The organism is Pantoea sp. CS_6 (assembly GCF_041954745.1).
Classification (GTDB): domain Bacteria; phylum Pseudomonadota; class Gammaproteobacteria; order Enterobacterales; family Enterobacteriaceae; genus Pantoea; species Pantoea stewartii.
Window position 1 is genome coordinate 170,378 of sequence record NZ_JAVAYG010000006.1, and the last position, 115,343, is coordinate 285,720.

Below are 115,343 nucleotides of genomic sequence, written 5' to 3' on the forward strand. Positions count from 1 at the left end.
GCCCGACAAACAGGCGCTCGCCGCGCAGTGGCGCGGTCTGGTCACCGTCGAACACCAGCGAGAAAGGTTCGCTCTGCCAGCCCGCAGGCTGAACGACCAACTGCCAGAAATGGCCACGCGGACTCACCTCAAGGACCTGTACCGGTAAAGGGGTTTCCAGGCTGCTTTTACGCGAAACATCAATTTCCCAGGGACGCAGGAACAGATCAACCGCGCCCTGATGGGCGGAGGTATAGCCTAACGGCCAGTGATGCGCCCCGACATGGAACTGGGAACCATGAACCTCACCGTCAAAGCGGTTAACTTCGCCCAGGAATTCCAGCACGAAGCGCGTCGCCGGATCGCGCCAGACCTCATCCGGCGTGCCCACCTGCTCGATGCTGCCCTGACTCATCACCACGACGCGGTCGGCAACTTCCATTGCCTCTTCCTGATCGTGCGTGACAAACACGCTGGTGAATTTTAATTCTTCATGAAGCTGGCGTAACCAGCGGCGCAGCTCTTTACGCACCTGGGCATCCAGCGCACCGAAAGGCTCATCCAGCAGCAGAATTTGCGGCTCGACGGCCAGTGCTCTTGCCAGCGCCACGCGCTGCTTCTGACCACCCGAGAGCTGAGCCGGAAAGCGGTTTGCCAGATGCGATAACTGCACCATCTCCAGCAGACGTGTTACACGATTTTTGATTTCGGCACTGGATGGCCGCTCACGACGCGGCAGCACGGTCAGGCCAAAGGCAATGTTGTCACACACGGTCATATGGCGGAACAGCGCATAGTGTTGAAAAACAAACCCGACTTTACGATCGCGGGCATGCAGGCGACTGACGTCATGCTCATGAAAACGAATCTGGCCGCTGTTCTGATGCTCCAGCCCGGCGATAATTCGCAGCAGGGTCGTTTTACCGGAACCGGACGGCCCCAGCAACGCCACCATCTGGCCCGACGGGATATCCAGTGAAATATCGTTCAGCACCGCTGTGCGACCAAAGGATTTGTTGATTTGTTTAATCTCAATGCTCATGATTTTCCTCCAGTTGCAGGCGTTTGTGCTGCTGCTCTAAGCGCCACTGCACAATGCTTTTCAAAAACAGGGTCAGGATGGCCATGACGGTCAGCAACGCGGCGGCAGTGAAGGCACCCACCGTGTTGTAATCCTGATGCAGTAATTCGACCTGAAGCGGCAAAGTGTAGGTTTCGCCGCGAATGGAGCCGGATACCACAGATACCGCACCGAACTCGCCAATGGCGCGGGCATTGGTCAGCACCACGCCGTACAGCATTGCCCAGCGAATATTCGGTAACGTCACACGGCGAAACATCTGCCAGCCCGACGCGCCCAACAGCACCGCAGCCTCATCTTCATGACTGCCCTGGCTCAGCATGACCGGCACCAGTTCGCGAACCACGAACGGACAGGTCACGAAGACGGTGACCAGCACCATACCCGGCCAGGTGAACATCACCTGAATATTGTGGGCATCCAGCCAGCCGCCTGCCGGACCGTTAATGCCCCAGAACAGCAGGTACATCAGGCCAGCCACAACCGGCGAGACCGCAAACGGAATATCAAACAGGGTTAACAACAGCTGGCGACCAGGAAACGTAAAGCGGGTGACCAGCCAGGCCAGCAAGGTGCCGAAGACCAGATTAACCGGCACGGTAATCAGCGCCACCAGTACGGTCAGCCAAATCGCGTGCAGCATATCGCTGTCGGTCAGGTTACGCAGAGTCAGGCCAAGCCCGCTGTGCAGCGCTTCCCAGAAGATGGAGACCATCGGCACCACCAGCAGCAGCACCGAGATCAGCACACCCGTGCCGATAAGCAGCCATTTACCCCAGTTTACGGGCTGGCGATCGGCATGATTGAGTTGCGAAATATCGGCCATTAGTGACCTCCCAGACGACGGCCAAAGCGGCTCTGTAAGGTATTAATGGCAAACAGCAGCAGCAACGACGCCGCCAGAATGACCGACGCGATGGCGCTGGCGGCCGGATAATCAAACTCCTGCAGACGGACGAAAATCATCAGTGAGGTCACTTCTGTTTTCCAGGCAATATTGCCCGCGATAAAGATCACCGCGCCAAACTCGCCCAGGCTGCGGGTAAACGACAGCGCAGTGCCCGCCAGCAACGCCGGAGCCACTTCCGGCAGCACAACGCGACGGAAACTTTGCCAGGGCGTTGCGCCCAGAGTCTGCGCCGCCTCTTCGTATTCCGGACCTAACTCTTCCAGCACCGGCTGCACCGTCCGGACAACAAACGGGATACTGGTGAAGGCCATCGCCAGCGCGATACCAATCCAGGTGTAGGAAATCTTAATGTCGAAATGAGCAAACCATTGACCGTACCAGCCGTTTACCGAAAACAGACCGGCCAGGGTTAACCCTGCGACGGCGGTTGGCAATGCAAAGGGCAAATCCATTAAACCATCCAGCAGCGCGCGACCCGGGAAGCGATAACGCGTTAAAACCCAGGCCATCAGCATGCCAAACAGGGCATTGAACAATGAGGCAACGCCGGCCGACAGCAGCGTCACTTTATAGGCTGCAATCAGCTGGGGATTGGTCACCACGTCCCAGTATTGCTGCAATGTCATCTGCGACAACTGCATGATGAGGGCGCTGATGGGCAGCAGCAGAATCAGGCAGGTAAACAGCAGACTGGTGCCCAGGCTCAGGCCGAAACCGGGCAAAACACGTTTTTGGCTGGCTGCAAACATTATCCACGCCCCGCCGCTAACAGTTGATCCAGTTCACCGCCACTTTCGAAATGGGTTTTCATAACGTTATTCCAGCTACCAAATACGTCTTCAACCCGAAACAGCTGTGTGGCTGGAAAGCGATCTTTTTGCTGCTCCATCAGCTGCGGATTGTTCACGCGATAATAAAAGTCCGTAATGATTTTCTGTGCCTCGGGCGAATACAGCCAGGTCAGATAAGCCTTCGCCGCGTCGGCTGTTTTATTGTGTTCAACGTTTTTATCGACCCAGGCGACGGGGAACTCCGCCAGGATATCGGTTTTTGGCACCACGACTTCGTAATCCTCTTTACCGTACTGATTACGAATGGTGTTGACCTCCGATTCGAAGCTGATCAGCACATCCCCTAAGCCGCGTTCAGCAAAGGTGGTGGTGGCGCCGCGTCCGCCTGTGTCGAAAACCTCGACGTTTTTCAGAAACTGTGTCATCCAGGCGCGCGTTTTTGCCTGGTCGCCGCCGTCCGCTTTCTCTGCGGCACCCCAGGCGGCAAGATAGGTATAACGCCCGTTACCCGAGGTCTTCGGATTCGGGAAAATCAGCTTCACGTCGTTACGGGTTAAATCGGACCAGTCATGAATCTGCTTAGGGTTACCCTTGCGAACCAGAAACGCCATGGTGGAATAAAACGGTGAACTGTGATTCGGCAGGCGCGTTTGCCAGTCGGCCGGGATCAGTTTGCCTTTGTCATGCAGCACCTGTACATCCGTCACCTGATTATAGGTCACCACATCGGCACGCAGCCCTTGCAGGATGGCCAGCGCCTGTTTAGAAGAACCCGCATGCGACATTTTGATGGTGAGTTTATCGTCCGGATGTTGCGCATCCCACTGGCTGACAAAAGGCGCGTTCAGGGCGACGAACAGTTCACGTGAAACGTCATAAGAGCTGTTTAACAGCTCTGTGGCGTGCGCGGCGCCAGCAAGGCCCAGCGACAGCGCGATTCCGCTCACGATTTTTTTCATCGCTTTGAAGGTCATGGTTCACCCTGAAGAAATTTGATGCAGATCTCATCCGCAGATACAGCAGTTTATTTATAACTCAGCGTAAACCCGTAACGGTTTTATATATCGTTTGTTGATTTCAAAGTCGAAAAAGGCATAAGGCGGCGGGAAAAGAATGCGCAAAAACAGAATTGGGTTGGCAGGGCGCACTGAACGCCCTGCGGGAGGCAAAAATTACGGGGCTTAACGCTGCCAGACGAACTTGCTGAGTTTCCAGCTTTTCAGCGTGTCATCGGCGGGCAGTAATCCTTCCGGACCGTGCCAAGTCCCGCTGTAAACGTAGCGCAGATGCGGGCTGCCAGGCACACGGCATTCGACGTCATGATTGTCTAACCCGGCAGCCACAATGCAGTTATTAAAGGCTTTGTCATATCTGGCGCTAAACGCATCGCCAATTTTGCTGCCGTCGGCACTGGCAATGTCGTTGTCCGTCACCTCAATGCGGTCAACCTGTGACTGACCATAAATGACCAGCTTAACCTGACCGTCCTTCATCGCCTGCCAGAAGGACACCACTTGACCGTTCTGGCCACGCATGCCCTGACGCAGATCGTAGTTGCCCTTAAGCCCGTCTTTGATGGCCGATTCGTTCATCGCCGTGGCACTGTTGATCCCACCAACGCCCTGATCGCTGATCGTCAGTGAAGGACCAAACCAGTTCCATGGCAGCGCAGAAGACCAGTGGTAACTCAATGGATTCCACCAGCGTACCTGCTGGCTGCTGTTGGCGTCAGGGCCGGAGGAACTGGCACACCCACTGACCAGCATGGCCACCGTCAGTATCGTGTAACGAACAGCTTTCATGAAAACTCCTGTTAATAAATAGACCTGGGCAAAACGGATTGGAGTCGCAAAGCGGCAAAAAGTTTATTCGGGATCGTGTGGCGGCAAAAAGCAGGCGCGAAGCCGGACACTGATCAGTAACCACAGCAGTGCCAGCAGATCAAACAGCGTAAACAGCAGCGGCAACGGTGAGCTGAGCAGATCGGTCTGGACGAGTTGTACGCTCTGCCAGAGCAAATTCGCCCCTAACGAGACCACCAGCACCAGGCGCCAGCTGCGCCACACTCGGGGTAAACGCGACCGGTAGCCCGTGAGCAACAGCCCCGACAGCGCTGGCAGACCCAGCACCAGTCCTGACCAGAACGCCTGGCGATCCGGATAGAAAAGAGCCAGAAGATCGTTTCCCTGCTGGCGTGACGCGCCGGCCATCACCAGGAGCCACCAGGTGCGCGACTGCAATAGCAGAATCAGCCAGAAAAGAAACGGCAGGCGCAGTTGCCCTTTGTCGTCGTACTCCTCAGGCGGCCAGACCGAATTAATATTCACGATCTTCGATTAAACGTTTGCCCAGCAACACCACATCGACCGTTTCATAATCCAGCTTTTCATAGAAGGCAACGACCTGGTCGTTCTCTTCCCGCACCATCAGGTGAATTTTAGGGCAACCGCGCGCAATGAGTTTTTTCTCCAGGCGATTCATCAGGGCATTGGCAAAGCCGCGGCCCTGATAATCCGGATGCACCGCCAGATAGTAAGCCGCGCCACGGTGACCATCGTAACCGCCCATTACGGTACCGACGACTTCGCCCCCGACTTCCGCCACCAGAAACAGGTCGGCGTCATGATGCATTTTGCGTTCGATGTCCAGCTCCGGATCGTTCCATGGCCGTAACAAATCGCAGCGTTCCCAGAGCGTGATCACTTCTTCAAAATCTTCCTGGCGGAAGGTGCGGATTTCCATCTTCTGTACCTGCAGTTCACCTCAATTTGCTGATTATCACGCTTTCTTCGGCGGGTGCAACCCTGGCTGCTGACGGCAACGTTAAAAAAAAAGAAATTGCCTGTTACCAGGCTGAAAAACAAAGTAATAACCTGAAATGGTTGAAAGATCGCACCGGGCATAATGTTACGCTATAACACGGTGCATTATGATTGCTCAGGGACATGCACATGCACTTACTCAAACGTTTAATTCATCGTCGCCAGCTGCTGCTGTCCGGGCTGGCGCTCGCCATATTGTCCCCGCGCGCGGTGCAGGCGAAGGAACAGCAGGCTTCGCTCTCTACCCGACCCTCGTCGCCCAGGCCGCGGGTTAACAACGGCAAGCGCATCGTGATGCTCGATCCGGGCCACGGCGGTATCGATTCGGGTGCGGTCGGCGAAGAGGGTTCCGAAGAAAAACACATTGTTTTAGACATCGCCAGTAATGTGCGCAGTCTGCTGCAGTCACATCCGCGTATCGAGGTCCGCCTGACGCGTGACAGCGACCATTTCATTCCGCTCTACCAGCGGGTGGAGATTGCGCATCAGCACGGTGCGAACCTGTTTATGTCAATCCATGCGGATGGCTATACCAGCCCGGATGCCAGCGGTGCCTCTGTGTTCGCGTTATCCAATCGGGGTGCCAGCAGCAGCATGGCGCGTTACCTGTCGAAACGTGAAAATGACGCGGACAAGGTCGGCGGAGCCAACGTGGAACAGCAGGACCAGTATTTACAGCAGATTCTGTTCGATCTGGTGCAAACGGACACCATCAGAAACAGCCTGACCCTGGGCAAACACGTTCTGGACCAGATTCGCCCGGTGCATCACCTTCACAGTCAGCATACCGAACAGGCCGCCTTTGCCGTGCTGAAGTCGCCGTCCATTCCCTCGGTGCTGGTGGAAACGTCTTTTATTACCAATCCGCGCGAAGAGCAGTTGCTGGGCACGACCGCCTTTCGGCAGAAGATTGCCTCGGCTATCGCCACAGGTATCATTAACTACTTTGATGAGTATGATCGTCGAATGTCATAGTAGATCAGCTATAATCACGGCCAATTTTTACTAAGAGAAGCCTATCCCATGCCTGATATCTCCCGCGTAAAAACGTTCCTGCTGGATTTGCAGGATGAGATTTGTCGCAAGCTGACTGCCGAAGACGGCGGCGCGCAGTTCACTGAAGACCGCTGGGAACGCCCCGGCGGTGGCGGTGGACGAAGCCGTGTGCTGCGTAATGGTGCCGTGTTTGAACAGGCTGGCGTGAATTTCTCCCACGTTCATGGCGACCAGATGCCCGCCTCCGCGACGGCACATCGTCCTGAGCTGGCCGGATGCAGTTTCGAAGCCATGGGCGTTTCGCTGGTTATCCATCCCAACAACCCGTATGTACCGACCAGTCATGCGAATGTGCGCTTTTTCATTGCCGAAAAACCCGGTGCCGAGCCGATCTGGTGGTTTGGCGGCGGCTTTGATATGACGCCGTTTTACGGGTTTGAAGAAGATGCGCTGCACTGGCATCAGACCGCCTTCGATATCTGCCAGCCTTTTGGCGAGGATGTCTATCCCCGGTTTAAAAAGTGGTGCGACGACTATTTCTATCTGAAACACCGCGACGAGCAACGCGGTATTGGTGGGCTGTTTTTTGACGATATCCACGAGCCGGGCTTTGAACAAAGTTTTGCCCTTATTCAGGCCGTCGGCCGGGGCTTTCTGGACGCTTACCAGCCGATTGTGGCGCGCCGCAAGCACATGCCTTATGGCGACCGCGAGCGCCAGTTCCAGCTTTACCGCCGGGGTCGCTATGTAGAGTTCAATCTGGTGTGGGATCGGGGCACGCTGTTTGGCCTGCAAACCGGAGGCAGAACGGAATCCATTTTGATGTCCCTGCCGCCCATGGTGCGCTGGGAATATAACTATCATCCTGAACCTGACTCACCCGAGGCCGCGCTCTACCGTGACTTCCTGCCGGTGAAAAACTGGCTCAACCTGCCTGAGTAATCCACGCTGCCGGCTCAGGAACGTGCCGGGGCGGCAACCCGGGTCGCCGCCCCGGTTGATTACAGCGGCTGCGTCTGCGCTTCCACCACCGCCAGCGCCACCATATTGACGATCCGGCGCACGGACGCGATGCGCGTCAGCACGTGCACCGGCCGGGTCATGCCCATCAGCACCGGCCCGACCGTTACGCCTTCCGAACAGGACACGCGCAGCAGATTGTAGCTGATGCGCGCCGCTTCCACGTTGGGCATGATCAGCAGGTTTGCGCTGCCTTTCAGCGGGCTGTCGGGCATGATTTCCCGCCGGATGCTTTCCACCAGCGCCGCATCGCCGTGCATCTCCCCGTCGATTTCCAGCTCAGGCGCGCGCTGTTGCACCAGCGCCAGCACATCGCGCATTTTCTGCGCACCAGGCGCACTGGAGGTGCCAAAGCTGGAGTGCGACAGCAACGCCACGCGCGGCTCAATCCCAAAGCGACGGACGGTTTCCGCCGCCATTAACGTTATATCCGCCAGCTGTTCCGGTGTAGGATAGGCGTTGACGTAAGTATCCGCAATAAACGTGTTGCCATTCGGCAGTAACAGCGCATTCATGGCCCCGGCCACCTTCACATCACTCCGCAGGCCCAGCACGCGCTCCACAATCTCGTAGTGCTCGTTATAATCGCCGATGGTGCCGCAGATCAGCGCATCGGCCTCACCACGGTAGACCATGATGGCACCGATGAGGGTCGGATTACCAATAACGGCGCGCTGCGCCTGCTCGGGGGTGACACCGCGCCGCTTCATCATCTGGTAATACTCATTCCAGTACGCTTTAAAGCGGGGATCGGATTCGTTATTCACGATTTCAAAATCCTTTCCGGCCTCAATTTTTAGCCCCTGTTTTTCTAACCGCATGGCGATCACGTTGGGGCGACCTATCAGGATGGGTTTCGCCAGCCCCAGCGAGACCAGCTCCTGCGTAGCATGCAGCACCCGCACCTCTTCGCCCTCCGCCATCACCACCCGTTTCGGGGCTTTACGCGCCTGGGAAAAGATCGGCTTCATAAACAGGTTGGTCTTATACACAAACTCCGTAAGTTGCTCCCGGTAGGCATCAAAGTCAGCCACAGGCCGGGTTGCCACGCCGGACGCCATCGCCGCTTTCGCCACGGCAGGGGCTATCTGCACGATTAAACGTGGATCAAAGGGTTTGGGAATCAGATAGTCCGGTCCGAAGCGCAGGTCCTGATCGCTATAGGCCGAAGCCACTACGTCGCTTTGTTCCGCCTGTGCCAGTTCGGCAATGGCGTGTACGGCCGCCAGCTTCATCTCTTCATTGATGGCGGTGGCCCCCACATCCAGCGCGCCACGAAAGATAAACGGGAAGCAGAGCACGTTGTTCACCTGATTAGGAAAATCAGAACGTCCGGTGCAGATAATCGCATCCGGCCGTACGGCTTTCGCCAACGGCGGCAGAATTTCGGGATGGGGATTTGCCAGCGCCAGAATCAGCGGATCTTTCGCCATGCTTTTCACCATATCCTGCGTCAGGACATCCGGTCCGGAACAGCCCAGGAAAATATCTGCGCCCTCGATCACGTCGGCCAGCGTGCGCTTGCCGTGATCCTCCACGGCATAATCGGCTTTGGTGGCCGCCATATTGGGTTCGCGGTCACGGTAAATCAGCCCTTTCGAATCGCACACCTGAATATGGTCTTTCTGCAAGCCCAGCGCGACCAGCAGATTCATACAGGCAATGGCCGATGCGCCCGCGCCTGACACCACCAGCCGTACATCAGCGATAGCCTTGTTGACGATGCGTAGTCCGTTCAGCACCGCCGCCGTACAGATGATGGCCGTGCCATGCTGGTCATCATGAAACACCGGAATTTTCATGCGCTGCCGCAGTTGCTGTTCGATATAAAAACACTCGGGCGCTTTAATATCTTCAAGATTGATTCCGCCAAACGTGGGTTCCAGCGCGGCAATCACCTCGATCAGCTTATCGGGATCCTGTTCGTCGACCTCAATATCAAAAACGTCAATGCCCGCGAATTTCTTAAACAGAACGCCCTTGCCTTCCATCACCGGTTTCCCGGCCAGTGCGCCGATGTTCCCCAGCCCCAGTACCGCCGTACCGTTTGAAATCACCGCCACCAGATTGCCGCGCGCGGTGTACTTGTGCGCCGCCAGCGGATCGGCGGCGATTTCTAAACAGGGCGCCGCCACGCCAGGAGAATAGGCCAGCGCCAAATCCCGCTGGGTGGCAAGAGGTTTGGTGGGGGAAACCTGAATTTTTCCGGGAGTGGGATACTGATGAAAATCAAGCGCACTTTGCTTCAGTTGGTCATCCATTAAACATCCTTCTTCGCCAGGTAAGTGGATGTTCAGTATAGAAAGCACACCATCACAAAGCGGTGAGGCGGTTCAAAGAACCTTCTTTCTTAACGCACAGATTGCCACAGTCTACCCTGCGTCATTTTTCATGGCTGCTATCCTTAATGGCTGGACAGTCGTTATCCGCAGAAATGTCATCTCGGGTGGTTGCGCGCAACCCTCATCGCACAACATTCAGAGAAAACGCATTTTCACTGCACCTGGTCTGTTGCAATGTGGTGAGTCGGCGTTACTACGACGGGTAATGTCTGCACTGATTAGGGCACGAGGCCAGAGGTGTTCCCTTTTGTTACAACGTATTTTTCAAGGAGTGTAGAAATGAACCAGCTTGAAGCCCTTAAACAGTTCACGACCGTGGTGGCTGACAGTGGCGATATTGAGTCCATCCGTAATTATCACCCACAAGATGCGACGACTAACCCTTCGCTTATTCTGAAAGCATCTGCTCTCCAGCCTTACAAACATCTGATTGATGACGCCATCGACTACGCGAAAAAACAGGGTGGCAGCAAAGAAACGCAGATTATTAACGCCAGCGATAAAGTGGCCATTAACCTCGGTATGGAAATTCTGAAAAGCATACCAGGCCGTGTTTCGACCGAAGTGGATGCGCGCCTCTCCTTCGATCGTGGCATGTGCGTCACGAAAGCAGAAAAGCTGGTCCGCATGTATGAAGAGCACGGCATTGATCGCTCTCGCATCCTGATCAAACTGGCCTCCACATGGGAAGGCATTAAAGCCGCAGAAGAGCTGGAAAAGAATGGTATCCAGTGCAACCTGACGCTGCTGTTCTCTTTTGCCCAGGCGCGCGCCTGCGCCGAAGCCGGGGTTTATCTGATTTCGCCGTTTGTCGGCCGTATCTATGACTGGTACAACAGCCGCAAGCCCATGGACCCGTATAACGTCGACGAAGATCCGGGCGTGAAATCGGTGCGCCGTATTTACGATTATTATAAGAAGCATCGCTATGACACCATCATCATGGGTGCCAGCTTCCGTAAGGTCGAACAGGTACTGGCGCTGGCCGGGTGTGATCGGCTGACGCTGTCACCTAACCTGCTGGAAGAGTTACAGAACAGCGAGGCGCCCGTAGAGCGTAAGCTTGAGCCTTCCACTGAATGTTTCCATCAGCCGTCGCCGCTGTCCGAAGCGGAGTTCCGCTGGGAACATAATCAGGACCCTATGGCGGTCGAAAAACTGGCAGACGGTATTCGCCAGTTCGCCGTTGACCAGCAAAAACTGGAAGATGTGCTGGCGGCGCGCCTGTAGTTTTTCCCCTCTTTTACCGGGCGGGCTCACTCCCGCCCTGATGCTTAACAAGGGAGACCCTTTATGTCCTCACGCAGAGAGTTGGCGAATGCGATTCGCGCATTAAGTATGGATGCGGTACAAAAAGCAAAATCCGGTCATCCTGGTGCGCCAATGGGCATGGCAGATATCGCCGAAGTGCTGTGGCGCGATTTCCTCAAGCATAATCCGACCAACCCCGCCTGGCTGGATCGTGACCGCTTTATCCTGTCTAACGGTCACGGCTCAATGCTGCTTTACAGTTTGCTGCACCTGACCGGGTACGATTTACCGATTGAAGAGCTGAAAAACTTCCGCCAGCTGCACTCCAAAACACCGGGCCACCCGGAAATTGGCTACACGCCGGGCGTGGAAACCACGACCGGTCCGCTGGGTCAGGGTCTGGCAAACGCCGTGGGTCTGGCCATTGCGGAACGGACGCTGGCTGCGCAGTTTAACCGTCCACAACACGATATCGTTGACCACTTCACCTATGTGTTTATGGGCGACGGCTGTCTGATGGAGGGGATTTCCCACGAAGTCTGCTCACTGGCCGGAACGCTTGGTCTGGGCAAACTGATCGGCTTCTATGACCACAACGGCATTTCCATCGACGGAGAGACCGAAGGCTGGTTTACGGATGACACGCACAAACGTTTCGAAGCCTACAACTGGCACGTGGTCGGTGAAATTGATGGTCACGATGCCGAGGCCGTTAAAGCCGCAATTAAAGAAGCGCAAAGCGTCACCGATAAGCCGTCACTGATTATCTGCCGCACGGTTATTGGCTTTGGTTCACCGAATAAAGCCGGTAAAGAAGAGGCACACGGGGCCGCGCTGGGTGAAGAAGAAGTCGCCCTGACGCGCAAGCAACTGGGCTGGAATTATCCGGCGTTTGAGATCCCGCAAGAGATTTACCAGCAGTGGGATGCTAAAGAAGCTGGCGCGGCACGCGAAAAAGCCTGGAACGATAAGTTTGCCGCGTATCAGCAGGCTTATCCTGAACTGGCCGCAGAATATACGCGGCGTATGAACGGCGAAATGCCCGCAAACTGGGAAGCGGAAACTGCCCGATTCATTGCCGATCTGCAGGCGAATCCGCAAAAAATCGCCAGCCGCAAGGCCTCGCAAAATTCACTGGAAGCCTACGGCAAAATGCTGCCTGAATTCCTGGGCGGCTCTGCCGACCTCGCACCCAGTAACCTCACCATCTGGTCAGGTTCGAAATCCATCAAAGAGGATCCGGCCGGGAACTATATCCACTACGGTGTGCGTGAATTTGGTATGACAGCCATTGGTAACGGTATTGCCCACCACGGTGGTTTTGTGCCCTATACCGCGACCTTCCTGATGTTCGTCGAGTACGCCCGTAATGCCGCGCGCATGGCGGCCCTGATGAAGGCCCGCCAGATTCTGGTTTATACCCATGACTCAATCGGTCTGGGTGAAGATGGTCCAACCCACCAGCCGGTAGAGCAGATTGCCAGCCTGCGCGTTACGCCGAATATGAGCGTCTGGCGTCCGTGCGATCAGGTGGAAACCGCTGTGGCCTGGCAGGCTGCGATTGAGCGTCATCATGGGCCTACCGCCCTGATCCTGTCGCGTCAGAATCTGGCACAGCCGGAGCGTACGGCGGAACAGGTGGCGAATATCAAACGCGGCGGTTACGTCCTGAAAGACTGTGAGGGCACGCCAGACGTCATTCTGATTGCCACCGGCTCTGAAGTGGAGATTACGCTGGGTGCAGCAACGAAGCTGACGACCGGCGGCCATAAGGTGCGGGTCGTTTCACTGCCTTCAACGGATCTGTTCGAAGCGCAGGATGCGGCTTATCGCGAATCTGTGCTGCCTTCCGCTGTGAAAGCACGCGTGGCCGTGGAAGCAGGCATTGCAGATTACTGGTATAAGTATGTCGGGCTGGACGGTGCCATTGTCGGGATGACTACGTTCGGTGAATCTGCGCCAGCAGAAAAGCTGTTCGCGGAGTTTGGCTTCACGATAGAAAACATCGTCAGCCATGCCGAAGCCCTGCTGAAACCGGCATAATCCTCGCACTCACGCGATCCGGCTTCCTCAGCCGGATCGCGGTTTTGCTCTCAGCACGCCAGCCTGACGCTGGCGTGCTGCTTTCTGAAAACCCACCTTCTTCGGTAACCACGTTTTTCGCCGTGCCCCTGCATGCTGTGGTTAATCCTGCCGCCTTGCTGACCTTAACAACCGTTACTTTAAAAAGTGGCTCAGCAGCAGCAAAGAGAGCGAAACGTTGATGGCTCCACCGATACGCGTCGCGATCTGAGCAAACGGCATCAGGCCCATGCGGTTACCGGCGGTAAGAATGGCTACATCGCCCGTCCCGCCCTGCCCACTCTGGCAGCAGGAAACAATGGCGACATCAATGGGATGCATGCCAATCTTTTTCCCGACAAAAAAGCCCGTTGCGACCAGCGCACTGACCGTGCTGATAATGACCAGCAGATTGGTGAGCGTAAACGCAGTGACCAGCACATGCCACGGCGTAATGGCCACACCGACAGCGAACAGGACGGGATAGGTCACTGCGGTGCGGAAAAAGCGATAGACCACCTGAGAACCGGCCAGAATACGGGGCGAAACGCCATTGACCAGTTTCACCAGCACGGCCAGGAACAGCATCCCTACCGGCGCAGGCAGCCCTGTCAGCTTCTGCCCCAGCATCCCTACCATATAGAGCAGCACCGCAAGCAGCGCCCCGGAGGCAATGGCCGTTACGTCAACTTTACCGGAAAAAACGGACTGCAGCGGCTCGGGCTCAACGTTCGTGACATTCGGCATCAGCTGGCCTTCCCCGGTGAGGTGCGGATAACGTTTACCCAGTTGGTTCAGGCAGCCGGAAATAATAATGGCGGTCACGCCACCCAGCATCACCATCGGCAGGATACGGCCCAGCGCTACGCCCTGATCCATATGGAGCAACGCCGCATAGCCGATGGAGAGCGGAATGGCCCCTTCGCCGACGCCACCCGCCATAATGGGCAGAATGATAAAAAAGAAAATCTGGAACGGCTCCAGCCCCAACGCTAATCCGACGCCCATGCCGACAATCATGCCCACGATTTCACCGCACAGCATGGGAAAAAAGATGCGCAGAAAGCCCTGAATCAGCACCGTACGGTTCATGCTCATGATGCTGCCGACGATGATGCAGCAAATATAGAGATAGAGAATATTGGTCGATTTATAGAACTGCGTTGTTGAGGTCACCACGATATCGGGAAGTAACCCGTAATAGACCAGCGCAGAGGGAATAAAGGTTGCGCAGATAGCTGCGGCGCCCAGACGGCCCACCACCGGCAGACGTTTACCAAATTCACCGCAGGCAAAACCAAAAAAGGCCAGCGTGGCGACCATGACGACGATATCGCTGGCCAGTTTCCCGCTCAGGCAGTCCAGTGCAATGAGCACACCGGCCAGCACAAACAGAGGAAGAGGGATAATCCCGACTTTCCAGTTATCCATAATATGCCACCACTGCTCCTTCAGGGTTTTCCTGCGCGGTGAACGGGCCAGCGTATCAGACAGAAAAGAATTATCAGGTGAGCGCATTATTAACCTCTTTGCATCATCGTTTTTTTTCAGAATGCCGTGAAAAAAAGCGGAATTACGTGAAGGAGAAGGTATCTGGCATAAAGTTTTAATGGTGTTATTTCCAGAGCGTGATCCGCATCCTGGTAATCGTCGTGGTGTTTATGGTTTTTATTCCCCGCAGCCGTTGTTTGTCCTTTGCTGACGCTTCCCTGCCCTCTGAAAACGATTTAATCCCATTAATATCAAACAGATAAACGCATGTAGTGTCTGTTGTTAAAAAGATGATACATTGAAGTTATTATTCCAAAATGCGCGTGACAGTCATGAAATTGTCATTTCAAACGAAGCTGTTTCTTTCGCTCGTTGTTTTTTCGTCTGTCCTGTTCGTGTTACTGGGAAGCTATTACTACGTCAGCATCACCCGGCAGCTTTATCAGGCGATGAGCATGCGCGCGAAGGTGCAGGCAGACGAAATCGCGCTGATTCCGGAACTGAGAAAAGCGGTGGCGGATCGGGATATCCCGGCCATTAATATGCTGATGAGGGCTATTGCCCGGAAAAGCGATGCCAGTTTTATGGTGATTGGCGATAACCGTGGCCTGCACCTTTTTCACTCGGTGACGGCGGACCGGGTTGGCAAACCCCTGGTCGGCGGAGACAACGCGGCAGTGCTGGCAGGGAAAAGTATCACCACCATCCGGACAGGCGGACTGGGAATCTCCCTGCGCAGCAAATCGCCTATCCTGAACGATCGCGGGCAGGTGGTCGGTATCGTGTCCGTTGGTTATCTCGCCCGCTATCTGGATGCCATCACGTTCAGCAACATGATCAACCTGCTGATCGTGGCGGCCCTGGTGCTTATCGCCCTGTTTATTTTCTCCTGGTTTTTCACCTGCAATATTAAAAAACAGATTTTCTCGCTGGAACCGCGCGAGATCGGCCTGATGGTCCGTCAGCAAAACGCCATGATGGAATCGATCTATGAAGGCGTGATTGTCATCAATGAACACCTGCAGATCGAAGTGATCAACCAGGCCGCCCGAAAGCTGTTAGGCCTTTCACAGTCCGCCGAGGCGCTGCGAGGGCAGTCTGTCAGCCAGATCATTTCGCCCGTCCCCTTTTTATCGCAGCCCGTGATGCTGGAGAAAGATACCCACGATGAGATTAGCCAGTTTAACGCGCTCACCGTCATCGCCAGCCGGGTACGTATCATGCTGGAGGACGCGCTGATGGGCTGGGTAATCTCCTTCCGCGATTTTAACGACATCGACTCCCTTAGCGCCCAGCTCAGCCAGGTGAAACGTTATGTCGATAATCTGCGCATTATGCGGCATGAGCAGCTTAACCGAATGAACACGCTTTCCGGGCTGTTGCACATGGGGCGTTTTGAAGACGCGATTGACTACATTGAGGCGCAGTCAGAACACGAGCAGGAGTGGCTGGACTTTGTCTCCGCACGCTTCAGCTCGCCACTGCTGTGCGGCTTGTTACTGGGCAAAGCGGCACGCGCCAGAGAAAAAGGCGTTATCCTCCACTTTGATCCCGCATGCCTGATGGACAAGCCCTTTCCCCCACTGTCAGAGGCTGAACTGATCTCGGTCATTGGCAATTTGCTGGACAACGCGATTGAAGCCACGCAACGCGCCCCGATGCCTCATGAACCTGTTGAAGTGCTGATTAAGCTCAGCGCCCGTGAGCTGATCATCGAAGTGGCGGATCACGGCGTGGGCATTGCACCTGCCATCCGCGAATCCATGTTTGAACGTGGCGTCACCACGAAAACCCGGGGCGATCACGGCATCGGGCTGTATTTAACAGAAAGCTATATTACCCGCACAGGGGGAACCATTGAGGTCAGCGACAATGTGCCACGTGGCGCCATTTTCTCGCTGTTTATCCCCTGCGCGCAAACCCACCGCTGTCCCGTAACGGAAACGGAGAAGGTCCGCGATGCAACATGAGCCTGTGACTGTCCTGATTGTGGAAGATGAGCCTGAACTGGCTCAGCTTCATGCCGAACTGATTGGTAAACACCCTGAACTCAGGCTGATCGGTATCGCCGGGTCACTCGCAGAAGCCAGACAGCAGCTTGCCATCAGTGCGCCACAGCTGCTATTGCTGGATAATTATCTGCCCGATGGCAAAGGCATCACCCTGATTGGCGATCCGTTGCTGGCCCACGCAAACTGTTCCATTATTTTTATTACGGCGGCCAGTGATATGGATACCTGTAGCCAGGCCATCCGCAACGGTGCCTTCGATTACGTCCTTAAACCTGTGTCCTGGAAACGGCTTAACCGCTCGCTTGCCAACTTTATCGCTTTCGCAGACCAGCAGCGCACATGGAAGATTGTCGATCAGAAAAATGTCGATGTCCTTTATCAGCTACAGGCGAAGAACTACCCGCACGATAACGGCAGCAAAGGTATTGAGGAAACGACCCTCGCGCGGGTCCAGACACTTTTTACGCCAGCCACCACGCGGCTTTTTTCGGTTGATGAGGTGATGGCCGAAACCGGGCTCAGTAAAACAACCGCCCGTCGCTATCTGGAGCACTGCGTGGAAACCGGCTTTCTGACGGTAGAAATGCTGTATGGCAAAGTGGGCCATCCCAGGCGCATGTACAAACGTCCATGAACTGCGGCGCGCCACGCCGCCAGTGCAGCGGCTCGGTCCGGCGGCCTCTGCGGGGCAAAACATATCCCCCGCCCGCTGATGTCCATGGCCGCCATCGCCAGCTGACTGTAATCTGAAATAAAAAAAACTGTGCTTTGCTCTTCCCGTCATCCTTAAACTGATTACTATAGGTTTTCACCCGACTCCTATAGCGAAGCCCTCTCCGTTGAAAATGCGCACTCCTTATTTACTGGCTTTACTGGTTTCTTTGCTTCCCCTTAAAAGCACGGCGCAGGTTGCGCCCGATCCCTTACTGGCCTCCCAGATTGTCGATCGCTATGCAGAGCATATCTTTTATGCCAGTGGTGCCACCGGCATGGCCCTGGTGGCAATAGACGGTAATCAGCGTGTCTTTACCAGCTTTGGTGATACCCGGCCCGGCAACAATATTCGTCCGCAAAAGGATTCGTTAATTCGTATTGCCTCGCTCAGTAAATTAATGACCAGTGAGGTGATGGTAAAAATGGCCGAGCGCGGCGAGATTCGTCTGGACGATCCGCTGAGTAAGTATGCGCCTCCGGGAAAACGGGTCCCTGGTTTCGACGGTCAACCGATTCGGTTGATTAACCTCGCCACTCATACCAGTGGCCTGCCGCGCGAACAGCCCGGCGGTAAACCGCATCGTCCGGTTTTTGTCTGGCCTACGCAAAGTGAGCGCTGGAACTGGCTGAACACCGCCAGCCTGAAAGCGGCACCCGGCACCAATGCGGCCTATTCCAACCTGGGTTACGATCTGTTGGGTGATGCGCTGTCACGTGCGGCGGGTAAACCCTATCCGGCCCTGTTTCAGCAGCTGATCACCCGCCCGCTGGGCATGAAGGACACCACGTTTACCCCGTCACCCGAACAGTGCGCCCGTTTAATGGTGGCGGAAAAAGGAGCCAGTCCGTGTAATAACACGCTGGCGGCTATCGGCAGCGGTGGCGTCTATTCAACGCCGGATGATATGGGACGCTGGATGCAGCAGTTTCTGAACTCCTCCGTGAATCGCCGCACGCCACAGATCGATCGCCTGCAGACATTAATCTACCGTCGCGATCAGCTTCACAAGGTGGATGGAATGGACGTGCCAGGTAAAGCCGACGCTCTCGGCATGGGTTGGGTTTATATGGGACCGTCAAAGGGGCGTCCGGGCATCATTCAGAAAACCGGCGGTGGCGGGGGTTTCATCACCTATATAGCGATGGTGCCGCAGAATAATGTGGGCGTTTTTGTGGTGGTGACCCGATCTCCCCTGACCCGCTTCACGCCAATGAGTGACGGTGTAAATAACCTGCTGGCGGAGTTGGTGGGCAATCAGACCGGTTCCCCCATGATGGTGCAGGCGATTCCTTAACGGCTGCCATCCGCAGAGGCTGACTGGCTTACCCAGAGCGTGGGCCAGTCATCGCTGCTGTGCCAGGCATCGCAGGTTGATTCTTCGGCATATTCCGCTAACACAAAGTGCTCACCGTTAAACTGCCAGCGGGACGCTGTACCGCAGTCGCCCAGTCCCCGCCCTTTACCAAAGGTGTAAAGCTGGCCGGTTGCCGCATCGTAATCCGCATTAATCAGCTCCAGCTGGCGCTCTCCTCCCTCGGGCGGCGTAAAGGGTAAAGTCAGGCTGACACCGCGTGCCACATAGGGCGGCGCGCGCGTCACTTCAAACGCCCGATCGATCACGTTATACGCCCCCATCTCACAGCTCACCAGCAGCAAGGCTTTTTTGTCCGTCAGCGGCGAGACGCTGACTTCGCGTCGCAGTGGATCGAGCGAACAGGTGTCTGAATTAACCCGCCAGGTGCCGTAATCGATCAGGCCACTGGTTTCTTCCCGCGTCAGCGGTGCAGGCGCGGCCATGGGAGGTGGCAGTTGCGGAATCGCCGGAGCAGCAGGCACGCCGTTGCGTTCGCCCCGTCGAACCCAGGCGCTCATGCTATTCACCCGCCCCTGCACGTCGTCCATGTACAACAGGGCCGCTTTCATGCCACGCAATGAAACCTGTGGGCTGGCGCTGAACGTCAGCTGCAGATTTTTTGCATCCATGGTGAGTTCAAGAAATTCGTTAATGGCAATCGGGTTACGGGTCGCAAGATGATGCGGCTCTACGTCCCAGTGCTTGAAATCAGGACGAAGACGACGCTGATCCACCAGCAGATTATCTTTGAGCGCTGGACCCGGCAGCGCACCACTATAGGCACTGCCGTAATCAATACGTAACAGGGGCTGGTCATCCGCCCCGGCATGTCGCGACAGGGTCATCACCAAACCACGGTCACCCTGCGTGCTGCGCGCAACGCAAAAGGCCGCGTTATTGCAGGTTAACTGCCAGTCAGAAAACAGTTTCTGCACCGGTTCAGCCTGGACGGCGGCGACCATGAATAAAGGCAACGCAAACAGCGATTTCATCCTGTACCACATTAAGAAAATCGAGCCCCAACTTCTCTGAGTGGAAGATGATAGCGCAATCGCGCACGTCACGACGTTCGCATTCTGTGAAGTGCCCAGCAAGCGCAGCTAACTGCCTAAAAAACATCCATTTTGCAACAGCCGTAGCGCCCTGTCGTGCGCAATGCGGTCATCATGCGTATTCGTCAGCGTTCTCTCAATCGGATTCGTCGGACTATCCGGACAGGCAAAGCGGTCAAATACACATAAACGGGCAAAAGCGGGCATGATAGAGTCGCTGCAGAATGCAGGATAAAATGTTCACAGCGGATCCTGAGACCGCTAAATAACCCTTATTTAGTGAGACAAATCACTAAACAATATTATTTCTTTCATTTCGTTTCATTAAAACCCAGCACAGATCTCTTTATGCGCGTTGTAAAAACAGGTCCTGCGTACCCACGCTCAGGCCACATTTTTGCCGCGTGCCTTCCAGTACTTTATAGCCATCGGAGGCCATTATGTTGCCGATTGAACGCCAGCAGAGAATTATCGATGAATTAATGTGTAACGGACGGGTTATTGTCGCTGAACTCACCGCGTTATGTCGGGTTTCTCAGGAAACGATTCGCCGCGATTTAGCACAACTGGAAAAGAAAGGTATTTTACAGCGAAGCCATGGTGGTGCGGTTCCGGCTAAACGACACAGTGCAACGCTACAGGTTAATAATCGCGAGATTAATGAATCTGAATCGTCTTTTCGTCAACGCGTAAACGAACATGTTGACGCCAAAATGGCAATCGCGAAACGCGCGCTGGATTTTATTAGTGTGGGCGACTGCTTATTACTCGACAGTAGTACCACGTGTTTTTATCTGGCACGGCAATTACCGGATATTGAATTAACGGTATTAACCAATTCGTTACGCATTGTCCAGACGCTGGCAGCGCGCGGCAGTATTCGCACCATTTGTCTGGGCGGAGAATATTCAGATCGTTATGAAGATTTTCACGGCATTGTTACCGAGCAGCCGTTAAAAGAGTTTCAAATAAATAAGATCTTTTTTTCATGCAGCAGTCTGGGCAATGACGGTTATTTACGCGAAGGAAATGAACGTCATGCACATTTAAAACAACAGCTGATTCTGGCAGCAGAACGAAAACATTTATTACTGGATAGCTCTAAGTTTCTTCGGCCCTCATTCGCGCGTATTTGCCATTACCGTGATGTGGATTTTCTCATTACTGACCAGTTGAAAGATAAAGAGCTGGAACAGGAACTGGCCTGGAACGGCGTCAATATTATTGACTGCTCGCAGCGCCCCCAGTCTGTGCAGCTTATAAATAATTAAATGGAGCCTTTATGAAAAAACAGCTTATCGCCTGTTCGTTGTTCGCATTACTGGCTTTTCAGTCCCATGCGGCGGACAAAATACGCATGGGCATCGTGGTGAAAATCGGTGGTATTCCGTGGTTCAACGCTATGGAAGCCGGAATTAAAAGCGAAGCAGCCAAACGCGGCATTGACGCCTGGATGGTGGGGCCGACCGCAGCCGATCCTGCCCTGCAGGTGCGTGCCATTGAAGATTTGATTGCCCAGAAAGTGGACATTATCGGCGTCGTCCCCAACGACCCCAAAGTGCTTGAGCCCGTCTTGCAGCGCGCCCGTGAAGCCGGCATCAAAGTCATTACCCACGAATCGCCAGGCCAGAAGTTTGCAAACTGGGATTTTGAATTAGTGGATGCCGCAACGCACGGCATCAATCATATGAAAGCGCTGGCGCAATGTATGCATGACGAAGGGAAATACGCCATATACGTGGGGAGCCTGACGGTGCCGCTTCATCAGCAGTGGACCGATGCCGCGCTGGATTATCAAAAGCAGCACTATCCCAACATGCAGTTGGTTACGGACAAATTTGGCGTAGGCGAATCCCTGGACGAGTCCATCCGTACCACCAATGAACTGATGTCTAAGTATCCCGATCTGAAAGGCATTTTAGCCTTCGGTTCGCAGGGCCCTATTGGTGCCGGTCGCGCCGTTATGAACCGCAATAAAACCAATCAGGTCTGTGTCATTGGGGCGTTCAGTCCGGGTCAGGGCGCGCAACTGGTTAACCGCGGGGCGATCAAGGGCGGCTATATCTGGAATCCACATACCGCCGGTGAAGTGTTTATCCGTATTGCCGAGAAGGTGGAGAAGAACGAACCGATTACGGACGGTATGACGATTGACGGCCTGGGCAAGGTGAAAGTGGATCAGACAACGCACACCATTCTGGGCAACAACACGGAAAGTCTGGATAAAGCTAACCTGCCTAACCTGATCAAGCTGGGGCTGTAATGATGCAATCGGTCGCGCCGCAAAGGCTTATCACCCTGGAAAAACTGTCGAAAACCTTTGGGGGGAATCGTGCTCTGAGCGATATCTCGCTGACCTTGCTGGCGGGCGAAGTGCACTGCCTTGCCGGTACCAATGGTTGTGGCAAAAGTACGCTCATTAAAGTGATATCCGGCGTACATGCGCCGGATCGTGGCAGCGAAATTCGTTTAGGTGACGGAGACCGCTTGCCCCGCCTCTCGACTCAGCAGGCCAGAGACTTTGGTATTCAGGTCATCTACCAGGATCTGTCCCTGTTCCCGAACCTGAGCGTGGCCGAAAACATCGCATTTGAACACAATCTGCGCGGGTTATTTGGCTGGCATCAGCGCAAAACCCTGGTTGACAGTGCCCGGCGTATTGTTGAGGAACTGCAGTTTGACCTCAATCTTGACGACAGTGTCGCGCACCTTTCCATCGCTCAGCGACAGCAGGTCGCCATTTGCCGCGCGCTGGTGGCGGATGCGCGGCTGGTGATCATGGATGAGCCCACCGCTTCCCTCACCCGTACCGAAGTCAATCAACTGCTGCGCACGGTACGCTATCTCAAACAGAAAAAGATTTGTGTGGTCTTTGTCAGCCATCGCCTGGACGAGGTGCTGGAAATATCAGATCGCGTAACCGTCATTCGCGATGGCCGCAAGGTTGGCTGCTGGCCGGCGCAGGCTATGACACCGCACCATCTCACCGAGCTGATGACCGGGCAAAAACTTGATTATCAGTTAAAAACCCCTACGCGCAACGGTGATCGGGTCATTCTGGAAGTGGAAAACCTGCACCGTGCAGGTCAGTACCACGATGTTAATTTTCGGCTGTACGAAGGTGAGGTGCTGGGGCTGTGTGGTCTGCTGGGATCGGGACGTACTGAGCTGGCTCTTTCCCTGTTCGGCATGACCCGGCCAGACCGCGGCAGGATCTGGCTGGACAGTAAACCCGTGCGCTTTCGCAGTCATGAAGATGCCATCAAAGCCGGGATTGGCTATGTATCTGAGGATCGCCTGACGCTGGGGCTGATTCAGCAACAATCGGTGGCCGACAATATGGTGCTGCCCATTCTTAACCAGCTGCAAAACCGCTTCCACCTGATTGATGAATACCGCAAGAACAAGCTGATTCTTCAGTGGATTCAGCAACTGGGCGTGCGCGTTGCCGATCCACAGCTAGCCATCTCAACGCTGTCCGGCGGCAATCAGCAAAAGATTGTGCTGGCGAAATGGGTCCTGACGCAGCCGCGCCTGCTCATCCTCGATTCGCCCACCGTCGGCGTGGATGTGGGGGCAAAAGCGAGTATTTATCAACTTATTCACGAACTGGCACGCGAAGGCCTGTCGATCATTTTGATTTCCGATGAAGTCCCCGAGGTCTGGTACAACTGCGACCGCATTTTGCATTTCCGCGAGGGCACCATCCAGGCCGAATATCAACCAGACCGCATAGCGCAACAGCAACTGGCGGAGGTGATCAATGCCTGATTTTTCCCGTTTACGTCCTCATTCCAGTCAGGGCTGGCTGACGTGGGTATTGTTGCTGTTCATTGTGATTTTCTCCTTCGCCAGCGACCAGTTTCTGACCGTGCAAAACCTGCTGGATCTGGCCGAGAGTTACGCGGTTACCGGCATTTTCGCCCTCGGACTGTTTGTCGTGCTGGTGACCGGCGGCATTGATATTTCCTTTGCGGCCGTCGCCTCTGTGGTGCAGTACCTGATCGCCTCGCTGTTTGTGCATTACCAGTTTGCTAACGCGCCGCTGAGTATTGCACTGGCGATAGCCTGCGGCACGCTGTTTGGTGTCATTAACGCCTGGCTGATCATTTGGCTCCGGGTCGTCTCCATCATCATCACCATTAGTATGCAGTCGCTGCTGTTTGGCCTGCTGATGTGGGTGACCGGTGGACGCAGCCTGTATCAGCTTCCGGACTGGTGGATCACGCTGCGTAACGTGCTGCCGTTCGAATGGCAGGGACAAGCCTTTCAGCTCGGCCTGCCGCTGCTCATCCTGTTGCTCATTGCGGCGCTGACAGCAGTGATCCTCAACAAAACACATTTAGGTCGTCAACTCTATGCCGTGGGCGGCGATGCGGAATCCGCACGGCGTATCGGGATTCGCGTTGGCCTGATCTCCCTCTTTGCCTATGGCTGGCTGGGGGCCATGGCCGCGATTGGCGGACTGGTTCAGGTCTACCGCATGGGTGAAGTCGTCCCCAACGCCCTGGTGGGTGGTGAGCTGGATGTGCTGGCGGCAACCGTACTGGGCGGAGCCAGTCTGATGGGCGGCAAGGGCACCGTCAGTGGCACCTTGATGGGGGTTTTCCTGATCGCGGTTCTGAAGAACGGACTCAACCTGATCGGCGTATCCAACTACTTCATGAACATCGTGGTCGGTACCGTCATCATGGCCGCCATTGCTGTCACCCACTTTAAGAAGCGCAAAGAAACTGACGTCAGCTTTGTCTGAGGAGAGAAACAGATATGAAAAGATTCGCTGCGTTAAAACCGGATGGCACCAATGTTGGCCTGCTGCTTCTGATTGCCTTCTCGCTGGCGCTGTTCGGCATTCTGTTACCCGGCCGCTTTTTTACCGACGCCACTTTCCTCAGCATGGCGTTCCAACTGCCGGAACTGGGCTTACTCACCCTGGCGATGTTTATTGCCATCCTGAGTGGCGGACTCAATCTGGCGATTATCACCACAGCCAATCTGACCAGCCTGTTTATCGCCTGGGTCTTACTAAACAGGGTGCCGGACGGGGCCGGAACCGCTCAGCAACTCGTGTGGTTACTGCTGGCAGTACTGGGTGCGATGCTGATTGCTGCACTCATTGGCCTGATTACCGGCGTCATGGTAACGCGTATTGGCGCACATCCCATCCTGGTGACGCTGGCAACCATGATCACGATTAACGGCATCGGTATCTGGCTGACCAAAGGCGCGGCGGTAAGCGGTATGCCTCCCGTTGTAAGGGCTCTGGGTGCCGATACCTTACTGGGCGTGCCGTTGCCCCTGTGGCTCTTTCTGCTGGCGGCCGCCCTGCTGGCCCTGTTTCTGGGCAAAACCCGCGCCGGTAAGTGCATCTATATGGGCGGCAGCAACATCAACGCGACCTGGTTTAGCGGCATCAACACGCACCGTATGGTGATGCTGGTATATATCCTTTCCAGCCTGTTGTGCGTACTGGCGGGGCTGGTGATGATGGCGCGCTTTAACTCCGCCCGCATGGGTTATGGCGATGCCTATCTCTTACTCACCGTGCTGGCCATCATCCTTGGCGGCACCGATCCCAATGGCGGCTTTGGCCGGGTCACCGGCGTCGTGCTGGCGCTGATCGCGCTACAAATTCTTTCCACCGGGTTCAGTCTGATGAACATCAGTCCGCACGTCAGCCTGGCAATGTGGGGCGCGGTATTGATTGTGGTGCTGGCCGTTAAACAAGGCAAAGCCCGACTAAATGAAAGCCGGGCCGTAACGCGCAGCAAACGTTTAAGCGCGGCCCTGAATCCCTTGACTGAGAAAAAGGAAGTATAATGCGTATTCAAATCTCGCCGTCATTAATGTGCATGAATCTGATGGAGATTAAACAGCAGCTGGCGGTCCTGAACACCCGCGCTGATTTCCTGCACGTTGATATCATGGACGGGCATTACGTCAAAAACATCACGCTGTCGCCGTTCTTTATTGAGCAAATTCGTCCGCATACGCCCGTAGCGATAGACGTTCACCTGATGGTGGAACAGCCGACCGATTTTATCGAGGCCGTCGCGAAAGCGGGAGCAGACTATATCTGTCCGCATGCAGAGACCATCAACCGCGATGCCTTCCGGGTGATCAACCTGATCCGCAGTCTGGGGAAAAAGCCGGGCGTGGTTTTAAATCCCGCTACGCCCGTGTCGTTTATTCATCACTATATTCATCTGCTGGAGAAGATCACCGTAATGACGGTCGATCCGGGTTATGCCGGGCAGTCATTTATTCCCGAGATGGTGCAGAAGATCCAGCAGCTTAAGGCCCTGAAACAGGCACAGGGCTATGACTTCCTCATCGAAATTGACGGCTCCTGTAATCAACGAACCTACCGCACGCTACTGGAGGCCGGCGCAGAAGTGCTGATTGTCGGCACCTCAGGCCTGTTCAACGTGCATGACGATCTCAGCACCGCCTGGGACATGATGCGCAGCAGCATTGATGCCGCACAGGGACTGGCACAGGAGTCTGCATGAAACAACGCTGGCTTGGAATGGATATCGGTGGCACCAGCACCCGACTGCAACTGATGGAAGACGGCCAGCACTGGTGCGGATTCCGTAAAATAGCGACCGCCAGTTGGGCACAGCAAACGGATGCGCTTTACGCCCTGGGCGATGTGATTATTGACACGCTGGCGTCACAAGCGATTAGCGGCGTAATGCTCGGGCTCCCGGGTATTCTCAGCCGCGATCGTCAGCAGGTTATCTCGTTACCCTTTATTCAGGCACTGGATGGGCAACCTGTGGCAGCCCAGTTGAGCAAGCGACTGGGCGTGCCGGTCGCCATGGATAAAGACGTCAACCACCTGATGTTATGGGATCTGCTACAGCTTGATGCCCTGCCCGACAACGCGGTGGGATTGTATCCCGGCACCGGTTTAGGCAATAGCCTGTGGCTGGAAGGCCGCTTTTATCATGGTCATCATGGCGGCGCGGGTGAACTGGGGCATATTCCCCTGCCCGGCAATGACCTGCCCTGCCCGTGCGGCAATCGCGGCTGTGCGGAAACGCTGATCTCCGGTCACTGGCTGAGCCAGTGGGCGGCGACGCATCAGCCGGACACCGCCCTGTCACAACTGTTTACGCGACACGGGGATCATCCCGATCTGCAGGCCTTCGTCCAGCGGCTGGCGCACCTGATCGCCAGTGAAATGAACATCCTCGATCCGGAATACCTGATTCTGGGCGGTGGCGTGCTGGCGATGGCCGGTTTTCCGCTGGCGCAGTTACAACACCACATTCAGCGCAGTTTGCGGCCACCCGTCACGCGCCACGGTTTACGGATCGTGTTCAGTCATGCCACCGATTACACGGGCTGCCGTGGTGCCTGCCTGGCTGCCGAACGCCACTTTGGGGAGCGAAAATGAAAGGCAAAGTCTGTGTGTTTGGTTCATTCAATCTGGATATTGTCGCCGGTATGCGCCGCTTTCCCCTGCCGGGCGAATCGCTGATTGCTCAGCACAGCATGATGGGACCGGGCGGTAAAGGTGCGAATCAGGCCACCGCCGCACTGCGCGCGGGCGCCCGGGTGCACTATATTGGCAAAGTGGGCAAGGACGACTCTGGTGTGTTTGCCCGCCGCCATCTGGAAAAAACCGGGTTTGATGCGATTACACTGTTCACCTGTAAGGAGAAACCCACCGGCAATGCGTTGATCTACGTTGCCGGAAACGACGCCGAAAACATGATTTCCGTCTATCCGGGCGCCAACCTTACCGTGACGGCGGCGGAAGTCACGCGCTGCAAACCCACCGTCGCGGCGGCGGACATTCTGCTGGTCCAGCTCGAGAACAACCTGAGCGCGATACAGCGCATGATTGATAATGCGCGGGCCGCCAATACCTTTGTGATTCTTAATCCCGCGCCGTTTCAAAAAATCAGCGATACGTTGCTGGCAAAAGTCGATCTGCTGACCCCGAACAGTACGGAAGCGAGGCTGCTGACCGGCATCAACGTCAACGATATCCGCAGTGCCCGGCAGGCGGCAGAAATTCTGCATCGCAAAGGGGCGCGCCAGATCATTATTACACTGGGGACGGCGGGTGCGTTACTGTCTGACGGCCAGCAGCAACGGCATATTCCCGTGTTTCCTGCCACCCCGCTGGATACGACCGGCGCGGGCGATGCGTTTAACGGCGCGCTGGCGGCCAGGCTCGCGGCAGGCGTTGCGCTGGATCAGGCGGCGCTGTATGCGGCCGCGTTTGCCTCATTATGTGTGGAGCGACCGGGTGCGGCCCATTCGATGCCTTCGTATGCCGAGGCACTGGCGCGTCTGCAGGCGCACCCGGAGTGCGTCGCCGACCGCGTGATGACGTGCGTATAAAGCGGAAAGCCGATGCGATGGTTTGCGCATCGGCTTCGTGCAGGATTACAGCGTTAGCCAGCCTGCGATCAGGGCGTGCTGCAATAACATGATGGTTTTACCATCACGAATGCGTCCGTCTTTCACCCACGCCATGGCCTGAGGAAAAGGCATTTCCAGCACATCAATGGCCTCATCTTCAACACCGCCACCAGCGTTCTCGCGCAGTGATTCGTGATATTCCGCCGCAAAGAAGTGAATCAGTTCAGTGACGCCGCCCGGTGACATGTAGACCGAATACAGTTTTTCGACCTCGCCTACCGCATAGCCGGTCTCTTCAATGGCCTCTTTACGGATGCAATCCTCTGGCGAGTCGTCATCCAGTAAGCCCGCGCAGGCCTCAATTAACATTCCGTCTTCATTACCGTTCACGTAGGTCGCCACGCGAAACTGGCGCGTCAGCACCACACTGTTTTTTTCACGGTTATAGAGCAGAATTGTCGCACCGTTGCCGCGATCGTACACCTCGCGTTTGTGACGCACGACGTCGCCATGGCTGTCGGTTAGCTCATAGGTGATGTTACGCAACACAAACCAGTTCTCAGACAGCAGCTTATCTTTGATGATAGTGATTCTGGACGACATAGGCGCTCCGCAAGTGAGAAGGGAGCCAATGATGATAGGTCGTGGGATGCAAGAAAACTATCTGAATTACGTGTCTGCGCACGCAATCATCAAGACCGCCAAAAACACCGAAAAAAAATGCCAGCACGCAGGCTGGCATTGATATCTCAGGCAAGATCACCGTCAGGATGATTTGCCATCGTGCTCGTGATGCTCGTGCTCCGTGGCGGCAATTTCGTTAACGCGCTTACGCACACCAAACCAGCCCAGAACCAGAATCACCGCAATCAGCGGAATAGAGGCAATAGTGTACGTGCCGTTTGGATAGTCAAACGCCATTAAGACCAGCACGCTGAACAGGAACAGCAGCGTCAGCCAGGAAGTGAAAGGCGCGCCCGGCAGCTTAAAGCTGACGTCGTCGGCCTTGCCTTCTTTAATAGCTTTGCGCAGACGCAGCTGGCACAGCACGATAAAGCCCCAGGACGAAATGATCCCCAGTGACGCGACGTTCAGGACAATCTCGAATACCTGTGACGGCACATAGTAGTTGAGTATTACGCCGACAACATAGACGCAAACGGTAACCAGAATCCCGGCATAAGGCACCTGCTGGCTGCTCATTTTTGACATGAATTTCGGTGCTGAGCCGCCCATCGACATGGAGCGCAGAATACGGCCTGTCGAGTACAGACCGGAGTTCAGACTGGACAGCGCGGCGCTGAGGACCACGATATTCATGATGCTGCCGATATACGGCACGCCCAGTTTAGAGAAGAAGGTCACAAACGGACTTTGCCCGGCCTGATAGGCATTCCACGGCAGTAACAGCACCAGCAGCACCACGGAACCGACATAGAACAAACCGATACGCCAGATTACGCTGTTGATCGCTTTCGGCAGCATGGTTTCCGGATCTTTACACTCACCTGCGGCCGTGCCCACCAGTTCGATCGAAGCGAAGGCAAAGACCACCCCCTGCACCAGCACCAGCGCCGGTAACAGGCCGTGCGGGAACAGGCCGCCGTTATCCGTGACCAGGTGGAAACCTGTTGCATTGCCGTCCAGCGGTTTACCGCTGCCCAGGAACACCACGCCGACCACCAGAAATATCACTATCGCCAGCACCTTGACTAACGCGAACCAGAACTCCATTTCGGCAAACCACTTTACGCCGATCATGTTCATGGTACCCACAATCGCCAGCGCGCCCAGGGCAAACACCCATTGTGGGACATCGCCAAACGCGCCCCAGTAGTGCATATACAGTGCCACGGCGGTGATATCGACAATCCCGGTCATGGCCCAGTTAACAAAATACATCCAGCCTGCCACATAGGAGGCTTTTTCACCCATAAACTCGCGTGCATAGGAAACAAAGCTTCCACTGCTGGGACGGTGTAAAACCAGTTCGCCCAGCGCGCGCAGAATGAAGAAGGAGAAAATGCCACAGACCAGATAGATTACCGCCAGAGCGGGACCCGCAGCCTGTAAGCGGGCACCTGCGCCCAGGAACAGACCTGTACCAATTGCGCCACCGATAGCAATCATCTGTACGTGACGATTACCCATGGCTTTCTTATAGCCGGAGTCGTGGGAATTGAGCCAGCGTCGTTTCGCAGCGCGCATGTCTGCTGCGGTTTTCTTCGTAGATTTCATAGCCTTCCTGTTTGTCCTGACCATAAGTCATCGCGCATCCAAACGATTGCGTTTAGCAGTGCGAAATGGGTTTTCTTCCTCTGTGCGTTTGCCTGTGAGTTAACGAAAAGCAGCGCGGGAATTTACGGCGATGAATCCTAACCGTTATGCAACATCGAAGCAAAATATACCGAGGAGATAAGCCGGACGATTTGTAAAAAACTTTTCTGAGATCACAAAAAAACCGGCCGACAGGCGACCGGTAAGGGCTACAGGGAAGGTAACAGAGGGGTTTAGCGGTAAATTTCGGCAGTGCCGGTCCACAGGCTGGAGTCGCCGGGGTTATCAACCCCGATGACACGGAAATGGCGGGCACCTTCTGATTTGGCCTCCTGCGAAAGCTGGCGGGTGACATCATCCAGAGAGCCGTTCACATTTGTCACCGAGACGCTGCCGATACGTTGCAGCCCCTGGGCTTCCTGCCGGTCCACTGCCGTGGCAGCAAGAGTAGAGAATGAAGCAGTGGCCAACAGAGCAGCGCTAAGGTACACAGGTAATCGTTTCATACTTCCTCCTGAACTTGCGTGGGTCACTGAGTAAAACATGGTGTTGAGTATTAGCGAGGCAATGAAAGCCAACATGGGCAAGGTGTAAAGCTATGGCAGCAATGTTCATTCGTAAGTGGACATTCCTGGGAAACGTCAACGGGGGTGAGTTTGCGTACACAGCGCCGCTGTTTTCGGGCATTTTGTAATAAGTCGTCGGGTGTCTCTGGCACCGCTCTTATGATTCCCTGTCAGTAAAGGTGTTATTGTCGTGATTGTTAAACGCTCTGTTACCAGAAGTATCGCGCTGTCGTTAACGTGGATTGTCTTGCTGGCGTTACTGACGACCGGCCTGGCGCTGCTGACGCTTTCCAGTAGCCTGCGCGATGCGGAAGCCATTAATCTGGCCGGATCGCTGCGAATGCAAAGTTACCGCCTGGCCTGGGATGCCAGAGCAGATCCGCAGCTGCTGACGGCGCACCTGGCGCAGTATCAACAAACGCTTGATGCCGCCGTGTTACAGGAACTCGATCGCCCCTGGGTGCCGCGCAAGGTTATTAATCACTATCAGCGTTTACGCGAAGGCTGGCCCGGTCTGGCACAGCATCTGCGGGCGAACGCGTCAGATGCCTGGCGGCAACAAATGCCCAACTACGTTGACGAAATTAACCGCTTCGTACTGGCGCTACAGCGCTACGCCGAACTGAAAATGCGCGTCGTGGCCATCAGCAGCCTGACGGGCGTGATCGCCATTGTTGCGCTCGCTCTGATGACGATCCGCTTTACCCGCCAGCAGGTCGTTAAACCCCTCAATGCACTGGTCAGAGCCAGCCGCTATGTGGAAAGCGGCAATTTTGCCTTTCCGCCCCTGCATGTGCAGCAGCAGAACGAGCTGAAAGTCCTGTCACAGACTTTCAGCAGCATGGCTGCACAATTACAGTGCCATTATCAGCAACTGGAACAACGGGTCCGCGACAAAACCCGGGACTTAACCCAGGCGAATCATACGCTCTCCTTACTCTATGAAAGCTCACAAATCCTGACCAGCCGTTCGCTGCAACCGGCGCTTTTCGATGATGTGCTGAACCGCATCGTCGGCAAAGAGAATATTGCCTTCATTCAGCTTCAGGGCGAGCAGTTTACCTGTGAGGCGGGCCAGCACGATCCCGCGCTGGCCTGGCAGCATTTACCGCTGAAACAGGACGATCAACGTGTTGGCACGTTGCGCTGGCAAACCGGCGGCACGGCCCCTTCCGCCGCGTTAATGGGCAGCCTGGCCGCGATGCTGGGACGGTCGATCTGGATCTGGCAAACCCAGAAGCAGTACCAGCAAATGCTGCTGATTGAGGAGCGCGCCACGATTGCACGTGAACTGCACGACTCGCTGGCGCAGTCACTGACTTACCTGCGGATACAGCTGATGCAGCTTCGGCGCAGCCTGTCCGCCTCCGATCAGTCGGCACAGGCGATCATTGCAGATTTTGATCGCGAACTGGCAGAGGCTTACCGCCAGCTACGCGAACTGCTGGCGACCTTTCGTCTGACGATTGAAAAGGCCGATCTGGAGGCTGCTCTGCACGTGATGATTGCGCCGCTTCAGTCTCAGACTGTCGCTGATATCCGGTTGACCTGCCAGCCAGGCCTGCAGCAACTGGATGCCCGGCAACAGGTCCACGTCCTGCAAATTGCCCGGGAAGCCGTCCTGAATGCCATTCGCCATGCGAATGCCCGTTTGATTACCGTCGACTACCGGATCACGGATACAGGTGAGCATTCACTGACAATCACTGATGACGGCACGGGCATGATCAGCACAGAAGAACCCCCGGGGCATTATGGTTTCATCACCATGACCGAGCGCGCAGCATGCTTGTCTGGCCAGTTAGACATTCGTTCGCAGCCGTGTGGAACACAGATTGTGTTGCGCTTTCCACCGCGTCCGGCATCAGAGATTGACTAGCCGCACGTAACACGGCTTTACTTTTATTGCATCTCGCATCACAGGGCATGTGGCAGATCAACGGCAGGCCATCGGGTTAATCATTACAATGACAGCACCACAGAGGGTCGCTGCAGCCGCCGCTTGACGAACCGCATTGCCCATGCGACAACCTGCAGCGTCAGGTGACAGGGAGAAAACATGGAACAACCGACTTTAACAATCATGATTGTGGACGACCATCCGCTTATGCGTCGCGGTATTCGGCAGTTACTGGCGCTCGACCCGACGCTTCAGGTCGTCGCGGAAGCCAGCAACGGCACCGAAGCACTGGCTGAGGCCCGTCGCCTGACACCGGACGTCATCCTGCTCGACCTGAATATGAAAGGGATGTCGGGCCTGGACACGCTGAAAGCGCTTCGTCATGAAGGCATCCACTCGCGGATTCTGGTGCTGACGGTGTCGGATGCGCGCAGTGATATCTTCGCCATGGTGGATGCGGGAGCCGATGGGTATTTGCTGAAAGACAGTGAACCGGAAATCCTGCTAAACCAGATCGTACAGGCCACACAGGGCGAAAATGTCTTTAGCGAGGCGGTCCGGCATTCGCTCGCGACGCGTCACAACAGCGACGATCCGTTCCGTTTGCTGACAGAACGCGAACGCGACGTGCTTCAGGAAGTGGCGCGAGGCCTGTCCAACAAAGCCGTTGCTGATACCTTGCAAATTTCAGAAGAGACGGTGAAGGTACATCTTCGTAATATCCTGCGCAAACTTGAGGTTCGCTCACGCGTTGCGGCGACCATCCTGTGGCTTGAACGTCGACATCGTTGAGAAAAAGCGCGCCAATTTACACATTCTTTATAATTTCTCCACTTTTCAAACCCTGCCCGCACGTAAAGTAGTCGCCTGGTCGTGCGTGATGTCATGGAATACTTTCGTACGTTACGCGCTGCATCGGTCATATTAATAATAAAAGCAGTGAGGAGTGCCGATTCCATGTCGAATTTCTTTATCGACCGCCCTATTTTTGCCTGGGTTTTGGCAATTTTATTGTGTCTTTGCGGCACGCTCGCCATTATTTCGCTTCCCGTTGAGCAATATCCCGACTTAGCGCCGCCCAACGTGCGTATAACCGCGACCTATCCTGGTGCCTCGGCGCAAACGCTGGAAAATACCGTTACCCAGGTTATCGAACAGAATATGACCGGTATCGATAATCTGATGTATATGTCCTCGAACAGCAGCAATACCGGCCAGGCGCAAATCACCCTCACCTTTACTGCCGGCACCAATCCCGACGAAGCCCGTCAGCAGGTCCAGAATCAGTTACAGGCAGCCCTGCGTCAGTTACCTCAACCGGTGCAGTCACAAGGTGTGACCGTCAATAAAACCGGTGACAGCAATATTTTGATGGTGGCATTTGTCTCCACTGACGGCAGCATGAACAAACAAGATATTGCTGATTATGTCGCCAGTAATATTCAGGATCCCATAAGCCGAATTGATGGTGTCGGTGAAGTGGATGCCTACGGCACCCAATATGCCATGCGCATCTGGCTCGATCCCTACAAGCTGACCGCCTATGCCCTGACCACCGATGATGTGGTGAATGCCATCAAATCTCAGAACACTCAGGTGGCCGTCGGCCAGGTGGGCGGTTTGCCGGCAGTCAATAATCAGGCGCTGAACGCCACGGTGAACGCGCAGTCGATGCTGCAAACGCCCGACCAGTTTAAAGCGATTACCCTGAAGAATAATCCCGATGGCTCCGTCGTCACGCTGGGCGATGTCGCAACGGTGGCACTCGGCGCTGAAAAATACGATTCCCTCAGCCGCTACAATGGCCAGGCCGCCTCTGGACTGGGTATCAAACTGGCCTCCGGTGCCAACGAGATGAACACGGATAAGCTGGTGCGGGCACGTCTGGATGAGTTATCACACTATTTTCCGCATGGGCTGGAAGCGAAGATCGCTTATGAAACCACGCCTTTTGTCAAAGCCTCAATCACCGATGTGGTCAAAACCCTGCTGGAAGCCATTCTGCTGGTATTTGGCGTGATGTATCTGTTTATGCAGAACTTCCGGGCCACGTTAATCCCTACCATCGCCGTGCCGGTGGTGCTGCTTGGCACTTTCTGTGTGATCTTTGCCTTCGGCTACAGTATCAACACCCTGACCATGTTCGCCATGGTGCTGGCGATAGGCCTGCTGGTGGACGATGCCATTGTGGTCGTCGAGAACGTCGAACGTATCATGAGCGAGGAAGGGATCTCGCCGCGCGCAGCCACCCGAAAATCAATGGGGCAAATTCAGGGCGCGCTGGTGGGGATTGCGCTGGTGCTGTCCGCCGTCTTTATTCCCATGGCCTTTTTTGGCGGCACCGTCGGCGCCATCTACCGCCAGTTTTCGGTGACGATTGTCTCCGCCATGATCCTGTCCGTGCTGGTCGCAATGATCCTGACGCCAGCCCTGTGTGCCACGCTGCTCAAACCCATCGCCAAAGGTGAACACCACGGCGAGCGCGGCTTCTTCCGCTGGTTTAACTATCATTTCAACCGCAATGCCGATCGCTATGAGCGTGGCGTTGCCCGCATCCTGCACACAGGCGGCCGCTGGCTGCTGCTTTATGTGGGGATAATTGGCGTCATGGCGTTTCTGTTTCTTCACCTGCCTTCGTCGTTTTTGCCACAGGAAGATCGCGGCATGATTTTGACGCAGGTCCAGTTGCCCGCCGGTTCCAGCATGGATCAGACCTCGGCGGTGGTGGCCAAAGTGGAAAAATACTACCTGACGAAAGAGAAAGATAACGTGCTGTCGGTCTTCTCAACGATCGGTTCAGGTCCCGGCGGGAATGGACAAAACGTCGCGCGTCTGTTTATCCGTTTGAAAGACTGGGGTGACAGACCGGGTGCCGATCGTACCTCGTTCGCCATCATTAAGCGCGCGGGTAAAGCCTTTAAACACATCAATGAGGCCATGGTCATTGCGAGCAGCCCGCCGGCCATTACCGGGTTGGGTAGTTCATCGGGCTTCGACCTGGAGATACAGGATCATGGCGGCATCGGGCATGACAAGCTCATGGCCATGCGCGACATGCTACTGGACAAAGCCAGCAAAGATACGCTTCTGTCCCGTGTCCGTCATAACGGCCTTGATGACAGCCCACAGTTGCAAATTGATATTGATGAGCGTAAAGCGCAGGCGCTGGGCGTGTCGCTGGATACCATTAACGACACGCTCGCCACCGCCTGGGGCTCAAGCTACGTGAACGACTTTCTGGATCGGGGGCGGGTAAAAAAAGTGTATGTGCAGGCTGATGCGCCCTATCGCATGCTGCCCGATGATATCGACAAATGGTACGTGCGTAACAGCAGTGGCACCATGGTGCCCTTCTCGGCCTTTGCCACCAGCCGCTGGGAAACGGGCTCGCCGCGTCTGGAACGCTATAACGGTTACTCCTCACTGGAGATCGTGGGAGAAGCCGCAGAGGGCGTGAGTAGCGGTACCGCGATGAACGAAATGGAGAAGCTGGTTGAATCCCTGCCGCTCGGTGTGGGCTTCCAGTGGACGGGTGCGTCGTATCAGGAGCGGTTGTCCGGCTCTCAGGCTCCGGCGCTGTACGCCGTTTCGCTGCTGGTCGTGTTCCTCTGTCTGGCGGCCCTGTATGAGAGCTGGTCGATTCCGTTCTCTGTGATGCTGGTTGTGCCGCTCGGTGTGGTCGGCGCCCTGATCGCCACCTGGACGCGCGGGCTGGAAAACGACGTCTATTTCCAGGTCGGCCTGCTGACCGTTGTCGGGCTTTCGGCGAAGAACGCCATCCTGATTGTCGAGTTCGCCAACGAGCTTAACAGCAAGGGCGGCGAGCTGATTGAATCCACGCTTGCGGCTTCACGCCAGCGTCTGCGCCCGATCCTGATGACTTCACTGGCCTTTATCTTCGGCGTCCTGCCAATGGCGATCAGTAGCGGCGCAGGATCAGGCAGTCAGCACTCCGTGGGCACCGGCGTGATGGGGGGAATGATTTCCGCCACGCTGTTAGCCATCCTGTTTGTACCGCTGTTCTTTGTGCTGGTGCGTCGTCGTTTCCCGCTGAAAGAGAAACATCCCGACTAACCTGCCCGCCTGTCTGGCGAACCAGACAGGCAAAAAAAACGGCCTCTGGAAACAGCGGCCGTTTTATTTCTGTGTGTGGTAAGAACTACAGCAGAGGGGAAAGTGCCCTGCTTTTCTCGTGACGTGTTACTTGTTACGTAACATCGCTTCGATAAATTCTTTCCAGTTCCCCATTTCGGTGTCAATCATAGAACCCTCTCTTATTGTAGTGGCAATATTACGCCTTTTTTTTCGCCTGGTGAATACGTTTACACCTGTTAGTACTATCGGCAAAGACGCAAAAAAGCTGAGTCTTTTCTGATTTGCTGGCTGACGCACATTTCAGCAAAGCCTTAGCCTGACAGGTTTCGCGGGGTGCTTAACCAGGACGTAGCCTAAAAATGGCATTTAAGGAAATTCTTAAAGGAGAAGTGATAAACCAGGAAATCATTAGCGCTCAAACTGAAACCGTTTACGTACACCTCAGGGCTGTCTGTTTACGTATTTTATTCGATGCGGAGCGCCGCTGGCGGATGCTGCATAAGATCACACTATGGTAAACTGCTCAGCGCATTTTTACGGGACAGGAGTAGGCGATGAGCGGGCAATGGGTCATGTTTGGCATTAAAAATTGCGACACAATCAAAAAAGCACGGCGTTTTTTAGAGGCGGCCGGCGTGGATTATCGCTTTCATGATTACCGGGCTGACGGCCTGACCGACGAACAGCTCCAGCAGTTTATCGATGCCCTCGGTTATCAGGACCTGCTGAATACGCGCGGTACCACCTGGCGCAAGCTGCCCGAATCCGAGCGTGACAGCATTACGGATGCCGCCAGCGCCAAAGCGTTGATGCTGGCGCAGCCCGCGATCATTAAGCGCCCTGTGCTGCGCACCGCCGATGGCACCTTGCTGCTGGGTTTCAGTGAAACCCTTTACCAGAATCTTCTTCAGGAGAAGTCATAATATGTTTTGTCCGGTCATTGAGCTGACGCAGCAGCTTATTCGTCGTCCCTCTCTCAGCCCCGATGACGCCGGATGCCAGGCGCTGCTGATTGCCCGCCTGCAGGCAATCGGCTTCCACATCGAAACCATGAACATCGACGACACGCTGAACTTCTGGGCTACGCGCGGTGAAGGGGAAACCCTGGCCTTTGCTGGTCATACCGATGTGGTGCCACCGGGTGACGCCAGCCGCTGGATCAATCCGCCATTTGAGCCGACCATTCGCGACGGCATGTTGTTTGGTCGTGGTGCTGCCGACATGAAAGGCTCGCTGGCCGCCATGGTGGTTGCCGCAGAACGTTTTGTCGCAGTCAATCCTCACCATAAAGGGCGGCTGGCGTTTCTGATTACTTCTGACGAAGAAGCCAGCGGCACCAACGGCACGGTCAAAGTGGTCGAGCGGCTGATGGCGCGTAACGAACGTCTGGATTATTGCCTGGTCGGCGAACCCTCCAGCAGCGAAATCGTGGGCGACGTCGTGAAAAACGGCCGCCGTGGCTCGATTACGGCTAACCTGACGGTACATGGGGTACAGGGCCATGTGGCCTACCCACAGCTTGCCGATAATCCGGTACACCGCGCGATGCCCGCGCTGAATGAACTGGTGGCGACCGAATGGGATCAGGGCAACGCGTTCTTCCCGGCCACCAGTATGCAGATCGCCAATATCCAGGCAGGCACCGGCAGCAATAACGTGATCCCCGGTGAACTGTTCGTACAGTTCAATTTCCGCTTCAGTACCGAACTCACCGACAGCCTGATCCAGCAACGTGTGGCAGAACTGCTGGATCGCCATCAGTTGCGCTACACCATTGAATGGAAGCTCTCCGGTCAGCCCTTCCTGACGTCACGCGGTAAACTGGTGGATGCCGTAGTCAACGCCGTTACGCACTATAATGAAATCAAGCCGCAGTTGCAGACGTCTGGTGGCACCTCTGATGGGCGTTTTATTGCCCGCATGGGGTCGCAGGTGGTCGAACTGGGGCCTGTGAATGCCACGATTCACAAAATCAACGAGTGCGTGAAAGCATCCGATTTGCAGATGCTGAGCCGGATGTATCAACGCATCATGGAACAATTGATCGCCTGACAGCGAGGAAAGGAGCGGGCCTGTGGAGTTTATTAAAGATTACTGGTGGATCCTGGTGGTCCTGCTGATGGTCGGTGTGCTGATGAATGTGTATAAGGATTTGAAACGCATCGATCACAAAAAGTTTATGGATAACAAGCCCGATCTCCCGCCTCATCGTGATTTCAACGACAAATGGGATGACGACGAAGACTGGCCGAAGAAGAAATAACGCGTTTGCGCCCTCGCGGTCGCGAGGGCGTGCCCGGTTACATTGTCATAATCACATCATCATCGCCGGGTTTAGCCCCGCCCAACGCCTCGTCAAAGTAGCGTTTCGGCACCGTGTACTGCAGATGATGCAGGGCAAAATTCATGCTGCGGTGGTCGATGGCGTGGGCCAGATCGTCCACAACATTCAGCGTGACGTCACCGCCGAGTGCGGTTAAACGCTGTTCGGCCTGATGAGCATGTGCCAGTGGCACGCGGTCATCATAATCGCCATGAATCAGATGCACCGTCGTGCGGGTGCTGGCGCTCTCCGGCAGGGTAATAAAACGTCCGCTGAACACCACTGCGCGTCCCGCCAGATCGTTGTGCGCTTTGATGCCCTCCAGCACCATGCTTCCGCCCTGTGAAAACCCGACCAGCGCCGTGGCTTCCGGACTTATGCCGCTCTGCTGCTGCCAGTGACGAACGGACTCAACAAACTGCGGCATACTGGCGTTAACGCACTGCTGCTCGCTTTTATCATGAAGTCCGGCCTCACTAAACCATTGACCGCCAGGCCCTGGCGATCCCACCGACACGACCAGCGCCGCAGGGAAGGTTTTCGCAAACCAGCTGCCAATTTCCCCCATGGCGTCAGGGTTATCACCCACGGCATGGTAAAGCAAAAACAGCTGGGCAACTTTTGGGGGTTGCTGAACAATTACATATCTCAGTGTCATATCGACCTCCTGCTACTACTCTACGCGCCCTGGCACAGGATCATATTGGGAATATTTGAACGAGTTGGTGGATTTATTGCAATTGCTGACGAAACCCTTCGCCATCAATGTCTTGCAACGCCAGAAGTGCTTCTGCGGCTTCCGCGCGCAGTGCGGTGATTAACGCCTTGCGTCCGTTTAGCTGCGCGGTCTGCGCCAGCCGGGACAGATTGGTGTCGGCCCTGACGGCCTGCCTGAGAAGGCGTAACGGAGCCTGGCTGACAATGACCAGACGCTGGAGCACCGCCAGGCTTGCTTCAAACGGGCGTTGTGCCCAGGCGAACCCGGCTGCGAGCCGGGCATCAAACGGGGTAAACGCGCAGTCATCAGCTGCGGACAGGGGCAATGCCAGTGGTATATGTGCGCTGAGAAATGACCAGTCCCGCGCCAGCTGCTGCGCCGCTTTCTGCTGCAACTGCCTGCCGGACGACGTCAGTCCCAGCAGCGCCATCGCGGCATAGCAACCACTGCTGGCTTCGCGCTGGCTGCCAATGCGCGCTAACGTAAAGCCACAGGCGCGCCAAAACGCCCACAACGCTTCAGTGTAGCCGAAACTCACCGAGATATAGTCGTATCCGGTCGCCGCCGCGCAGGCCGCCGTGACCAGTTGCCTGCCGGTTCCCTGACGGCGTCCGCGGGGTGCCACGGCAATCCGGCTGATACGTAAAGCCCGCAGCGTGGCGGCGTCGGTGAAACCGGCATGGGCCGCCAGTGACTGCGCCACCAGATTGCCGCGCGGCCGTCTGTGGCCCGCCCATACTGCCTGAGCTAACGCCTCGCTCAGTCCGCCCTCTTCCACCAGCCAGAGCGCGCCCTGCAATACCGGGACAGTGCCCGCCAGCCACAGGTGCATACCTGGCGCATCCAGCAGGCGGCGTAAATCCAGCGGCGAGGTGCGATAATGAGCGCTGGTAAGCAGCTGATAAGCCGCCCGTAAGGCAGGCATATCCGTGCGTTCCGCCCGACGCGGACCGCCCACTCTCGCAGGGGGCATATCGGGCGTTTCTTCAAACAGTAGCGCCTGATTCAGCCAGTTTTCCAGCGGATCGTTGCGCGCCCAGCGCAGCGGTTCATCCAGCGTAAAATGGCGTACCTGCTCCAGCGCCGCACAAAACTTCAGCATAAAACCACGTCCGCTGCCTTCATAACCCTGAATGGTCGTTACCAGCAACACGCGACGAAAACGCGCTACCAGCGCATGCAGCAGCGGTGCGGGAATCGCCGCCGCCTCATCGACAATAAGCCAGTCAACGTCTGGCACGGTTTCCAGAGCCAGAATGGCATCGGGCGCCATAAAGCGGTAGTGCTCACCCGCGAAGGCAGACAGGACGCCCGTAGCCACTTTTGCCGGGGCGGTAATAAGGCAACGTGTGTTCTGGCGGGCGAGCATCCCGGCCAGAGCCGATTTGCCTCTGCCGCGTGCAGCGGTCAGGACCGCCACGCCTGCAGAAAGGCCGTTCAGCTGACATAAGATTGTCTGCTGCTGGACGGTTGCCTGGCTGTGCCATTCCGGTAAGGCTGGCCAGTCGGGCACGTTAAGTGGCGACGGCTGCCGCAGTAAGAGTCCCTGCGCATCCTGTTCGATCAGGCGTTGCAGATGGCGGATAAAGTGAGGTGTGGCAATGGGTTCGCTGACGTCGGCCCAACGCAGGCTGTCCGCGTCGGGTTGCTGTGGCCACTGTCGCCACGGCGGCACTAACAGCAGCAGCCAGCTGCCAGCCGTCAGCGTGCCCGCCAGCGCGGCGAATGCCTCGGCATGAAAGCCCGATCGGGCATCGAAAACGGCATGATGAAACTCACGCCCCAGTAAGGTACGGAACGCCGCTGGCACACAATGCGGGCCGGGGCCGAGAGGGACGTCACTCAGACACAGCCAGTCGCCCGCCAGTGCGTCGAACCAGCGCGCAGCCATCGTCAGGCTGTAGTCAGCATCACCACTGATAACGGCTACGCGCCGTATGCCCGCCGACGCCATCGCGCGGCTGGCGGCCGCCAGCGTCATCCTTTACCGGCGAAGGTATCGCACTGGCCAGGATTGCCGGTGTCAAAGCCACGCTTAAACCAGGTATAGCGCTGTTGCGATGTACCATGGGTAAAGCTGTCGGGCACCACGCGCCCCTGACTTTTCTGCTGCAGGCGATCGTCGCCAATAGCTTCGGCGGCATTCAGGGCTTCCTGCAAATCGCCCACCTCAAGGATCTTCTCCTGTTCCATATAGTGGCCCCAGACGCCGGCAAAGCAGTCGGCCTGAAGTTCCATTTTAACGGACAGCTGATTGATCTGGCTTTGACTGGCGCCCTGCTGCATCTGGCGTACACGGGGCTCAATGCCCAGCAGCTTCTGCACATGGTGGCCGACTTCGTGTGCAATCACATAACCCTGCGCAAAATCACCGCCTGCGCCCAGTTTGTGTTTCATTTCGTCATAGAACGAAAGATCGATGTAGACGGTCTGGTCTGCCGGGCAATAAAACGGTCCCATAACCGACTGCCCGGTCCCGCAGCCGGTGCGCGTGGCACCGCGATACATTACCAGTTTGGGTGGCGTGTACTGCTTATGCATTTGTCTGAACAGCTTGTCCCAGGTATCTTCGGTCGTCGCCAGAATGACCGAGGTAAATTTGGCCGCTTCATCCTGATGGGGATCGGCGCTGCGCTGTTGCTGTTGGCTACCCGGCGTCGCCTCGCCGCCCGTCAGCAACGGCGTCAGGTCATAACCGTAATAACCCGCGACGGCGACCAGAATCAGCATGATAATGCCCGCTTTACCGCGTGGCAGAGGAATGCGTCCTCCTCCCATGCCCGATGACTGATTACGGCGGTCTTCAACATTGTCGCTTTCGCGACGTCCTTGCCAGCGCATGTTTTGCTCCCTGTGGCCTGTTATGCAGATGGCATGATTTTAGTTGTGTGAGGCCGCAATCACCAGCTTTCCACCAAAATGAAAAAGGAGAGCCCGCGCTCTCCTTTTGTCGACAGACGAAGGGCAGACTCAGTCCAGCTTCACGCCCAGGCGACGGGCCACCGCTTCGTAAGCTTCAATCAGGCCACCCAGGCTCTGACGGAAGCGGTCTTTGTCCATTTTATCCAGCGTTTCTTTGTCCCACAGGCGCGCACCGTCCGGGGAGAATTCATCACCCAGCACGACCTCGCCTTTAAACAGGCCAAACTCCAGCTTGAAGTCCACCAGGATCAGCCCGGCATCATCAAACAGTTTGCTCAGTACGTCGTTCGCCTTGTACGTCAGCTCTCGCATCCGCGCCAGGTTTTCTTTACTGACCCAGCCAAAGGTTTCGCAGTAGGATTCGTTGACCATCGGGTCATGCTTCTCGTCATCCTTCAGGAACAGGTCGAACAGCGGAGGATTCAGTACCATGCCCTCTTCAACGCCCAGGCGCTTAACCAGCGAACCCGCTGCGCGGTTACGAACGACGCATTCTACCGGTACCATCTCAAGCTTTTTCACCAGCGCTTCGTTATCCGACAGCAGGGCTTCCATCTGCGTCGGAATGCCCGCTTCCTGCAGCTTCGTCATGATGAAATGGTTGAACTTATTATTGACCATGCCTTTGCGATCAAACTGCTCGATGCGGGCACCATCGCCTGCTGATGTATCGTTGCGGAACTCAAGTATCAGCAGATCCGGGTTATCGGTGCTGTATACGGTTTTCGCTTTACCGCGATACAACTCAGCTCGCTTTTGCATCTTATTAACTCCAAACATGAAAGATCCGGTTCTGAGGCAACATATTCAGGTCGATTGCCGTGACGCAATCGATTACCTCGACGTGCGCTATTATGCCAAAAAACAAAATAAAAAGGCCGGAGAATCTCCGGCCTGGGGTAATTTTATTTGTTCATTGCGGCCTGGAACACCGACACCAGCGCATCATTTTGCGCCTGCGTCAGCACATGGCCTTTAGGATCAATGAATTGCAGACTGGTTCGGTTATCGAGATCGCCAACCTGAACCTTGTAATCGCCGTTTGGCAGTTCAGGATCTTTGGTGCCAAGGCTGTCCCAGGTGCTGCTGCCCGGCGCTTTGTAGGTCACTTTCATGCTGCCGGTTGAACGGGTCGTATCCGTGACGTCCATGCCGACGCGTTTCATTGCCGCAGGCAGGCGCTGCCAGGCGACGTTGAACGGCGTACGTAATACCAGCATAGGCAGGCCGGTATCATCCGCTGCACTCTGCACATCAATCGCACCGTTCACGCGGCCCGCTGCGGCGTTTTCATTCGCCGTGGCAACCTTGTCCATGCCCGCCGCAATCTCATTCAGCATCTGCGCGGTATAGCGTTGGATCTGCTCTGGCGAGGTGATGTTAGTGCCTTCCTGCTGCAGTTCCAGCAGACGCACGGTCAGCACCTGCTGATAGCTCTGTGATTTCACACTGATCTGGTAACGCCCGCGATATTGCTTGTCTTCATCTGCGCGGTTCCACTGCACCCAGTCGGTGGTCAGCTGCTGTCCGGCGTCATTGCGCGACGCAATCGGGAAGTTTTTCGCCTGCACAACGCCCACAACCTGCGACCAAATTGATCCACGGTTGTTGTCGAAAATCAGTGCGCCGGTGTTATTGCTGAACTGCGCGCGTGAGCCGTTCATCAAGGCCAGCGGCTGCGCCGGTGGACGGATATCCAGCTGCTTGCCAACCGGTGCCTGACTGGTTGACGGTGGGATATCGTATTCGCCGTTCTGAACAGGCAGAATCATGCCCGGCGGCGCTTTTAACTCACGCAGCCCGCTGGCCTGCAGGTAAGATTCATCACCGCTGACCTGGCGCTTATAACGCTGATCGTTCGAACAGGCCGACAACAGCATCAGGGTGGAAAGCCCCACCACCGTTGCAATCGTTGACCGCTTTACTGAGTAATTCATTCACACTCCCTAAATTATCGCAAACCCGCTTTCACCAGCGCCTGCTCCACTTTTGGCTGTGCAACCGCCGTCAGTGGCGTCATTGGCAGACGCAGCGTGTCATTAGCGATTAATCCTAGCTGTTTTGCCGCCCATTTAACCGGGATTGGATTAGGTTCACAGAAAAGCGTCTGATGCAGGTGCATCAGACGCTGATTCAGACGGCGAGCTTCAACGAAATTGCCCTGCTGTGCCAGTTTGCACAGTTCGGCCATTTCGCGTGCTGCTACGTTTGCCGTCACCGAAATGACGCCGTTACCGCCCAGTTGCATAAAGTCCAGTGCGCTGGCGTCGTCGCCACTCACCAGGATGAACGCATCATCAACCAGCTCTTGGATCTGGCTGACACGCGATAAGTTCCCGGTTGCCTCTTTGATTCCGATAATATTTTTGATTTCAGCGAGGCGGGCAACGGTTTCCGGCAACATATCACAACCGGTACGGGAAGGGACGTTATACAGCATCTGCGGCAGGCTGGTGCTCTCGGCAATCGCTTTAAAGTGCTGGTATAAGCCTTCCTGGGTAGGACGATTATAGTAAGGTGTGACCGTCAGGCAGCCAACAACGCCTGAATTTTCAAATCGTTTGGTCAGCGAGATGCCTTCCGCTGTCGCATTGGCGCCGGTGCCGGCAATCACGGGAATACGCCCATCCGCCAGATCCAGGGTTTGCAGCACCACATCACCATGTTCTTCATGGCTCAGGGTGGCTGATTCGCCGGTGGTGCCGACGGAAACGATCGCCGCAGTACCGCTGGCGACATGGTAATCAATCAGTTTTTTCAAACTCGCACGGCAGACATTACCTTTGTCATCCATCGGCGTAACGAGTGCAACAATACTTCCCGTAAACATTGGCGATCCCCTCGACAAACAAGTGCTTCATGGTACGGTTTACACTTAGGGAAAAGCAAGCAAGCTCCGCTATTCCCGCGCTTGTCAGCAGTTTTTTTTATGTTTACCTTATGGTTATTAGCAAATGCACAGGGAATCCTATTTTGTCGCAATCTCAACCCCATCACTTGGTGATCACCGCTCTGGGTGTTGACCGTCCGGGTATCGTTAATACGATTACTCGCCACGTCAGCAGTTGCGGTTGCAACATCGAAGACAGTCGCCTTGCCATGCTTGGGGATGAATTCACGTTCATTATGCTGCTGTCCGGCAGCTGGAACGCGATCACGCTGATTGAGTCCACGCTCCCGCTCAAAGGCGCAGAGCTGGAACTGCTGATCGTGATGAAGCGTACGCACGCTACCGCACGCCCTCCGATGCCCGACACGGCCTTTATCCAGGTCGAGGTAGCTGACTCACCGCATATCATTGAGCGCTTTACGGATCTCACCGATAAGCACCAGATGAACATTGCGGAACTGGTTTCACGTATTCAGCCTGCTCAACACGGCAAGCCCGCCACACTCTATATTCAGATGACGGCACACAGCCCGACGCGCAGCGACGGCCCGGCATTTGAACTGGCGTTTAATGCGTTATGTCAGGAACTGAATGCACAGGGTTCGTTACGGCTTTACAGTCTGAGCGATGCGGACACCCACGAACTGGTTGTACCCGGCAGGTAAAGACGAGCGCCTCGCAGACTGTTCTGCTACGTTAAAAGTACGGTCAGGTGAGGAAACCGTCTGAAATTGATAATTTTCCATTTGGCTGTTTCTCGCCTCATGGTGTATTAACCACAGCATGAACCGAAAAAATGGAGAGATGTGATGAATCCACTGAAAGCCGGTGATACCGCACCGAAATTTAGCTTGCCCGATCAGGATGGCGAACAAGTGAATTTAGCCGACTTCCAGGGTCAGCGCGTTCTGGTCTACTTTTACCCTAAAGCCATGACGCCAGGCTGTACTGTTCAGGCATGTGGTCTGCGTGACAACATGGATGAGCTAAAAAAGGCGGGCGTTGAAGTCCTGGGAATCAGTACGGATAAACCGGAAAAGCTGTCACGTTTTGCAGAAAAAGAGCTGCTTAACTTCACGCTGCTGTCGGACGAAGATCACCAGGTATGCCAGCAGTTTGGCGTCTGGGGTGAAAAAACCTTTATGGGTAAAACCTACGACGGCATCCACCGCATCAGTTTCCTGGTCGATGCCAACGGCAAGATTGAAAAAGTGTTCGACGATTTCAAAACGTCCAATCACCACGACATCGTGATGGACTATCTTAAGTCTGCATGAGCCTCTCAGGGCGCGGTGAAAACCGCGCCCTGATTGTTTACCGACTCAGCGTTTCGTCAAGCGTGGCATCCGGCCAGGCATGCACCACCGCCTTCACCAGCGTGGCGAGCGGAATCGCAAAAAATACGCCCCAGAAGCCCCATAACCCACCAAAGATCACCACGGATAATATAATCACCAGCGGATGCAAATTAACCGCTTCGGAGAACAACACCGGAACTAACACATTGCCGTCCAGCGCCTGGATGACCAGGTAGACGGTCAGCAATGTCCAGAATTCCGTGCCCAGCCCCCACTGAAACAGGGCGACGCCAATGACCGGTATCGTTACCAGCATGGCCCCAATATAGGGAATCAGGACCGATATGCCCACCAGCACCGCCAGCAGCAGAGAGTAGTTGAGACCGAGATACAGAAACGCCAGCCAGCTGGCGATGCCGACGACGATCATTTCCAGCACCTTGCCACGAATATAGTTGGTGATTTGCTGATTCATTTCCTGCCACACCTCGGCGGCCAGACCACGGTTTCGCGGCAGAACACGTCGCACGGCGTTCAGCATCTGGTCTTTGTCTTTCAGCAGAAAGAACACCATCAGGGGCACCAGCACCAGATAAATCATCAGCGTCATCAACCCGACCAGCGAGGCCAGTGAGTATTTCACCAGTGAGTCACCCACGCCGCTCAGACGACCACGCAGGTTCTCGACAATCACATCAATAATGCCGGCATCGACCAGCGCCGGGAAACGTCGGGGCAAACCGGCCGCGTAGAGATAGAGCTTGTTGAGCATGTTAGGCAGATCCCGCGTCAGGTTAATGCCCTGCTGCCACGCCACAGGCGCGACGATCAGCACTAACACCAGCAGGATGCCGGCAAACAGCACCAACACAATGTTGGTGGCCCAGCTACGCGTGCAGCCAATACGTTGCAGGCGCACGGTTGGCCACTCAAGCAGATAAGCAAGAACCACGGCCACCAGCAACGGTGCCAGCAGGCCACTCAGGAAGAACAGAATGCAAAATCCCGCCAGCAGAATCACCAGCAGGCCAATCGCCTGTGGGTCGCTAAAACGGCGTTTGTACCATTGAATCAATAAAGCCAGCATGCCGTTGGGTCCATGACGTCATAAGGGGCCACGATTGTACCGGATATTTGGGGGCTGAAAAGGCGCGAAAACCGCGCTGACGAAAAATCCTCGCCGCTGGCGGCAGACCGTTGTACACCGCAGACGCTACGAGTCAGATCGCGCCTGCGGCAATTCAGACCGGGCACCGGGCCCGGCTGCTGGCAGAGATGACGCCGTTAGGCCTCATTCACCCAGATACGCATCTCCCCTTCTCCGCGATTGGCCCAACAGAACCAGGGAATAAAGGTTAAGGTCTGGGGTTGCGCCAGCGCAGGTGCTTGATCGTAATGCCACAGCAGCTGTTGCTCGGGTTCACCCGCCGCTTTTCTGATCCCTTCCGCCTGAATCAGCACCTTGTGCGCAAAGACCCCCTTCCCTGCAAAGGTACGGAATGTCGCCGACGCAGGCAGCCACAGATTATGTAACTGCTCGCCGTTATCCGCCTGTTCCAGGCAATAGATCAAGGGCCCGCGCTGAACGGCCACCTTGCCCGCCACATGGCGCACCAGCGGATTGCCGTAAACCCGGCGCACCGGCATGGGCAGGGTTAACGTTACCGTATCGCCTTCCTGCCAGTGACGGGTCAGATACAGGTAACCTTTGCACGCCGCCTCGTTCACGTCCGTCCCGTTACAGGTTATCTGCGGCGACGTACACCAGTCGGGCAGGCGCAAGGCCAGCGTATGGTTCACAGGCTGGGTGGAATCGATGGTGATCGTGACGGTTTCCTGCCAGGGAAGATTACCGCTGATCCTCAGGCCCAACGTTTGATTGCCAACCGGGATCTCGACCCGGTTACCAATATAGAGATTGATAAACAGCGCATCCTCGCGCGGCGTATAAATATAGTGGCCGAGAGAGGTCAGCAAACGAGCGATATTGGGTGGGCAGCAGGCACAGCCGAACCAGCGCTGACGAACCGGTTTCACATGATCGTAAATATGATTAAAAGGCAGGCTTTTCGGATGGACTTCCAGCGGATTGACGTAAAAGAAATGTTTTCCGTCCAGCGCCATACCACCCAGTACTGTGTTATACAGGGCGCGCTCCATGACATCGGCGTACTGGCTGTCCGCTTCCATTTCCAGCATGCGACGGGCAAACATCATCAGCCCAATCGAGGCACAGCTTTCGGCATAAACCGTATCGTTCGGTAAGTCGTAATCGCTACTGAACGCTTCACCGCTGCTCTGCGAACCGATGCCGCCGGTAATATAGAGCTGTCGCTGCGCCATGTTGTGCCACAGACGCAGACAGTCCTGTCGTTTCGATTCATCCTGGCTCAGCCGTGCGAGGTGCGCGACACCGGTCATCAGATAGACAAAGCGCACGGCGTGCCCCACCGCCTGCTGCTGTTCCGCAAGAGGTTGATGCGCCTGGCTGTAAGCCTTGTCCTTGATCATCCACGCGGGCCCATAGGTGTGCCAGTACGACGTCTGACCACGCTTCTGGTACTCATCATCATAGAAGTGCGGCTGCGTTCCCCGCTGCGTGACAAAATAGTCGGCCAGCGCCATGTAGCGCGGCTCCTGGGTCACGTCATACAGCCGCATCAGCGCCAGTTCGATCTCCGGGTGACCAGGATAACCGTGCAGCTGCTGCTCGCCGGGGCCAAACACGCTGTCGATGTGATCGGCGAGTTTGCACACCACCGCCAGCAGTCGTCGTTTGCCGGTGGCCTGAAAAAACGCTACGCCCGCCTCAATCATATGTCCGGCGCAGTAGAGCTCATGACACTCGGCCAGATTCGTCCAGCGATCCTGCGGGGCTTTTACCGTAAAGTAGGTGTTGAGATAGCCATCCTCACATTGCGCCGCCGCGACCAGCTCTATGACCTCATCGGCGGTCTTCTCCAGCTCAGCATCCGGCTTCTGGCACAGTGACCAGGCCACGGCTTCCAGCCACTTTGCCACGTCGCTGTCCTGGAACACCATCCCATAGAATTCGCCCGTCTGCTGGCCCGCCGCAATGCGGAAATTAGCTATGGCATGGCTCGGTTCGGCGTCGTCAATACGATCGTTAAGCGCGGCCCATTGATAAGGGATCACCACGTCCCGCACCAGATGCTGATACTGACCAAGAAACGGATCGTGAATCTGGAGCTTATGCAGATCGACTTCATTTACAGACATCATGCTCTCCTTAAGACTGGACATGGCGAATACGCAGGTCATGCGAAATCTGCGTCATCATCGGGTTAGTCAGCTTGCAGGCACGGACGGCAAAGGCCAGCAGCAGGTGAAAGAGGGCCGGTAACAGCGTTTCCATGGCGGTAATCGCATGCAGCGAAGCCGGGGTTTGATTGCCTGTGCCCGGTTTATAGGCCACCGCAATAAACAGCAGGCTGATGATGACGGCACTGGATGCCCATGCCAGCTTGATAAAGAACAGGTTAAAGGCGAAATTCATCCCCGATGAACGGACGCCGTTTTTCCACTCGCCATAATCATCGGCAAAGGCCATCAGGGCGAAGTGCAGCGGCAGGGTAAACCCAAGAATGACACCATTACTCAGAATGACCACCAGCCAGAGACTCTGCCACGCCGACCCAACCGGCAGAAACCACATGCACAGCGCCACCGCCGCCAGCACGATATTGGTCCAGAAGTAAAGCCGGACGGTATCAATGCGTCTGGAAAGCGGATTCACGATGAACGAGCCCAAAATAGAGGCTAAGGTCACCATGGTAAAAAACAGGGAGGTATAGGCCGTGCCTCCCTGAAGGACATAGGTAATGAAGTACATGTAGCCGCCGCCGCGGATGTTGAAGACGTTAATCAGCAAAAAAGACATCAGCAGCATCAGTAACAACTGATCGTTTTTGCGTAACCCGGCCAGATGTTCCCGCAGGGTGAACTTGCCCAACGTATCCAGCGGTACGCGCTCCCGCACCCAAAAGAAGCAGCACAGAAACATCACCACCGCCAGTCCGCACAGGATCCCGACCACTGCGCGATAGCCGAGCACCGCGTTTCCTTTTCCCAGTTCAGCGACCAGCCACGGCAGCCCTACTGAGACCAGAAAGCCAGCCACACCACACAATACAAAGCGCCAGGACTGACAGGACAACACTTCCGAGTGGCGCGTCGTCATGGTGTTAATCAGCGCGCAATAGGGCACATTGATGGCGGTATAGCTGAGTGAGAGCAGCAGATAGGTCGCAAAGGCCCAGACCATTTTCATGTCCATGCTAAGCGCGGGCGCGGTGAAAGTCAGCGTGCCAATAATTCCGACAGGCAGGGCTATCCACAGTTGCCAGGGACGAAAGCGGCCCCACCGGCTGTGCGTGCGGTCCGCTATCACGCCCATCACCGGATCTGATATCGCATCAAAAATGCGCAGCACCATAAACAGCGTACCGACCAGCGCTGGCGTTAAGCCAAACACATCGGTGTAGAAAAAGGTTAGAAAATTCGTTATCAGGCAGGTAATGACGGTGCCACCGGCGTCACCCAGTCCGTAGCCGATTTTTTCACGCAGGGACAGTATCTGCTGTGTGTTCGACTGCGCCAGTGTGTTCTGTTCAAGTGTCGTAGACGTCATAAAGTCTTCCTCATGCAGGACAGAGAGGGTTGCCCGCTTTATAACGGGCTTATCGGTGTTTTGGCGCCTTACCCGATGTATTCTGTCAGGAATCGGCTAACCCACAAGAGAACGAAAAAGTATAAAAAAGGGAGGATTCCGACCTGAGCGTTAAACTGTGAGCTTGATCAGACATGGCGGCTATTTTTAGTTAATAATCAGGGAGAAGAGTCTAAAAAACGCTATCAGCAGCGGGAAAAGGCATCATGATGTTCGACTTATCCATCGCGTTTCCGGTTCGGGTGCAAAACGGCGGTCTGTTTATTTCGCGCGGGACAGGGTCACATCCGGCGCGCAGACTGACCTCCTGGGAAATTATTTTCGTTGAGCGTGGGCAACTCACTATCCGTGAGGACGACGTGCTGTTTCGCGTGACGGCGGGAGAAAGTTTACTGCTCAGGCCCGGGCACTGGCATGTGGGAGAAGGCGTATTTCCGCCTGATCTGAAATTTTACTGGCTGCATTTCGACTGGTTGAAACATCCTGTACCGCAGACAACGTTACACCAGAGCCTGCTGCACCTTCCTCAACATACGCGCGTAGGCGATCCGGCTTATGTCATTGCCCTGTTCCGGCAGTTTCTCAGTGAACAGCAGAATATTCACCGTAGCGTGGCGCTGGAGTGTATTTTACTGCTTATCCTGCAGCAGCTCACCGTCCCGGCTATGCAAGAGAACACCGTTGACAGCCCCGGTGCCGATCTGGCCTGGAAGGCGAATCAGCTGATTCGCACGCAGTATCATTTGCCCCTGTCCACCTCGGGTCTGGCGAAAACGCTGCACTGTAATGCAGATTACCTTGGGCGGGTTTACCGGCGCGTTTTCCGCTTAACGCTGACGGAAGCCATTCACCGCCAGCGTATCGTCATGGCAGAAAAATTGCTGACCGGGGATTCCCTCTCGTTAACCGATGTGGCGCGTCAGTGTGGCTTTAATGATGTCGGATACTTTCGCCAGATTTTTCGCAAGCTAACGGGCTTAACGCCCGCCAGCTGGAAGCGACGCTACTGCCGGGAACATATCAATTCCTGAGCGCAGCCCTGCTGCATCGGGCATCGTTTCTGCCTTCAGACGATGAAAAGGGTGCGCCGCTTTCGCGCTATTTCGCGACGACAGTGCAGTTACGTCCTGCGTTTTTGGCCTGATAGAGCGCATCGTCGGCACGCTTCAGACTGGTTTCCAGCGGCACGCGGCGTGCACTCCATTCGGCCACGCCAATCGAGAGCGTGATATTGCCGACATTTTCCACCGCCTCGCCTGCGATGCTCAGACGTATGCGCTCAGCGATGGCCTCGGCGTCGGCCAGACTGGTATCCGGTAACAGCATCAGGAACTCTTCCCCGCCGTTACGGCTGACAATATCCTGCTTTCTGGCGCTTTGCTGGAGCGTTCTGGCCACCTGCTGGATCACCCGGTCGCCGACGTCATGGCCCCAGTTATCGTTAACGTTTTTGAAATGATCGATATCCAGTGCCAGCACGGCAAAAGGCTGTTGCAGCGTCTGGAAATAATCGAGCACGGCATTCAGGCCACGTCGGTTGAGGAGCTGGGTCAGCGGATCGGTTTGTGCCTCAGAACTCAGACGGCCAATCTTATCCTGCACCAGCCCGATACCGGTCAGCAGGGCACGTTTCACCTGCGCCGCCTCAAAATACCAGGCATGAATGCCGCCGATATCGTTGGTGGCGCTCTGACCATCAATCTTGCTGGCTTTGCGGGCCAGTTGCCAGAGCGGCATAGCGATCATCCGGGCCAGAATCACCGCCACCAGCAAGGTCAGAAGCGCGAAGGGAACCGAGTGTTTAAGGACTTTAAGTATCAGACCCGACAGCGGTTGCAGCGTCGCGTCTACCGGTTTTAGCGCCACGACCATCCAGCCCGTGGTCGGAACGATGGCATAGCCCGCCAGCCGGGTGGGTTTGTCGGTTTCTGTTAACACCAGTGAACCGTTATCTTTTTCCTGCCGTTCACGGTCGCTCAACAGCGGCGGTATGGTTTTGCCAACCAGTTGCCGGTTCTGGTGATAGAGCACCTGATTATTGCTGTCGAGCACAAAGACGCTGGTGCCGTCCCGGTAAAACTGTTCACCCAGCAGGGCATTCAGAATGCTTTTCTTTTTCAGGTAAATGGTGCCGCCGACATAACCGAGATAGTGTCCCTGACTGTTCCAGATGGGCCATGAGACAAAGATAAGCAGGTTATTGGCGGCGGAAACCGTGGGCTTGCTGATCATGGGCTGCCGGGTTTGCAGCGCTTCACGTGACGCATCACTGGTCAGATGCATGCCGGTCAGGGTCAGCGACTCCGGCGAGATGGCCCGCACCGTACCGTTTTCATCCACGACGGCCACCGAGTTAAAACTGTCCGTCTGCTCGCGCAGGCGATTCACTTCCGTTTTTAACAGTTCTTCGTTATCGAAATCCTTTCCCAGTACATTGGCACTAAAGTGCAACTGTGACTGCGCCAGACGAAAGAAAACCTCACTGGTCGAGGCCAGCTTAGCCGCGTAGGCGCGGTTGGCTTCCAGCGTACTGTCGATCAGCACCATGCGCTGCACGCGCCATGTGGCATATAAATTATTGGCCAGGGTGATAACGATGCTGATGATGACCAGCAGCGCAATAAGCGTGCGTAAGTCAGCTCTTGGACGGAAATTCATTAACATGGCGTTGACGCCACAGTGCGAAAATTCATTGTGCTGTGCCTGGCTCTGTTGTTTTTATCATATCGCGGTTCTACAGCCTGTAAGTCTACACGCTGTAGGACATTTTGAGCAGGCTTAAGCACAGTACAGTTCAAAAAATCGCCCTGACGCGCATTTAATCGATTAAACCGTTTTCGTCATAGAAGGGCCAGGGGCCGTCGTAGTCGCCGATTGCGCACTGGTGGGTGGTCATGCCCTGCTCCCGTTGCCAGCGATGCAGCAAAAACCCCGCCGGTTCCATCACAAAATTGGCCGGGCCATCCGGTTGCAGATCCAGCGCAACCTGGTGAGAAACGCCGGGCGCAATACAGGCCAGCGTGCCGGCAAACCGCGTCTGAACAGCCCGATGTACATGCCCACACAGCACCCGTTCAACCTGGGGATGGCGGGCAATAATCGCCGCCAGAGCTTCGGGCTGACGTAATCGCTGGCGGTCCATATGATCAATACCGCAGACAAACGGCGGATGGTGCAGCATCACCAATGTGGGCATGTCTGGTGACGCAGTGAGTGCGTCATCCAGCCAGCGAAGCTGCCGATCATCAAGTTCACCCCATGGCTGGTGCGGCACGCTGGAGTCCAGCGCCAGTAGCTGGACGTCCCTGACGATAAGCCGCCAGTTGAGCGTCGGGCCCTGTTGCAGATAAGTGTGATCGGGAAACGCGGCCCGCAGGGCCTGGCGGTCGTCATGATTACCTGCCATCAGGTAAAAGGGCCGTTCCAGCCCCTCCAGCGCCTGGCGCAGCGTCTGGTACTCTGCGGCGGTGCCGAAATCCACCAGGTCACCGGTAATCACGACCACGTCAGGACGCGGTTGCAGTGCATTCAGCGTAGCGATGGCCCGCAGTAACGCCGTGTGCGTATCGACTTTCTTATAAGACAAACGCCCCTGCGCTTTAATATGTAAGTCACTGATCTGTGCGATCAGCGTAGGATTAGCGGACACTCTTTCACTCCTTAAGCGGTAAATTCCAGCGCGGCCTGCCCGGCCAGTGACCAGCTGATACGCTGCCCGGCATGCCAGTTTTCGCGCGCGTGACGCTCGACCTGGATGGGCTTATCCAGGCCAATATCGATCTGCAGACGTTGAGAGGCACCGAGAAAGGTGCTGGCGACGATACAGCCGTGTCGGGCATAGCGCCCCGCTTCTGCCAGCAGGACATCCTCTGGACGACAGAATCTCACCGGCTGCCCCTGCTCATCGGTTTCAATGCAGTTAATCGCGCCCACGAAGTCCGCCACAAAGCGCGAAGCCGGACGCTGATAAATGGCCTGCGGCGTCGCAATCTGGACCAGGCGGCCCTGCTCCATGACCGCAATGCGGTCGCCCAGTGCCATGGCTTCCTGCTGATCGTGCGTCACATAGACGGCGGTAATCGCCAGCTTTTTCAGCAGATCGCCGATGTCTGCGCGCAGGCGTTCGCGCAGTTTGGCGTCCAGCGCCGCCAGCGGCTCATCAAAGAGCAACACTTTAGGCCGGGCCGCCAGGGCTCTTGCCAGCGCAACGCGCTGCTTCTGACCACCAGAGAGTTTATCGATATGGCGCTGGGCCAGTGCAGTCAGATCGACCAGTTCCAGCATCTCCTGGACTCGTGCCTCGCGTTCGGCACGCGGGATGCCCTGCACTTTCAGGCCGTAGGCCACGTTTTGCGCCACGTTGAGATTGGGAAACAGCGCATAGTTTTGGAACACCATCCCGACGTTACGTTTTTCAATCGGCAAATCGGTCACGTTGCGATCGTCAAACCAGACTTCACCCGGCGCATCGGTACGCTCCAGGCCACTGATAATGCGCAACGTCGTGGTTTTGCCACAGCCCGATGGCCCCAGCAGCACCAGGGTTTCGCCAGCGTGCACGCTGAGATCCAGAGGATGCAGCGCCTGGTGATGCGCAAAACGGCGCGCGCAGCCGCGCAACGTAACGTTAACAGCATCGTTATTCATGCCTTTTCCTCGCTGAGTGGCTGACGTGACTGACGTTCAAGCCAGTGATTACAGGCGTTAAGCATCAGCAGCAGGGGTAAAATCATTAAAATGAAGATCAAGGTGTACGCCGAGCCGACTTCCAGCCGCATGGAGGCATAGCTGTCGGCCAGGCCCACAGGCAGCGTTTTGGTCAGCGGTGTATGTAACATCCAGGTAATATTGAATTCGCCGACCGACAGCGTCGTCACCATAAAAGCCCCGGCAAGAATGCCGTTACGGCAGTTGGGAACCACCACGGTGAAAAAACGCTGCCAGAAGCCTGCCCCCAGGCTGGCGGCTGCCTCTTCCAGTCGGGGCAACTGGATAGCCTGCATCACGGCCAGAACCGGGCGAATCATAAACGGCAGCGTAAACAGCACATGGCCAATCAGGATAAAGACCCAACTGTCGCGCAGGCCGGAAAACTGGCCGTACAGCAGGATAATCCCCAGCGCCGTCGCCAGGCCCGGTAGCGCCACGGGCAGCATCAGGCACTCTTCAATACGTGACGACCAGCGCGACGGCGACTTGAGTAATCCCCAGGCGGCGGGCACGCCGACAACCATCGTGACAAGCAAACAGCTCACCGCGATCATCAGCGACAGCCAAAACGTGTCGCTGTACATGTCCCACACCTGTTCAACCCACTTCAACGTCAGCCCGCTACGCAGGCCGACAAAGTAGTTTTGCGTGACGCCCGCCAGCATGGATAACACCACCGGCACAATCATGAACAGGGCGGTCAGCGTCGTGATCGCGATTTGCAGCCAGAACAGTCCACGCCGTTTCATGAGGTCTTCTCCTCCCGGGATTGGGTCAGTACACGTGCCAGCATCAATCCCAGCCAGGCCACCGCGCCCATGACCACCGACAGCGCCGCCGCCGTGGCGAAGTTGGCATAGTTAGTAAACTCGCCGTAAATCGTGAGTGGCAGTACGCTCAGGTCGGTGCCCAGCGTAAAGGCGGTGCCGAATGCGCCCATACTGGTGGCAAAACACAGCGCACCGCTGGAGAGCAGTGCCGGTTTCAGACCCGGCACAATCACGTCACAAATAATGCGCCACTGGCTGGCGCCCAATGAGCGGGCGGCCTCCTCCAGCGAACGATCCAGTTTTTCACTGGCGGCGACCAGCGTGACAATGGCACGGGGCAGTGAAAAGTAGAGATAGCCAATAAACAGCCCCGTAAGCGAGTAGGCCAGCGTCCAGCGTTCATGAACCAGTTGCATACTGATCTGCGCCAGCACGCCCTGCCGTCCCGCCAGCATCACCACTAAAAACCCGACCACCACGCCGGGGAACGCCAGGGGGAACGTGAGCAACGCCAGTAAGGTGCCGCGCCCGGCGAAGCGCTGGCGAGCCAGAAAACAGCCCACCACGCTGGCAATCGCGAGCGTGACCAGTGTGACCGCCAGCGACAACAGGACGGTGTTAAACAGGCTTTGCAGATACTGGGGCTGGGTAATCACTGTCCAGTAACCACTGTGCCGGGTGCTGCGATCCGGCGTCATGCCCATCTGTAATAAACGGGCAAAAGGCAACAGCCAGAAGGCGGCAAAAAACAGTAAGGCCGGCAGCAGCATCCATGGCCAGTTGGCCCCCTGCTCACGTCGGCGAGACCGGTGGCGCGAGGCCACCGGTAAACCGCTGCGGGCATTCGACAAGGCCATTACCGAATCTCACTCAAATAACGGGCAGAGAAGGCTTTCTGTGCATCAGCCATCTGCTGGTAGTCAACAGTATGGGCGCGCGCGTAATCGCTGTCGGGCAGGAAGCGCTTTTTAGCCTCTGCGGACATCGCAGAAGGCCGCACCGGGCGCAGATAGGCGTTAGCCCAAATCGCCTGCCCTTTATCCGACAGCACATAGTCCATCACTTTCTTGCCATTGGCAGCATGCGGGGCGTTTTTTACCAGACTGATGACGTAAGGCACCGTCACCGTGCCTTCCTGAGGAATGACAAAGACGACGTTGGCGTGATCTTTATACTTCGCGCGATAGGCATTGAAGTCGTAATCCAGCAAAATCGGGATTTCGCCAGAGATAAGGCGGGCATAGGCGGTTTGTTTAGGCACAATCGGCTTGTTGGCCTGCAGCTTTTTGAACCACGTCAGCGCGGGGGTAAAATCCTGCATCGTGCCCCCTTTCGCCTGGTTCACCGCCACGGCGGCGACATAGCCGACAAACGCACTGGCGGGATCCAGATAACCCACCATGCCTTTGTATTCTGGCTTCAGCAGGTCGTCCCAGGACGTCGGCACCGGCGCGCCGCCCAGAGCATCGACGTTAACCATAAATCCCATGGTGCCAGAGTGCAGCGCGACCCACTTACCCTGCGGGTCTTTCATCCCTGCCGGAACCTGGTCCCAGTTGGCGGGTTTGTAGTCGGTCACCACGCCCGCCTGTGCCGCCTGAATCCCAAAACTGACACCGTAATACACCACATCGGCGACGGGGTTATTTTTTTCGGCGACGAGCTGCGCCAGGGCCTGGCCGGAGTTTTTATTATCCTGCGGCACGACAATACCGGTGTCTTTTTTGATCGCCTGGAGCTGTGTCGCCCAGTCCGCCCATTCCGGTGGGCAGTTGTAGCAAATCGCATTCTCCTCGGCCTGCGCCAGCGGGCTGGATAATGCACAGGCGGTAAGCAACGCCGCGCTGGCAAACAGCGCAATTTTATTGTGTGTAGACATGATGTTTTCCTGATGTTGAAGAATGAAAAATTGCTGCGATGCTCTCGCCTGAACGCAGGTGGTGGTCCAGTAAGCGCGAAGCCTCAGCAGACGAATCGAGAAGCATATCGATGGCACAGGCACCCAACCGCTCGCTGGGCTGCACCACGCTGGCCAGTGAAGGCGAAAGCTGTTCACCGATGGCAATACCATCGAAGCCCATAACAGACAGCTGTTGCGGTACGTTAATGCCTGCACGCGCGGCCGCCCCCATCAGGCTGATGGCCAGGAGGTCGTTACTGCAAATTACGGCGGTCAGCGGATCGCTGCCCGTCATCAACGGTAAAAAGGGATCGAACAGGGCGTGAATGTGGCTGGGCATATCAACCAGCGCGCTGGGCGTAAAGCCTGCCTGCTGCATCGCATCGCAATAGCCGAGGTAGCGCTGACGTGCACGGTCAGACTGCAACATCGGCCCTGCCGCCATGACAATATGCCGATGGCCCAGCGCGATCAGGTGCGCAGTGGCTTCTGCCATTGCCCGGCGGTTATCCACACAGACGCTGCGCCAGGCGGTGTTCTGCGGCATGTTATGCGCCAGAACGAAAGGCATGCGGGCTTCAGCCAGGGTGGGTAATACGGCGCTGCTGTCAGCATCTGACACGGTCAGGACCATCCCTGCTACGCGCTGACGCAGCATGTGTTCAACGATCGCCGCCTCACGTTCTGGCTGATAATCCGTTGTCGCGACCAGCAGGCCATAACCCGCCAGCCGGGCCTGGTGCTCCATCGCCTGAAGCTGTAACGCAAACACCGGGTTACTGAGTGATGGCAGCAGTACGCCCAGAGTGGTCGAACTCTGCGTACGGAGCTGGCGCGCAATATGGTTGGGGCGAAAACCCAGTGCTTCCGAGGCATCCAGCACCTTTTTCAGCGTGCCGGGTTTAAGCAGATGGGGATCGGAAAAGGCACGTGCGGCGGTGGCGCGCGAAACCCCAGCCCGTTCTGCCACACGAATTAAGTCACTCATTTCACCCTCGTCAGTCGCCAATGAGATCGATCTCATTGGCGCTTACACTAAAGGCGTTTTATGACATGCACATCGCGGAAAGATGACGTTAAGGTGACAGCGGCGCGCACCGCCATCGCGAGACTTACAGCATTAAAAAGGCATAACCCTGGTTTTGCAGCGTGGCAACGGTGGTGCCGCTGGAGATCGTGTGGGTGACGCGCGTATCAATCCAGTCACGCTCGAAATGGTGAAACGCCACTGACTGATCGCAAATGGACACTTTCACGCCCGCCTTTTCCAGTGCGCTAATTAACTGAAGGTTAGGATTATCCACCCCGTATGCTTTATGAAACTGTTCATTATTCAGTGCGGCGGGAACGGCATCACTGTTAATTGACACGACGAAATTCAGTTTATCTAACGGTACACCTGCGGCGTAATAGAGATTCGTGACGCGTGCCACGCGCTCCAGCCCCAGATTAGGCCGACGAATATCGCCTTCACTGCGATTAATTTGAAAAACAATTTTATTACTGAGATCCGCTACCGTGCCGGGTTTATACGCGGGTGTATCCACATAATGTATTTTTCCATAGCCCTGAATGGCCGGAGTGCTCCAGTAATCACTGGGTTCTGTTTTACTGGCAACTTTACCGCTGACCTTGTCGACTAATACTGGCAACTGCATAACATTCCCGCCAATAAATCCCGCTACCGCCGCTACCACAATAAAGGCTGCTGGTCGCATCACTCACTCTCCTGCTGTTTAAATCTGATGTATACCGTGCTACCGCAACGTCGGCGGCTCCTGAAGATGACGGCGGCTTATCTATATCACAGTGGTACAACGCGGAGAGCAGCTGAAATTCTTAATAGCATTTTGTCGGGACGGCTATAAAATAAAAACGGAGCGTGATAAAAAGTATTTTTTATCGACCGTGTTTTTTCTTTCTTATTTAAGATGGTTCATAAAGCGTGTCACGATTCGTGATTGGATAACGCGATTTCCTGGCGCTTCCTTGCCAGCCATAAATAGCCTGTCGGCAATAAAGGCATTTTAACCATCAATATTTTTAATTTACCTTTCTGATAATCGTTACGGTACACGGCCTTTTTTTCAGAGAATACCTGGGAAAATGGCCAGTATGTTCAGTTTTTTTGTTGCTTTTCAGCGCGTCCGCCGTGTGGCTACCCGGCCCGCATGTCAGTCCGCGTGTATCTTTGTATGCGGCCCTTGCGTTTATGCCAACGTTGTCGGCCATTTTCATCCGGACAGGCTGTTATTCAGGCGCTTTGCAGATCATTGTACCGTCAAATTTTTTCGTCAGGTTTGAAGCATTATCACAATCCTGCCGCGCAGTGGGCGCGATAACGTCATTTCATTCTTCATGCCCTGTGGTTAAGATACGCAGGACGCCTCGCTATTCGTGGGTAAAACAGAACATATTAGCGGCTTACCTGTCCCATTCAGGGATTCATTACAGGATTCAGGCATGTTGAACCGGTTAAAAAAAACGCTGATTGCTGCGCTACTCCCTGCACTCACGTTATCCTGTCCGCTAACCTCGCAGGCGGATATCAGCGACTCCCTGCCGGATATGGGCACGACCGCAGGCTCTACGCTGTCGATTAATCAGGAGTTACAGATGGGGGATTTCTATGTGCGGCAACTACGTGCCAGCGCCCCGCTGATTAACGATCCCCTGCTAAATCAGTACATCAATCAGCTCGGTCAACGGCTGGTTTCTCACGCGGACGCGGTTAAAACGCCTTTCCACTTTTTCCTGATTCAAAATGATGAACTTAACGCCTTTGCGTTTTTTGGTGGCAATGTGGTGTTGCACGCCGCGCTATTCCGCTTCACCGATACTGAAAGCCAGCTGGCCTCGGTGATGGCGCACGAGATCTCCCACGTGACGCAGCGCCATCTGGCGCGGGCGATGGAAGATCAAAAGCGCAATGCCCCGCTGACCTGGGTAGGGGCTTTGGGCTCGATCCTGCTGGCGATGGCCAGCCCACAGGCGGGCATGGCCGCCTTAACCGGTACACTGGCGGGTACCCAGCAGGGCATCATCAGTTTTACGCAGAATAACGAACAGGAAGCCGACCGCATTGGTATTCAGGTTTTGCAGCGCGCGGGCTTTAACCCGCAGGCCATGCCGGACTTTCTGCAAAAACTGGCCGATCAGAGCCGGTTTTCTTCCAAACCGCCTGAAATTCTGCTGACTCACCCCTTACCAGACAGCCGTCTCGCCGATGCGCGCAACCGGGCAAACCAGATGCGCGCGGTGGTAGTCCAGTCTTCTCAGGACTTTTATCTGGCAAAGGTGCGCACGTTGGGCATGTATCCGACCGGCCGTAATCAACTGACCGATGAGTTACTGAACCAGTATGCCAACGGTAATGCACGCGAGCAGCTGGCTTCCCGGTACGGCAAGGCGGTGCAGTTTTTGCAGGCCAAAAACTATGGCGAAGCAAAAAGGATTGTGACGCCACTTTTGGCTAAGCAGCCTGAGAACGTCTGGCTGCTTGACCTGATGACGGATATTGATATCGGCCTGAATCAGCCACAGCAGGCCATTGCACTGTTGACCGCGACGCAGGCGGCTAAAACCAGCCCGGTCGTTCAGCTCAACCTGGCGAACGCTTATGTTGAAGCGAAGCAACCCGCCAATGCCAGCCGCATTCTGAACCGCTATACATGGACACACAAAGATGACACCAACGGATGGGATTTGCTGGCTCAGGCTTCAGCACAGCAGGGCCATACCGACGAAGAGCTGTTTGCCCGTGCCGAAAGTCTGGCCTTAAATGGTCAGATCGCTCAGGCCATCAGTGCCCTGAGCCAGGCCAGTGCCCAGGTGCCGCTGGGGAGCCTGAAACAGGCGCGTTATGATGCGCGCATCGATCAGTTGCGCCAGTTGCAGCAACGCTTTAAGCAATATCAGAAAGGATAAGCAGTATGGTGACGCTTTATCATAATCCCCGTTGCAGTAAGAGTCGGGAAACTCTGGCACTGCTGGAGCAGCGTGGCATCCAGCCGGTGATTGTGCGCTATCTGGAGACGCCGCCCGACAAAGCGACGTTGCAGATTCTGCTGCAGAAACTGGGCATGGAGAGCGCGCGTCAGTTGATGCGCCGCAACGAACCGACCTATACCGCCCTGGCGCTGGATCAGGCAGCGTTAAGCGAAAGCGCTTTGCTGGACGCGATGGTTGAAAATCCCATTCTGATTGAGCGGCCCATTGTGATCAATGGCGATCGGGCCCGCTTAGGCCGTCCGCCCGAGGCGGTACTGGCGATTCTTTAAAGTCCAAGCGTTTCTTTAACAAACGGGATCGTGAGTTTGCGTTGCGCACTGATAGAGGCGCTGTCCAGACGATCCAGCGTATCAAACAGCGTGCGCATCTCCCGATCCAGCCGCTTCAGTAAAAACCGGCCGACGTCTTCAGGCAGTTCGAACCCACGCAGTCCGGCGCGAAGCTGTAAAGCCTGTAACTTATCTTCATCGGAGAGCGGCTGCAGACGGTAGATTTGCCCCCAGTCGAGCCGTGATGCCAGATCGGGTAAATGCAGGTTCAGCTGACGCGGGGGACGATCGCCAGTAATAAAGAGCCGGGTATTGCCGGTTTCCAGGATGCGGTTATAGAGATTAAAAATCGCCATTTCCCAGGCTTCTTCTCCCGCGATGCATTCGATATTGTCGATGCAAACCAGCGGCAGTTGTTCCATGCCGTCCAGCACCTCTGGAACAAACCAGGTGCGCTTATCCAGCGGTACATAGCCCACGGCTTCACCACGCGCGGACATTTCAGCGCAGGCAGCGTGCAGCAGATGGCTGCGCCCTCCTCCTTCGCGCGACCAGAAGTAGAGATAGCTGCCATGTTGTTGGCTTAGCGCCCCCTTGATCGCAGCGATCAGCGAGGGGTTTTCCCCCGGCCAGAAGCTGGCAAAGGTTTCGTTGTCAGGTAGATAGAGTGGCAATGACAATTGTGCCGGCGTGTTCAGAAGCACCTCAGCAAGCGAACAGGCAAAAATCGGGGGCAGTCTATCATAGTTTTTGCGAAGAGATGAATCGGGCGTCCCTGCCCGCGTCTTCAGGCCTTCATCATGACGATGTGTCGCGTGTCTCTTCTGCATCAAGCACCACTTCTTCCGGGCGCAGCAGGGAAATGACGCGGAAAATCAACGCCAGCGCAACGCCAACCAGCGTCGCCAGCGCCATCCCTTTCAGCTCGGCGGCACCGATGTGCACTTTCGCGCCGCTGACGCCAATGATCAGGATCACGGAGGTCAGAATCAGGTTTTGCGCTTTGTTGTAGTCCACTTTGGATTCGATCAGGACACGAATACCGGAGGCACCGATGACGCCGTACAGCAGCAAGGAGACGCCGCCCATGACCGGCACCGGGATCGCCTGTATAGCCGCTGCCAGTTTGCCCACGCAGGAGAGCAAAATCGCGAAAATGGCCGCGCCGCCAATCACCCAGGTGCTGTAAACGCGGGTAATGGCCATTACGCCGATATTTTCACCATAGGTGGTGTTTGGCGTGGATCCAAAGAAACCCGAAATGACGGTCGATAAACCGTTGGCGAACATGGAACGATGCAGGCCGGGATCACGGACCAGATCACGCTTAACAATATTGGCCGTGACCACAAGGTGGCCCACGTGTTCGGCGATCACCACCAGCGCGGCGGGCAGGATCGTTAACATCGCCACCCATTCAAAACGCGGCGTATAAAACGTCGGTAATGCAAACCACGGCGCACTTTCCACGCCGCGCCAGTCCACAATGCCCATAAAAGCGGAAAGCGCGTAGCCCACCAGCACGCCGATCAAAATCGGGATAATGGCCATAAAGCCACGAAATAACACCGAGCCAAAAACGGTGACGGCCAGGGTGAGCAGCGAAATCAGCACGGTTGTCCCGTCAGGCGCATGACCTTCAGCAGGGAGCAGGCCTGCCATGTTTGCTGCGACGCCCGCCAGCTCCAGACCAATGACCGCCACAATAGCGCCCATTGCAGCAGGCGGAAACATCACATCCAGCCAGCCGGTACCGGCTTTTTTGACGATCAACGCGACCAGACAGAACAGCACGCCGCAGAGAATAAATCCCCCCAGCGCCACTTCGTAACCCAGCGGCAGCAGGAGTAAAACAGGTGAAATAAAGGCAAAACTGGATCCCAGATAAGCGGGGATCTTGCCTTTACAGATAAACAGATATAGCAGCGTCCCGACACCGTTAAACAGCAGTACCGTAGCCGGGTTGATATGAAAGAGGATGGGTACCAGCACCGTTGCGCCGAACATGGCGAACAGATGTTGCAGGCTGAGCGGAATCGTTTGCAGTAATGGCGGCCGTTCGCTAACGCCGATAGCGCGACGAGTCATTAAAAGTCCCCTTGAGTTGATAGTCTGTTTTTGGTCAAAAAAAAAGCCGACTCTCTGGTCGGCTGATGAAGGTTATTGGCTGTTGCGAAAAAAAGCGGCTCGGCCTGCGCCTGCAGGCTGACAGCAAGGTGCTGCATGAAGCCGCCTGAAAAGGTCACTATTTGGTGCCGAAAATCTTATCGCCCGCGTCACCCAGGCCCGGAATGATGTAACCCTTGTCGTTCAGGCCCTGGTCCACGGAGGCGGTGTACAGCTCCACGTCCGGGTGCGCTTTCTCCAGTGCGGCAATGCCTTCTGGCGCAGCGACCAGCACCAGCACTTTAATGCTGCTGCAGCCGGCTTTTTTCAGGAGATCGATAGTGGCGATCATGGAGCCGCCCGTCGCCAGCATCGGATCGACCACCAGCGCCAGGCGCTCTTCAATGTTGGACACCAGCTTCTGGAAATAAGGTACAGGCTCCAGCGTTTCTTCGTCACGGTACACGCCTACCACGCTGATGCGCGCGCTGGGCACGTGCTCCAGTACGCCTTCCATCATGCCCAGGCCGGCACGCAGGATGGGCACAACGGTGATTTTTTTGCCTTTAATTTGATCAACCTGAACCGGGCCATTCCAGCCCTCAATGGTGACCTTTTCGGTTTCCAGATCGGCCGTGGCTTCATAGGTCAGCAGACTGCCCACTTCAGAGGCCAGCTCACGGAAACGCTTCGTACTGATATCATGCTCACGCATCAGTCCCAGTTTATGTTTGACCAGCGGGTGTTTAACTTCCACGATCTTCATTGTTGTTCTCCCGGAGTGAGTTGAGCTAAAAAAAAATCGCGGGATTATACCGCCTTTTTAGCATCGCGCCACATGTGCTTGCGCAATCCACCGCATAAAATAAGGATTGATGAAAATTGTCGGGGACGCAATCTGAGACTCGCAAACGTTTGCCTGCGCTGATAGAATTGCCGCGCTTTATATTAAACCACCAACCGCAACTCGCGTGGGGACCTCGCAGTGACCGATAAGACCTCTCTCAGCTACAAAGACGCCGGTGTTGATATTGATGCTGGTAACGCTCTGGTTGACCGTATTAAAGGCGTAGTGAAAAAGACGCGTCGCCCGGAAGTCATGGGTGGACTAGGCGGCTTCGGTGCGCTTTGTGCGCTGCCGCAAAAATACCGTGAGCCTGTGCTGGTCTCCGGCACCGATGGCGTGGGCACCAAGCTGCGTCTGGCGATGGATCTCAAACGTCACGATGCCATTGGTATCGATCTGGTTGCTATGTGTGTTAACGACCTGGTGGTACAGGGCGCGGAGCCTCTCTTCTTCCTGGATTACTACGCGACCGGCAAGCTGGATGTGGACACCGCATCGGCGGTCATCACCGGTATCGCCGAAGGTTGTCTGCAGTCAGGCTGTGCGCTGGTGGGCGGCGAAACCGCTGAAATGCCGGGCATGTATCATGGCGAAGATTACGATGTCGCGGGCTTTTGCGTCGGTGTGGTTGAAAAGTCAGAAATCATTGACGGTAGCAAGGTTCAGGACGGTGATGTGCTGATCGCCCTGGGCTCAAGCGGCCCGCACTCGAATGGCTATTCCCTGGTGCGTAAGATTCTGGAAGTCAGCGGCACCGATCCGTTGGTTGAGCAACTGGAAGGAAAACCGCTGGCCGATCACTTACTGGCGCCGACGCGCATTTACGTCAAAAACATCCTCAGCCTGATTGAGCAGGTGGATGTGCACGCGATTGCTCATCTCACCGGCGGCGGTTTCTGGGAAAACATTCCGCGTGTCCTGCCCGACAATACTCAGGCGGTGATTGACGAGAAAAGCTGGCAGTGGCCTGCGGTGTTCGGCTGGATGCAGCAGGCGGGCAATGTCAGTCGTCATGAGATGTATCGCACCTTCAACTGCGGCGTGGGCATGATCATCGCGCTGAGCCCGGCTGACGCGGATAAGGCCGTTGACCTGATGCGTGCTGCCGGTGAAAACGCCTGGAAAATTGGTGTGATTAACGCCTCAGACTCGGAAGAGCGTGTGGTTATTCATTCATGAAAAAGCTGGTTGTACTGATTTCGGGTAACGGAAGTAACCTTCAGTCCATCCTCGACGCCTGTGCAAACGGGCGTATTCACGGCAGCGTCGCTGCCGTGTTCAGTAACAAAGCCTCCGCCTATGGTTTAGTTCGCGCGCAGGAGGCCGGGATCCCGGCAAAAGCGCTTGATGCACGTGACTTTAACGATCGCGACAGTTTTGATCGGCAGCTGATGCGTGAGATCGATGCGTATGGACCGGATCTGGTGGTGCTGGCGGGTTATATGCGCATTCTGAGTCCGGGCTTCGTGGCGCATTACTCTGACCGTCTGCTGAACATTCATCCGTCGCTGCTGCCGAAATATCCCGGTCTGCATACGCACCGCCAGGCGCTTGAAAACGGCGATAAGGAGCACGGTACGTCCGTGCACTTCGTGACCGATGAACTGGATGGTGGCCCGGTCATTTTGCAGGCCAGGGTGCCGGTGTTTGCTGAAGACAGCGAGGCCGAGATTACCGAACGCGTGCAGCATCAGGAACATGCCATCTACCCACTGGTAATTAACTGGTTTACCGAAGGCCGACTGACCATGCGTGAGGGAAAAGCCTGGCTGGATGGTCATCCCTTACCCGCTCAGGGCTACGCCCACGATTAATGCTCAGGGAGCCAGGCTCCCTGCCCTTTCAACCGTAACGCCCGGTGATGTAATCTTCCGTCCGGCGCACCTGTGGTGTGGTGAAAATCCTGTCTGTGGTGTCAAACTCCACCAGCGATCCCTGATGCATAAAGGCTGTGTAATCCGACACGCGTGAAGCCTGCTGCATGTTGTGGGTGACCAGCACCAGCGTGAAATGCTGCCTGAGCGTACTCATCAGTTCTTCGATCACCAGGGTAGAAATCGGGTCCAGCGCGGATGTTGGCTCATCAAGTAACAGGACGTCCGGCTCAATCGCAATAGCGCGGGCGATAACCAGCCTTTGTTGCTGCCCCGTGGAAAGCGTCAGCGCATTCTGTGCCAGCTGATCTTTCACCTCACCCCACAGCGCCGCCGCCCGGAGTGCCCGTTCGCAGGCTTCATTCAGTACGCGCTTATCGCGCACCCCTTGCAGCCGCAGTCCGTACACCACATTTTCGTATACCGATTTGGGGAACGGATTGGGCCGCTGAAACACCATCCCGACCCGGCGACGCAGCGCAGAGACATCCTGAGCAGGTCGCATAATCGACTGCTGATCCAGCAGAATGTCCCCTTCGATGCGGCAGCGATCAATCACGTCGTTCATACGATTAAAGCAGCGCAGCAGCGTTGATTTGCCGCAGCCGGACGGGCCAATCAACGCGGTGATGCGATTTTTAGGCAGTTGCAGCGAGACATCCTGAAGCACCTGGCGCTCACCGTACCAGAGCGACAGATGATCAACGGTTAGCGCAATATCAGTTTCGGGCATCATAGTCATCGTCAGTTATTGAGTCATCAGGCGATAGCGTTCACGCAGGCGGTGACGCAGGCCCATAGCTAACAGGTTCAGCAACAGAATAATGAGCACCAGAAGCAGCGCCGTGGCGAAAACCAGCGGCCGGTCAGCTTCGGTATTAGGGCTCTGAAAGGCGAGATCATAGATCTGAAAGCCCAGATGCATAAATTTTCTGTCGAGGTGCAGGTAGGGGAACACCGCATCTACCGGCAGTTCCGGCACCATTTTAACCACGCCCACCAGCATCAGAGGCGCGGTCTCGCCTGCGGCACGTGCCACGGCCAGAATCAGTCCGGTTAACATGGCCGGAACGGCCATAGGCAATACCACGTTCCAGAGCGTTTCTGCCTGGGTCGCCCCCAGCGCCAGCGAGCCCTGCCGAAGACTGTCGGGAATACGGGAAAGCCCTTCTTCCGTCGCGACAATCACCACCGGCAAGGTCAGCAGGGCCAGTGTCAGCGACGCCCACAGCAAACCGGGCGTACCAAATGTCGGGGCGGGCAAGGTGCTGCTGTAAAACAGTTGGTCCACCGTGCCGCCCACCAGCCAGACAAAAAAGCCCAGCCCAAATACGCCATAAACAATCGAGGGCACGCCCGCCAGGTTGACCACGGCGATGCGTACCAGACGGGTCAACGCGTTGCGTTCCGCATATTCATGTAGCCACAGCGCCGCGATAACGCCCAGCGGCATCACAACTACAGACATCAGCAGCACCATGAGCACCGTGCCAAATATCGCCGGAAACACGCCAAACTCGCTTTCCCCTTCGGCAGGCGAATCGCTAATAAAGCGCCACACCTGCTGGCAGAAATGCCCCATTTTTTGCGTCAGGCTCATCGCATTGGGTTGCCAGGCTTCCACAATCTGCGACAGAGGGATGCGGTGATCAGTGCCGTTCACATCGCGCAGAATCAGCGCATCACGCTGGCTTTCCGCTTGCAGACTGTTCAGCCTGTCATTGAGCTGAAGAAGGCGGCGTTGCAGCGCCGCCTGGTTGGCCTCGTATTCTGACTGCGCCTGCAAATCAAACTGCTTTGCCGCGCGCTGATGCTCAGCCTGATCGTCCAACTGGTCCAGTTGTTCATTCAACCGGGCAATATCGACCCGGCGCATCTCGCTGGCCTGCTGCTCGATAAGCTTTACCTGTTCAAGGCGCTGTTGCAGAAGCGCCATAATGTCTTTTGCCGTAAGAACATCATTCTCTTCCCGCAGGCCGACAAACCAGCCATAGGCATTCCCCTGACTGCGGCGCTGCAGCACCATCACCTCGTCCGGCTGGCTGACAATCGGTGCCTGCTGACTCAGCACAGCCCGAAAGTCAGGCGCGGCCCAGTCCCGGTTGCCAGTCTTAATCAGATAGCGATGTACGTCGCCCGGTTTGCCGTCTGACGCGGCGGCAGGCGCCGGATAATGCGATTGCCGCTCAAGCGTTTCGCCCAGTACACGGGTTTTGCTGCCATCAGGCAGTGTGAACTGATAGAGATCGACGGGATGGGGCCAGAACGCGCGCAGCCCCTGCCATCCCAGTAGCGCGATCAACAGGGTAAAGGCCAGTAAACAGACCGTCACGGCACCCGCCGTAAGCCAACGCCAGCGATCGTTTTGTCGTATCGCCTTCATGCCTGCTCCTTATACTGGCTAAAACGCAGGCGCAGACGCTGGCGGATAAGCTCGGCAACCGTATTGATCATCAACGTAAAGACCAGCAGCACCAGCGCACTTAAAAACAGAATCCGGTAATGTGCGCTGCCAACGGCCGCCTCAGGCATTTCAATCGCGATATTGGCTGACAGCGTGCGCAGGCCACTGAACAGGCCGCCTTCAGTTTGCGGCGTGTTCCCGGTGGCCATTAAGAGAATCATGGTTTCGCCTACGGCCCGTCCGAAACCAATCATCAGCGCGGCAAAAATGCCGGCTGACGCTCCCGGCAGCACGACCCGCGTCAGGGTTTGCCACGGCGTGGCACCCAGCGCCAGTGAGCCCTGCCCCAGCGACGCCGGAACGCTGAACAGCGCATCTTCCGCCAGCGTAAAAATCATCGGCACCAGCGCAAACCCCATCGCCAGCGCCGCTATCAGCAGATTACGCTGCGCGTAATGCGGCAGCCAGTCACCGGCATCCGGCACGATTAGCGTCGGTAGCCAGAGCGTTAACGCCGCGACAATAAGCAGCACGGGCAGCAGCAGGATAACCTCATGGCCCGGCTGCCGCCAGCGGGCCGGTAAGCGGCGGGCCAGAATACCGCAGCCAAGCAGACTGCCCGCCAGCGTGACCGGCAGCAACAGAATTCCTGCTAATGCCTGACCGACATGGGGCGCTAACCATAATCCGGCAATCAACCCAATCACCACACTGGGCAACGCCCCCATCATCTCTATCGCAGGCTTCACCCAACGACGTAAACCGGGTGCCATAAACCAGGCGGTGTACATCGCGGCCGCCAGGGCAAGCGGCGTGGCAAAAAGCAGCGCCATACTGGCCGCTTTCAGCGTGCCCACCACCATCGGAATTAAACTGAACTTCGCCTGATAGCTGTCTCCGGCATTGGTGGACTGCCAGACCCAGTCGGCTTTGGGATAGTTTTCATACCAGATTTTTTGCCAGAAGTTACGCCAGGTCACATCCGGCCAGGGATTGGTCAGTTTAAGGGTTTCCCAACCTGACGATCGCTCCAGCAACAGGCTGTCACCCTGCGGCGAAAACTGCGCCTGCAGGATGCCGGGTGCTAACTGGTGTTGCAGAATGGGCCCATCCTGTTTGCTGGCAAAGACCTTAAGCAGGCCGGTTTGATCAAAGGTAGCGAAAACCCGGCGCTGCGCCTCACTGACGATCAGACCCTGTCCGGCGCTGTGTGCGAACGTGCGGATGGCGTGCAGGCGCAGGCCGTTATCGCCAGCAATGGAAAACCACTGCGTAATACCGTGACTGTCCTGAATTAGCAGCGTTTGGCCTCCGGCCAGTAACTGCATATGTTGGGGCGCTTCCGGCAGCATCTGCGTTTCCCGCAGCCAGGCCTGCCCGTCATCGATTTGCCAGACCCGTAGCAGGCGGCCTTCGGTGGTGTACAGCAGGTCGCCTTTAGGCGAAAGCACCAGATGCGCAGGCTGCAGACCCGGCAGCTGGATGAGCGCAGCCTGGCGGTTAGTTTCCAGCGTTAACAGACTGACGCCCGCGTCAGTGAGCGCTGCAATCCGCCATTGATCGGGACGAAGTGTGGCGACAGCCATTTCTTTTACGTCGCCCTGGGGCAGACGAAAGCCGCTATCGCCCAACGGAAAATGCCATTCGCCTTCGCCTTTGCTTATCACCGGCTGCAACAGGGTTAAACTGCCCTGTGCGTTGAGCAGCACCGTATTGCCATCGGCGCTCGTTACCACCTGTTGCGGCGCGGGCGTCAGCATCAGCGCGGGCTCAGGCGGTTGGCCATTCAGCGGTATAAATCGTGCCTTGCCATCACGACTGATACGCCAGCCAACGCTGCCTTTATTACCAATGGCCAGTGCGGGCGATGCATCCCAGAGCCGCTGATGACTGAGACTGTGCACACCCGGTGCGCTAAACAACGGCAGGACCACCCAGAGCAACCAAAAGAACAGCAGCATCATCAGTAACAGAATAGCGACCCCGCAGCACGTGACGAGGCGCCGCGTGTAACGGTCAATAGCACGACGTCGGCGATCGCTAAACTGGACGGGAATATGGTTTACGCTCATGCGGCCCTGATTATGCGGCGAAAATGAGTCGCTATGTTGCCCGTAGCGGCTTGATAAGACAACTTTTGCTGTTGGACAAGCCTGCCATACTCTCGCCATAATGCTGATGGATACTGTAGCGTCGTCAGTCCTGCAACCGTCATACGGAGTGAGAATGGGTCAGGTAAAGCTTTATATTGAAAAAGAAATGAGCTGGTTGTGCTTTAACGAACGTGTTTTGCAGGAAGCGGCAGACAAAAGTAATCCGCTGATTGAACGTATGCGTTTCTTAGGTATTTACTCAAATAACCTCGACGAATTTTACAAGGTCCGGTTTGCCGACCTGAAACGACGCATCCTGATTGGCGAAGAGCAAGGCTCCGCCAGCACACCGCGCCACCTGTTGAAGAAGATTCAGCAGCGCGTCCTGAAATCGGATCAGGAATTCGATGCGCTCTACAACGACCTGTTGCTGGAAATGGCGCGCAATCAAATCTTTCTGATTAACGAACGTCAGCTTTCACCTAATCAGCAAAGCTGGCTGCGTCACTACTTTAAGCATGAACTGCGTCAGCACATCACGCCGATCCTGATTACCCATGAAACCGACCTGACGGAGTTTCTGAAAGACGATTACACCTATCTGGCGGTCGAGATCATTCGCGGCAGCGATATTCAGTACGCGTTGCTGGAAATCCCGTCAGACAAGGTCCCGCGTTTTATTAACCTGCCTGCGGAGCCGCCGCGCCGCCGCAAGCCGATGATCCTGTTAGATAATATCCTGCGCTACTGCCTGGATGATATTTTCAAAGGTTTCTACGATTACGACACGCTGAACGCCTATTCAATGAAAATGACGCGCGATGCGGAGTACGATCTGGTCACCGAAATGGAGTCCAGCCTACTGGAACTGATGTCCTCCAGCCTGAAACAGCGTCTGACGGCAGAACCTGTGCGTTTTGTCTATCAGCGCGATATGCCGGATTCTATGGTGGCGCTGCTGTGCGACAAGCTGTCGATTTCCAACTACGACTCCGTGCTGGCAGGCGGACGCTATCACAACTTCAAAGACTTTATCGGGTTTCCTAACGTCGGGAAAAACAACCTGATTAACCGTCCGATGCCGCAGATTCGCCACATTGGTTTTGACGGCTTCCGCAACGGTTTTGACGCCATTCGTAATCGCGACGTCCTGCTTTATTATCCGTATCACACGTTCGAGCATGTGCTTGAACTGCTACGCCAGGCATCATTCGACCCCAGCGTGCTGGCGATTAAAATTAATATTTACCGCGTCGCCAAGCATTCCCGCATCATGGATGCGATGATTCACGCCGCCTATAACGGTAAGAAAGTGACGGTGGTCGTCGAACTTCAGGCGCGTTTCGATGAAGAAGCCAATATTTACTGGGCTAAGCGCCTGACAGAAGCCGGTGTTCACGTTATTTTCTCGGCGCCTGGCCTGAAAATTCACGCCAAACTGTTCCTGATTTCCCGTCGTGAAGGCGAAGAAATCGTGCGCTATGCCCACATCGGCACCGGTAACTTTAATGAGAAAACCGCGCGTCTGTACACGGACTACTCGCTGCTGACCGCCGATGCGCGGATCACCAATGAAGTGCGCCGGGTCTTTAACTTTATCGAAAACCCGTACCGCCCGGTGACGTTTGATCACCTGATGGTTTCTCCGCAAAACTCACGTCGGATGCTGTATGATTTGATCGATAACGAGATTGCGAATGCCCAACAAAAGCGCCCCAGTGGCATAACTCTTAAAATTAACAACCTGGTGGACAAAGGGCTGGTAGACAGGCTTTATACGGCCTCCAGCGTTGGCGTAAATGTTAATTTACTGGTTCGTGGAATGTGCTCATTGATTCCGGACTTGCCTGGGATCAGTGAAAATATTCGTGTGATCAGTATCGTTGATCGCTTCCTGGAACATGACCGCGTTTATATCTTTGAAAACGGTGGAGACAAGAAAGTGTTTCTCTCCTCGGCTGACTGGATGACGCGTAACATTGATTACCGTATCGAAGTGGCCGTGGCTATCCTGGATCCACAAATAAAGCAGCGCATTCTGGACATCATTGCCATTCAGCTCAGCGACACGGTTAAAGCGCGCGTCGTGGATAAAGAGCTGAGTAACCAATACGTTCAGCGCGGCAATCGTCGTAAGGTGCGGTCGCAAATGGCGATTTACGAATACATTAAGAAGCTGGAACAACCTGAATAACGCCTATGCCAATATCCCAAAAAAGTACGCCGAAACCTCAAGAGTTTGCGGCCATCGATCTCGGTTCAAACAGTTTCCACATGGTCATTGCCCGTGTGGTGGATGGGGCTTTGCAGGTATTGGGGCGACTGAAGCAGCGCGTGCATCTTGCTGATGGCCTGGATGCCAAAAATTACCTGAGCGAAGACGCCATGGAGCGCGGTCTGAACTGCCTGGCACTGTTTGCCGAACGCCTGCAGGGCTTTAATGCCAGCAACGTGACGATTGTCGGCACACATACGCTGCGTCAGGCGGTTAACGCTGAGACGTTTTTACAGCGCGCGGCAGAGGTCATTCCTTATCCAATAGAGGTGATTTCCGGTCACGAAGAAGCGCGCCTGATCTTTATGGGCGTCGAACATACGCAACCGGAAAAAGGACGCAAGCTGGTGATTGATATCGGTGGCGGCTCGACAGAGCTCGTCATCGGTGAAGATTTTGAGCCCCAGTTGGTCGAAAGCCGCCGCATGGGCTGCGTCAGCTTTGCCCAGCTTTACTTCCCTGGCGGCGAAATCAGCGTTGAAAACTTCCGTCGCGCCCGACTGGCCGCCACGCAGAAGCTGGAAACCCTGGCGTGGCAATATCGTCTGCACGGCTGGCAATATGCCCTTGGTGCTTCCGGCACCATCAAAGCGGCCTGCGAAGTGCTGCTGGCGATGGGCGAGAAAGAGAAGCTGATTACGCCAGAGCGACTGACAAAGCTTTATGATGAAGTGATCAAGCATAAATCGTTCGCTGCGCTGAGTCTGCCAGGCCTGTCTGAAGAGCGCAAAAGCGTATTTGTTCCGGGGCTGGCGATTCTTTGCGGCGTGTTTGATGCGCTGGCGATTCGTGAACTGACCCTGAGCGATGGCGCGCTGCGTGAAGGCGTACTTTATGAGATGGAAGGCCGTTTCCGCCATCGGGATATTCGCAGCCGCACCGCTCAGAGCCTGGCGAATCACTATGCCATCGACAGCGACCAGGCGCGTCGAGTGCTGGAAACCACCGAGCAGCTCTATCTGCAATGGCGCGACCAGAATCCCAAACTCGCGAATCCTCAGTTGGCGGCGCTGTTGAAATGGGCGGCGATGCTGCACGAAGTCGGCTTGACGATCAACCACAGCGGCATGCAACGCCACTCAGCCTATATTTTGCAGAACACCAACCTGCCGGGGTTCAACCAGGATCAGCAGATGCTGCTGGCAGCACTGGTCAGATTCCACCGTAAAGCCGTCAAAGTGGATGAACTGCCTCGCGTCACGCTGTTTAAGAAAAAACAGTTTCTGCCGCTGATATTCCTGCTGCGCCTTGGCACCTTACTGAACAACCAGCGCCAGGCGACGACACGTCCTGACGCGTTAACGCTGACCTGTGATGAGGGTCACTGGACCCTTACCTTCCCGGCGGGCTATTTCAGTCAAAATAACCTGGTCCAGCTCGATCTGGAGCGTGAGCAAAACTACTGGAATGAGGTCACCGGCTGGAAGCTGATTCTGGCAGAAGCCTGATTGTGCGGGCATTTGCTGCCCGCATTACCGAACGGATAATCATGACATTGCGAACCGATAACTATTTTGCAGAAACCTATGGCTTAACCCCTGTGCACTCGGAGGTGGCCGAGGCGCTGCCTAAACTGACACCAGGAAAAGCGCTTGATCTGGGGTGCGGAAGCGGACGTAATACGCTGTTCCTTAACCAACATGGTTTTGACGTGACGGCCTGGGATCACAATCCCGCCAGTCTGGAACGGCTCAATCAGATCATCGCCGCCGAAGGGCTGACCGGCATTCATACGGCGCTGCAGGATTTAAATCAGGTGCGTTTTAACGGGGCCTGGCAGGTGGTCATCTCGACGGTGGTCATGATGTTTTTGCAACCGGCCACCATTCCCCAGCTCATCGCGGATATGCAAGCCTGTACCGTGAAAAATGGCTTTAACCTGATTGTGGCCGCGATGAATACCGAGGATGCGCCCTGTCCGTCTGACTTCCCTTTCGCGTTTAAGTCCGGTGAGTTAAGCCATTACTACCGCAACTGGCACATTGTGAAATACAACGAAAACTGGGGACAGCTACATCGCAAAGATGAAAACGGCAACCGGATTAACTGCCGTTTTGCGACCCTGCTGGCCCAGAAAGCCAGCTATTGAGCCGTTGTATTTTTTTTAAACAGCGGTTGATTTACCCGGGCGACTGTGACTAAATATTGCTGTCGCCCGGTCCGGGTTATTACAGGAATTTCTTTGCGTGAACAGCGCCCTTTCTCCCCGAAGACGTAAAAAAAGCGTCAGTATGACGCGGGTTGTTTTACTCATCAGTTTTATCATTCTGTTTAGCCGTCTCGTTTTTATCCTGCCTGCGGCCTTCGAGCATCATCAGCAAAAGCAAACTGAATCCGCGCCTGCTATCCCGACGCTTTCCAGCAGTCGTTAATCCCTTACAGGCTTTTCGCTGACACATCCGCGCGCATTCCCGCCTGCGGGACGATTTTTTGCCTCCCTTTTTCAGTCAAAACGCTACACTTCGTGCAGGTGCTTTCAGACTAAAGGGATGCAATGTGTCTGCCTCACACACTCAACGTTTAAATGAAATTCGTCATCGTATTCTGACGCTGCTGCTCAATGAGCAGGGTCTCAGCGAGACACTACGGAATAAAGCCGGTCATCTCTCGCCTGAGCAGCAACGTGAAAATGTGATACATCGGGAAATTCTGCAACAAGACATCGACCAGCTCCATGCGGCTGACCTGGCCGACATCCTTGAAGCGTTGCCTGAAGAAGCCCGCCTGGCGCTCTGGAGCCTGGTGCCGCCGGAAAAACGCGGCCATGTGCTGGTTGAAGCGTCAGAAACCGTCTGGGACAGCCTGACCGACGAGATGAGCGACCGCGATATTCTCCAGGCTATCGCGCCGCTGGATATTGACGACCAGGCCTGGCTGGTGCGCTATCTGCCGCGCGGCCTCACCGGGCGCTTACTGACCTCTCTGGAGCCCAAACTACGGGCGCGTATTCTGAGCGTGATGAAGTTTGACCGCGATCGCGTGGGTCGGGTGATGGACTTCAATATCCTCACTGTACGCGAGGACGTCACGCTGGCGACCGTGCAACGGTTTTTGCGCAAAGGCAAAAGCATGCCCGACGGCACGGACAAAATCTTCATTACCAATGAACAGAATCAGCTGCTCGGCGAACTGCTGTTGACGGATATCCTGCTGAATAAACCCAAAACCCTGGTGAGCGAGGTGATGAATCCCCATCCCACCACCTTTCAACTGGACGATAAAGCCGAAGACGCCGCCAGTGCCTTTGAACGCTATAACCTGATTTCCGCAGCGGTGACGGACGCCCAGGGCAAGCTCATTGGCCGTATCACGATTGAAGATGTGGTCGACCTGGTAAACAAAGAAAACGAAAGCAACATCCGCAAAATGGGCGGGATCAGCCAGGAAGAGGATGTCTTTGCTCCGGTCCGTAAGTCGGTGCGAAATCGCTGGGCCTGGCTGGCCATCAACCTCTGCACAGCCTTTATCGCTTCCCGCGTGATTGGGCTGTTTGAGGGCACTATCTCACAGATTGTCGCGCTTGCGACTTTAATGCCGATTATCGCCGGCATCGGCGGCAATACCGGTAACCAGACCATTACCATGATTGTCCGCGCCCTGGCGCTGCATCAGGTTGAACCGGGCAACTTCTCGTTTCTGTTTAAGCGAGAAATTGGCGTCGCCCTGATTAACGGCCTGTTCTGGGGCGGGATTATGGGTGCCATCACCTGGCTCATGTACAGCAATATGGCACTAGGCGGCGTGATGATGCTGGCGATGGTGTTGAATCTTTTGCTGGCAGCCATCATGGGCGTGATGGTGCCGCTGGTAATGACCAAAATGAAACGCGATCCCGCCGTGGGCTCCAGCGTTCTGATTACGGCCATTACCGATACCGGTGGCTTTTTTATTTTCCTGGGCCTGGCGACGCTTTTCCTGTTGCCGCACTAGGGCTTAGTTTTTTGGTAACCGTAGCGCTGCACGGAACCCAACACGTTAAGCCGACGGGTTACCTGCGCCAGTTCGCAGGTGACCGCGGGTAGCTGGTAGTGATTGCGCTGCCCCAGCCACTCCAGCACGTCGGCTAAATGCCAGATAGCAGTTTTGCCATCATGCACCGGCAGCGGAAACTGTTTGCTGTGCGTCAGCATCAGTTTGCGCATATTTTGACGCGACACGCCAATAAGGTCAGCCACATCGGTTAAGCCGACAAAGTCCGGTGCCGCTTCGATCATGACCGCGCCAGGAATGGCAACCTGTACATCCCGGATCGCACTGTCGATCGCATCGCTGGCCGACATCGCCTGGCGGGTAAACTCCAGCGCCAGCTTGCCAGCGGTTCCCGCGCCCACCAGCGCATCATCGCATCCTGCCTCGGCCAGTTTTTCCAGTAGTGTATCAATGGATGCTGGCGTTTCAGGCAGTTCAAACCGCAAGGTGAAACAGTATTCCGTCATGTTAATGCCCTCGCTTGCGTTTTTTTATCTCACTACAGTTATCTACGACGCGCCGCAATGCTTTTGCATGGTTCGTCGCGCTTTTTGGTGTGTGCCAGATACAAGTCAGACAAAATTCCCCACACCGGCATGTCTCAAGATCTGAGGGGCAATACAGCTTTCCCCATGCATGATGACCGGAGGCAATAACCCGCCATCCGTAAGATTCTGCGTAACGTAATGCTGCCTCAATCTCTTTATTCGGGTGCCGCTTTCTGTCTACCATGGCGCGTAGCATTCCTTATATTTTCACGATTGTCAACTGACAACCTTGCGGTATTTTTGTGATGTGTGGACAGGATGCGAGCAGTCGGACGGCAGGTAAAACGGGTTGTGTCTAAAATGGAAAAGGCCGCGCAAAAAATGCGAGGCTGCGATGCCAGACATAACCATCAGAAAACAACGGAGGAAATATGTTTAACCCTGATGACCTGGTTCAGTCGAAAACGGGCGGTCCTAAAATGGTCGTGCTGCGTGCAGAAGGCGACACGCTTTGGTGCGCGCGCGTAGATGATGCCAGCAAAAAGGAAATTGAAATTAAAGCAGACAGCGTGAATCTTTATCACGAAGATGGTGATTTCGGCGTCTGCTGACCGTTTCTGCCGGGACGCGCTAACCTGTGGGCCGTTAGCGCGTCAGGGTAGACGAGGGCAGGACGTCAATGCGCCCGACGCCTCTCCCTGGCCGGCAATCAGGGATGATCATGTTGCAGGTTGTTATGCCCTACACCGCCGATAAAAGGCAGGCGCAGCTGAAACGGCGCAAATCCGACGCCAGCACTCAGTCCTAACAGATTAAACTCAACGCCCTCTTGCACGCCGATCGTTACGCCCGCCACGCCAAGCAGGGACAGTTGAACCCCGCGCCCTGAAGGCGGTAAGCCAACCGGACGCCATAATGGCCGATAGTCTTTCCCCAGAGCGTTAGCAGGCAGATTCAGTTTCAGCGCGGGCACGTTGCGCCCAATGTGCGCCATAAAAGTATTACTGTTCGGTCCGGGCCAGGCATGATAGGTCGTGGGCCAGGGATAGGTTTTGATGGCGGCTTCAATCTGCGGAATCAGGTTCTGCGCTTCAGGGCCACGGTGCTCCACCAGCAAACGCGGTTTTGCACCGTACCAGTAACCATCTGGCAAAGAGGCATTGCGCCTTACCTTATCGCCACTGCCCCAACTGATGACTTCATAACGCGTATAGCGGGTTTCACCTGCGCGTTTAAAAATAATCCACGGATGCACCGCAACGGCACCCTTCCAGCCATAGGTCGGCGCGGCATAAACCTGAATGATGGCCTGACTGGCGTTAACATGCGGATCGGGAGCGAGCCCTGCCGAATCCCGCCGGGCAGTCGCCCAGCCGCCCTGATTCAGGGCATCAGCGCCGCGCGTCGCCTGCGCCAGACTGGCCGCGAGCGACAGCACAATGACGGTAAGAAAGCAGAGACAAAAAATTTTCAGGGTCAGCATGAGGGTTCCCGGGGATCAGAGACAGGCTGTTATAGTGCAATAAAGCACCGGCTTTGACTTCACTTCGCCTGCGGCGGCATGACACGTTAGCTGCCCCTGGCACGGTCATGTGAATACAGTTGCCCAAAGAAGGCTGCGGTGCGTAGCATCATGAGCATCGCCCCCAGCGGCAGGCTATACAGACTGAACCAGCCTGAAACGCCCATCCTGTAAAGGAGCTGGCCGGTATCGTATCCCAGAATAAAGCAGGGATACGCGCGGCTCTCATTCAGCGGACAACCGGCCACACTGGCAACCTGCCCTGCCGTAAGCGCGATGATCAGCGGCGAGCATCCCATTAACGCATAAATCAGCATTTCTGCGCTGAAACGCATGGCAAGGTGACGCAAAGGTTTTTGCACGGTTTTCCTCCCCCGGTTATGCCAGTGCGCTAAGGGGACTGACCGCTAGCCTGATCCGCAATGCGCTGCAACCAGTCCCGGTAGCGCGGTTGTGCTTCTGGCAAAAGCAATTTACCGAGCGCGTCAGCCTCCCCCTCGACACCGAACATTTTCCATATCAGCGGTGTAAGCGCGGCTGTTGCACTGCCCTGATTTAACTCGGCTCGATCAAGACGTACCAATAATCGATAGCCTGTTCGCGAGCGTAGCGGCTTCAACATGAGTGTAGCGCGCAAAAAAAAGCAGGCGTTAAATTATCACCCGACCCTTTAAGCCACTAATAAACAAAGTTATTTTTTATTCCGCCCTCGCTATTTGGCGTGTTCATCCCACCGTGAGATAGTAAAAATTTAGATCGCTCACTATTTAGTTGTTTACAAGATGATAATTCACTGGCATTGTAGCCAAACTAAATAGCACACTACTTAATAGCAAACACAAGGAAACCCCAATGAAAGTGAAACTCACCGCAGGTGCTTTACTGTTAGCCAGCCAGATGACATCAGCATGGGCCAGTCCGGTCGAAAACGCACCGGAGCCCACCGTTGGCGTGGCGGCATTTCTTCACGCGCTTAACAGTAGCGGCGGAAAACCGATTGAAACCTTATCCCCTAAAGAAGCCCGCGCGGTGCTTACAGGGGCGCAGAAAGGCGCCACGCTGCCGCCTGCACAGATTTCTGAAAAGACCATTACGGCACTGGGTAAACCGCTGACGCTGACAATAGTCAAACCAGCGCATGCCGCTGGCGTACTGCCTGTGTTTATGTTTTTCCACGGCGGTGGCTGGGTGCTGGGTGATTTTCCGACACATGAACGTCTGGTACGCGATCTCGTGAATGAATCCGGTGCTGCGGCCGTGTTTGTAAACTACACGCCTTCGCCGGAAGCGCACTATCCGGTCGCCATTACCCAGGCTTACGAGGCAACAAAATGGGTAGCCGAACACGGCGCTGAAATTGGGGTGGACGGTAAGCGCCTGGCTCTGGTGGGGAACAGCGTAGGCGGAAATATGGTTGCCGCCGTTGCGCTGCAGGCTAAGCAGAATAAAACCCCGGCTATTCGCTACGATGTAATGCTGTGGCCTGTCACCGATGCAAACTTTGACGATGCTTCTTATAAGCAGTTTGCCAATGGCTACTTCCTGACCCGTAACATGATGAAGTGGTTCTGGGACAACTACACCACCTCAGAAAAAGATCGGAACAGCATTCTGGCCTCGCCGCTGCGCGCAACCAAAGAAGAACTGGCGGGTTTACCGCCGACGCTGATTCAGACCGCCGAACTGGATGTCCTGCGCGACGAAGGGGAAGCGTTTGGCCGTAAACTGGACGCGGCCGGCGTGCCGGTAACCGTTACCCGCTACAACGGCATGATCCACGACTTTGGTTTGCTGAATGCCCTGAGTAAAGAGCCAACGGTACGCACAGCGATAAGCCAGGCGTCCGTGGAGCTGAAGGAACATCTTAAGTAAGCATTGCCCGACCGGGGAGGTGCGTCTCCTTCTCTCCGGCAGAAATACTGTTAATAAAATCAGCCGAATAACGCCGGCTGATTTTTTTGCCTTATATGTCGACCTGGTGCCCCGCGTTACCCTTTTCCGCATCAGCAGAGGCTGTGCCTTATGGGTTTCGACAGGGTCTCGCAAGACAGCAGAAGGACGGAGAATAAAAAAGCCCGCAATCATGCGGGCTTCGTGCTTGATATAACCGACTGTCGGGCTATGCCGAAAGCGGGATTACTCCCACTCAATCGTCGCCGGTGGCTTACCGGAAATGTCATAGACCACGCGGGAAATGCCGTTCACTTCGTTAATGATACGATTGGACACGCGGCCCAGGAAATCATACGGCAGGTGCGCCCAGTGGGCAGTCATGAAGTCGATGGTTTCGACCGCACGCAGTGAAACGACCCAGTCGTATTTACGGCCATCGCCCATTACGCCCACGGAACGGACGGGCAGGAACACCGTAAAGGCCTGGCTGACTTTATTGTAGAGATCGGCTTTATGCAGCTCTTCAATAAAGATGGCATCCGCACGGCGCAGCAGGTCACAGTACTCTTTTTTCACCTCACCCAGTACGCGTACGCCCAGACCCGGGCCCGGGAACGGATGGCGATAGAGCATATCGTACGGCAGGCCCAGTTCCAGACCGATCTTACGCACTTCGTCTTTAAACAGCTCACGTAATGGCTCGACCAGGCCCATCTTCATCTCTTTTGGCAGGCCGCCGACGTTGTGGTGCGATTTGATGACGTGCGCTTTACCGGTGGCAGAGGCAGCGGATTCAATCACATCCGGATAGATGGTGCCCTGTGCCAGCCACTTCACGTCTTCCAGGCGCAGCGCCTGCTCGTCAAAGACTTCGACGAAAACGCGGCCAATGATTTTACGCTTCGCTTCAGGGTCACTTTCTCCGGCCAGCGCATCCAGGAAGCGCGCTTCACCATCGACGTGAACAATGTTCAGACCAAAGTGATCGCCAAACATATCCAGCACCTGCTGCGCTTCGTTCAGACGCAACAGACCGTTATCCACGAAAACGCAGGTCAGATTTTTACCAATCGCACGGTGCAGCAGCATCGCGGTCACAGAGGAATCGACACCACCGGACAAGCCCAGAATGACTTTGTCGTCGCCCACCTGTGCACGCAGGCGCTCAACGGCATCCTCAATGATTTTGGCCGGTGTCCAGAGCGCTTCACACTGGCAGATATCGATAACGAAACGCTCCAGCATGCGCAGGCCCTGGCGCGTATGGGTGACTTCCGGGTGGAACTGCACGCCATAGAAGCGCTTCTCTTCGTTCGCCATAATCGCAAACGGACAGGTTTCCGTGCTGGCAACGGTGACGAAGTCAGCCGGAATCGCGGTCACCTTGTCACCGTGACTCATCCAGACATCCAGCAACGGTTTGCCTGATGCGCTGATAGCATCCTCGATATCGCGAATCAGTGCGCTGGCGGTGTTCACCTCTACCTGCGCATAGCCAAATTCGCGCTCGTTAGAGCCTTCGACCTTACCACCCAGCTGCATAGCCATGGTTTGCATGCCATAACAGACGCCCAGCACGGGCACGCCAGCCGTGAAAACGTAGTCAGGTGCGCGCGGACTGTCGTGTTCTGTGGTGCTTTCCGGGCCACCCGACAGGATGATACCGCTGGGATTGAACTCGCGAATCTGCGCTTCGGTAACGTCCCAGGCCCAGAGTTCACAGTACACGCCAAGCTCACGGACGCGACGCGCCACCAGTTGCGTGTATTGAGAACCAAAATCGAGAATCAGAATGCGGTGCTTATGGATATTTTCCGTCGTCATTGAGGGTTTTCCAAAACGGTGACTTGATAAAGTAAAGCGCCCGGCTGTCGCCGGGCGGGAAATCTTGCGGGGTTATGAACCCATGCGGTAGTTCGGCGACTCTTTGGTGATGGTCACATCGTGCACGTGGCTCTCATTGATGCCCGCACCGCTGATACGGACGAATTCTGCTTTAGTGCGCAGATCGTCAATGGTCGGGCAACCGGTCAGACCCATACATGAACGCAGACCGCCCATTTGCTGATGCACGATCTCTTTCAGGCGGCCTTTATAGGCTACACGGCCTTCGATGCCTTCCGGCACCAGCTTGTCAGCGGCGTTGTCGGTCTGGAAATAACGGTCTGATGAACCTTTAGACATCGCACCCAGTGACCCCATCCCACGATAGGATTTAAAGGCACGGCCCTGGTAAAGTTCGATTTCACCCGGCGATTCTTCTGTACCTGCCAGCATAGAACCTACCATGACACAGGAAGCACCTGCCGCGATGGCTTTGGCGATATCACCTGAGAAACGGATACCGCCGTCAGCGATAACAGGGATGCCCGTGCCTTCCAGCGCCGCAACAGCGTCAGAAACGGCGGTGATCTGCGGAACACCGACACCGGTAACGATACGGGTCGTACAGATGGATCCCGGACCGATGCCCACTTTAACGGCGCTTACGCCCGCTTCAACCAGCGCCAGCGCACCCGCGCCAGTCGCCACGTTGCCGCCGACGATTTCGAGATCAGGGTATTTCGCGCGGGTTTCCCGGATGCGCTGCAGTACACCTTCAGAGTGGCCATGAGAAGAGTCGATCAGTAAGACGTCAACACCGGCAGCCACCAGTGCATCCACGCGCTCTTCGTTGCCCGCACCGGCACCGACAGCAGCACCCACACGCAGACGGCCCTGCGCATCTTTACAGGCATTAGGCTTACGTTCGGCTTTCTGGAAATCTTTTACGGTGATCATGCCCAGCAAATGGAAGCTGTCGTCCACGACCAGGGCTTTCTCGACGCGTTTTTCGTGCATTCTTTGCAGAACAACGTCGCGGGCTTCGCCTTCTTTCACCGTCACCAGACGCTCTTTCGGCGTCATCACGGCAGTGACAGGCTGGTTCAGATCGGTCACAAAGCGCACATCGCGACCGGTGATGATGCCCACCAGTTCGTTTTTCGCGTTCACCACAGGGTAACCGGCAAAACCATTACGCTCGGTCAGCGCTTTAACTTCGGCCAGTGTAGTGGTGGGCAGTACGGTCTGTGGTTCGGTAACCACGCCGCTTTCATGTTTTTTGACTTTACGGACTTCGTCTGCCTGGCGTTCAATTGACATGTTTTTATGAATGAAGCCCAGACCGCCTTCCTGTGCCAGCGCAATCGCCAGGCCCGCTTCGGTCACGGTATCCATCGCAGCAGAAAGCATGGGAATGTTCAGGCGAATATTTTTGGTCAGTTGCGTGCTGAGGTCGGCCGTATTAGGCAGGACGGTGGAGTGAGCAGGAACGAGCAGGACGTCGTCGAAAGTGAGTGCTTCTTTAGCGATTCTTAACATGGCAATACTCCACCTCGGGTGCGTGAGAATAGATAAAATATTGCCGCGGCATTATACAGGGCGTAATCGATTGCCTCCACTAGTTTTTTAGAAAAAGTCTTGATCCGCGCAACAGGGCCTGTAGTATCGACTAATTAACTTACTGATTTGGAATTTGATCTTCGTCACATGTCGCTGCCACCGAACGCCAATATTTTTACCGTAAGTCGTCTCAATACTACAGTGCGCCAGCTGCTGGAAAATGAGATGGGCCTGGTGTGGCTGAGTGCCGAAATCTCTAATTTTACCCAGCCGGCTTCTGGCCACTGGTACTTCACGCTGAAAGATGATGGTGCACAGGTGCGCTGCGCGATGTTTCGCAACAGCAACCGTCGTGTGACCTTTCGCCCGCAACATGGTCAGCAGATCTTAGTTCGCGCCAATATTACGCTGTATGAACCGCGCGGCGATTATCAGCTGATTATTGAAAGCATGCATCCCGCCGGTGAAGGCCTGCTCCAGCAGCAGTTCGAACAGTTGAAAGCAAAGCTGGCGCAGGAAGGCCTGTTCGCACCAGAACATAAGAAGCCCTTGCCGCAACCGGCAAAGCAGGTCGGCGTCATAACGTCTGCTACCGGCGCGGCGCTGCACGATGTACTGCGCGTGCTTCACCGTCGCGATCCCTCACTACCGGTCGTGATTTATCCCACCGCCGTACAGGGCGTAGATGCGCCTGCCGCGATCGTACGTGCGATTGAAATCGCTAACCTGCGGGCAGAGTGCGACGTGTTAATCGTGGGACGCGGCGGCGGTTCGCTGGAAGATCTGTGGAGCTTTAATGACGAGCGCGTGGCGCGCGCTATCTTTGCCAGCCACATTCCCGTGGTCAGTGCTGTCGGGCATGAAACTGACGTCACGATTGCTGATTTTGTCGCTGACCTGCGCGCCCCAACGCCATCGGCTGCGGCAGAAATTGTCAGCCGTAATCAGCTTGAACTGTTGCGTCAACTTCAGTCACAGCAGCAGCGGCTGGAAATGGCAATGGATTACTATCTGGCGCGTCAGCAGCGCCTGTTCAGCCGTTTAGATCATCGCCTGCAGCAGCAACATCCGCAGTTGCGCCTTGCGCGCCAGCAGACCCTGCTGTTCCGGCTACAACAGCGCCTGGGCGATGCGATGGAAACACGGCTTTGCCACGCCAGCCGTCAGCAGGATCGCCTGGCACAGCGGCTGGCCCAACAGCAGCCACAAGAACGCCTGTATCAGGCACAAAAAAGTCTGCAGAACTGGCACTATCGCCTGCAGCAGGCCATGGAAAAAATGCTTAACCGCGATAAACAACGTTTTGGTCAGCTTGCCGCGCAACTGGAAGGCGTCAGCCCGCTCGCCACGCTGGCGCGGGGTTTCAGCGTTACGACGGATACCCATGGACAGGTCGTGAAAAAAACTGGTCAGTTGAATAAGGGCGATCGGTTACGCACCCGCCTTGATGATGGCTGGGTTGAAAGCCAGGTCACGCAACTTATTCCTGAAAAACCGAGACGAAAGAAAAGCATTTCTTAACTATACTTCCTGGTACATCCCTCATGCCAAGGAGTCTCAAATGGCTTTCAGCGTTATTCCTCCCTATATTCTTCGCAAGATTATCGATCACGGCACCGGCCACCAGCAGGAGCAGGCACGTCGTACACTGACCCATGTTCAGCACCTGATGGCTGAACACTGGAAAAAGACGGCAGCGCCAAAGACCACGCAGGCCGGGAAGATTGAGCGTGAAATCTATGATGCCAAAAACCAGGAAACATTACCTGGCACGCTGGTGCGTAAAGAAGGCCAGTCTTCAAATGGTGACGTTGCTGCCGACGAAGCCTGGAACTATCTTGGTGTCACACACGACTTTTTCTGGCAAATCTATAAACGAAATTCTCTGGATAATCACGGTCTGAAACTAGCTGGGACGGTTCACTACGGTGAGAAGTACCAAAACGCGTTCTGGAACGGTCAGCAAATGGTGTTTGGCGACGGTGATGGCGAAATCTTTAACCGCTTCACGATTGCGATTGATGTGGTGGCGCATGAGTTGTCGCACGGCGTCACAGAAACCGAAGCCGGTTTGATCTATTTTGAACAGGCCGGTGCGTTGAACGAGTCCATGTCTGATGTGTTTGGTTCGCTGGTGAAACAGTTTAGTCTGAAACAGACAGCCGATAAGGCCGACTGGATCATCGGTGAAGGGCTGCTGGCAAAAGGCATCAATGGTAAAGGTCTGCGGTCAATGTCACATCCCGGCACCGCTTACGATGACCCGATGCTGGGGAAAGATCCTCAGCCAGGCCACATGAAGGACTATATTAAAACACGTGAGGATAACGGCGGTGTGCACCTGAACTCCGGGATCCCTAATCGTGCCTTTTATCTGGCCGCAAAAGCCCTGGGTGGATATGCCTGGGAGCGAGCGGGTCAGGCGTGGTACGACACGCTGTGCGATAAAGATTTACATCAGGATGCGGACTTCAAAGCCTTTGCACAGCTCACCGTGCAGCATGGTAAAAAGCGCTTCGACACCACGGTGGCGAGCGCAATTGAACAAGCGTGGAAAGAGGTAGGCGTGTTATGAGTCAACTCCCCGAGCTCACCGATGACGCAACGATTGTGGTAACGCAAGAAGGCGGCTTTGCTTTTATTCCTGGCTTACGGAATGAGCGTCGATTTCCGTTGGGCGAACTTCCGCCTCCCGAAAAAGCGCACGTCTGTCAGGTACTGGAACGGGCGATGCCTTTGGGCGAACCCGAGGAAAAAGCAGCAGAGGTGGGACGCGGGGATCAACGTTACTTTCGCATCCAGATTCAATATGCCACGCGCCAGCAGTCCGGCACGGTCGTCATACTGGTTCCCGAGCAACAGGCGCCGCCAGAACTCAAGTCGCTGTTGCGCGACGGTAAGTAACAAAGCCGCCTTCTCAGAAGGCGGCTTCGGGTTTGCCCTGCGGCACGTCTTATGAACCCGCAGCTTATCCTGTCGGGAAAACGGGTTTTCCGTTACGCAAAAAAAAGGGCCACGATGGCCCTTTTGTTTTATCGTCGCTTATTTGCTGTCTGGCAGCGCATAAGCAATCACATAGTCACCACGATCCGGCGACTGGCGTGCGCCGCCCGCGGAAATCACGATGTACTGTTTACCGGTTTTCGGTGAGACATAACTCATCGGTCCACCCTGACTGCCGACAGGTAAACGGGCTTTCCAGACTTCTTTACCGGTGGCGCTATCGAACGCGCGCAGGTAGTAGTCCTGAGTACCGGCAATAAACACCAGTCCACCCTGCGTCGCCAGCGTACCGCCCAGCGTCGGCATGCCAATAGGCATTTTCGCGCGCATTTTGATGCCGAACGGACCGGTATCTTCTACCGTACCTACCGGCACCTGCCAGACGATTTTCTGGGTTTTCATGTCAATCGCAGACAGGGTACCAAACGGTGGCGCCTGGCAAGGAATACCCAACGGTGACATAAAGCGGTTTTTGTTCACGGCATAAGGCGTGCCTTTCAACGGAACCGCGCCCATACCGGTATTGATGGCTTCCCCCCCGTTGCTGCCGCGTGAAATTTTGCTGGTATCAACCGGGATCATCTGTACCCACAATCCTAAACGCATGTCGTTAACAAACAACAGGTTGTTATTCGGATCGGTGGACATACTGCCCCAGTTCATCCCGCCCAGTGAACCCGGGAAACTCAGCGACTTATCAGTGCCAGGTACGGTAAACAGGCCGTTGTAGCGCATTGACTTAAACGCGATACGGCAGGCCAGCTGATCGAACGGGGTTGCGCCCCACATATCCGACTCTTTCAGCGTCTGATTACCAATCATCGGCATACCGGTCGAATGCGGCTGGGTTTTTGTATATTGCTCGTTCGGGATGTCACCCTGCGGCATCGGCAGCTCTTCAACCTTGGTGAGCGGCTTACCGGTCAGACGATCCAGCACAAAAATCATGCCGGTTTTACCGCCGATGACGACCGCAGGTTTGGTGCTGCCATCCTTCATCGGGAAGTCGATCAGGCTGGGCTGCATCGGCAGGTCAAAGTCCCACAGATCGTTATGAACGGTCTGATAAACCCACTTCTCTTTACCGGTTGTCGCGTCCAGCGCGAGTACCGAGGCTCCATATTTATGGTCCAGCGCGGTACGATTGGCTCCCCACAGGTCAACGGAGGAGCTGCCCATAGGAATGAACACGGTGTTCATGGCCGCATCGTACGACATCGGCGCCCAGGAGTTCGGCGTACTGCGCGTATAGTCCTTGCCAGGCATCAGGATGGCATTAGGATCGACATTGCCCGGGTCAAACGCCCAGCGCATTTTACCGGTGATCACATCAAAACCGCGCAACACGCCGCCAGGCATGTCGGTTTTCACGTTATCCGCCACGCGGCCGCCCACGACCACCGTGGTTCCGGCAAGCGTTGGGGCTGAGGTCAGCTGATAAAGCGGATCCGGCGCATCACCTAAGCCCGCTTTCAGATCGACGATGCCATGGTTACCGAAGTCTTCACAGAATTCACCGTTGTCGGCGTTGATCGCAATCAGGCGCGCATCGATAGTATTCATCAGAATACGGCGCTGACAGCTGTCTCCTGCCGCCAGCGTTACGGCCGGTACTGGCGTTGAGCCGGGCTGCGTTGGCTGGTTCAGCGGTTTCGTCGCGTCGAAATAGGCCAGACCACGGCAGCGCGGCCAGACTTCAGCCTGTGCGTTGATTTCACGCTTCCAGATCTGCTTTCCACTGTCTGCTTCGACGGCGATGACATTATTGTGCGGCGTGCACAGGTAAAGTGTATTACCGACCTGCAACGGCGTTTCCTGATCTTCCGCACCGTTACCGGTTGGGCTTTCGGGAATGTCCCCCGTACGGTAAGTCCAGGCAACCTGCAGATCCTTCACGTTGTCACGGGTTATCTGATCGAGCGCGACAAAACGGCTGCCGCCAGCGGTATTACCGTAGTTATCCCAGTTTTGCTGTTGCTTCGATTTCTCTACCGGAATCAGCGGCAGTTCAGGACCCGTTGCCGCCACGGTTGGATGCGGCTGGAACATCTGGACTAATGTAGCCACCATACCCACGGCGATGATGGCAGACAGCGCATAAGAGAGTTTTGCCAGCGAAGGTTTATTCTCGCGCTTGCGTAAGGCGGGCCAGGTAAGGAAGGTCAGAATCATTAAACCGGCGGGCACCATCAGGCGAGAAACCAGTGGCCAGAAGACCAGGCCAGCGTCCACCACCGCCCAGACCAGAGTCCCTAAAAATACCAGCAGGAAAAGCACAACCGCTGAGGATTTTGCCCGGAAAAACTGAATGGCTGACAGCACGATAACGATGCCCGCAACCAGGAAATACCAACTGCCGCCAAGCGTTGCGAGTTGTCCCCCGCCAACAGCAAAGAACAGGCCGGTTGCCAGTAGCACCAGCCCGAGCAGCACAGACCATATTCTCAATCCTTTACCGGATCGAGAGGATGTTTCAGCCATAACACTTACTCTCCTGATAAACAAAGTCCGCTCTTTCGCCCGCCGCTTTTCGCGCGTATCGCGGTTAACGTTGCAGGTTAATGAGACAGCGTTGTTTTAATTCCAATTAAATCAGACCTGCGTCCATGAAATGAATGATATGTTTCCGGAGGAAGCCAGAGCAGGCGATACTCCGTCATGACGCGGCGAAATTGTACCACCTGGTACGTTATGCAGTGAAGTTTTAAACCTGTTTGTTACTAAGCAATAGCATTTTCGCTACAAATTTTTACGCTGGATAAGGCCACGCCGATCCAGAGAGTAGCCCAGCGGACAACTAAAGTGATGTTTTGAGCTTTTAAGGGGACAAGGATGTACGTCAGTCGGTATCGGGAAAGTAAACCCGCATGCTGGAAGACGTCATCAGTCACCTCGCCTCAGTCACGTAAGGATTGATGACAATCGGGACAGACAGGCGCCCTGTGACAGCGGATATCCCATCCTGTGCAGTGGACCTTGCCGCTGTCGGGGACGAAATGCCCACAGTTCTGGCGCAGCGTTTTTCACCATTGTGTAAATAAGCACAATGCCAGGGCAAAAAAAGAGGGCCATCTGGCCCTCGATTAGTTAACGCTTATTTTTCTTCATGTGCGCCATCAGACGCTTACGCTTACGCTGTTGCGTTGGCGTTAACAGGTTACGCTTGCCTTCATACGGGTTTTCACCCTCTTTAAACTGAATGCGGATTGGCGTGCCCATTACGTTCAGAGAACGACGGAAATAGTTCATCAGGTAACGCTTGTAGGAGTCCGGTAAATCTTTCACCTGGTTGCCGTGAATCACCACAATCGGTGGGTTATAGCCACCCGCGTGGGCGTACTTCAGCTTAACGCGGCGACCACGCACCAGCGGTGGCTGATGGTCTTCTGCCGCCATGTTCATGATGCGCGTCAGCAGCGAGGTGTTTACACGCTTCGTTGAGCAGTCGTACGCTTCCGTTACCGATTCAAACAGGTTGCCTACACCGCTGCCATGCAGCGCAGAAATAAAGTGCACGCGCGCAAAGTCGATGAAGCCCAGACGGAAGTCCAGCGTCTCTTTGACTTCATCACGCACTTCCTGCGACAGACCATCCCACTTGTTCACCACGATCACCAGTGAGCGGCCGCTGTTCAGGATAAAGCCGAGCAGTGACAAATCCTGATCGGAAATACCGGCGCGCGCATCGATCACCAGCATCACCACGTTAGCGTCTTCAATCGCCTGCAGGGTTTTGATGACCGAGAATTTCTCAACCGTATCGGTGATTTTGCCGCGCTTACGCACCCCGGCGGTATCGATCAGCACATATTCACGATCGTCACGTTCCATCGGGATGTAGATACTGTCGCGCGTGGTGCCTGGCATGTCATAAACGACCACGCGATCTTCACCCAGAATGCGGTTAGTCAGCGTAGACTTACCGACGTTTGGACGTCCGACAATCGCCAGCTTGATCGGCAGTGTGGTCGGGTCGAAATCGTCCTCTTCTTCCTCTTCCTCACCGTTCTCTTCTGCGGCTAACGCGGCCCAGTAGGCTTCGTTTTCATCTTCTTCGGTGACTTCTACGGGATCAACCTTTTCCATCCACGGCAGCAGCGCCGTCTCCAGCAGGCTGGTCACACCACGGCCGTGGGACGCGGCGATAGCGTAGATCTCCCCCAGACCCAGTGAATAGAAATCCACAATGGCCTGATCCGGATCGAGCCCGTCCGTTTTATTCGCGACCAGGAATGTCGCTTTTTGACGCGCGCGCAGATGTTTTGCAATTTGCTGATCGGCGGGCATCATGCCTGCACGGGCATCCACCATAAACAGCACCACGTCGGCTTCTTCAATCGCCAGCAGCGACTGTTCCGCCATACGCGTTTCAACACCGTCTTCGGTGCCATCAATACCGCCGGTATCGATAACAATGAATTCGCGCCCTTCCACTTCGGCGCGACCATATTTGCGATCGCGAGTCAGTCCAGGAAAATCCGCTACCAGCGCATCTCGTGTGCGAGTTAAACGGTTAAACAGCGTAGATTTTCCCACATTGGGACGCCCAACCAGCGCGACCACAGGTACCATAACAATGCCTCAATAATGTATTAATTCGCCCGAATGGCGTGATTATAACGGCTTTAGCCGTTCAGTTCAGGCTTACGGCGCAAAGGATACCATGCCTGACTAAAAACGAAACGGCCCCTGATGAAATCAGGAGCCGCTGTGCCGGAAGGATAACCCTGCCTGACAACTTACCCGTTAGCGGGTAATGGCATAAACTTCACCATCTTTCGACTGAATCAGCAGCTTGTCGCTGGCGACAACAGGCTCAGTCTGGAAGCCCGAGCTGTCCAGTTTTTGCTGGGCAACAAAGCGGCCATCCGTTGTGTTCAGCCAGTGCAGGTAGCCTTCGCCGTCACCGACGACGATGTAGCCATTATACAGCACCGGTGAGGTCAGATTACGATGCAGCAGCTCGCTTTGACGCCAGATAGCGACACCGCCATCCGCATTCAGGGCAATCACACGATCGTCCTGATCTACCAGATAGATACGCCCGGCATCGACAATCAGATCTTTCACGCCGCCAATTTCACGTTTCCACAAAATCTGCCCTGAACGCAGATCCAGTGCGGAAAGGTTGCCATTGTACGCCAGCGCGTAAACCACACCATTTACAATGATCGGCGTGGTATCCACGTCGCTCAGGCGGTCGATTTCCGTCGCCCCGCTCGGCTGTGAAATACGCTGCTGCCAAATCAACTGGCCCTGATTCATGATCACGGCGCTGACGCGTCCGTTGTCGCCGCCCACAATCGCGCCACCAAAGGCAACTGACGGGGCTGATTCACCGCGCAGCGACAGCGCAGGCATGTCCAGGTTCACGGTCCACTTCACCGCCCCGGTCGCCTGATCCAGACCCTGCAACATACCGTTACTGGTATGAATCAGCACCAGGCCATCGCTGACCACAGGACGCGACAGCGCTTCGCCAGCCGCTTTGGCTTGCCATACAATCGAACCATCACTGGTGTTCAGGGCATAAACCTGACCGCGCTCACTGCCGATATACAGGCGATCGCCGCTGACGGTAATACCACCGGACAGCATGGCAGACAGGTTTTTAGAGAAGAAGCCGGTTTTCTCAGAGAGGTCGACTTTCCATTTTTCTTTGCCATCCGCTGCATCGAGCGCTTTTACGATACCAAAGCGGTCAGCCGCATAAACGGTGCCGTCTTGCCAGGTCGGATGCAGGTTGGAATAGAAATCGCCAATCCCGTCGCCCACGCCTGTACTCCATACTGTCTTCGGCGTGAACTGGTTTTCCACTTTCGGCAATGGGGCCATTTTCACTACATCTTCTTCGCCGCTGAACAGCGAGCAACCGCTGAGCAGGGTGACTGAAATCAGCCCCGGCAGCAGGTATTTACGTAATTCCATGCGCTCTCTCTTGACTGGCTTAGCTTAAGTTATTCATCTTCATCTGCATCATTTGCTTCAGCGCCGGAGACGCGTCAGATTCGACGCCTTTACTCCATGCATCGCGCGCGCCCTGCTTATCGCCTTTGCTCAGCAGCGCTTCGCCGCGGATGTCAGCCACAATGGCTGTCCAGCCATCACCCTTCACACCGTCAAGGGTTTTAAGTGCCGCATCAGCCTGATTCTGTTGCAGTTGAATGCGTGCCAGGCGCAGGTTAATTACCGCCTGCAGATTGGCATCTTTGGTGTCTTTTAATCCGTTTTGCAGCAGGCTCTCGGCCTTGTCCAGCTGATTGCTGTCGACATACTGCTTCGCCAGATCCAGCGCCGCCAGGGCACCATAGGTGTTGCTGTTTTCGCGGGCAAACGTGTTAACGGCTTCCAGCGTTTCAGGCTTGCTGACCTGCATGGCACTGGTGAGTTTCTGGTACTCAGCCGACACGGTTTTAGCAGAGTCCTGCTCATGGCTCGACCAGTAACGCCAGCCACCTAATGCAGCAATACCGATAACCACACCAATGGCTAATGCTTTACCGTTGTTGGCGAAAAAGCGACGCAGCGCATCAACCTGTTCGTTCTCATTGCTATACACTTCCACGCAATCCCTCTCCTTTCAATGGTTGTGCCATAACGCGCTTACTGTAACAGCGTGCGCAGTGCAGCCGCAGCATCCGCCTGCGCCAGCGTTTGCTGTTCGCCATTGCGCAGATCTTTGATCACGACCTGGCCGGCTTTCTGTTCATCTTCACCCAGCACCAGCGCCACGCGAGCGCCCCACTTATCTGCGCGTGCAAATTGCTTCTTGAAGTTCCCGCCGCCGAAGTTAGTCATCAGCTTCATGTCGGGCAGCTGATCACGCAATTTTTCGGCCAGCTGCATTGCCGCTGACTGAACGCCCTGACCTGAGGCGATAACATAGACATCGACATTACGCGCGGGTTCAAATTCTGGGTTCACCGCCTGCACTAACAACACCAGACGCTCCATGCCCATGGCAAAACCGACACCTGGCGTCGCACGTCCGCCCAGTTGTTCGACCAGGCCATCGTAACGTCCGCCGCCGCACACGGTGCCCTGCGAGCCGAGGCTGTCGGTGACCCATTCAATCACCGTGCGGTTGTAGTAATCGAGCCCACGTACCAGGCGCTGATTCACCGTGTAAGCGATACCGGCATCATCTAACAGCGCACGCAGGCCATCGAAGTGGGCACGTGATTCTTCATCGAGGAAGTCACCAAGCTGAGGCGCATCGTTCAGCAGCGTCTGAATATCCGGGTTTTTACTGTCAAGCACGCGCATTGGGTTGCTGTACATGCGGCGTTTGCAGTCCTCGTCCAGCGCCTCTTTATGCTGTTCCAGAAAGGCAACCAGCGCCTCGCGGTAACTGGCGCGCGCGTCAAGTGAACCGATAGAGTTCAGTTCAAGGCGCACATGGTCGGCGATACCTAACGCTTTCCACCAGCGGGCGTTCAGCATAATCAGCTCGGCATCAATATCCGGCCCCTGCAGGCCAAAGACTTCCACACCAATCTGGTGGAACTGGCGATAGCGCCCTTTTTGCGGACGCTCGTAGCGAAACATAGGGCCCATGTACCACAGGCGCTGTTCCTGATTGTAAAGCAAGCCGTGTTCGATACCGGCACGCACGCAGCCTGCCGTCCCTTCCGGACGAAGCGTCAGGCTTTCGCCATTACGATCGTCAAAGGTGTACATCTCTTTTTCAACCACATCGGTGACTTCACCGATTGCACGTTTGAACAGGGGAGTTTGCTCTACAATAGGTAAGCGAATTTCGCTGTAACCATAACTCGCCAGCACGGACTTCAGGACATCTTCAACTCGTTGCCAGATGGCCGTATCCGCAGGCAGAAAATCGTTCATCCCGCGAATCGCTTGAATATTCTTCGCCACGTTAAAATCTCTTAATGCAAAAAAACCTGTCCGGCATCATACCTCATGAGGATGAAACCGCACAGGCTCAGCTAAAAAAGTCGTGCATGCCGTACGCGCAAAGGATTATTTTTCCAGTTGCTGTACGTCGATACGACGGGTTTCATCCAGCATCGCCGCTTTGGCGCGAATGCGTGCTTCCAGTTGATCGATCATATTGTCATTGTCGAGACGATCGCGCTGACGGACACCGTCTTCGTAGAAACCGCTTTTCTTGTTGCTGCCGGTCACGCCCAGCGTGGACACTGTCGCTTCGCCCGGACCATTCACCACACAGCCAATGATAGAGACATCCATCGGCGTGATAATGTCTTCCAGTCGCTGCTCCAGCGCGTTTACCGTGCCAATCACGTCAAACTCCTGACGAGAACAGGTCGGGCAGGCAATGAAGTTAATGCCGCGTGAACGGATACGCAGCGACTTCAGGATATCAAAGCCCACTTTGACTTCTTCTACCGGGTCAGCGGCCAGCGAGATACGCAGTGTGTCGCCGATGCCTTCTGAAAGCAGTAATCCCAGACCAATAGCGGATTTTACTGCCCCTGCGCGTGCGCCGCCCGCTTCGGTGATCCCCAGGTGCAGCGGCTGCTCAATTTGTTTGGCCAGCAGACGATAGGACTCAACGGCCAGGAACACATCCGAGGCTTTTACGCTGACTTTAAACTGATCGAAGTTGAGGCGATCCAGATGATCGACGTGACGCATGGCCGATTCCAGCAGGGCCTGCGGCGTAGGTTCGCCGTATTTTTCCTGCAGATCTTTTTCCAGCGATCCGGCGTTAACCCCGATGCGGATGGGAATATTTTTATCGCGGGCACAGTCGACAACAGAGCGGATACGCTCGTTGTTACCAATGTTGCCGGGGTTGATGCGCAGGCAATCCACACCGTACTCCGCCACTTTCAGCGCGATACGGTAGTCAAAATGGATATCGGCGACCAGCGGGACATTGACCTGCTGCTTAATCAGTTTAAACGCTTCGGCGGCATCCATCGTGGGCACCGACACGCGAACGATATCCACCCCCACGCGCTCAAGGGCTTTGATCTGACTGACCGTCGCGGCCACATCGGTGGTGCGGGTGTTCGTCATTGACTGAACGGCGATGGGCGCACCATCGCCAATCGGCACCTGGCCGACGTAAATACGTTTGGACTTACGGCGGATAATGGGTGCTTGGTTATGCATATTTCTTCTCCACAATTGCCCGGAACACGCGTTACGCTGTTATTGCGCACCCAACGTCAGGCGAGCAACCTGGTTATTACGGATAAAGCGACTTAAATCAACGGGTTTATTCTGATATTCGACATGAACAGCTGCCGGCGCACCAATTTTCAGACGATACGGGGCCGTTCCTGACAGACTCAGTTTACCGCCACTGCGCTGAATACCGCTAAACAGTTTTTTGCCCGTCGCATCGCTGACTTCCAGCCAGCAATCAGCCGTGAAAGTCATCACCACCGCATTCGGATCGGCGGCAGGTTCGCTGACGGCCGCTGCGCCCACAGGCATGGGCTGCGTAGCGTTCGACGACGTCGGTGCGGTAGTGTTCTCTACGGGTGCCTGACTGGGTGAAACCACGGCATTGTTCTCTGCCGAAGAGGAGGTGGCTGCATTTGCGTTGTCGTTTTCAGCGGGCGTGCTGGCCGCTGTGCCGCTGTTAGCAGGAGCAGGGTTCGCCGCGCTGTTTCCACTGGTTAACGGCACGCTGGTACTGTTATCCGCTGGCGCGGAGGACGAACCACTGTTTTGCCCTAAGGGAATCGACTGGCTGTTGTCACCGCTGCTGCCGTTTTGGTCGGCCATCGACACCAGTTCATCCTGAGAGGCTTTATGGTTTTGCCACCACCAGGCCCCCGTCAGACCAACGACAACAAAGACCACCAGCCAGGTGAAGATCATTAACCAGCCGTCCCGCTTCTTGCGGCGTTTACCCAATGAGAAGCTTTGCATCGGTTCGATTTTGGCTGCCCGCACTGGCGTCTGTTTTGCCATCATCGGCAGCAGTTCCTCTTCAGGAATATGCACCAGACGCGCATAGGAACGAATATAACCGCGCAGGAAGGTAGAGGCTAAATCCGCAGGTGACTTGTCTTCTTCAATATCACGCACGGTAGAAAGTTTAAGGCACAGGCGTTCAGCGACATTTTGCTGCGTAAGTCCCATTTGCTCACGGGCGATACGCAGGCGGGCACCTGTGGAATGAACTGCAGAATTTTCTTGAGTGGCTTCAGTATTCATTAGCTAAATAACGCTGGTACTGTATCGATTGCGGAAAACGTCGCGCTAACTGGTCGCCATAACGTGAAACGTCTGCGTGATTTCCCTGTTGCGCGGCGAAACGTATGTGTAACGCCAGGCTGCGTGCCGTCTCCGGCAGCGGCTGGTAAAGCTCTAACAATAGCGCCAGGTTAGCCCATTGGTCATGTTCGACCGCTCTTTCAGCTTCAGCCAGCAGCGATTCTCCCTTACTTCTGTCCGCATCACGCGCATAAGACAATGCTGCTCGCGCTGACTGTCTGTCCCCTGCCCGCAGATAACAATATCCCGACAGTTCGTACGCATCGATGCGGGCGTCTCCTTCCTGCGCATCTTTTGCCCGGATAAACTGTTGATGCGCTTCATCATACTGCCCTAAAGTGCAAAGAAACGCACCGTAATTGTTAGCGATGTAACCATTATATGGGGCAATTTGCTGCGCCTGTAAAAAATGAAGATGCGCAGCAGAAGTTTGCCCTTGACGCTGAGCGAGCCTGGCAAAGGCCAGCTGCACCCGATAATCCTTTGGCGCTGCCGCCTGCGCGCGAAGGAAATTACGGCGCGCCGCACTGTAATCGTTTACGGCAAGGTAATGCATACCCAGCTGTAAACGCAATTCTGCGGCCCCGGGTTGCGACGGTGAACTGACACAACCGCTTACAACAAAAACGGCCAGTAGCCGCGCGCCTGCTCCTTTGCGCATAAGGTTTCCTTCCTGTCATCCGTGTGGTGGGCAGCAGCCTGCCACGCCGGTAACCGATCAGAAACCCTGTTCGTCCGCCTTTCAGATCGCCTTCACAGATATGGCTTCACCGGCCATCTTCTTACGCAGGGTACGTTTGGTGCGGTCGATGACTTCACCCGCCAGCTGACCACAGGCGGCATCAATATCGTCCCCGCGGGTTTTACGCACAATGGTGGTAAAGCCATAGTCCATTAGCACCTTAGCGAAGCGGTCAATGCGGCTGTTTGAGCTGCGACCATAAGGTGCGCCCGGGAAGGGGTTCCAGGGGATCAGGTTAATTTTGCACGGTGTTTCTTTGAGCAATGCCGCCAGCTCATGCGCATCATCGGTGCTGTCGTTCACGTGGTCCAGCAGCACATACTCAATCGTGACACGTCCCTGGTTGGCGTTGGATTTACCAATATAGCGTTTGACTGCCGCCAGGAAGGTTTCGATGTTGTACTTCTTGTTAATCGGCACGATGTCATCGCGCAGTTTATCATTGGGCGCATGCAGCGAGATAGCCAGCGCCACGTCAATCATGTCACCCAGCTTGTCGAGAGCCGGAACCACGCCCGAGGTCGACAGCGTCACACGGCGTTTTGATAAACCGAAACCGAAGTCATCCAGCATGATTTCCATTGCCGGGACGACGTTATTCAGGTTGAGCAGAGGTTCGCCCATGCCCATCATCACGACGTTAGTGATAGGACGCTGGCCGGTCAGTTTGGCTGCACCGACAATTTTTGCCGCACGCCAGACCTGGCCGATAATTTCGGAGACGCGCAGATTGCGGTTAAAGCCCTGTTGCGCCGTTGAGCAGAATTTACATTCCAGTGCACAGCCCACCTGGGAGGACACGCACAACGTGGCACGGTCGCCTTCCGGGATATATACCGTTTCCACCAGTTGATCGCCCACGCGAATAGCCCACTTAATGGTGCCGTCCGTTGAACGCATCTCTTCGGCCACTTCCGGCGCGCGAATTTCGGTGAGTTCCATTAAGCGGTTACGCAGCTTTTTATTGATGTCGGTCATCTGCTCGAAATCGTCGCAGCAGTAGTGGTAAATCCACTTCATCACCTGATCGGCACGGAACGGTTTTTCACCCAGGGACACAAAGAATTCGCGCATCTGCTGACGGTTAAGATCCAGCAGGTTAATTTTTTGGCTTTTGGGCGAAACGGAAAGCGGTGAGGTGGACGCGGGCGTCACAATCTGTTCGGACATAGTGTTCTCTGGCCTCGTTGTTACACGTTATGGCGCGGTTGGGAAAAGAAAAAATTACGCCTTCACTAAGCTGGCTCAATGAAGGCGCAATATTGTACAACATCTGCTGCCCGATAACAGGTGCGAGTGACCGCGGGTCAGCAGATTTTTGTAAAGCCGTGTACGCGTCAGTAATTAACGGGTACGTGGGCAGATTTCGTTTTCGCCGAAGAAGTACGCGATTTCACGGGCTGCAGACTCTGCAGAGTCAGAACCGTGAGTAGCGTTTTCGGTGAAGCTGTCAGCATAGTCAGCACGCAGTGTACCGGCCAGTGCGTTGGCTGGGTTAGTTGCACCCATCAGGTCACGGTGACGCTGAACGGCATTTTCGCCTTCCAGTACAGAAACCACAACCGGGCCAGAGGTCATGAATTCAACCAGACCGTCGAAGAACGGCTTGCCCTGGTGCTCTGCGTAGAAACCTTCAGCCTGCTCTTTGCTCAGCTGCAGCATTTTTGCGCCAACGATTTTGAAGCCTGCGCTTTCAAAACGGTTGTAGATAGCACCGATCACGTTTTTCGCGACGGCGTTTGGCTTGATGATAGAAAAAGTACGTTCGATTGCCATGATGACCTCTGTCTTGACGTTCTGAAGAAACCGAGGGCGCACGCCCCGGCTAAGAAACGGCGCCGATTATAGGGGTTGAGTGTGACGTTGCCTATCACAGAACCCATAATTTCTTGAAAAATCTTGATCTGTGTCGATGCGGAAGGCTTTCAAATCTGATTTAGCGCAAAAAACCATCATCCCCGTGTGAAGTTAACGGTCGCAAGCTGCCCGGCTTCATCCATCACCACCAGTTGATAGTCACCTGAGCGATCAAGACGCAGCGACAGCGTGCCGTTCTGGTTTTCCGCCGTCACGGGTTCACCGTTCAAAAACCACCAGCGCTGATTACCCTGCCCGCCCTGTGCCGCAACCGGCATGACCAGGGTGGAATTACCCGGCAACGGCTGCACCCGTTGCCCGTCAATGACGCCTGTGACAATCAGCGGCGCGCTGCTGCCCTGCGTGAGTGGCGGGCACTGACTGTCGATAGCCGGTAACCGCTGACGCCGTCGCTCCTGCAACGGTAGCCAGGCTTCCAGCGGTAAGGGCCACAGTAAACGATCGTGGCTGACAGCGTGCGGACAGTCAGCCGCCACGCGGCGGCCCTGGTCATTTAGCCAGTAGCGCAACCGTAAACCGCTGAGGCTTTCCTGGCCCGATGCCAGCAAAGTGGGCGGCAACGTGTCATTCAACACCCAGCTCTGGCGGCGCTGGCGGCAGTTTTCATCGCCCACAGGCAGCGGTTGTCCGCCCGGCCAGCAGATGCTGGCCACCGTAACCGATGCGGGACGAGGATCAACGGGCACCTCCTGTCCGGCTAAACGGTTCATCAGTACGCTGTTTACCTGATTCATCACGGGAACGGCAGACGCAAAACCAAACTGCCCTGCGACGGGCGTTGCATCGGGACGGCCAACCCAGACGCCGATCAGATAGCGGGGATTCATGCCCACCGCCCAGGCATCGCGATAGCCATAGCTGGTGCCGGTTTTCCACGCCAGCGGTACAACCGCAGGCAGGTTCCCTTTGCCCGCAGGCTGCGCTTCACCCGCCAGGACACGGCGGATAATCCACGCCGCGCCGGGCGAAAGCAGAGGCCGCTGCTGCAACGGTTGATCGGGCATCCAGCGCAGTTGCGCGGCGTTGCCCCGACGCACGAAAGCGCTGTACGCCGCAACGATCTCGTCCATGCGCGCGCCGGTGCCCCCCAGGATCAATGACAAATTCGGCTCGGCGCCGGGCGGAAAGCGCAGGTTAAGCCCGACATTGCGCAGGCGGGCCGCGACATTTTTGGGACCCAGCGCTTCCAGCACCTGCACCGCAGGCAGATTAAGGGAACGCACCAGCGCTTCGCTGGCGCTGACCGGCCCATGAAAACCGGTATCGAAGTTACCCGGACGGTAGTCGCCAAAACGGCGCGGCACATCCTGCAGCAGCGACTCGGCATGAATCAGCCCGTCATCCAGCGCCATGCCATAAACAAAGGGTTTTAAGATCGATCCCGGTGAGCGTACGCTGGCAATCATATCGACATGCCCGAAGCGGTTGTCGTCAGCAAAGTCAACGGAACCAACATACCCACGTACGGCCATGGTGGTGTGATCGACCACCAGAATGGCCAGCGAGGTGCGCGGCGGCAGCTGATTTTTGATGTTCAGCGTCATACTTTCCAGCTCACGCTGCAGCGACGGGTCCAGCGTTGAGACGATTTTTTCGTGAGTGCTGATCGACAACAGCCGCCGGGCCAGCAAGGGTGCCATCTGCGGCATTTGCCGTGGTGGCAGCCAGACCGGTTCCTGGCGGATCTCGGCCACCTGACGCGCAGACCAGACGTGATATTGCGCCAGACGGTCCAGCACTTTATTACGTGCCGCCTCAGCCCGTTCCGGCCAGCGGTCGGGCCGCAGGCGGCTGGGTGACTGCGGCAGCACGGCCAGCAAGGCGGCTTCCCCGCGGGTTAACTGCGACGGGGATTTGCCCAGCCAGCTCCAGCTGGCTGCGCCAATGCCTTCCAGCGTGCCGCCAAAGGGCGCGCGATTAAGATAAAGCGTCAGGATGTCGCGTTTTGACAGGTGCCACTCCAGTTGGAGGGCACGCCATGTCTGAATCAGCTTGCCGCGCAGCGTCCGCGGCTGCGGGTCGATAAGCCGTGCCACCTGCATCGTTAAAGTGCTGCCACCGGAAATTACACTACGATAGCGAAGATTCTGCCAGGCGGCCCGCAGCACAGACAGCGGATTAATACCAGGGTGATACCAGAACCAGCGATCTTCATAGGTCAGCAACGCCTGGATATAGGCGGGCGAAACCTCTTCCGGCGTGACCGGATAGCGCCAGATCCCCTGACTGTCGGCAAATCGCCACAACGGCGTACCGTCCTCCGCAACCACCACTCGCGCAGGCTGGACCGCTTTAAGCGGCAGTGGTGACAGCCGGTCCAGTATCAGCAGCGCAAGCAGCAGCCCCAGAACACAAAGCGGCAGCGCCAGCAGCCACCGCTTTCTGATGTGCCTGATCACGCACGCACCCGATTACTGTACATGCAGCTGCTGCGGTGTGCTGCCAATGGCGCGCCATTCGGGCACGTACATGGATTCCACCTGCGGCGGGGGCAATTGATAGCGCCCCGGTGTAACTGCCCGCGCCAGATAAATCAGCGTGGTGGGACGATACGTATCGACGGCCAGAGCGGCAACAAAGCGGTCATCACGGAACTCAATATGCCTGATGCTGGCCTGTTGCATATCCATCATGCTCTCTTTTAAGGCATCGGCGCTGTCCCCCAGACTGGCACTGCTGTCCGCCAGGTTCTGATTTTCCAGCTCCAGACCGGCGGGCAATAAATCCACCGCCAGCGCATCGCTAATGCTGCGTTTGGCTGAGACCGTCAGGCGCACCACCAGCAGTTCCCCGCTGCGCAGATTATTCAAATCGGCAGCCTGCCCATCCAGCGTAAAGTACTCGCGTTTAATCGCCATCATATGGCTGACTGGCGCAGGTGGACTCAGCGGATAGCCGACCACGTTCAGACTGGCGTACAGCGGCGTGCTGCCGACATTACGTACGTCAACGCCCTGAGTCAGTTGCTGATGATCCAGTCCTTTATTTAGCGGCGCATCTCCACTCACAGGCTGATCGCTACCCGAAAGTTGCGCCTGCCAGCGTTGCCCGTTGGCGGTTTGCAGCGTCCGGGCCGCCAGGTAAAGGGCATTATTCTCCTGAGTGGAGAACCAGCGCTTGCCCGTCACCTCTTTAGACAGTGACAGCAGCAGGCTGTTTTGCAGGTCCGGCTGCAGCTGATTTTCAGCCAGCAGCGCAATCATCATGCCCTGATCGCGCACGGTACTGCCGTAGTCGCCAAACCAGCGGTTCTCAGCGCGTGGCAGCGTTGCCCCCTGCATCACCGCCAGTTGCGCACGCTGTTCATCACCCATTAACTTCAGCGCAATGCCCAACTGCATCAGCGCCAGTCCCGACTGGGCCTTGTCACGCTTTTCATACAGCGCACGTAAGGCACCCAGCGGTGCCCGCTGCTGGCGCGCCAGCACCAGTCCGGCATAAGCCTGCACGCTGAAACGTAACGCTTCGACGTGCTGGCTGCCGCCTCCGGTAATCTGCGCCGGGTCCTGAAGATAACGCAGCAGGCGCGCGTTCGCCCGGCTGACGACCTCATCAGGCAACGCATAGCCCGCCTCACTGGCGCGCAGTAAGAAATCCGTCACGTAAGGCGTTAACCAGAATTCTTCTTCGCTCTGTTTGCCCCATAAACCAAAGCTGCCGTCCGCGCGCTGCATGCCCGCCAACCGGGCAATACCGGTTTCCACCGCTGCCCGGCGAACCTCATCAGAGCTGGTTTTGATACCCATGGCGGTAAGTTGCGCCTGGCTGGTGTACAACGATGGCCACAGCCCGCTCGCCGTTTGCTCCAGACAACCGTAGGGATAGGCATAAAGCGCACTGATATAGCGCGCAATATTCAACGGTGGGCGATTACTCAGCGTCAGTTGTCCACTGAGCGTAGCCGCGTCCAGGCCGGCAAAGGCTGCCGCCGTCACCTGCCACGGCTGCTCGCCGTTGATCACCGCGTCAAAACTGAGCGTCTGGGCCGGATAAGCAGGCCTTACGCCAATCTTCCACTGCTGCTGGCTGGGCCGCACCTGCTCACCCGGCAGATTCAGGCCTGAAATCGTGACCTGAACGTCACCGTCACCAAAACCATTTTGCGCGGTGACTGGCACCTGTAGCGTTTTCCGCTCACCTTTGGCCAGCGTCACGTTTTGCGTGGCCGCGCCGGACAGCGCAATAAGCCCCCGGGCTGCGAGATCCACCTTCAGCGTTTGCGGTAAATCAGTCAGGTTGGTGATATCCAGCGCCAGCGATGCGCTGTCGCCGCTGGCCAGGAAGCGCGGCGTGGCCAGTTCACTGACCAGCGGCGCCGCCACAACCAGCTTGCGCTCTGCCGCGCCAAAGCTGTCATCGCTCCAGACCTGCGTCATCAGGCGCAGTTCACCGTTAAATGCCGGGACAGGGAGCGTGATCGAGCCCTTGCCGTTTTTATCCAGCGTAACAGCCTGTAGCTGCTGAGCCACAATGTTGACGTGGGTAACGGGTTTCTTGCCGCCGCGCGTCAGCGTGTCGTCTTCGCCGTCGCCGCCAAAGCGCAGCGCTGCAAGGCGTCCGCCGCCTTCAATCAACTGCCCAAACACATCGTACTGGTCGACGTTATAACGTTTACGGCCGAAAAAGGCCTGCCAGGGATCCGGGGTTTTGTAATCCGTCACGCTCAAAACCCCGCTGTCCACCGCCGACAGCAGCACATGCACCTTATCCGGCAGCGGGCCGCCTTCACGACTGGCCTGCACATTGACCGTCAGGTTCTGCTCAGGGCGAACCTTTTCGGGCGCATCCAGCGTCAGGGTCAGGCGGCGCGCGTCGGTCGCCATCGGCAGATGTAGCAGTCCGACGGCACGTTTTGGCGTAGCGCCACTGGTTTTGTCCCCTTCCCGTACGACGATGGCACTAAAATAGAGATCGTGACGCTGCCAGCTGTTGGCAATCGGCACATCCACCGTCGTCCCGCCCTGCGGAACGGTCAGCGGCTGCCACCACAGCGTGCCGCTGCTGGACTCAACCATCAGATAGCCCTTGCCGGCCGTGGGCGATTCCACCTGCAGATGCACGGTTTCTCCGGGCTGATAAGCGGCTTTGTCTAAGCGGAGTTTGACCTGATCCGGGCGCAGAGCGCCCGTACCATTGGTATTATCCTGCCAGTCATAGCCCGCCTGAAAACGCACGCTGCTGACAATTTTTTCACCCGCCTGCACTTCCAGTCGGTAGCTGCCCCACTCGACCGGGAAGCTGACTTTGGTACTGCCCTCAGCGGGCACCGTAATCGATCGCTCATCTTCCTGCAGATCTTTCGCGTCGTAGCGTGACTGCCAGCCTTCACTGTCAGAGAAGCTCCAGTAGTAATCACGACGTTCGCGAATCAAGCGCACATTCAGCTTTTCTGCCGCCAGCTTTTCGCCCTGACTGTTGGCGTAAACAATGTCGAAATCGGCCAGGCTGTTTTCCGGCACGGTCGGCTCATCGCGATAACTGTCACTGCGGTAATCGTAGATCGACTTGTTGCCGAACAGGGGACGAATGCCCGGCAGCGCCTCCGCGGGCCAGATCGCCTGAGTGGCACGTCGGGTCACAGGCCGTCCACCCGTTTCCAGCAGGCTGGCCTGTAAAATCAGGTTTAGCGGCGAGTGGAGCTGGTCCCACTGATTCTCGACGGTTAGCTGGGCTTTGCCGTTCGCATCCAGTTTGATATCCACATCACCCAGGCTGCGTTTGACGCCCTCCTCAGTGATATCCCCAAACTGATAGCCAGGCAGTGCTGCCACCGCGTCCCGGGCAGGACGTAGATAGAGCTGCCCCTGCAGCGCATTCCCCGCCGCAGGCGCGCCATAGAGATAACGCCCCTCAACGTTAAAGGTGATATCCGCATCGGCAGGCTGAGGTTGCTCATCGTTTTTCAGCGTCAGCGACATGCGCTCTGGCAGGAAATCTTCGACGCGGAAATGCCACTGACGCGGCAGGTTATCACCGGTGTTCAGTCGCAGCATCCAGCCACCGGTCATGGCGGTCGTGGGCAGGCTGAATCGCTGCTGATACAACCCGTCCTGCGGTTGCCAGACAAAGGTGCGCACCACTTCACCGTCGGGCTGTACCACTTCGGCTTTAACCGGCTGGGCCGGTAACGGTTTGCCATCAGCATCACGCAGCAGCGCATTGGCGATCACCGTTTCGCCGGGACGGTAGATATCGCGCGGGCCAAACACGAACAGCTGCTTGTCATAGCCCTCCGGTCCCGCCACGGGAAATTCGGCTAAATCTAATGCCGGGCGAGCCAGATCGATGAGGGAGGTTTGATCGCCCTGTATTGCCAACAGGAACTTGCCCTTGTCTTCGGCTTTCAGACGCACATGCCCGCTGCTGTCGCTGGTGCCGTTTTGCAGGACCTGCCCTTTATCGTTCAGGACTCTGACATTGACGCCTGAGAGCGGATCGCCGTTTTCCAGACTCTGGGCAAACAGTTCAAACTGGCCCGGAAAACGGTGCAGTGACAGGCCGATATCGCTCAGGGTGAAGAGCGTGGCTGGCATACTGTAATGATACGTGCCGGCCTGTTTCATCACGGCCAGATAAACGCCCGGTTGCTGAAGCGGCTTGATGTCTTTTAGCGGCAGCTGCAGTTTTTCCCGCGTATTGCGTGCCGGGTTAAGCTCAAAGCGGCCGCTGTAAACCAGCTCGCTGGTTTTAAGCAGCTCCTGAGATTGCCAGGTTGAGAGATTACTCCCGTTATTCCACTGGGACAGGAATTGCGCCAGGCCCGCGTTTTTAATCCTGAAAAAATCGACATCCACCTGATCGACATTCAAGGCCAGCACCGGCAGGCCCTGCGCAATACGCAATGGCAGCAAAGAACCGCGACTGGCGAAGCCCACCATCGGCTCAATGTCGCGCGTGGTGATTTTTTGGCTGTAAGCCGCGGTCAGCGTTTCACCACTGGCGGCGCGCAAGCCCGGATCGACGGTCACAGTAAAGTGCCGTGAGGGTTCAGGATGGCGAAAACGCAGCGCCTTGCGATTCCCGGACAGCTCCCAACCGCCATCCACCTTGCCGCGCTGATCGTCCGTCAGCCGGACTTTTTTGGCCACGTCCTGCTTATCATCAAGCGGCTGATTGAACGTTAACACCAGTGCGGCGGCACCATCGAGCTGGAGCTCGGAGAGGTCGATAATGCTCAGCGGCTTACTGACCTGCGCACTGGCGGCAGGCGTTTCAGCGCTGACGGAAAAAGCAGGTAACGTGGCGGCAGACAGCAGCGCGCCGCCGATCAGCATGCTGAACAGCAGCCGGTTAATGCGTTGTTTCATGGTAAATCCTTCACCGTGCCCCAGGGGAATTGTTTTATAATGCTGCACGATTTCACATCAACCTTCGCATTTAATCAACGCTTCTCTTGAGATGGTGGGCACATTGCCCGACACTGGCATCACAGATTGCAGAGAAGAGGTTGTTATGACGACGCCACTGTTTGTGTCCGCCGACTGGTTACAAGAACATTTTAATGACGGCACGCTCCAGGTTCTGGATGCGCGTATGCTGCCGCCGGGCATGGAAGCCACGCGCGATATTCAAAAAGAATATCTGGCGGAGCATTTGCCTGGTGCGCCTTTTTTCAATATTGAAACGCTTTCCGATCACACCAGCCCTTATCCCCACATGTTACCCCGGGCCGAAAGCTTCGCGGTGGCGATGCGCGAACTGGGCATCAACAGTGATAAGCATTTGATTGTTTATGATGAAGGCAATCTGTTTTCTGCGCCCCGCGCGTGGTGGATGCTGCGCGCCTTTGGCGTGGCACAGGTCTCCATTCTGGCTGGCGGTCTGCAGGGCTGGAAAACGGCGGGTTATGCGCTGGCTGAGGGCGAGGTCAGTCTGCCGGAAGGTGAGTTTGATGCACAGTTCGATGAAGGCCTGGTGAAACGCCTGACGGATGTCTTGCTGATTAGCCATGAAGGCGGCGCGCAAATTGTCGATGCGCGCGCGGCGAACCGTTTTAATGCTGAGGTCGATGAACCCCGTCCGGGATTGCACCGTGGGCACATTCCCAACAGCCTTAATCTGCCCTGGAATACCCTGGTCGAGCAGGGCGCACTCAAGCCGGAAGCCGAACTGCGTTCACGCTTTGCGGAAGCCGGTGTGGATATCAGCAAACCCATCGTAGCCAGCTGTGGCTCTGGCGTGACTGCGGTGGTGTTGATTCTGGCGCTGACGGCTCTGGGTGCAAGGGAAGTGACGCTGTATGACGGATCCTGGTCCGAATGGGGCAGCCGGGATGATTTGCCGATTGCGAAGTAACGGTAAACGCGCGGCCGAACAGGCCGCGCAGTGTGTCAGATGATCCGCTGACCACCTTTGAACTCACGCAGGAAACTGCCCCAGCGGCGTTCATAAAAGGGCGTAATGTGCGCGGTAAAGAAGTGACTGATTCCGCGGTCCTCTGCCGTAATCTCACACACATCAATGGGTGCATCATCCAGTAATGTATCGGTGGCTACGCTGCCGGCCGCCTGAATAATTGCCTCAATATCGCTGTCCGCTTCAATACCAATCAACAGATTAGGCACATCATCCGCCTGTTCACGAATGCTGGCAATGAAAGCGCGTTTAACCTGCTTGTATTTGCTGAACAACTGCGTCAGCGAGTCGATCATCTGCGCGGGCGGTTCCGCGATTTCTGACAGCAGCAGTGACTGACCGCCTTCCAGCACCGTTTGCTGCATCAGGGCACTGCCCTCTTCCCCCAGCAGATGACTGATTTCCGCCGCAGAAAACTCTTTGCCCGTGGGCAACTTTGGATTAAGAAACAGCGTTTCGCCACGGGTCATTTCAAACAGCGTACGTACCGGCAGCCGCACATAAGGCTGCTCATCGTTGATCGCCTCGCTCATCGCCTGTTCGGAGGTAAAAAACGGGATCACACTGCTGCCATCTTCTTTTTCCCAGTGCTGCAGGTCGACAGGCGTGCTGGCATCCAACTGCTGCTGGGTGCTTTCCCCCGGCACCCATGCATCCGCCTCCAGCAGTAGCTGAAAAAACTCAGGACGATGGGCAGGCTCCGTGGCGGCCAGCTTCAGCACCTCTTCAAGACGGTTCATCATTCACTTCTACCTTCAAAAAGCGGTGACCAGGTCACCGCGGAGATTGCATTTATTTCAGTAACAGGTTGGCGATAGTGCGCACGCCCAGGCCGGTTGCGCCTGCCGACCATTGATCGACCGCGCTCTTACGGTACGTCGCTGAGCAGTCGATATGTAACCAGCCCTGCTGATAGTGGCTGACGAAATAGGACAGGAACGCTGCCGCGCTGCTGGCACCGGCAGAATGTGCCGGGCTGGCGATGTTATTCAGATCGGCAAAGTTTGACGGCAGATGACTGCGATGGAACTCTGCCAGCGGCAAACGCCAGAACGGTTCGTTTTCACTGACCGCACTGCCCATCACCGACTGCGCCAGCACATCGTCGAAGGTAAACAAGGCGTGATAATCGTTGCCCACCGCCGTTTTCGCGGCACCGGTCAGCGTTGCCGCATCGATCAGCAGCGTCGGATTCTGCTCGCTGGCATCGATCAGACCATCTGCCAGGACCAGACGACCTTCCGCATCGGTGTTCATCACTTCTACCGACTTGCCATTGCGGTAACGAATGATGTCACCCAGCTTAAAGGCGTTGCTGCTGACCATGTTATCCGCGCAGCACAGGTAAAGTTTGACGCGCTTTTTCAGTCCGCGCGCGATGGCCATGGCCAGTGCACCGGTCACCGTCGCGGCACCGCCCATATCTGACTTCATGGAGTCCATGGTGGCACTGGTTTTGAGGCTGTAGCCACCGGTATCGAAGGTAATCCCTTTACCGACCAGGCAGGCGTAAACCGGCGCTTCGCTATCGCCGGTGGGGTTAAAATCCAGTGCCAGGAAAACCGGCGGACGGTTTGAGCCCCGTCCTACCGTGTGCAGGCCCATATAGCCTTGCTCACGTAAATCATCGCCTTTGGTTATGCGATAGCTGACCGCTTCGCCACCTAACTCGCTCAGTAAATCTACGGCACTGTGTGCCAGCGTCTCTGGCCCTAAATCATCTGCAGGCAGGTTAATCGTATCGCGCACCCAGCCTACGATCTTACGGCGGCGATCAAATTCCGCCTGTTCATGTTCACCCAACTGCGGCCAGTCAACGCTGTTTTTGGCTTTCGGGCTGCGATAGCCCTGCCAGAAGGCCCAGCACTGCTCCAGATGCCAGCCTTCGCCCGTCAGGGCAACATGACGAATGCCCTGCCCATCCAGCTTACGCGCGGCACGCTGGATGCTCATCAACGCATCGGCTTCACGCAGGTGCACGTTCATACCGTTTTCATTGCTGCTTAACAGTGCTTTTTCACCCCAGCGCGCATCGGCGGGCTGGTTGCTGAGCGTGATATTCATCGGTTGTGTACTCATTGTAGGGCTCCGTATTTGTTATTCGTTTCATCCAGCCTGTTTTAGCGACGGCTTTTCATACAGATGTTACGCCGCACACCGCAGGCGTTGCCGGTGCGCAGTGGTCAGCCTCTTCAGGCCTGATTATGACTTCATGAGTTCACGCAGGCGCGTCACGGACTTCTGCACCAGCGCAATGGCATAATCGATCTCTTCTTCAGTGGTGAACCGCCCCAGTGAGAAGCGAAGTGAACTGTGGGCCAGTTCTTCGTTCAGACCGAGTGCGCGCAGAACATAGGAAGGTTCCAGACTGGCGGAAGTACAGGCCGATCCGGACGACAGCGCAAGATCTTTCAGCGCCATGATCAACGACTCACCTTCAACATCAGCAAAACTGACGTTAAGTATGTTGGCGCAGCTGTGTTGCAAATCACCATTCACCGTTACGCCGCCTGTCTCACGGATGCCGTGCCACAGTTTGTCACGCAACAGCGACAAGCGAGCCATCTCTTCTTCACGCACCGCTTTGGCAATGCGGTAAGCCTCACCCATGCCGACAATCTGGTGCACCGGTAAGGTGCCCGATCGCATATTGCGCTCGTGACCGCCGCCGTGGATCTGCGCATCAATCTGGATACGCGGCTTACGACGGACATAGAGCGCGCCAATGCCTTTAGGACCATAAACTTTATGACCGGAAAACGACATCAGATCAACAGGAAGTTCAGCGAGATCGATAGCCAGTTTCCCGACGCTTTGCGTCGCATCGACGTGGAACAGGATGCCCCACTCCCGGCACAGGGCGCCCAGCGCAGCGATATCCTGAATCACACCGATTTCGTTATTCACATGCATGATGGAAACCAGCACCGTGTCGTCACGTAGCGCGGCGCGCAGGTCGTCAGGCGCGATCAGGCCATTCGCTGCTGGCGTCAGCCAGGTGATCTCAAAGCCTTCACGTTCAAGTTGCAGGCAGGTATCAATGACCGCTTTATGTTCGGTTACGCTGGTGACGATGTGTTTACCACGCGACTGGTGGAAATGGGCTGCGCCTTTAATGGCGAGATTGTCGGATTCGGTGGCCCCGGAGGTGAAGACGATTTCACGTGGGTCAGCATTGACCAGCTCCGCGACCTGATTGCGCGCAACGTCCACCGCCTCTTCTGCCTGCCAGCCGAAACGGTGCGAACGGGAGGCCGGGTTACCAAACGTGCCATCCAGCGTCAGGAATTGCATCATTTTGCTGGCCACACGCTGATCGGCCGGCGTCGTGGCGGCATAATCCAGGTAAATCGGTAATTTCATTGCGCTACAGCTCCGTATAAAAAATCATACGTATTTATAGCAGATTCAGCCCCTGCCGCGTTAGCAGTAAGGGCCGGAGAAGCAGAGGATTAGGAGGCGCGGAGGTTAACGTTGATTTCCTGTGCGCGGGCGTGCTGGAAACGACGATTGTCGTTAGCATTCTGGCGGTCGGCCACATCCAGGATTTCCTGATTATTCACCAGCTCAGCCAGCGTAATGTTGTTCAGGAATTCGCTAATACGGACGCTCAGGTCACGCCACAACACATGGGTCAGACAGCGCTCGCCACCCTGACAGCCTTCTTTGCCCTGGCATTTGGTGGCGTCCACAGATTCATCAACCGCAGTGATCACTTCACCCACCGCAATCGCGCTGGCTTCTTTGCCCAGCAGATAACCGCCACCCGGACCACGAACGCTGGATACCAGATTGTGCTTACGTAACCGCGAGAACAGCTGCTCCAGATAAGAGAGCGATATACCCTGGCGTTCAGAGATGTCAGCCAGTGGAACAGGGCCTTGGTGAGAATGCAGGGCAACGTCCAGCATAGCGGTAACAGCGTAACGTCCTTTGGATGTCAGTCTCATAGCATACAACCTCAATAGCGTCCGGTTATCGGAGGATTAGCGAAGATGACGGCAAGTCTGACATTCCCGAGTAATTTGGTCAACTATTTAACCAAGTAATTTACTCAACTATTTAACCTGGCGTTTTACTCAACTATTCAGGGCCGTTTTGTTTCGGTCCTTTACGCTTCTCAAACGAGGCGAGCATCCCGCGCAGAATATTGAGTTCGTCGCGCTCAGGACGGGCGCGCGTATACAGACGACGCAGCTTGCTCATTACCTGGCCGGGATTGGCTTCACGGATAAATCCGCTTTCCAGCATCATCTGTTCCATGTGCTGGTAGAAACGCTCCAGGTCGTCAACCAGCGGATAAGGTGATTCCTCGTACTGCGGTTTGGGACTGGCGTTTTCCTGCGCCTGCAGCCAGGCCATGCGGACTTCATAGGCAATGATCTGCACCGCCATCGCCAGGTTAAGCGAGCTGTATTCCGGGTTCGCCTGGATGGCCACATGATAATGGCACTTTTGCAATTCATCGTTAGTCAGCCCGACACGCTCACGACCAAATACCAGGGCGACGGGGGCCTGCCGGGCCTCTTCAATACTTTTCAGGCCACATTCACGTGAATCCAGCATCGGCCACGGCAGCGAGCGGGAACGTGCACTGGTGCCGACCACCAGACTGCATCCGGCAATCGCGTCATCCAGTGAGTCGACAATTTTCGCCTCGCCAATCACGTCACTGGCCCCGGCAGCCAGCG

The 115,343-nt window shown here is 55.8% G+C and carries 99 protein-coding genes (2 of these 99 running past the window's edge); 39 read left to right on the forward strand and 60 right to left on the reverse strand.

Annotation, left to right across the window (positions count from 1 at the left end; genetic code table 11):
- The 7 genes from cysA to RAC90_RS11230 all read right to left on the reverse strand — a co-directional run.
- On the reverse strand, nt 1-1,021 hold the 5' portion of the coding sequence (cysA, locus tag RAC90_RS11200; RefSeq protein ID WP_375124342.1) for a sulfate/thiosulfate ABC transporter ATP-binding protein CysA. The gene continues 68 nt to the left of window position 1, outside the view; the window shows 1,021 of its 1,089 coding nt (coding positions 1-1,021); the start codon lies at nt 1,019-1,021; the stop codon falls past the left edge of the window.
- Nucleotides 1,011-1,886 (reverse strand): sulfate/thiosulfate ABC transporter permease CysW, encoded by an 876-nt coding sequence (cysW, locus tag RAC90_RS11205; RefSeq protein WP_006117805.1) that lies wholly within the window; start codon nt 1,884-1,886, stop codon nt 1,011-1,013. The genes cysA and cysW overlap by 11 nt, the downstream gene beginning before the upstream one ends.
- Nucleotides 1,886-2,719 (reverse strand): sulfate/thiosulfate ABC transporter permease CysT, encoded by an 834-nt coding sequence (gene cysT, locus RAC90_RS11210; protein ID WP_039339876.1) that lies wholly within the window; start codon nt 2,717-2,719, stop codon nt 1,886-1,888. Before cysT ends, cysW begins: the two co-directional genes overlap by 1 nt.
- Nucleotides 2,719-3,735, reverse strand: coding sequence for a sulfate ABC transporter substrate-binding protein (locus RAC90_RS11215; protein WP_054633371.1), 1,017 nt, complete (start codon nt 3,733-3,735; stop codon nt 2,719-2,721). Before RAC90_RS11215 ends, cysT begins: the two co-directional genes overlap by 1 nt.
- Before the next feature lie 207 nt (nt 3,736-3,942).
- On the reverse strand, nt 3,943-4,563 hold the full coding sequence (locus RAC90_RS11220) for an RpoE-regulated lipoprotein (protein WP_033740806.1): 621 nt from the start codon (nt 4,561-4,563) through the stop codon (nt 3,943-3,945).
- A 63-nt stretch (nt 4,564-4,626) separates the two neighbouring features.
- Complete coding sequence (locus RAC90_RS11225) at nt 4,627-5,088, reverse strand: DUF2919 domain-containing protein (protein WP_033740808.1); 462 nt, start codon at nt 5,086-5,088, stop codon at nt 4,627-4,629.
- Nucleotides 5,078-5,503: a GNAT family acetyltransferase gene (locus tag RAC90_RS11230; protein ID WP_006117810.1), complete on the reverse strand. Its 426-nt coding sequence runs from the start codon at nt 5,501-5,503 to the stop codon at nt 5,078-5,080. Before RAC90_RS11230 ends, RAC90_RS11225 begins: the two co-directional genes overlap by 11 nt.
- A gap of 209 nt (nt 5,504-5,712) precedes the next feature.
- On the opposite strand from RAC90_RS11230, the gene amiA reads away from it, so the two are divergent.
- Both amiA and hemF read left to right on the forward strand, forming a co-directional pair.
- Nucleotides 5,713-6,558, forward strand: a complete 846-nt coding sequence (gene amiA / locus RAC90_RS11235; RefSeq protein ID WP_033740810.1) for an N-acetylmuramoyl-L-alanine amidase AmiA — start codon at nt 5,713-5,715, stop codon at nt 6,556-6,558.
- Between the two features lie 48 nt (nt 6,559-6,606).
- Nucleotides 6,607-7,521: an oxygen-dependent coproporphyrinogen oxidase gene (hemF, locus tag RAC90_RS11240; protein ID WP_033740812.1), complete on the forward strand. Its 915-nt coding sequence runs from the start codon at nt 6,607-6,609 to the stop codon at nt 7,519-7,521.
- A gap of 59 nt (nt 7,522-7,580) precedes the next feature.
- Here the strand turns inward: hemF and maeB are convergent, their stop codons facing one another.
- Nucleotides 7,581-9,860 (reverse strand): NADP-dependent oxaloacetate-decarboxylating malate dehydrogenase, encoded by a 2,280-nt coding sequence (maeB, locus tag RAC90_RS11245; RefSeq protein ID WP_375124343.1) that lies wholly within the window; start codon nt 9,858-9,860, stop codon nt 7,581-7,583.
- Nucleotides 9,861-10,220: 360 nt separating this feature from the next.
- Between maeB and tal the strand changes: the two genes are divergently transcribed.
- Both tal and tkt read left to right on the forward strand, forming a co-directional pair.
- A complete protein-coding gene (tal, locus tag RAC90_RS11250; protein ID WP_033740815.1) occupies nt 10,221-11,171 on the forward strand; it encodes a transaldolase in 951 nt (316 codons plus the stop codon).
- Nucleotides 11,172-11,234: 63 nt separating this feature from the next.
- Nucleotides 11,235-13,235 (forward strand): transketolase, encoded by a 2,001-nt coding sequence (tkt, locus tag RAC90_RS11255; RefSeq protein ID WP_367143793.1) that lies wholly within the window; start codon nt 11,235-11,237, stop codon nt 13,233-13,235.
- A gap of 174 nt (nt 13,236-13,409) precedes the next feature.
- On the opposite strand, the gene RAC90_RS11260 is transcribed toward tkt, so the two are convergent.
- Nucleotides 13,410-14,771, reverse strand: a complete 1,362-nt coding sequence (locus RAC90_RS11260; RefSeq protein WP_033740821.1) for a 2-hydroxycarboxylate transporter family protein — start codon at nt 14,769-14,771, stop codon at nt 13,410-13,412.
- Nucleotides 14,772-15,076: 305 nt separating this feature from the next.
- Here RAC90_RS11260 and RAC90_RS11265 point away from each other — a divergent pair, with 305 nt between their 5' ends.
- From RAC90_RS11265 to ampH, 3 genes are all read left to right on the forward strand, one after another.
- Nucleotides 15,077-16,714, forward strand: a complete 1,638-nt coding sequence (locus RAC90_RS11265; RefSeq protein ID WP_375124344.1) for an ATP-binding protein — start codon at nt 15,077-15,079, stop codon at nt 16,712-16,714.
- The gene (locus tag RAC90_RS11270) at nt 16,704-17,390 is read left to right on the forward strand and encodes a response regulator (RefSeq protein ID WP_054633367.1); all 687 of its coding nucleotides are present in this window, start codon (nt 16,704-16,706) and stop codon (nt 17,388-17,390) included. The genes RAC90_RS11265 and RAC90_RS11270 overlap by 11 nt, the downstream gene beginning before the upstream one ends.
- A gap of 211 nt (nt 17,391-17,601) precedes the next feature.
- Nucleotides 17,602-18,765: a D-alanyl-D-alanine-carboxypeptidase/endopeptidase AmpH gene (gene ampH / locus RAC90_RS11275; protein WP_170317965.1), complete on the forward strand. Its 1,164-nt coding sequence runs from the start codon at nt 17,602-17,604 to the stop codon at nt 18,763-18,765.
- On the opposite strand, the gene RAC90_RS11280 is transcribed toward ampH, so the two are convergent.
- On the reverse strand, nt 18,762-19,829 hold the full coding sequence (locus tag RAC90_RS11280) for a DUF1176 domain-containing protein (protein WP_205958709.1): 1,068 nt from the start codon (nt 19,827-19,829) through the stop codon (nt 18,762-18,764). The two genes, ampH and RAC90_RS11280, sit on opposite strands and share 4 nt — an antisense overlap.
- A gap of 488 nt (nt 19,830-20,317) precedes the next feature.
- Here RAC90_RS11280 and RAC90_RS11285 point away from each other — a divergent pair, with 488 nt between their 5' ends.
- From RAC90_RS11285 to RAC90_RS11320, 8 genes are read left to right on the forward strand one after another with little or no spacing between them, the layout of a single operon-like run.
- Entirely contained in the window at nt 20,318-21,148 is an 831-nt protein-coding gene (locus RAC90_RS11285; RefSeq protein ID WP_006118387.1) for a DeoR/GlpR family DNA-binding transcription regulator, read from the forward strand.
- A gap of 11 nt (nt 21,149-21,159) precedes the next feature.
- Complete coding sequence (locus RAC90_RS11290; protein ID WP_054633363.1) at nt 21,160-22,140, forward strand: substrate-binding domain-containing protein; 981 nt, start codon at nt 21,160-21,162, stop codon at nt 22,138-22,140.
- 2 nt (nt 22,141-22,142) lie between these two features.
- Nucleotides 22,143-23,648, forward strand: a complete 1,506-nt coding sequence (locus RAC90_RS11295; protein ID WP_110268322.1) for a sugar ABC transporter ATP-binding protein — start codon at nt 22,143-22,145, stop codon at nt 23,646-23,648.
- Complete coding sequence (locus RAC90_RS11300; RefSeq protein ID WP_324030210.1) at nt 23,641-24,630, forward strand: ABC transporter permease; 990 nt, start codon at nt 23,641-23,643, stop codon at nt 24,628-24,630. The genes RAC90_RS11295 and RAC90_RS11300 overlap by 8 nt, the downstream gene beginning before the upstream one ends.
- A 14-nt stretch (nt 24,631-24,644) precedes the next feature.
- A complete protein-coding gene (locus tag RAC90_RS11305) occupies nt 24,645-25,697 on the forward strand; it encodes an ABC transporter permease (protein ID WP_033740830.1) in 1,053 nt (350 codons plus the stop codon).
- A complete protein-coding gene (alsE, locus tag RAC90_RS11310) occupies nt 25,697-26,389 on the forward strand; it encodes a D-allulose 6-phosphate 3-epimerase (RefSeq protein WP_324030208.1) in 693 nt (230 codons plus the stop codon). The genes RAC90_RS11305 and alsE overlap by 1 nt, the downstream gene beginning before the upstream one ends.
- A complete protein-coding gene (gene alsK / locus RAC90_RS11315) occupies nt 26,386-27,282 on the forward strand; it encodes an allose kinase (RefSeq protein WP_324030206.1) in 897 nt (298 codons plus the stop codon). The genes alsE and alsK overlap by 4 nt, the downstream gene beginning before the upstream one ends.
- Entirely contained in the window at nt 27,279-28,238 is a 960-nt protein-coding gene (locus tag RAC90_RS11320; RefSeq protein WP_324030204.1) for a ribokinase, read from the forward strand. The genes alsK and RAC90_RS11320 overlap by 4 nt, the downstream gene beginning before the upstream one ends.
- 45 nt (nt 28,239-28,283) lie before the next feature.
- On the opposite strand, the gene nudK is transcribed toward RAC90_RS11320, so the two are convergent.
- The 3 genes from nudK to RAC90_RS11335 all read right to left on the reverse strand — a co-directional run bounded on the left by nudK (nt 28,284) and on the right by RAC90_RS11335 (nt 31,042).
- On the reverse strand, nt 28,284-28,862 hold the full coding sequence (nudK, locus tag RAC90_RS11325) for a GDP-mannose pyrophosphatase NudK (RefSeq protein WP_033740833.1): 579 nt from the start codon (nt 28,860-28,862) through the stop codon (nt 28,284-28,286).
- Between the two features lie 162 nt (nt 28,863-29,024).
- Nucleotides 29,025-30,497, reverse strand: coding sequence for an L-asparagine permease (ansP, locus tag RAC90_RS11330; RefSeq protein WP_033740834.1), 1,473 nt, complete (start codon nt 30,495-30,497; stop codon nt 29,025-29,027).
- 272 nt (nt 30,498-30,769) lie between these two features.
- Nucleotides 30,770-31,042, reverse strand: coding sequence for a DUF1471 domain-containing protein (locus RAC90_RS11335; RefSeq protein WP_006118378.1), 273 nt, complete (start codon nt 31,040-31,042; stop codon nt 30,770-30,772).
- A 250-nt stretch (nt 31,043-31,292) separates the two neighbouring features.
- On the opposite strand from RAC90_RS11335, the gene narQ reads away from it, so the two are divergent.
- From narQ to acrD, 3 genes are all read left to right on the forward strand, one after another.
- Entirely contained in the window at nt 31,293-32,981 is a 1,689-nt protein-coding gene (gene narQ, locus RAC90_RS11340; RefSeq protein ID WP_375124345.1) for a nitrate/nitrite two-component system sensor histidine kinase NarQ, read from the forward strand.
- A gap of 180 nt (nt 32,982-33,161) precedes the next feature.
- A complete protein-coding gene (locus RAC90_RS11345) occupies nt 33,162-33,794 on the forward strand; it encodes a response regulator (protein ID WP_164482396.1) in 633 nt (210 codons plus the stop codon).
- A gap of 165 nt (nt 33,795-33,959) precedes the next feature.
- A complete protein-coding gene (acrD, locus tag RAC90_RS11350) occupies nt 33,960-37,076 on the forward strand; it encodes a multidrug efflux RND transporter permease AcrD (RefSeq protein ID WP_033740838.1) in 3,117 nt (1,038 codons plus the stop codon).
- A gap of 126 nt (nt 37,077-37,202) precedes the next feature.
- Here the strand turns inward: acrD and ypfM are convergent, their stop codons facing one another.
- Nucleotides 37,203-37,265, reverse strand: a complete 63-nt coding sequence (ypfM, locus tag RAC90_RS11355; RefSeq protein WP_139015967.1) for a protein YpfM — start codon at nt 37,263-37,265, stop codon at nt 37,203-37,205.
- A 386-nt stretch (nt 37,266-37,651) separates the two neighbouring features.
- On the opposite strand from ypfM, the gene RAC90_RS11360 reads away from it, so the two are divergent.
- From RAC90_RS11360 to RAC90_RS11370, 3 genes are read left to right on the forward strand one after another with little or no spacing between them, the layout of a single operon-like run.
- The gene (locus RAC90_RS11360) at nt 37,652-38,020 is read left to right on the forward strand and encodes an ArsC family reductase (RefSeq protein WP_006120416.1); all 369 of its coding nucleotides are present in this window, start codon (nt 37,652-37,654) and stop codon (nt 38,018-38,020) included.
- Between the two features lies 1 nt (nt 38,021).
- Nucleotides 38,022-39,149, forward strand: a complete 1,128-nt coding sequence (dapE, locus tag RAC90_RS11365; RefSeq protein ID WP_006120418.1) for a succinyl-diaminopimelate desuccinylase — start codon at nt 38,022-38,024, stop codon at nt 39,147-39,149.
- Nucleotides 39,150-39,171: 22 nt separating this feature from the next.
- Entirely contained in the window at nt 39,172-39,360 is a 189-nt protein-coding gene (locus RAC90_RS11370; protein WP_006120420.1) for a YpfN family protein, read from the forward strand.
- A 37-nt stretch (nt 39,361-39,397) separates the two neighbouring features.
- Here the strand turns inward: RAC90_RS11370 and ypfH are convergent, their stop codons facing one another.
- The 6 genes from ypfH to dapA form a co-directional block, all read right to left on the reverse strand.
- Nucleotides 39,398-40,078: an esterase gene (gene ypfH / locus RAC90_RS11375; protein WP_006120422.1), complete on the reverse strand. Its 681-nt coding sequence runs from the start codon at nt 40,076-40,078 to the stop codon at nt 39,398-39,400.
- Nucleotides 40,079-40,151: 73 nt separating this feature from the next.
- Nucleotides 40,152-42,119, reverse strand: coding sequence for a tRNA(Met) cytidine acetyltransferase TmcA (locus RAC90_RS11380; protein WP_367143785.1), 1,968 nt, complete (start codon nt 42,117-42,119; stop codon nt 40,152-40,154).
- Nucleotides 42,116-42,979 carry a neutral zinc metallopeptidase gene (locus RAC90_RS11385; RefSeq protein WP_006120429.1) on the reverse strand — a complete coding sequence of 288 codons (864 nt, stop codon included), beginning with the start codon at nt 42,977-42,979 and terminating at the stop codon, nt 42,116-42,118. Before RAC90_RS11385 ends, RAC90_RS11380 begins: the two co-directional genes overlap by 4 nt.
- A gap of 129 nt (nt 42,980-43,108) precedes the next feature.
- Entirely contained in the window at nt 43,109-43,822 is a 714-nt protein-coding gene (gene purC, locus RAC90_RS11390) for a phosphoribosylaminoimidazolesuccinocarboxamide synthase (protein WP_033740988.1), read from the reverse strand.
- A 143-nt stretch (nt 43,823-43,965) separates the two neighbouring features.
- The gene (gene bamC, locus RAC90_RS11395) at nt 43,966-44,997 is read right to left on the reverse strand and encodes an outer membrane protein assembly factor BamC (RefSeq protein ID WP_058707720.1); all 1,032 of its coding nucleotides are present in this window, start codon (nt 44,995-44,997) and stop codon (nt 43,966-43,968) included.
- A gap of 14 nt (nt 44,998-45,011) precedes the next feature.
- Nucleotides 45,012-45,890: a 4-hydroxy-tetrahydrodipicolinate synthase gene (dapA, locus tag RAC90_RS11400; protein ID WP_033740842.1), complete on the reverse strand. Its 879-nt coding sequence runs from the start codon at nt 45,888-45,890 to the stop codon at nt 45,012-45,014.
- A gap of 110 nt (nt 45,891-46,000) precedes the next feature.
- On the opposite strand from dapA, the gene RAC90_RS11405 reads away from it, so the two are divergent.
- On the forward strand, nt 46,001-46,615 hold the full coding sequence (locus RAC90_RS11405; protein ID WP_369974380.1) for a glycine cleavage system transcriptional repressor: 615 nt from the start codon (nt 46,001-46,003) through the stop codon (nt 46,613-46,615).
- A 144-nt stretch (nt 46,616-46,759) separates the two neighbouring features.
- Nucleotides 46,760-47,227, forward strand: a complete 468-nt coding sequence (gene bcp / locus RAC90_RS11410) for a thioredoxin-dependent thiol peroxidase (protein WP_006120436.1) — start codon at nt 46,760-46,762, stop codon at nt 47,225-47,227.
- 37 nt (nt 47,228-47,264) lie between these two features.
- Here the strand turns inward: bcp and RAC90_RS11415 are convergent, their stop codons facing one another.
- From RAC90_RS11415 to RAC90_RS11425, 3 genes are all read right to left on the reverse strand, one after another.
- The gene (locus RAC90_RS11415) at nt 47,265-48,335 is read right to left on the reverse strand and encodes an AI-2E family transporter (protein WP_375124346.1); all 1,071 of its coding nucleotides are present in this window, start codon (nt 48,333-48,335) and stop codon (nt 47,265-47,267) included.
- A gap of 197 nt (nt 48,336-48,532) precedes the next feature.
- The gene (locus tag RAC90_RS11420) at nt 48,533-50,488 is read right to left on the reverse strand and encodes a glycoside hydrolase family 127 protein (protein ID WP_375124368.1); all 1,956 of its coding nucleotides are present in this window, start codon (nt 50,486-50,488) and stop codon (nt 48,533-48,535) included.
- A gap of 10 nt (nt 50,489-50,498) precedes the next feature.
- Nucleotides 50,499-51,899, reverse strand: a complete 1,401-nt coding sequence (locus tag RAC90_RS11425; RefSeq protein WP_375124347.1) for an MFS transporter — start codon at nt 51,897-51,899, stop codon at nt 50,499-50,501.
- A 248-nt stretch (nt 51,900-52,147) separates the two neighbouring features.
- Between RAC90_RS11425 and RAC90_RS11430 the strand changes: the two genes are divergently transcribed.
- A complete protein-coding gene (locus tag RAC90_RS11430; protein ID WP_039339919.1) occupies nt 52,148-52,969 on the forward strand; it encodes an AraC family transcriptional regulator in 822 nt (273 codons plus the stop codon).
- 67 nt (nt 52,970-53,036) lie between these two features.
- Here RAC90_RS11430 and RAC90_RS11435 read toward each other — a convergent pair whose 3' ends face one another.
- From RAC90_RS11435 to RAC90_RS11470, 8 genes are all read right to left on the reverse strand, one after another.
- Nucleotides 53,037-54,602, reverse strand: coding sequence for a sensor domain-containing diguanylate cyclase (locus RAC90_RS11435; RefSeq protein WP_033740847.1), 1,566 nt, complete (start codon nt 54,600-54,602; stop codon nt 53,037-53,039).
- Between the two features lie 154 nt (nt 54,603-54,756).
- Nucleotides 54,757-55,587, reverse strand: a complete 831-nt coding sequence (locus tag RAC90_RS11440) for a phosphodiesterase (RefSeq protein ID WP_375124348.1) — start codon at nt 55,585-55,587, stop codon at nt 54,757-54,759.
- Between the two features lie 11 nt (nt 55,588-55,598).
- Nucleotides 55,599-56,585, reverse strand: a complete 987-nt coding sequence (locus tag RAC90_RS11445) for an ABC transporter ATP-binding protein (protein ID WP_033740849.1) — start codon at nt 56,583-56,585, stop codon at nt 55,599-55,601.
- Complete coding sequence (locus RAC90_RS11450) at nt 56,582-57,397, reverse strand: ABC transporter permease (RefSeq protein ID WP_054633348.1); 816 nt, start codon at nt 57,395-57,397, stop codon at nt 56,582-56,584. The genes RAC90_RS11445 and RAC90_RS11450 overlap by 4 nt, the downstream gene beginning before the upstream one ends.
- Nucleotides 57,394-58,275: an ABC transporter permease gene (locus RAC90_RS11455; RefSeq protein ID WP_033740851.1), complete on the reverse strand. Its 882-nt coding sequence runs from the start codon at nt 58,273-58,275 to the stop codon at nt 57,394-57,396. The genes RAC90_RS11450 and RAC90_RS11455 overlap by 4 nt, the downstream gene beginning before the upstream one ends.
- Nucleotides 58,275-59,297 carry an ABC transporter substrate-binding protein gene (locus RAC90_RS11460; protein ID WP_039339928.1) on the reverse strand — a complete coding sequence of 341 codons (1,023 nt, stop codon included), beginning with the start codon at nt 59,295-59,297 and terminating at the stop codon, nt 58,275-58,277. Before RAC90_RS11460 ends, RAC90_RS11455 begins: the two co-directional genes overlap by 1 nt.
- Nucleotides 59,281-60,306, reverse strand: a complete 1,026-nt coding sequence (locus RAC90_RS11465; protein ID WP_006120452.1) for a substrate-binding domain-containing protein — start codon at nt 60,304-60,306, stop codon at nt 59,281-59,283. Before RAC90_RS11465 ends, RAC90_RS11460 begins: the two co-directional genes overlap by 17 nt.
- 124 nt (nt 60,307-60,430) lie before the next feature.
- Nucleotides 60,431-61,036 (reverse strand): DsrE family protein, encoded by a 606-nt coding sequence (locus RAC90_RS11470; protein WP_164483216.1) that lies wholly within the window; start codon nt 61,034-61,036, stop codon nt 60,431-60,433.
- 745 nt (nt 61,037-61,781) lie between these two features.
- Here RAC90_RS11470 and RAC90_RS11475 point away from each other — a divergent pair.
- Both RAC90_RS11475 and arsC read left to right on the forward strand, forming a co-directional pair.
- Entirely contained in the window at nt 61,782-63,245 is a 1,464-nt protein-coding gene (locus RAC90_RS11475; protein WP_033740854.1) for a M48 family metallopeptidase, read from the forward strand.
- Between the two features lie 5 nt (nt 63,246-63,250).
- The gene (gene arsC / locus RAC90_RS11480; RefSeq protein ID WP_006120455.1) at nt 63,251-63,598 is read left to right on the forward strand and encodes an arsenate reductase (glutaredoxin); all 348 of its coding nucleotides are present in this window, start codon (nt 63,251-63,253) and stop codon (nt 63,596-63,598) included.
- Here the strand turns inward: arsC and hda are convergent.
- The 3 genes from hda to upp all read right to left on the reverse strand — a co-directional run bounded on the left by hda (nt 63,595) and on the right by upp (nt 66,470).
- On the reverse strand, nt 63,595-64,302 hold the full coding sequence (hda, locus tag RAC90_RS11485; protein ID WP_033740991.1) for a DnaA inactivator Hda: 708 nt from the start codon (nt 64,300-64,302) through the stop codon (nt 63,595-63,597). The genes arsC and hda overlap by 4 nt on opposite strands.
- Before the next feature lie 94 nt (nt 64,303-64,396).
- Nucleotides 64,397-65,686: a uracil permease gene (gene uraA, locus RAC90_RS11490; RefSeq protein ID WP_033740855.1), complete on the reverse strand. Its 1,290-nt coding sequence runs from the start codon at nt 65,684-65,686 to the stop codon at nt 64,397-64,399.
- A gap of 157 nt (nt 65,687-65,843) precedes the next feature.
- Nucleotides 65,844-66,470 (reverse strand): uracil phosphoribosyltransferase, encoded by a 627-nt coding sequence (gene upp / locus RAC90_RS11495; protein ID WP_013026702.1) that lies wholly within the window; start codon nt 66,468-66,470, stop codon nt 65,844-65,846.
- A gap of 219 nt (nt 66,471-66,689) precedes the next feature.
- Between upp and purM the strand changes: the two genes are divergently transcribed.
- Nucleotides 66,690-67,730: a phosphoribosylformylglycinamidine cyclo-ligase gene (gene purM / locus RAC90_RS11500; protein WP_033740857.1), complete on the forward strand. Its 1,041-nt coding sequence runs from the start codon at nt 66,690-66,692 to the stop codon at nt 67,728-67,730.
- On the forward strand, nt 67,727-68,365 hold the full coding sequence (purN, locus tag RAC90_RS11505) for a phosphoribosylglycinamide formyltransferase (RefSeq protein ID WP_205955558.1): 639 nt from the start codon (nt 67,727-67,729) through the stop codon (nt 68,363-68,365). Before purM ends, purN begins: the two co-directional genes overlap by 4 nt.
- 28 nt (nt 68,366-68,393) lie before the next feature.
- On the opposite strand, the gene pstB is transcribed toward purN, so the two are convergent.
- The 3 genes from pstB to RAC90_RS11520 are packed head-to-tail and all read right to left on the reverse strand — an operon-like array spanning nt 68,394 to nt 72,901.
- On the reverse strand, nt 68,394-69,161 hold the full coding sequence (gene pstB / locus RAC90_RS11510; protein ID WP_033740860.1) for a phosphate ABC transporter ATP-binding protein PstB: 768 nt from the start codon (nt 69,159-69,161) through the stop codon (nt 68,394-68,396).
- Between the two features lie 12 nt (nt 69,162-69,173).
- A complete protein-coding gene (gene pstA / locus RAC90_RS11515; protein WP_205955559.1) occupies nt 69,174-70,808 on the reverse strand; it encodes a phosphate ABC transporter permease PstA in 1,635 nt (544 codons plus the stop codon).
- Nucleotides 70,805-72,901 carry an ABC transporter permease subunit gene (locus RAC90_RS11520; RefSeq protein WP_375124349.1) on the reverse strand — a complete coding sequence of 699 codons (2,097 nt, stop codon included), beginning with the start codon at nt 72,899-72,901 and terminating at the stop codon, nt 70,805-70,807. The genes pstA and RAC90_RS11520 overlap by 4 nt, the downstream gene beginning before the upstream one ends.
- A 154-nt stretch (nt 72,902-73,055) precedes the next feature.
- Here RAC90_RS11520 and ppk1 point away from each other — a divergent pair, with 154 nt between their 5' ends.
- The 5 genes from ppk1 to mgtE all read left to right on the forward strand — a co-directional run bounded on the left by ppk1 (nt 73,056) and on the right by mgtE (nt 79,127).
- A complete protein-coding gene (ppk1, locus tag RAC90_RS11525; RefSeq protein WP_006120467.1) occupies nt 73,056-75,116 on the forward strand; it encodes a polyphosphate kinase 1 in 2,061 nt (686 codons plus the stop codon).
- A gap of 5 nt (nt 75,117-75,121) precedes the next feature.
- Nucleotides 75,122-76,645, forward strand: coding sequence for an exopolyphosphatase (ppx, locus tag RAC90_RS11530; protein ID WP_033740864.1), 1,524 nt, complete (start codon nt 75,122-75,124; stop codon nt 76,643-76,645).
- Nucleotides 76,646-76,647: 2 nt separating this feature from the next.
- On the forward strand, nt 76,648-77,286 hold the full coding sequence (gene tehB / locus RAC90_RS11535; RefSeq protein ID WP_072021705.1) for a tellurite resistance methyltransferase TehB: 639 nt from the start codon (nt 76,648-76,650) through the stop codon (nt 77,284-77,286).
- A 97-nt stretch (nt 77,287-77,383) separates the two neighbouring features.
- Nucleotides 77,384-77,569 (forward strand): YfgG family protein, encoded by a 186-nt coding sequence (locus tag RAC90_RS11540; RefSeq protein ID WP_006120471.1) that lies wholly within the window; start codon nt 77,384-77,386, stop codon nt 77,567-77,569.
- A gap of 124 nt (nt 77,570-77,693) precedes the next feature.
- A complete protein-coding gene (mgtE, locus tag RAC90_RS11545; RefSeq protein WP_033740865.1) occupies nt 77,694-79,127 on the forward strand; it encodes a magnesium transporter in 1,434 nt (477 codons plus the stop codon).
- Here mgtE and RAC90_RS11550 read toward each other — a convergent pair.
- Nucleotides 79,124-79,633, reverse strand: coding sequence for an AlpA family transcriptional regulator (locus tag RAC90_RS11550; protein ID WP_185199107.1), 510 nt, complete (start codon nt 79,631-79,633; stop codon nt 79,124-79,126). The two genes, mgtE and RAC90_RS11550, sit on opposite strands and share 4 nt — an antisense overlap.
- 1 nt (nt 79,634) lies before the next feature.
- Nucleotides 79,635-79,898, reverse strand: coding sequence for a hypothetical protein (locus RAC90_RS11555; RefSeq protein WP_152999640.1), 264 nt, complete (start codon nt 79,896-79,898; stop codon nt 79,635-79,637).
- Nucleotides 79,899-80,085: 187 nt separating this feature from the next.
- On the opposite strand from RAC90_RS11555, the gene RAC90_RS11560 reads away from it, so the two are divergent.
- Nucleotides 80,086-80,265, forward strand: a complete 180-nt coding sequence (locus RAC90_RS11560) for a hypothetical protein (protein ID WP_033740871.1) — start codon at nt 80,086-80,088, stop codon at nt 80,263-80,265.
- Nucleotides 80,266-80,363: 98 nt separating this feature from the next.
- Here RAC90_RS11560 and RAC90_RS11565 read toward each other — a convergent pair whose 3' ends face one another.
- Both RAC90_RS11565 and RAC90_RS11570 read right to left on the reverse strand, forming a co-directional pair.
- Nucleotides 80,364-81,137, reverse strand: a complete 774-nt coding sequence (locus tag RAC90_RS11565) for a DUF3750 domain-containing protein (protein WP_054633337.1) — start codon at nt 81,135-81,137, stop codon at nt 80,364-80,366.
- 86 nt (nt 81,138-81,223) lie between these two features.
- Nucleotides 81,224-81,538 (reverse strand): hypothetical protein, encoded by a 315-nt coding sequence (locus tag RAC90_RS11570; protein WP_146212559.1) that lies wholly within the window; start codon nt 81,536-81,538, stop codon nt 81,224-81,226.
- Nucleotides 81,539-82,028: 490 nt separating this feature from the next.
- On the opposite strand from RAC90_RS11570, the gene RAC90_RS11575 reads away from it, so the two are divergent.
- The gene (locus RAC90_RS11575) at nt 82,029-83,048 is read left to right on the forward strand and encodes an alpha/beta hydrolase (protein WP_033740876.1); all 1,020 of its coding nucleotides are present in this window, start codon (nt 82,029-82,031) and stop codon (nt 83,046-83,048) included.
- 264 nt (nt 83,049-83,312) lie between these two features.
- Here RAC90_RS11575 and guaA read toward each other — a convergent pair whose 3' ends face one another.
- Both guaA and guaB read right to left on the reverse strand, forming a co-directional pair.
- A complete protein-coding gene (guaA, locus tag RAC90_RS11580) occupies nt 83,313-84,893 on the reverse strand; it encodes a glutamine-hydrolyzing GMP synthase (protein ID WP_006120616.1) in 1,581 nt (526 codons plus the stop codon).
- Nucleotides 84,894-84,965: 72 nt separating this feature from the next.
- Complete coding sequence (guaB, locus tag RAC90_RS11585; RefSeq protein WP_033740877.1) at nt 84,966-86,432, reverse strand: IMP dehydrogenase; 1,467 nt, start codon at nt 86,430-86,432, stop codon at nt 84,966-84,968.
- 168 nt (nt 86,433-86,600) lie between these two features.
- Between guaB and xseA the strand changes: the two genes are divergently transcribed.
- Genes xseA through RAC90_RS11600 form a run of 3 tightly spaced genes read left to right on the forward strand, consistent with a single transcriptional unit; the run spans nt 86,601 to nt 89,357 of the window.
- Complete coding sequence (gene xseA / locus RAC90_RS11590) at nt 86,601-87,974, forward strand: exodeoxyribonuclease VII large subunit (protein ID WP_375124351.1); 1,374 nt, start codon at nt 86,601-86,603, stop codon at nt 87,972-87,974.
- Between the two features lie 40 nt (nt 87,975-88,014).
- Complete coding sequence (locus RAC90_RS11595) at nt 88,015-89,028, forward strand: M4 family metallopeptidase (RefSeq protein WP_033740879.1); 1,014 nt, start codon at nt 88,015-88,017, stop codon at nt 89,026-89,028.
- Nucleotides 89,025-89,357 (forward strand): protealysin inhibitor emfourin, encoded by a 333-nt coding sequence (locus tag RAC90_RS11600; protein WP_033740881.1) that lies wholly within the window; start codon nt 89,025-89,027, stop codon nt 89,355-89,357. Before RAC90_RS11595 ends, RAC90_RS11600 begins: the two co-directional genes overlap by 4 nt.
- Nucleotides 89,358-89,495: 138 nt before the next feature.
- On the opposite strand, the gene RAC90_RS11605 is transcribed toward RAC90_RS11600, so the two are convergent.
- The 12 genes from RAC90_RS11605 to RAC90_RS11660 all read right to left on the reverse strand — a co-directional run bounded on the left by RAC90_RS11605 (nt 89,496) and on the right by RAC90_RS11660 (nt 109,604).
- Entirely contained in the window at nt 89,496-91,937 is a 2,442-nt protein-coding gene (locus RAC90_RS11605) for a glucose/quinate/shikimate family membrane-bound PQQ-dependent dehydrogenase (protein WP_375124352.1), read from the reverse strand.
- Between the two features lie 606 nt (nt 91,938-92,543).
- Nucleotides 92,544-94,028 (reverse strand): ribosome biogenesis GTPase Der, encoded by a 1,485-nt coding sequence (der, locus tag RAC90_RS11610; protein WP_006120621.1) that lies wholly within the window; start codon nt 94,026-94,028, stop codon nt 92,544-92,546.
- A 174-nt stretch (nt 94,029-94,202) separates the two neighbouring features.
- The gene (gene bamB, locus RAC90_RS11615) at nt 94,203-95,384 is read right to left on the reverse strand and encodes an outer membrane protein assembly factor BamB (RefSeq protein WP_006120622.1); all 1,182 of its coding nucleotides are present in this window, start codon (nt 95,382-95,384) and stop codon (nt 94,203-94,205) included.
- A 19-nt stretch (nt 95,385-95,403) separates the two neighbouring features.
- Complete coding sequence (locus RAC90_RS11620) at nt 95,404-96,021, reverse strand: YfgM family protein (RefSeq protein WP_006120623.1); 618 nt, start codon at nt 96,019-96,021, stop codon at nt 95,404-95,406.
- A 38-nt stretch (nt 96,022-96,059) separates the two neighbouring features.
- Nucleotides 96,060-97,334: a histidine--tRNA ligase gene (gene hisS / locus RAC90_RS11625; RefSeq protein WP_006120624.1), complete on the reverse strand. Its 1,275-nt coding sequence runs from the start codon at nt 97,332-97,334 to the stop codon at nt 96,060-96,062.
- 105 nt (nt 97,335-97,439) lie between these two features.
- Nucleotides 97,440-98,561, reverse strand: coding sequence for a flavodoxin-dependent (E)-4-hydroxy-3-methylbut-2-enyl-diphosphate synthase (ispG, locus tag RAC90_RS11630; RefSeq protein ID WP_033740886.1), 1,122 nt, complete (start codon nt 98,559-98,561; stop codon nt 97,440-97,442).
- A 39-nt stretch (nt 98,562-98,600) separates the two neighbouring features.
- Entirely contained in the window at nt 98,601-99,617 is a 1,017-nt protein-coding gene (rodZ, locus tag RAC90_RS11635) for a cytoskeleton protein RodZ (RefSeq protein WP_039339986.1), read from the reverse strand.
- Nucleotides 99,607-100,338 carry a type IV pilus biogenesis/stability protein PilW gene (gene pilW / locus RAC90_RS11640; RefSeq protein WP_033740890.1) on the reverse strand — a complete coding sequence of 244 codons (732 nt, stop codon included), beginning with the start codon at nt 100,336-100,338 and terminating at the stop codon, nt 99,607-99,609. Before pilW ends, rodZ begins: the two co-directional genes overlap by 11 nt.
- An 81-nt stretch (nt 100,339-100,419) precedes the next feature.
- Complete coding sequence (locus RAC90_RS11645; RefSeq protein WP_033740892.1) at nt 100,420-101,589, reverse strand: bifunctional tRNA (adenosine(37)-C2)-methyltransferase TrmG/ribosomal RNA large subunit methyltransferase RlmN; 1,170 nt, start codon at nt 101,587-101,589, stop codon at nt 100,420-100,422.
- Nucleotides 101,590-101,763: 174 nt separating this feature from the next.
- Nucleotides 101,764-102,195, reverse strand: a complete 432-nt coding sequence (gene ndk, locus RAC90_RS11650; RefSeq protein WP_003848684.1) for a nucleoside-diphosphate kinase — start codon at nt 102,193-102,195, stop codon at nt 101,764-101,766.
- 176 nt (nt 102,196-102,371) lie between these two features.
- The gene (gene pbpC / locus RAC90_RS11655) at nt 102,372-104,696 is read right to left on the reverse strand and encodes a peptidoglycan glycosyltransferase PbpC (RefSeq protein ID WP_375124353.1); all 2,325 of its coding nucleotides are present in this window, start codon (nt 104,694-104,696) and stop codon (nt 102,372-102,374) included.
- A gap of 12 nt (nt 104,697-104,708) precedes the next feature.
- Entirely contained in the window at nt 104,709-109,604 is a 4,896-nt protein-coding gene (locus RAC90_RS11660) for an alpha-2-macroglobulin (RefSeq protein ID WP_375124354.1), read from the reverse strand.
- A 145-nt stretch (nt 109,605-109,749) separates the two neighbouring features.
- On the opposite strand from RAC90_RS11660, the gene sseA reads away from it, so the two are divergent.
- Nucleotides 109,750-110,592: a 3-mercaptopyruvate sulfurtransferase gene (sseA, locus tag RAC90_RS11665; RefSeq protein ID WP_006120633.1), complete on the forward strand. Its 843-nt coding sequence runs from the start codon at nt 109,750-109,752 to the stop codon at nt 110,590-110,592.
- 35 nt (nt 110,593-110,627) lie between these two features.
- On the opposite strand, the gene sseB is transcribed toward sseA, so the two are convergent.
- The 5 genes from sseB to trmJ all read right to left on the reverse strand — a co-directional run.
- Nucleotides 110,628-111,392 (reverse strand): enhanced serine sensitivity protein SseB, encoded by a 765-nt coding sequence (gene sseB / locus RAC90_RS11670; protein ID WP_172677643.1) that lies wholly within the window; start codon nt 111,390-111,392, stop codon nt 110,628-110,630.
- Nucleotides 111,393-111,444: 52 nt separating this feature from the next.
- Nucleotides 111,445-112,731, reverse strand: coding sequence for an aminopeptidase PepB (pepB, locus tag RAC90_RS11675; RefSeq protein WP_375124355.1), 1,287 nt, complete (start codon nt 112,729-112,731; stop codon nt 111,445-111,447).
- Between the two features lie 123 nt (nt 112,732-112,854).
- Nucleotides 112,855-114,015, reverse strand: coding sequence for an IscS subfamily cysteine desulfurase (locus RAC90_RS11680; protein ID WP_375124356.1), 1,161 nt, complete (start codon nt 114,013-114,015; stop codon nt 112,855-112,857).
- Between the two features lie 89 nt (nt 114,016-114,104).
- Nucleotides 114,105-114,602, reverse strand: coding sequence for a Fe-S cluster assembly transcriptional regulator IscR (gene iscR / locus RAC90_RS11685; RefSeq protein ID WP_006120637.1), 498 nt, complete (start codon nt 114,600-114,602; stop codon nt 114,105-114,107).
- A 133-nt stretch (nt 114,603-114,735) separates the two neighbouring features.
- Nucleotides 114,736-115,343: the 3' portion of a tRNA (cytosine(32)/uridine(32)-2'-O)-methyltransferase TrmJ gene (trmJ, locus tag RAC90_RS11690; RefSeq protein WP_033740902.1), read on the reverse strand. The gene runs 142 nt beyond the window's last position; 608 of the gene's 750 nt are visible here — the last part of the coding sequence; the start codon falls outside the window, past its right edge; the stop codon is at nt 114,736-114,738.

Coding starts and splice junctions, on each gene's coding strand:
- cysW (WP_006117805.1), bottom strand. CDS start 1,886: ATGGCCGATATTTCGCAACTCAATCATGCCGATCGCCAGCCCGTAAAC.
- cysT (WP_039339876.1), bottom strand. CDS start 2,719: ATGTTTGCAGCCAGCCAAAAACGTGTTTTGCCCGGTTTCGGCCTGAGC.
- RAC90_RS11215 (WP_054633371.1), bottom strand. CDS start 3,735: ATGACCTTCAAAGCGATGAAAAAAATCGTGAGCGGAATCGCGCTGTCG.
- RAC90_RS11220 (WP_033740806.1), bottom strand. CDS start 4,563: ATGAAAGCTGTTCGTTACACGATACTGACGGTGGCCATGCTGGTCAGT.
- RAC90_RS11230 (WP_006117810.1), bottom strand. CDS start 5,503: ATGGAAATCCGCACCTTCCGCCAGGAAGATTTTGAAGAAGTGATCACG.
- amiA (WP_033740810.1), top strand. CDS start 5,713: ATGCACTTACTCAAACGTTTAATTCATCGTCGCCAGCTGCTGCTGTCC.
- hemF (WP_033740812.1), top strand. CDS start 6,607: ATGCCTGATATCTCCCGCGTAAAAACGTTCCTGCTGGATTTGCAGGAT.
- maeB (WP_375124343.1), bottom strand. CDS start 9,860: ATGGATGACCAACTGAAGCAAAGTGCGCTTGATTTTCATCAGTATCCC.
- tal (WP_033740815.1), top strand. CDS start 10,221: ATGAACCAGCTTGAAGCCCTTAAACAGTTCACGACCGTGGTGGCTGAC.
- tkt (WP_367143793.1), top strand. CDS start 11,235: ATGTCCTCACGCAGAGAGTTGGCGAATGCGATTCGCGCATTAAGTATG.
- RAC90_RS11260 (WP_033740821.1), bottom strand. CDS start 14,771: ATGCGCTCACCTGATAATTCTTTTCTGTCTGATACGCTGGCCCGTTCA.
- RAC90_RS11265 (WP_375124344.1), top strand. CDS start 15,077: ATGAAATTGTCATTTCAAACGAAGCTGTTTCTTTCGCTCGTTGTTTTT.
- RAC90_RS11270 (WP_054633367.1), top strand. CDS start 16,704: ATGCAACATGAGCCTGTGACTGTCCTGATTGTGGAAGATGAGCCTGAA.
- ampH (WP_170317965.1), top strand. CDS start 17,602: ATGCGCACTCCTTATTTACTGGCTTTACTGGTTTCTTTGCTTCCCCTT.
- RAC90_RS11280 (WP_205958709.1), bottom strand. CDS start 19,829: ATGTGGTACAGGATGAAATCGCTGTTTGCGTTGCCTTTATTCATGGTC.
- RAC90_RS11285 (WP_006118387.1), top strand. CDS start 20,318: ATGTTGCCGATTGAACGCCAGCAGAGAATTATCGATGAATTAATGTGT.
- RAC90_RS11290 (WP_054633363.1), top strand. CDS start 21,160: ATGAAAAAACAGCTTATCGCCTGTTCGTTGTTCGCATTACTGGCTTTT.
- RAC90_RS11295 (WP_110268322.1), top strand. CDS start 22,143: ATGCAATCGGTCGCGCCGCAAAGGCTTATCACCCTGGAAAAACTGTCG.
- RAC90_RS11300 (WP_324030210.1), top strand. CDS start 23,641: ATGCCTGATTTTTCCCGTTTACGTCCTCATTCCAGTCAGGGCTGGCTG.
- RAC90_RS11305 (WP_033740830.1), top strand. CDS start 24,645: ATGAAAAGATTCGCTGCGTTAAAACCGGATGGCACCAATGTTGGCCTG.
- alsE (WP_324030208.1), top strand. CDS start 25,697: ATGCGTATTCAAATCTCGCCGTCATTAATGTGCATGAATCTGATGGAG.
- alsK (WP_324030206.1), top strand. CDS start 26,386: ATGAAACAACGCTGGCTTGGAATGGATATCGGTGGCACCAGCACCCGA.
- RAC90_RS11320 (WP_324030204.1), top strand. CDS start 27,279: ATGAAAGGCAAAGTCTGTGTGTTTGGTTCATTCAATCTGGATATTGTC.
- nudK (WP_033740833.1), bottom strand. CDS start 28,862: ATGTCGTCCAGAATCACTATCATCAAAGATAAGCTGCTGTCTGAGAAC.
- ansP (WP_033740834.1), bottom strand. CDS start 30,497: ATGAAATCTACGAAGAAAACCGCAGCAGACATGCGCGCTGCGAAACGA.
- RAC90_RS11335 (WP_006118378.1), bottom strand. CDS start 31,042: ATGAAACGATTACCTGTGTACCTTAGCGCTGCTCTGTTGGCCACTGCT.
- RAC90_RS11345 (WP_164482396.1), top strand. CDS start 33,162: ATGGAACAACCGACTTTAACAATCATGATTGTGGACGACCATCCGCTT.
- acrD (WP_033740838.1), top strand. CDS start 33,960: ATGTCGAATTTCTTTATCGACCGCCCTATTTTTGCCTGGGTTTTGGCA.
- RAC90_RS11360 (WP_006120416.1), top strand. CDS start 37,652: ATGAGCGGGCAATGGGTCATGTTTGGCATTAAAAATTGCGACACAATC.
- dapE (WP_006120418.1), top strand. CDS start 38,022: ATGTTTTGTCCGGTCATTGAGCTGACGCAGCAGCTTATTCGTCGTCCC.
- ypfH (WP_006120422.1), bottom strand. CDS start 40,078: ATGACACTGAGATATGTAATTGTTCAGCAACCCCCAAAAGTTGCCCAG.
- RAC90_RS11380 (WP_367143785.1), bottom strand. CDS start 42,119: ATGACGCTGGCGGCCGCCAGCCGCGCGATGGCGTCGGCGGGCATACGG.
- RAC90_RS11385 (WP_006120429.1), bottom strand. CDS start 42,979: ATGCGCTGGCAAGGACGTCGCGAAAGCGACAATGTTGAAGACCGCCGT.
- purC (WP_033740988.1), bottom strand. CDS start 43,822: ATGCAAAAGCGAGCTGAGTTGTATCGCGGTAAAGCGAAAACCGTATAC.
- bamC (WP_058707720.1), bottom strand. CDS start 44,997: ATGAATTACTCAGTAAAGCGGTCAACGATTGCAACGGTGGTGGGGCTT.
- dapA (WP_033740842.1), bottom strand. CDS start 45,890: ATGTTTACGGGAAGTATTGTTGCACTCGTTACGCCGATGGATGACAAA.
- RAC90_RS11405 (WP_369974380.1), top strand. CDS start 46,001: ATGGTTATTAGCAAATGCACAGGGAATCCTATTTTGTCGCAATCTCAA.
- bcp (WP_006120436.1), top strand. CDS start 46,760: ATGAATCCACTGAAAGCCGGTGATACCGCACCGAAATTTAGCTTGCCC.
- RAC90_RS11415 (WP_375124346.1), bottom strand. CDS start 48,335: ATGCTGGCTTTATTGATTCAATGGTACAAACGCCGTTTTAGCGACCCA.
- RAC90_RS11420 (WP_375124368.1), bottom strand. CDS start 50,488: ATGTCTGTAAATGAAGTCGATCTGCATAAGCTCCAGATTCACGATCCG.
- RAC90_RS11425 (WP_375124347.1), bottom strand. CDS start 51,899: ATGACGTCTACGACACTTGAACAGAACACACTGGCGCAGTCGAACACA.
- RAC90_RS11430 (WP_039339919.1), top strand. CDS start 52,148: ATGTTCGACTTATCCATCGCGTTTCCGGTTCGGGTGCAAAACGGCGGT.
- RAC90_RS11435 (WP_033740847.1), bottom strand. CDS start 54,602: ATGTTAATGAATTTCCGTCCAAGAGCTGACTTACGCACGCTTATTGCG.
- RAC90_RS11445 (WP_033740849.1), bottom strand. CDS start 56,585: ATGAATAACGATGCTGTTAACGTTACGTTGCGCGGCTGCGCGCGCCGT.
- RAC90_RS11450 (WP_054633348.1), bottom strand. CDS start 57,397: ATGAAACGGCGTGGACTGTTCTGGCTGCAAATCGCGATCACGACGCTG.
- RAC90_RS11455 (WP_033740851.1), bottom strand. CDS start 58,275: ATGGCCTTGTCGAATGCCCGCAGCGGTTTACCGGTGGCCTCGCGCCAC.
- RAC90_RS11460 (WP_039339928.1), bottom strand. CDS start 59,297: ATGTCTACACACAATAAAATTGCGCTGTTTGCCAGCGCGGCGTTGCTT.
- RAC90_RS11465 (WP_006120452.1), bottom strand. CDS start 60,306: ATGAGTGACTTAATTCGTGTGGCAGAACGGGCTGGGGTTTCGCGCGCC.
- RAC90_RS11470 (WP_164483216.1), bottom strand. CDS start 61,036: ATGCGACCAGCAGCCTTTATTGTGGTAGCGGCGGTAGCGGGATTTATT.
- RAC90_RS11475 (WP_033740854.1), top strand. CDS start 61,782: ATGTTGAACCGGTTAAAAAAAACGCTGATTGCTGCGCTACTCCCTGCA.
- arsC (WP_006120455.1), top strand. CDS start 63,251: ATGGTGACGCTTTATCATAATCCCCGTTGCAGTAAGAGTCGGGAAACT.
- uraA (WP_033740855.1), bottom strand. CDS start 65,686: ATGACTCGTCGCGCTATCGGCGTTAGCGAACGGCCGCCATTACTGCAA.
- upp (WP_013026702.1), bottom strand. CDS start 66,470: ATGAAGATCGTGGAAGTTAAACACCCGCTGGTCAAACATAAACTGGGA.
- purN (WP_205955558.1), top strand. CDS start 67,727: ATGAAAAAGCTGGTTGTACTGATTTCGGGTAACGGAAGTAACCTTCAG.
- pstB (WP_033740860.1), bottom strand. CDS start 69,161: ATGATGCCCGAAACTGATATTGCGCTAACCGTTGATCATCTGTCGCTC.
- pstA (WP_205955559.1), bottom strand. CDS start 70,808: ATGAAGGCGATACGACAAAACGATCGCTGGCGTTGGCTTACGGCGGGT.
- RAC90_RS11520 (WP_375124349.1), bottom strand. CDS start 72,901: ATGAGCGTAAACCATATTCCCGTCCAGTTTAGCGATCGCCGACGTCGT.
- ppk1 (WP_006120467.1), top strand. CDS start 73,056: ATGGGTCAGGTAAAGCTTTATATTGAAAAAGAAATGAGCTGGTTGTGC.
- ppx (WP_033740864.1), top strand. CDS start 75,122: ATGCCAATATCCCAAAAAAGTACGCCGAAACCTCAAGAGTTTGCGGCC.
- RAC90_RS11550 (WP_185199107.1), bottom strand. CDS start 79,633: ATGACGGAATACTGTTTCACCTTGCGGTTTGAACTGCCTGAAACGCCA.
- RAC90_RS11555 (WP_152999640.1), bottom strand. CDS start 79,898: ATGGTAGACAGAAAGCGGCACCCGAATAAAGAGATTGAGGCAGCATTA.
- RAC90_RS11560 (WP_033740871.1), top strand. CDS start 80,086: ATGTTTAACCCTGATGACCTGGTTCAGTCGAAAACGGGCGGTCCTAAA.
- RAC90_RS11565 (WP_054633337.1), bottom strand. CDS start 81,137: ATGCTGACCCTGAAAATTTTTTGTCTCTGCTTTCTTACCGTCATTGTG.
- RAC90_RS11575 (WP_033740876.1), top strand. CDS start 82,029: ATGAAAGTGAAACTCACCGCAGGTGCTTTACTGTTAGCCAGCCAGATG.
- guaA (WP_006120616.1), bottom strand. CDS start 84,893: ATGACGACGGAAAATATCCATAAGCACCGCATTCTGATTCTCGATTTT.
- guaB (WP_033740877.1), bottom strand. CDS start 86,432: ATGTTAAGAATCGCTAAAGAAGCACTCACTTTCGACGACGTCCTGCTC.
- xseA (WP_375124351.1), top strand. CDS start 86,601: ATGTCGCTGCCACCGAACGCCAATATTTTTACCGTAAGTCGTCTCAAT.
- RAC90_RS11595 (WP_033740879.1), top strand. CDS start 88,015: ATGGCTTTCAGCGTTATTCCTCCCTATATTCTTCGCAAGATTATCGAT.
- RAC90_RS11600 (WP_033740881.1), top strand. CDS start 89,025: ATGAGTCAACTCCCCGAGCTCACCGATGACGCAACGATTGTGGTAACG.
- RAC90_RS11605 (WP_375124352.1), bottom strand. CDS start 91,937: ATGGCTGAAACATCCTCTCGATCCGGTAAAGGATTGAGAATATGGTCT.
- der (WP_006120621.1), bottom strand. CDS start 94,028: ATGGTACCTGTGGTCGCGCTGGTTGGGCGTCCCAATGTGGGAAAATCT.
- bamB (WP_006120622.1), bottom strand. CDS start 95,384: ATGGAATTACGTAAATACCTGCTGCCGGGGCTGATTTCAGTCACCCTG.
- ispG (WP_033740886.1), bottom strand. CDS start 98,561: ATGCATAACCAAGCACCCATTATCCGCCGTAAGTCCAAACGTATTTAC.
- rodZ (WP_039339986.1), bottom strand. CDS start 99,617: ATGAATACTGAAGCCACTCAAGAAAATTCTGCAGTTCATTCCACAGGT.
- pilW (WP_033740890.1), bottom strand. CDS start 100,338: ATGCGCAAAGGAGCAGGCGCGCGGCTACTGGCCGTTTTTGTTGTAAGC.
- RAC90_RS11645 (WP_033740892.1), bottom strand. CDS start 101,589: ATGTCCGAACAGATTGTGACGCCCGCGTCCACCTCACCGCTTTCCGTT.
- ndk (WP_003848684.1), bottom strand. CDS start 102,195: ATGGCAATCGAACGTACTTTTTCTATCATCAAGCCAAACGCCGTCGCG.
- RAC90_RS11660 (WP_375124354.1), bottom strand. CDS start 109,604: ATGAAACAACGCATTAACCGGCTGCTGTTCAGCATGCTGATCGGCGGC.
- sseA (WP_006120633.1), top strand. CDS start 109,750: ATGACGACGCCACTGTTTGTGTCCGCCGACTGGTTACAAGAACATTTT.
- sseB (WP_172677643.1), bottom strand. CDS start 111,392: ATGAACCGTCTTGAAGAGGTGCTGAAGCTGGCCGCCACGGAGCCTGCC.
- pepB (WP_375124355.1), bottom strand. CDS start 112,731: ATGAGTACACAACCGATGAATATCACGCTCAGCAACCAGCCCGCCGAT.
- RAC90_RS11680 (WP_375124356.1), bottom strand. CDS start 114,015: ATGAAATTACCGATTTACCTGGATTATGCCGCCACGACGCCGGCCGAT.
- iscR (WP_006120637.1), bottom strand. CDS start 114,602: ATGAGACTGACATCCAAAGGACGTTACGCTGTTACCGCTATGCTGGAC.